General features: G+C 33.7%; 106 protein-coding genes, 2 tRNA genes and 1 pseudogene (2 of these 109 only partly in view). 53 read left to right on the top strand and 56 right to left on the bottom strand.

The genetic code is table 11. The features are described from left to right. Nucleotides 1–469: the 5' portion of a sensor histidine kinase gene (locus ACNC7R_RS01935; protein WP_417939312.1), read on the bottom strand. 293 nt of this gene lie to the left of the window's left edge; only the first 469 of its 762 coding nucleotides appear in the window; it begins with the start codon at nucleotides 467–469; its stop codon lies off the left edge, out of view. Between the two features lie 14 nt (nucleotides 470–483). After that, entirely contained in the window at nucleotides 484–813 is a 330-nt protein-coding gene (locus tag ACNC7R_RS01930) for a DMT family transporter (protein ID WP_417939311.1), read from the bottom strand. Between the two features lie 180 nt (nucleotides 814–993). Between ACNC7R_RS01930 and ACNC7R_RS01925 the strand changes: the two genes are divergently transcribed. The 3 genes from ACNC7R_RS01925 to rpoN all read left to right on the top strand — a co-directional run bounded on the left by ACNC7R_RS01925 (nucleotide 994) and on the right by rpoN (nucleotide 7238). Beyond that, complete coding sequence (locus tag ACNC7R_RS01925; protein WP_417939310.1) at nucleotides 994–3360, top strand: efflux RND transporter permease subunit; 2367 nt, start codon at nucleotides 994–996, stop codon at nucleotides 3358–3360. Nucleotides 3361–4189: 829 nt separating this feature from the next. Further along, nucleotides 4190–5635 (top strand): asparagine--tRNA ligase, encoded by a 1446-nt coding sequence (gene asnS / locus ACNC7R_RS01920; RefSeq protein ID WP_417939309.1) that lies wholly within the window; start codon nucleotides 4190–4192, stop codon nucleotides 5633–5635. A 142-nt stretch (nucleotides 5636–5777) separates the two neighbouring features. Beyond that, nucleotides 5778–7238 (top strand): RNA polymerase factor sigma-54, encoded by a 1461-nt coding sequence (gene rpoN / locus ACNC7R_RS01915; protein WP_417939308.1) that lies wholly within the window; start codon nucleotides 5778–5780, stop codon nucleotides 7236–7238. A 337-nt stretch (nucleotides 7239–7575) separates the two neighbouring features. On the opposite strand, the gene ACNC7R_RS01910 is transcribed toward rpoN, so the two are convergent. After that, nucleotides 7576–7893, bottom strand: a complete 318-nt coding sequence (locus ACNC7R_RS01910) for a hypothetical protein (RefSeq protein ID WP_417939307.1) — start codon at nucleotides 7891–7893, stop codon at nucleotides 7576–7578. A 291-nt stretch (nucleotides 7894–8184) separates the two neighbouring features. On the opposite strand from ACNC7R_RS01910, the gene ACNC7R_RS01905 reads away from it, so the two are divergent. Further along, the gene (locus tag ACNC7R_RS01905) at nucleotides 8185–8952 is read left to right on the top strand and encodes an amidohydrolase (protein WP_417939306.1); all 768 of its coding nucleotides are present in this window, start codon (nucleotides 8185–8187) and stop codon (nucleotides 8950–8952) included. On the opposite strand, the gene ACNC7R_RS01900 is transcribed toward ACNC7R_RS01905, so the two are convergent. Continuing rightward, a complete protein-coding gene (locus ACNC7R_RS01900; RefSeq protein WP_417939305.1) occupies nucleotides 8949–10643 on the bottom strand; it encodes an Ig-like domain-containing protein in 1695 nt (564 codons plus the stop codon). The two genes, ACNC7R_RS01905 and ACNC7R_RS01900, sit on opposite strands and share 4 nt — an antisense overlap. Nucleotides 10644–10830: 187 nt before the next feature. Here ACNC7R_RS01900 and ACNC7R_RS01895 point away from each other — a divergent pair, with 187 nt between their 5' ends. The 5 genes from ACNC7R_RS01895 to ACNC7R_RS01875 all read left to right on the top strand — a co-directional run bounded on the left by ACNC7R_RS01895 (nucleotide 10831) and on the right by ACNC7R_RS01875 (nucleotide 15157). Further along, nucleotides 10831–11835, top strand: a complete 1005-nt coding sequence (locus ACNC7R_RS01895; RefSeq protein ID WP_417939304.1) for a hypothetical protein — start codon at nucleotides 10831–10833, stop codon at nucleotides 11833–11835. Further along, a complete protein-coding gene (locus ACNC7R_RS01890) occupies nucleotides 11795–14152 on the top strand; it encodes a hypothetical protein (RefSeq protein WP_417939303.1) in 2358 nt (785 codons plus the stop codon). Before ACNC7R_RS01895 ends, ACNC7R_RS01890 begins: the two co-directional genes overlap by 41 nt. A 26-nt stretch (nucleotides 14153–14178) precedes the next feature. Continuing rightward, nucleotides 14179–14583 carry a methylmalonyl-CoA epimerase gene (gene mce, locus ACNC7R_RS01885; protein WP_417939302.1) on the top strand — a complete coding sequence of 135 codons (405 nt, stop codon included), beginning with the start codon at nucleotides 14179–14181 and terminating at the stop codon, nucleotides 14581–14583. 136 nt (nucleotides 14584–14719) lie between these two features. After that, a tRNA-Ile gene (locus tag ACNC7R_RS01880) sits at nucleotides 14720–14793 on the top strand. A gap of 157 nt (nucleotides 14794–14950) precedes the next feature. Beyond that, nucleotides 14951–15157, top strand: coding sequence for a hypothetical protein (locus ACNC7R_RS01875; protein WP_417939301.1), 207 nt, complete (start codon nucleotides 14951–14953; stop codon nucleotides 15155–15157). A gap of 34 nt (nucleotides 15158–15191) precedes the next feature. On the opposite strand, the gene ACNC7R_RS01870 is transcribed toward ACNC7R_RS01875, so the two are convergent. Further along, a complete protein-coding gene (locus ACNC7R_RS01870; protein ID WP_417939300.1) occupies nucleotides 15192–15782 on the bottom strand; it encodes a riboflavin synthase in 591 nt (196 codons plus the stop codon). A gap of 57 nt (nucleotides 15783–15839) precedes the next feature. Here ACNC7R_RS01870 and pdxA point away from each other — a divergent pair, with 57 nt between their 5' ends. From pdxA to accC, 6 genes are all read left to right on the top strand, one after another. Then, a complete protein-coding gene (gene pdxA / locus ACNC7R_RS01865) occupies nucleotides 15840–16889 on the top strand; it encodes a 4-hydroxythreonine-4-phosphate dehydrogenase PdxA (RefSeq protein WP_417939299.1) in 1050 nt (349 codons plus the stop codon). 106 nt (nucleotides 16890–16995) lie between these two features. Further along, nucleotides 16996–17538 carry a YceD family protein gene (locus ACNC7R_RS01860; RefSeq protein ID WP_417939298.1) on the top strand — a complete coding sequence of 181 codons (543 nt, stop codon included), beginning with the start codon at nucleotides 16996–16998 and terminating at the stop codon, nucleotides 17536–17538. A gap of 9 nt (nucleotides 17539–17547) precedes the next feature. Beyond that, on the top strand, nucleotides 17548–17742 hold the full coding sequence (gene rpmF, locus ACNC7R_RS01855; RefSeq protein ID WP_008465217.1) for a 50S ribosomal protein L32: 195 nt from the start codon (nucleotides 17548–17550) through the stop codon (nucleotides 17740–17742). A gap of 173 nt (nucleotides 17743–17915) precedes the next feature. Continuing rightward, nucleotides 17916–18914 carry a beta-ketoacyl-ACP synthase III gene (locus tag ACNC7R_RS01850; RefSeq protein ID WP_417939297.1) on the top strand — a complete coding sequence of 333 codons (999 nt, stop codon included), beginning with the start codon at nucleotides 17916–17918 and terminating at the stop codon, nucleotides 18912–18914. Nucleotides 18915–18937: 23 nt separating this feature from the next. Further along, nucleotides 18938–19426: an acetyl-CoA carboxylase biotin carboxyl carrier protein gene (gene accB, locus ACNC7R_RS01845; RefSeq protein WP_417939296.1), complete on the top strand. Its 489-nt coding sequence runs from the start codon at nucleotides 18938–18940 to the stop codon at nucleotides 19424–19426. A 99-nt stretch (nucleotides 19427–19525) separates the two neighbouring features. Continuing rightward, a complete protein-coding gene (gene accC / locus ACNC7R_RS01840; protein ID WP_417939295.1) occupies nucleotides 19526–20872 on the top strand; it encodes an acetyl-CoA carboxylase biotin carboxylase subunit in 1347 nt (448 codons plus the stop codon). A gap of 272 nt (nucleotides 20873–21144) precedes the next feature. Here accC and ACNC7R_RS01835 read toward each other — a convergent pair whose 3' ends face one another. After that, on the bottom strand, nucleotides 21145–22395 hold the full coding sequence (locus ACNC7R_RS01835) for an OmpA family protein (RefSeq protein ID WP_417939294.1): 1251 nt from the start codon (nucleotides 22393–22395) through the stop codon (nucleotides 21145–21147). Nucleotides 22396–22920: 525 nt separating this feature from the next. Between ACNC7R_RS01835 and ACNC7R_RS01830 the strand changes: the two genes are divergently transcribed. The 5 genes from ACNC7R_RS01830 to ACNC7R_RS01810 all read left to right on the top strand — a co-directional run bounded on the left by ACNC7R_RS01830 (nucleotide 22921) and on the right by ACNC7R_RS01810 (nucleotide 25622). Then, nucleotides 22921–23217 (top strand): hypothetical protein, encoded by a 297-nt coding sequence (locus ACNC7R_RS01830; protein ID WP_417939293.1) that lies wholly within the window; start codon nucleotides 22921–22923, stop codon nucleotides 23215–23217. Nucleotides 23218–23245: 28 nt separating this feature from the next. Next, on the top strand, nucleotides 23246–23533 hold the full coding sequence (locus ACNC7R_RS01825) for a hypothetical protein (RefSeq protein ID WP_417939292.1): 288 nt from the start codon (nucleotides 23246–23248) through the stop codon (nucleotides 23531–23533). Nucleotides 23534–23547: 14 nt separating this feature from the next. Further along, on the top strand, nucleotides 23548–23844 hold the full coding sequence (locus tag ACNC7R_RS01820) for a PepSY-like domain-containing protein (RefSeq protein WP_417939291.1): 297 nt from the start codon (nucleotides 23548–23550) through the stop codon (nucleotides 23842–23844). Nucleotides 23845–23861: 17 nt separating this feature from the next. Continuing rightward, entirely contained in the window at nucleotides 23862–24155 is a 294-nt protein-coding gene (locus ACNC7R_RS01815) for a hypothetical protein (protein WP_417939290.1), read from the top strand. Between the two features lie 126 nt (nucleotides 24156–24281). Beyond that, on the top strand, nucleotides 24282–25622 hold the full coding sequence (locus tag ACNC7R_RS01810) for a sigma-54-dependent transcriptional regulator (RefSeq protein ID WP_417939289.1): 1341 nt from the start codon (nucleotides 24282–24284) through the stop codon (nucleotides 25620–25622). Here the strand turns inward: ACNC7R_RS01810 and ACNC7R_RS01805 are convergent. Both ACNC7R_RS01805 and ACNC7R_RS01800 read right to left on the bottom strand, forming a co-directional pair. Continuing rightward, complete coding sequence (locus ACNC7R_RS01805; RefSeq protein ID WP_417939288.1) at nucleotides 25619–28063, bottom strand: hybrid sensor histidine kinase/response regulator; 2445 nt, start codon at nucleotides 28061–28063, stop codon at nucleotides 25619–25621. The two genes, ACNC7R_RS01810 and ACNC7R_RS01805, sit on opposite strands and share 4 nt — an antisense overlap. A 134-nt stretch (nucleotides 28064–28197) precedes the next feature. After that, nucleotides 28198–30099, bottom strand: a complete 1902-nt coding sequence (locus ACNC7R_RS01800; protein ID WP_417939287.1) for an alpha/beta fold hydrolase — start codon at nucleotides 30097–30099, stop codon at nucleotides 28198–28200. 249 nt (nucleotides 30100–30348) lie between these two features. Between ACNC7R_RS01800 and ACNC7R_RS01795 the strand changes: the two genes are divergently transcribed. The 5 genes from ACNC7R_RS01795 (at nucleotide 30349) to ACNC7R_RS01775 (ending at nucleotide 34050) form a co-directional block, all read left to right on the top strand. After that, nucleotides 30349–31461, top strand: coding sequence for an NAD(P)/FAD-dependent oxidoreductase (locus ACNC7R_RS01795; RefSeq protein ID WP_417939286.1), 1113 nt, complete (start codon nucleotides 30349–30351; stop codon nucleotides 31459–31461). Next, nucleotides 31461–32228 (top strand): monofunctional biosynthetic peptidoglycan transglycosylase, encoded by a 768-nt coding sequence (gene mtgA, locus ACNC7R_RS01790; RefSeq protein ID WP_417939285.1) that lies wholly within the window; start codon nucleotides 31461–31463, stop codon nucleotides 32226–32228. The genes ACNC7R_RS01795 and mtgA overlap by 1 nt, the downstream gene beginning before the upstream one ends. Beyond that, a complete protein-coding gene (locus ACNC7R_RS01785; protein WP_417939284.1) occupies nucleotides 32218–33174 on the top strand; it encodes a lipid A deacylase LpxR family protein in 957 nt (318 codons plus the stop codon). The genes mtgA and ACNC7R_RS01785 overlap by 11 nt, the downstream gene beginning before the upstream one ends. 115 nt (nucleotides 33175–33289) lie before the next feature. Further along, entirely contained in the window at nucleotides 33290–33619 is a 330-nt protein-coding gene (locus tag ACNC7R_RS01780) for a YegP family protein (protein WP_417939283.1), read from the top strand. Nucleotides 33620–33750: 131 nt separating this feature from the next. After that, nucleotides 33751–34050 (top strand): hypothetical protein, encoded by a 300-nt coding sequence (locus ACNC7R_RS01775; RefSeq protein ID WP_417939282.1) that lies wholly within the window; start codon nucleotides 33751–33753, stop codon nucleotides 34048–34050. Here the strand turns inward: ACNC7R_RS01775 and ACNC7R_RS01770 are convergent. Both ACNC7R_RS01770 and ACNC7R_RS01765 read right to left on the bottom strand, forming a co-directional pair. After that, complete coding sequence (locus ACNC7R_RS01770; protein WP_417939281.1) at nucleotides 34027–34314, bottom strand: hypothetical protein; 288 nt, start codon at nucleotides 34312–34314, stop codon at nucleotides 34027–34029. The two genes, ACNC7R_RS01775 and ACNC7R_RS01770, sit on opposite strands and share 24 nt — an antisense overlap. A 91-nt stretch (nucleotides 34315–34405) precedes the next feature. Then, complete coding sequence (locus ACNC7R_RS01765) at nucleotides 34406–34969, bottom strand: DUF6642 family protein (protein ID WP_417939280.1); 564 nt, start codon at nucleotides 34967–34969, stop codon at nucleotides 34406–34408. A gap of 180 nt (nucleotides 34970–35149) precedes the next feature. Here ACNC7R_RS01765 and ACNC7R_RS01760 point away from each other — a divergent pair, with 180 nt between their 5' ends. Next, nucleotides 35150–35326 (top strand): FeoB-associated Cys-rich membrane protein, encoded by a 177-nt coding sequence (locus ACNC7R_RS01760; protein ID WP_417939279.1) that lies wholly within the window; start codon nucleotides 35150–35152, stop codon nucleotides 35324–35326. Nucleotides 35327–35454: 128 nt separating this feature from the next. On the opposite strand, the gene ACNC7R_RS01755 is transcribed toward ACNC7R_RS01760, so the two are convergent. The 3 genes and pseudogenes from ACNC7R_RS01755 to ACNC7R_RS01745 form a co-directional block, all read right to left on the bottom strand. Then, on the bottom strand, nucleotides 35455–38016 hold the full coding sequence (locus ACNC7R_RS01755; RefSeq protein WP_417939278.1) for a DEAD/DEAH box helicase family protein: 2562 nt from the start codon (nucleotides 38014–38016) through the stop codon (nucleotides 35455–35457). 5 nt (nucleotides 38017–38021) lie between these two features. Further along, nucleotides 38022–39713: a DNA methyltransferase gene (locus tag ACNC7R_RS01750; protein WP_417943120.1), complete on the bottom strand. Its 1692-nt coding sequence runs from the start codon at nucleotides 39711–39713 to the stop codon at nucleotides 38022–38024. A 9-nt stretch (nucleotides 39714–39722) separates the two neighbouring features. After that, nucleotides 39723–39920 (bottom strand): annotated as a pseudogene (locus tag ACNC7R_RS01745) (site-specific DNA-methyltransferase); the annotation flags it as partial. Between the two features lie 257 nt (nucleotides 39921–40177). Here ACNC7R_RS01745 and ACNC7R_RS01740 point away from each other — a divergent pair. Continuing rightward, nucleotides 40178–40504 (top strand): hypothetical protein, encoded by a 327-nt coding sequence (locus ACNC7R_RS01740; protein WP_417939277.1) that lies wholly within the window; start codon nucleotides 40178–40180, stop codon nucleotides 40502–40504. 106 nt (nucleotides 40505–40610) lie between these two features. Here the strand turns inward: ACNC7R_RS01740 and ACNC7R_RS01735 are convergent, their stop codons facing one another. The 3 genes from ACNC7R_RS01735 to ACNC7R_RS01725 all read right to left on the bottom strand — a co-directional run bounded on the left by ACNC7R_RS01735 (nucleotide 40611) and on the right by ACNC7R_RS01725 (nucleotide 42167). Beyond that, nucleotides 40611–41462 (bottom strand): IS3 family transposase, encoded by an 852-nt coding sequence (locus ACNC7R_RS01735; protein WP_417939276.1) that lies wholly within the window; start codon nucleotides 41460–41462, stop codon nucleotides 40611–40613. 14 nt (nucleotides 41463–41476) lie between these two features. After that, nucleotides 41477–41905: a transposase gene (locus tag ACNC7R_RS01730; protein ID WP_417939275.1), complete on the bottom strand. Its 429-nt coding sequence runs from the start codon at nucleotides 41903–41905 to the stop codon at nucleotides 41477–41479. 188 nt (nucleotides 41906–42093) lie between these two features. After that, nucleotides 42094–42167 (bottom strand) — tRNA-Ala (locus ACNC7R_RS01725). A 104-nt stretch (nucleotides 42168–42271) separates the two neighbouring features. Between ACNC7R_RS01725 and ACNC7R_RS01720 the strand changes: the two genes are divergently transcribed. Continuing rightward, nucleotides 42272–43036, top strand: coding sequence for an enoyl-CoA hydratase/isomerase family protein (locus ACNC7R_RS01720; RefSeq protein WP_417939274.1), 765 nt, complete (start codon nucleotides 42272–42274; stop codon nucleotides 43034–43036). Here the strand turns inward: ACNC7R_RS01720 and ACNC7R_RS01715 are convergent. Further along, nucleotides 43026–43169: a hypothetical protein gene (locus tag ACNC7R_RS01715; RefSeq protein ID WP_417939273.1), complete on the bottom strand. Its 144-nt coding sequence runs from the start codon at nucleotides 43167–43169 to the stop codon at nucleotides 43026–43028. The genes ACNC7R_RS01720 and ACNC7R_RS01715 overlap by 11 nt on opposite strands. Nucleotides 43170–43200: 31 nt before the next feature. Between ACNC7R_RS01715 and ACNC7R_RS01710 the strand changes: the two genes are divergently transcribed. Both ACNC7R_RS01710 and ACNC7R_RS01705 read left to right on the top strand, forming a co-directional pair. Next, the gene (locus ACNC7R_RS01710; RefSeq protein ID WP_417939272.1) at nucleotides 43201–43653 is read left to right on the top strand and encodes a 6-pyruvoyl trahydropterin synthase family protein; all 453 of its coding nucleotides are present in this window, start codon (nucleotides 43201–43203) and stop codon (nucleotides 43651–43653) included. A gap of 74 nt (nucleotides 43654–43727) precedes the next feature. After that, entirely contained in the window at nucleotides 43728–44471 is a 744-nt protein-coding gene (locus ACNC7R_RS01705) for a UDP-2,3-diacylglucosamine diphosphatase (RefSeq protein WP_417939271.1), read from the top strand. 82 nt (nucleotides 44472–44553) lie between these two features. Here ACNC7R_RS01705 and ACNC7R_RS01700 read toward each other — a convergent pair whose 3' ends face one another. From ACNC7R_RS01700 to ACNC7R_RS01655, 10 genes are all read right to left on the bottom strand, one after another. After that, complete coding sequence (locus tag ACNC7R_RS01700) at nucleotides 44554–45366, bottom strand: hypothetical protein (RefSeq protein WP_417939270.1); 813 nt, start codon at nucleotides 45364–45366, stop codon at nucleotides 44554–44556. Further along, nucleotides 45363–46598, bottom strand: a complete 1236-nt coding sequence (locus ACNC7R_RS01695; protein WP_417939269.1) for a hypothetical protein — start codon at nucleotides 46596–46598, stop codon at nucleotides 45363–45365. Before ACNC7R_RS01695 ends, ACNC7R_RS01700 begins: the two co-directional genes overlap by 4 nt. Before the next feature lie 73 nt (nucleotides 46599–46671). Beyond that, on the bottom strand, nucleotides 46672–47028 hold the full coding sequence (locus tag ACNC7R_RS01690) for a hypothetical protein (RefSeq protein ID WP_417939268.1): 357 nt from the start codon (nucleotides 47026–47028) through the stop codon (nucleotides 46672–46674). A gap of 82 nt (nucleotides 47029–47110) precedes the next feature. Then, nucleotides 47111–47587, bottom strand: coding sequence for a hypothetical protein (locus ACNC7R_RS01685; protein WP_417939267.1), 477 nt, complete (start codon nucleotides 47585–47587; stop codon nucleotides 47111–47113). Then, a complete protein-coding gene (locus tag ACNC7R_RS01680; protein ID WP_417939266.1) occupies nucleotides 47536–47973 on the bottom strand; it encodes a carboxypeptidase-like regulatory domain-containing protein in 438 nt (145 codons plus the stop codon). The genes ACNC7R_RS01685 and ACNC7R_RS01680 overlap by 52 nt, the downstream gene beginning before the upstream one ends. A gap of 123 nt (nucleotides 47974–48096) precedes the next feature. Continuing rightward, entirely contained in the window at nucleotides 48097–49377 is a 1281-nt protein-coding gene (locus ACNC7R_RS01675; protein ID WP_417939265.1) for an MFS transporter, read from the bottom strand. Further along, complete coding sequence (recJ, locus tag ACNC7R_RS01670; RefSeq protein WP_417939264.1) at nucleotides 49367–51067, bottom strand: single-stranded-DNA-specific exonuclease RecJ; 1701 nt, start codon at nucleotides 51065–51067, stop codon at nucleotides 49367–49369. The genes ACNC7R_RS01675 and recJ overlap by 11 nt, the downstream gene beginning before the upstream one ends. Before the next feature lie 127 nt (nucleotides 51068–51194). Continuing rightward, entirely contained in the window at nucleotides 51195–51539 is a 345-nt protein-coding gene (locus ACNC7R_RS01665; protein ID WP_417939263.1) for a HopJ type III effector protein, read from the bottom strand. A gap of 116 nt (nucleotides 51540–51655) precedes the next feature. Next, on the bottom strand, nucleotides 51656–52381 hold the full coding sequence (gene rsmI, locus ACNC7R_RS01660) for a 16S rRNA (cytidine(1402)-2'-O)-methyltransferase (protein WP_417939262.1): 726 nt from the start codon (nucleotides 52379–52381) through the stop codon (nucleotides 51656–51658). Between the two features lie 104 nt (nucleotides 52382–52485). Continuing rightward, on the bottom strand, nucleotides 52486–53508 hold the full coding sequence (locus tag ACNC7R_RS01655; RefSeq protein WP_417939261.1) for a hypothetical protein: 1023 nt from the start codon (nucleotides 53506–53508) through the stop codon (nucleotides 52486–52488). Between the two features lie 228 nt (nucleotides 53509–53736). On the opposite strand from ACNC7R_RS01655, the gene ACNC7R_RS01650 reads away from it, so the two are divergent. Together ACNC7R_RS01650 and ACNC7R_RS01645 are read left to right on the top strand one after the other, a co-directional pair. Next, a complete protein-coding gene (locus tag ACNC7R_RS01650; RefSeq protein ID WP_417939260.1) occupies nucleotides 53737–54330 on the top strand; it encodes a thymidine kinase in 594 nt (197 codons plus the stop codon). 20 nt (nucleotides 54331–54350) lie between these two features. Continuing rightward, a complete protein-coding gene (locus ACNC7R_RS01645; protein WP_417939259.1) occupies nucleotides 54351–54770 on the top strand; it encodes a hypothetical protein in 420 nt (139 codons plus the stop codon). Nucleotides 54771–55013: 243 nt separating this feature from the next. Here the strand turns inward: ACNC7R_RS01645 and ACNC7R_RS01640 are convergent, their stop codons facing one another. From ACNC7R_RS01640 to ACNC7R_RS01625, 4 genes are all read right to left on the bottom strand, one after another. Next, complete coding sequence (locus ACNC7R_RS01640; RefSeq protein ID WP_417939258.1) at nucleotides 55014–55760, bottom strand: succinate dehydrogenase/fumarate reductase iron-sulfur subunit; 747 nt, start codon at nucleotides 55758–55760, stop codon at nucleotides 55014–55016. 155 nt (nucleotides 55761–55915) lie between these two features. Next, nucleotides 55916–56185: a four helix bundle protein gene (locus tag ACNC7R_RS01635; RefSeq protein WP_417939257.1), complete on the bottom strand. Its 270-nt coding sequence runs from the start codon at nucleotides 56183–56185 to the stop codon at nucleotides 55916–55918. A gap of 22 nt (nucleotides 56186–56207) precedes the next feature. Next, a complete protein-coding gene (locus tag ACNC7R_RS01630) occupies nucleotides 56208–58208 on the bottom strand; it encodes a fumarate reductase/succinate dehydrogenase flavoprotein subunit (protein ID WP_417939256.1) in 2001 nt (666 codons plus the stop codon). 15 nt (nucleotides 58209–58223) lie between these two features. Further along, a complete protein-coding gene (locus ACNC7R_RS01625; protein ID WP_417939255.1) occupies nucleotides 58224–58889 on the bottom strand; it encodes a succinate dehydrogenase cytochrome b subunit in 666 nt (221 codons plus the stop codon). Between the two features lie 362 nt (nucleotides 58890–59251). On the opposite strand from ACNC7R_RS01625, the gene ACNC7R_RS01620 reads away from it, so the two are divergent. After that, nucleotides 59252–60613 carry a hydroxymethylglutaryl-CoA synthase family protein gene (locus ACNC7R_RS01620; protein ID WP_417939254.1) on the top strand — a complete coding sequence of 454 codons (1362 nt, stop codon included), beginning with the start codon at nucleotides 59252–59254 and terminating at the stop codon, nucleotides 60611–60613. Nucleotides 60614–60713: 100 nt separating this feature from the next. On the opposite strand, the gene ACNC7R_RS01615 is transcribed toward ACNC7R_RS01620, so the two are convergent. Beyond that, the gene (locus ACNC7R_RS01615) at nucleotides 60714–61325 is read right to left on the bottom strand and encodes a hypothetical protein (protein ID WP_417939253.1); all 612 of its coding nucleotides are present in this window, start codon (nucleotides 61323–61325) and stop codon (nucleotides 60714–60716) included. A 92-nt stretch (nucleotides 61326–61417) separates the two neighbouring features. After that, the gene (locus tag ACNC7R_RS01610) at nucleotides 61418–62023 is read right to left on the bottom strand and encodes a hypothetical protein (protein WP_417939252.1); all 606 of its coding nucleotides are present in this window, start codon (nucleotides 62021–62023) and stop codon (nucleotides 61418–61420) included. A 488-nt stretch (nucleotides 62024–62511) separates the two neighbouring features. Between ACNC7R_RS01610 and ACNC7R_RS01605 the strand changes: the two genes are divergently transcribed. Then, on the top strand, nucleotides 62512–63804 hold the full coding sequence (locus ACNC7R_RS01605) for an aminopeptidase P family protein (protein ID WP_417939251.1): 1293 nt from the start codon (nucleotides 62512–62514) through the stop codon (nucleotides 63802–63804). A 58-nt stretch (nucleotides 63805–63862) separates the two neighbouring features. On the opposite strand, the gene ACNC7R_RS01600 is transcribed toward ACNC7R_RS01605, so the two are convergent. Continuing rightward, a complete protein-coding gene (locus ACNC7R_RS01600; protein ID WP_417939250.1) occupies nucleotides 63863–64381 on the bottom strand; it encodes a ferritin in 519 nt (172 codons plus the stop codon). Between the two features lie 89 nt (nucleotides 64382–64470). Beyond that, nucleotides 64471–64827, bottom strand: coding sequence for a hypothetical protein (locus ACNC7R_RS01595; RefSeq protein WP_417939249.1), 357 nt, complete (start codon nucleotides 64825–64827; stop codon nucleotides 64471–64473). Between the two features lie 210 nt (nucleotides 64828–65037). Here ACNC7R_RS01595 and ACNC7R_RS01590 point away from each other — a divergent pair, with 210 nt between their 5' ends. Together ACNC7R_RS01590 and ACNC7R_RS01585 are read left to right on the top strand one after the other, a co-directional pair. Then, nucleotides 65038–65841 carry a TIGR00266 family protein gene (locus ACNC7R_RS01590; protein ID WP_417939248.1) on the top strand — a complete coding sequence of 268 codons (804 nt, stop codon included), beginning with the start codon at nucleotides 65038–65040 and terminating at the stop codon, nucleotides 65839–65841. A 169-nt stretch (nucleotides 65842–66010) separates the two neighbouring features. Further along, the gene (locus ACNC7R_RS01585; protein WP_417939247.1) at nucleotides 66011–66790 is read left to right on the top strand and encodes an alpha/beta fold hydrolase; all 780 of its coding nucleotides are present in this window, start codon (nucleotides 66011–66013) and stop codon (nucleotides 66788–66790) included. A gap of 363 nt (nucleotides 66791–67153) precedes the next feature. Here ACNC7R_RS01585 and ACNC7R_RS01580 read toward each other — a convergent pair whose 3' ends face one another. From ACNC7R_RS01580 to gdhA, 14 genes are all read right to left on the bottom strand, one after another. After that, a complete protein-coding gene (locus tag ACNC7R_RS01580) occupies nucleotides 67154–67828 on the bottom strand; it encodes an ATP-binding cassette domain-containing protein (RefSeq protein WP_417939246.1) in 675 nt (224 codons plus the stop codon). A gap of 291 nt (nucleotides 67829–68119) precedes the next feature. Then, nucleotides 68120–70885, bottom strand: coding sequence for a PD-(D/E)XK nuclease family protein (locus tag ACNC7R_RS01575; protein WP_417939245.1), 2766 nt, complete (start codon nucleotides 70883–70885; stop codon nucleotides 68120–68122). A gap of 65 nt (nucleotides 70886–70950) precedes the next feature. Next, entirely contained in the window at nucleotides 70951–72414 is a 1464-nt protein-coding gene (locus tag ACNC7R_RS01570) for an OmpA family protein (protein WP_417939244.1), read from the bottom strand. A gap of 112 nt (nucleotides 72415–72526) precedes the next feature. Beyond that, nucleotides 72527–73720 (bottom strand): glycine C-acetyltransferase, encoded by a 1194-nt coding sequence (kbl, locus tag ACNC7R_RS01565; protein ID WP_417939243.1) that lies wholly within the window; start codon nucleotides 73718–73720, stop codon nucleotides 72527–72529. Nucleotides 73721–73802: 82 nt separating this feature from the next. Continuing rightward, nucleotides 73803–76961, bottom strand: coding sequence for a UvrD-helicase domain-containing protein (locus ACNC7R_RS01560; RefSeq protein ID WP_417939242.1), 3159 nt, complete (start codon nucleotides 76959–76961; stop codon nucleotides 73803–73805). Nucleotides 76962–77100: 139 nt separating this feature from the next. After that, the gene (locus tag ACNC7R_RS01555; RefSeq protein WP_417939241.1) at nucleotides 77101–77697 is read right to left on the bottom strand and encodes a lipoprotein signal peptidase; all 597 of its coding nucleotides are present in this window, start codon (nucleotides 77695–77697) and stop codon (nucleotides 77101–77103) included. 88 nt (nucleotides 77698–77785) lie between these two features. Continuing rightward, entirely contained in the window at nucleotides 77786–78166 is a 381-nt protein-coding gene (locus ACNC7R_RS01550; RefSeq protein WP_417939239.1) for a TraR/DksA family transcriptional regulator, read from the bottom strand. A 9-nt stretch (nucleotides 78167–78175) separates the two neighbouring features. Beyond that, nucleotides 78176–81577: an isoleucine--tRNA ligase gene (gene ileS / locus ACNC7R_RS01545; RefSeq protein ID WP_417939238.1), complete on the bottom strand. Its 3402-nt coding sequence runs from the start codon at nucleotides 81575–81577 to the stop codon at nucleotides 78176–78178. Nucleotides 81578–81778: 201 nt separating this feature from the next. Further along, a complete protein-coding gene (locus ACNC7R_RS01540; RefSeq protein ID WP_417939237.1) occupies nucleotides 81779–83698 on the bottom strand; it encodes a hypothetical protein in 1920 nt (639 codons plus the stop codon). A gap of 55 nt (nucleotides 83699–83753) precedes the next feature. Continuing rightward, nucleotides 83754–85646, bottom strand: a complete 1893-nt coding sequence (locus ACNC7R_RS01535; protein WP_417939236.1) for a PQQ-binding-like beta-propeller repeat protein — start codon at nucleotides 85644–85646, stop codon at nucleotides 83754–83756. A gap of 81 nt (nucleotides 85647–85727) precedes the next feature. Next, nucleotides 85728–86441, bottom strand: a complete 714-nt coding sequence (gene recO, locus ACNC7R_RS01530; RefSeq protein WP_417939235.1) for a DNA repair protein RecO — start codon at nucleotides 86439–86441, stop codon at nucleotides 85728–85730. A 52-nt stretch (nucleotides 86442–86493) separates the two neighbouring features. Next, the gene (locus ACNC7R_RS01525) at nucleotides 86494–87552 is read right to left on the bottom strand and encodes an acyltransferase family protein (RefSeq protein ID WP_417939234.1); all 1059 of its coding nucleotides are present in this window, start codon (nucleotides 87550–87552) and stop codon (nucleotides 86494–86496) included. Nucleotides 87553–87569: 17 nt separating this feature from the next. Then, nucleotides 87570–89849, bottom strand: coding sequence for a T9SS type A sorting domain-containing protein (locus ACNC7R_RS01520; RefSeq protein ID WP_417939233.1), 2280 nt, complete (start codon nucleotides 89847–89849; stop codon nucleotides 87570–87572). Nucleotides 89850–90018: 169 nt separating this feature from the next. After that, complete coding sequence (gdhA, locus tag ACNC7R_RS01515) at nucleotides 90019–91362, bottom strand: NADP-specific glutamate dehydrogenase (RefSeq protein WP_417939232.1); 1344 nt, start codon at nucleotides 91360–91362, stop codon at nucleotides 90019–90021. A gap of 327 nt (nucleotides 91363–91689) precedes the next feature. On the opposite strand from gdhA, the gene ACNC7R_RS01510 reads away from it, so the two are divergent. Further along, nucleotides 91690–92475: a THC0290_0291 family protein gene (locus tag ACNC7R_RS01510; RefSeq protein ID WP_417939231.1), complete on the top strand. Its 786-nt coding sequence runs from the start codon at nucleotides 91690–91692 to the stop codon at nucleotides 92473–92475. 52 nt (nucleotides 92476–92527) lie between these two features. Here the strand turns inward: ACNC7R_RS01510 and ACNC7R_RS01505 are convergent, their stop codons facing one another. Beyond that, nucleotides 92528–93670, bottom strand: a complete 1143-nt coding sequence (locus ACNC7R_RS01505) for a cystathionine gamma-synthase (protein ID WP_417939230.1) — start codon at nucleotides 93668–93670, stop codon at nucleotides 92528–92530. A 105-nt stretch (nucleotides 93671–93775) separates the two neighbouring features. Here ACNC7R_RS01505 and ACNC7R_RS01500 point away from each other — a divergent pair, with 105 nt between their 5' ends. Beyond that, the gene (locus tag ACNC7R_RS01500) at nucleotides 93776–94519 is read left to right on the top strand and encodes a PdaC/SigV domain-containing protein (RefSeq protein WP_417939229.1); all 744 of its coding nucleotides are present in this window, start codon (nucleotides 93776–93778) and stop codon (nucleotides 94517–94519) included. A 42-nt stretch (nucleotides 94520–94561) separates the two neighbouring features. Here ACNC7R_RS01500 and ACNC7R_RS01495 read toward each other — a convergent pair whose 3' ends face one another. From ACNC7R_RS01495 to ACNC7R_RS01485, 3 genes are all read right to left on the bottom strand, one after another. Then, nucleotides 94562–95701, bottom strand: a complete 1140-nt coding sequence (locus ACNC7R_RS01495; protein WP_417939228.1) for an ATP-binding protein — start codon at nucleotides 95699–95701, stop codon at nucleotides 94562–94564. Between the two features lie 195 nt (nucleotides 95702–95896). Next, on the bottom strand, nucleotides 95897–96652 hold the full coding sequence (locus tag ACNC7R_RS01490; RefSeq protein WP_417939227.1) for an SDR family NAD(P)-dependent oxidoreductase: 756 nt from the start codon (nucleotides 96650–96652) through the stop codon (nucleotides 95897–95899). A gap of 130 nt (nucleotides 96653–96782) precedes the next feature. Beyond that, complete coding sequence (locus ACNC7R_RS01485; protein ID WP_417939225.1) at nucleotides 96783–97655, bottom strand: aldo/keto reductase; 873 nt, start codon at nucleotides 97653–97655, stop codon at nucleotides 96783–96785. A gap of 223 nt (nucleotides 97656–97878) precedes the next feature. On the opposite strand from ACNC7R_RS01485, the gene ACNC7R_RS01480 reads away from it, so the two are divergent. The 9 genes from ACNC7R_RS01480 to ACNC7R_RS01440 all read left to right on the top strand — a co-directional run bounded on the left by ACNC7R_RS01480 (nucleotide 97879) and on the right by ACNC7R_RS01440 (nucleotide 107614). After that, a complete protein-coding gene (locus tag ACNC7R_RS01480; RefSeq protein ID WP_008465328.1) occupies nucleotides 97879–98883 on the top strand; it encodes an AAA family ATPase in 1005 nt (334 codons plus the stop codon). Between the two features lie 80 nt (nucleotides 98884–98963). Continuing rightward, on the top strand, nucleotides 98964–99827 hold the full coding sequence (locus tag ACNC7R_RS01475) for a DUF58 domain-containing protein (protein WP_417939223.1): 864 nt from the start codon (nucleotides 98964–98966) through the stop codon (nucleotides 99825–99827). 62 nt (nucleotides 99828–99889) lie between these two features. Continuing rightward, nucleotides 99890–100246 carry a four helix bundle protein gene (locus ACNC7R_RS01470; protein ID WP_417939222.1) on the top strand — a complete coding sequence of 119 codons (357 nt, stop codon included), beginning with the start codon at nucleotides 99890–99892 and terminating at the stop codon, nucleotides 100244–100246. A gap of 63 nt (nucleotides 100247–100309) precedes the next feature. Further along, the gene (locus ACNC7R_RS01465) at nucleotides 100310–101941 is read left to right on the top strand and encodes a hypothetical protein (protein WP_417939221.1); all 1632 of its coding nucleotides are present in this window, start codon (nucleotides 100310–100312) and stop codon (nucleotides 101939–101941) included. Then, complete coding sequence (locus ACNC7R_RS01460; RefSeq protein WP_417939220.1) at nucleotides 101941–102942, top strand: vWA domain-containing protein; 1002 nt, start codon at nucleotides 101941–101943, stop codon at nucleotides 102940–102942. The genes ACNC7R_RS01465 and ACNC7R_RS01460 overlap by 1 nt, the downstream gene beginning before the upstream one ends. A gap of 134 nt (nucleotides 102943–103076) precedes the next feature. Then, complete coding sequence (locus ACNC7R_RS01455; RefSeq protein ID WP_417939219.1) at nucleotides 103077–104111, top strand: vWA domain-containing protein; 1035 nt, start codon at nucleotides 103077–103079, stop codon at nucleotides 104109–104111. A 41-nt stretch (nucleotides 104112–104152) separates the two neighbouring features. Beyond that, nucleotides 104153–104929: a tetratricopeptide repeat protein gene (locus tag ACNC7R_RS01450; protein WP_417939218.1), complete on the top strand. Its 777-nt coding sequence runs from the start codon at nucleotides 104153–104155 to the stop codon at nucleotides 104927–104929. 149 nt (nucleotides 104930–105078) lie between these two features. Continuing rightward, the gene (locus ACNC7R_RS01445) at nucleotides 105079–106827 is read left to right on the top strand and encodes a BatD family protein (protein ID WP_417939217.1); all 1749 of its coding nucleotides are present in this window, start codon (nucleotides 105079–105081) and stop codon (nucleotides 106825–106827) included. Nucleotides 106828–106867: 40 nt separating this feature from the next. Beyond that, nucleotides 106868–107614, top strand: coding sequence for a tetratricopeptide repeat protein (locus ACNC7R_RS01440; protein WP_417939216.1), 747 nt, complete (start codon nucleotides 106868–106870; stop codon nucleotides 107612–107614). A gap of 70 nt (nucleotides 107615–107684) precedes the next feature. Here ACNC7R_RS01440 and ACNC7R_RS01435 read toward each other — a convergent pair whose 3' ends face one another. From ACNC7R_RS01435 to ACNC7R_RS01425, 3 genes are all read right to left on the bottom strand, one after another. Next, nucleotides 107685–108680, bottom strand: a complete 996-nt coding sequence (locus ACNC7R_RS01435) for an NAD(P)H-dependent glycerol-3-phosphate dehydrogenase (RefSeq protein WP_417939215.1) — start codon at nucleotides 108678–108680, stop codon at nucleotides 107685–107687. Between the two features lie 371 nt (nucleotides 108681–109051). Beyond that, entirely contained in the window at nucleotides 109052–110209 is a 1158-nt protein-coding gene (locus tag ACNC7R_RS01430) for an iron-containing alcohol dehydrogenase (protein WP_417939214.1), read from the bottom strand. Between the two features lie 4 nt (nucleotides 110210–110213). Beyond that, nucleotides 110214–110978, bottom strand: coding sequence for a type 1 glutamine amidotransferase domain-containing protein (locus ACNC7R_RS01425; RefSeq protein WP_417939213.1), 765 nt, complete (start codon nucleotides 110976–110978; stop codon nucleotides 110214–110216). Nucleotides 110979–111062: 84 nt separating this feature from the next. Between ACNC7R_RS01425 and ACNC7R_RS01420 the strand changes: the two genes are divergently transcribed. The 6 genes from ACNC7R_RS01420 to ACNC7R_RS01395 all read left to right on the top strand — a co-directional run. Further along, complete coding sequence (locus ACNC7R_RS01420) at nucleotides 111063–111962, top strand: LysR family transcriptional regulator (RefSeq protein WP_417939211.1); 900 nt, start codon at nucleotides 111063–111065, stop codon at nucleotides 111960–111962. Between the two features lie 176 nt (nucleotides 111963–112138). Then, a complete protein-coding gene (locus tag ACNC7R_RS01415) occupies nucleotides 112139–112831 on the top strand; it encodes an NUDIX hydrolase (RefSeq protein WP_417939210.1) in 693 nt (230 codons plus the stop codon). Nucleotides 112832–112905: 74 nt separating this feature from the next. Then, the gene (gene prs, locus ACNC7R_RS01410; protein WP_417939209.1) at nucleotides 112906–113739 is read left to right on the top strand and encodes a ribose-phosphate diphosphokinase; all 834 of its coding nucleotides are present in this window, start codon (nucleotides 112906–112908) and stop codon (nucleotides 113737–113739) included. Nucleotides 113740–113891: 152 nt separating this feature from the next. Further along, nucleotides 113892–114227 carry a hypothetical protein gene (locus ACNC7R_RS01405; protein ID WP_417939208.1) on the top strand — a complete coding sequence of 112 codons (336 nt, stop codon included), beginning with the start codon at nucleotides 113892–113894 and terminating at the stop codon, nucleotides 114225–114227. 2 nt (nucleotides 114228–114229) lie between these two features. Next, a complete protein-coding gene (locus ACNC7R_RS01400; protein ID WP_417939207.1) occupies nucleotides 114230–115093 on the top strand; it encodes a hypothetical protein in 864 nt (287 codons plus the stop codon). A gap of 197 nt (nucleotides 115094–115290) precedes the next feature. Then, on the top strand, nucleotides 115291–115343 hold the 5' portion of the coding sequence (locus ACNC7R_RS01395) for an adenylosuccinate synthetase (RefSeq protein WP_417939206.1). The gene runs 1030 nt beyond the window's last position; 53 of the gene's 1083 nt are visible here — the first part of the coding sequence; it begins with the start codon at nucleotides 115291–115293; its stop codon lies off the right edge, out of view.

The following is a 115343-nucleotide window of genomic DNA, read 5'->3' as shown; positions in this document are numbered from 1 at the left end:
TTAAATCAATCGAAATTAACGGTGCCAGTAAAGGCTGCTCGTATAATTTATCCTCTTTATTAATGTTGGTTTTGATCTTCAGTTCAAAAAGCGGACTGATTTTTATTTTATTGATTTCGATAAGATTTAATGCAAAATCAATTTCTTCTTTGGCAGTGACAAATTTTTTCTTGCTTTCGTATAAAATATAATCCAGCACATTGGCCAGTTTATCCAAAGCAAAATAGGTCTGATACGCATGCGACTGAATCGAATTCAGAATATTCTTAAACAAATGCGGATTCAGTTTAGACTCTAAAGTTTCTAATTGCAGGTCATTTACTTTTCTTTCAAGCGCGTAGAAACTTTCTTCGGCATCTTGCATTGCTTTTTTAGACTGTATCAATTGATAAACTATAAAACCAATGATAGCAACTAGCAATAAAATAATTGCTAAAAGAATGAAAGTGATGGTATTGTTTTCCTGCATTGCTAAATTGCTTTTTAATGACTCGAAACAAACTTTAGCCCAATGATAGAAGCAATCAAAGTAGAAAGAAAAAATATCCTCCAGAAAGTGGCAGGTTCTTTAAAAATCAAGATCCCCACCAAGACTGTTCCCACTGCTCCAATTCCAGTCCAAACGGCATACGCTGTACCAATTGGCAAAACCTGAGTAGCTTTATAGAGCAGCATCATACTAATCGAAAGACAGATAAAAAAACCAATCATCCAATAGGTAGATGTTATTCCGGTTGTTTCTTTGGCTTTGCCCAAACAAGATGCAAAACCTACTTCAAAAAGCCCTGCTATAATTAGCAAAATCCAATTCATTTTTTTTCTTCTTTAAAATTATACTACAAAGATGAGAAAAGCCTGCATACAATTCACACCAAAATAGTAATTATCTAAATATTAGGTTTGTTAATTAATGTTAACAAATCGCAAAAACAATGTTCTTACTAAATGATTTTTAACACTTTTAACTACATTTGCATCCATTTTACAAATTTTATGAAAAACTCAATAAAAGTTGGTTTTTGGGAAAAATTAGCCCGAATCATACTTAAAAACAGAATTACAATTCTAATTATCCTTGCTGCTTTAACTATTTTCTTTGGTTTTCAATGGAGAAATCTTGCGATGACTTATACAGAAGCCAACCTGCTTCCTAAGGATCATATTGCCAATAAAGAGTATCAAAAATTCTTAGACAAGTTTGGCGAAGAAGGAAACCTGGTCGTTATTGGTTTTCAGGATAAAAACTTCTTTACTCCAAAAAATTATGCTGCATGGAATGAATTGATGACAGGCTTAAAAAAATCGAAAGAAGTTGATTTGGTAGTTTCTTTAAATGATTTGAAAAAATTGGAAAAAGACACTGTTAACGAAAAATTTGTGCTTTCTCCCTTTATCGATCAGAGTAAAGTTCTGGATCCTGATTATTTAAAAAGTATTCAGTACGATTTGTTTCATAATTTACCTTTTTACGAAGGACTTTTATTCAACAAAGAAAGCGGAAGCGTCCGATCTGCAGTTTACATCAACAAAAACCTTGTAAATACTGCCGGAAGAAAGACTTTTATTCTTGAAAATTTAGTTCCTAAAATTGACAAATTTGAAAAAACTACCGGTATTGACTTGAAAGTTTCCGGAATGCCGTACATCAGAACGATCAATGCAAATGATATGAAAGGTGAAATCGGATTGTTTATCGGCGCATCTTTATTGACCGTTTCTTTGATTTTCTTTTTCTTTTTCCGTTCATTCAGAGCTACGTTTATTTCGATTGTTATTTTAATTGTGGGCGTAACCTGGTCATTTGGAACACTGGGATTGTTTGGATACAAAATCACGATTTTAACTGCCATTATTCCGCCGCTGATTATCGTAATCGGAATCACGAACTGTATTTTCCTGATTAATAAATACCAGCAGGAAATTAAATTGCATAACAATCAGGCAAAAGCATTACAGCGTGTTATTGCAAAAATTGGACATTCTACTTTCATGACCAATTTAACAGCTGCAATTGGTTTTGCGACTTTAATGATTACAGGAAACGAATTGCTGTTTGAATTTGGATTAGTAACTTCTATCAATGTGCTTTCTGTTTATACACTGACACTTTTTATCGTGCCCATTATTTACAGTTTTATGCCATTGCCAAAAGCAAAACATTTATATCATTTAGACAAAACGTATATTTCGACACTTTTAAACGCCGTTATAACTATCGTTAAAGGCAAAAAAACAATCGTTTATTGCATTTATGCTGTTCTGTTTTTTGTGAGTCTGAATGGAGTCAGACAAATGAAAGTTTCGGGCAGTTTGATTGGCGAAATGCCCAAAAGCGCTTCTTTCTTTAAAGATATTTTATTTTACGAAAAAGAATTCAACGGAGTTATGCCGTTGGAAATCATGGTTGACACTAAAAAGAAAAAAGGTGTCATGAAGGCTTCGACAATTCGTAAAATGGATGAACTGCAAAATACCATTGCTGAAATTCCAGAACTAGCAAAACCGGTTTCTGTAGTGAATCTGGTTAAATATTCGAAACAGGCTTTCTACAACGGAAACCCAGAATATTACCAATTACCCACTTCGCAGGAGCAGACTTTTATTTTGAGTTATGCTAAAAATGCGACCAAAAACAGCAAAGAAAACTTAATGAAAGCATACGTTGATTCAACCGGACAATATGCGCGAATCACGACTTTCATGAAAGATATTGGAACAGATGAAATGGCGAAAGTAGAAGGAAAACTTCGCAAAAAAATCGATGAAATTTTCCCGAAAGAACGTTTTGAAGTTACGATTACAGGAAAAGCTTTGGTTTTCCAGAAGGGAACAACTTATCTGGCACATAACTTAATCGAATCATTGCTATTTGCAATTGCAACTATTGCATTTTTGATGTTGTATTTATTCCGTTCGTTCAAAATGGTAGCAGCTTCTTTGATTACGAATATTTTACCGCTTTGTATTACTTCTGGATTAATGGGTTATTTTGGCATTCCGTTAAAACCTTCTACAATTTTGGTATTCAGTATCGCTTTCGGAATCTCGGTTGATAATGCGATTCAGTTTATGGCGAAATACAAAGATGAACTGACTCAAAACAAAGGAAAAGTAAAAAAATCCGTTTTCAGCGCTTTAAGAGAAACCGGAGTCAGTACTTTCTATACTTCTATTGTTTTGATTTTAGGTTTTGCAACTTTCACTTTATCAAGTTTCAGCGGCACAATTGCTTTAGGAGGATTAATTTCCTGTACTTTGGTTTTTGCAATGTTTGCTAACTTGGTTGTATTGCCTTCATTGGTTTTAACATTTGAGAAAAAGAAGACGAGGAAAGAGGAATTGGAGAGTTTGGAGAAATAAGGTTTTTTGCCCCGAATTTCACTAATTCAAAAACATCGATCTTAGTGTCAAAGTTTAAAACTTTGACACTAAGATTAACCCCACAGTTTGTCATTTCGACGAAGGAGAAATCTCCGCAAGTAGCTCCGCATAGTGATTCCTAACTTTGTCGAGTTTCTAATAAAGATTTCTACTTTCGACGAAATGACAAAAAAAGAGAAACGACAAAATAATGGAGAGAAACATTACAATTATAATTTTTCTATTTCTGTTAAGTACAAATTGTCTAGCCGAAGGACAATATGGATTAGCTCGATTTATAACGTTTATCCACTTTATGTTTCTTTGTTTATCTATTTTTATTTATACAATGATTGGAGGAATTATAATAAAATTCATTTTACAGAAATCTAATCTTTTAGTAAAAAATCAAACTCGTAGAGCATTTTCTATTTCATTATTAATAGCAATTTTGTTTGCAATATTTTTTGAAAACGATTTTATATATTACTTATGGAATCAAATATAGTCTCCGAAAAGTTTGTCATTTCGACGAAGGAGAAATCTCACTCGAAACTCGACAACGATTGGCGACTTTCTTTACGGAATTACTAGTGAGATTCCTCGTTCCTCGGAATGACAACTGCACCTAAAGTGGTTCTCATGAAACCGAGTGCCCTAGCCCTGATAGGAGCGATATCCTTTTTCTTGTTCCTTTAGCAAGAAAAAGATATAGCGGATAGCAGGAAACAGCTTCAAAAATTAATTATTATCGTTTATATTTGCAATTCGATATAAAACACTGATTTTATATGAATGTAAAATCAGCAATCTAAAATCTAAAATTAAAATGAAACACACAAAGGTTAAAGACTTATTAAACAGTACGACGACGCTACAGGAAGTGAATGCAAAAGGATGGGTGAGAACTTTTAGAAATAATCAGTTCATCGCTTTAAATGACGGTTCTACAATTAATAATATACAATGTGTTGTTGATTTTGAAAATACACCGGAAGAGACTTTAAAAAGAATCACGACCGGAGCTTCGGTTTCAGTTTTTGGAACTTTGGTTGAAAGTAAAGGTGCGGGTCAGAAATACGAAATTCAGGTTTCTAAATTAGAAATTCTTGGAGATTCTGATGCGGAGAAATTCCCAATGCAGCCTAAAAAACACTCTTTAGAATTTTTACGTGAAAACGCTCACTTGCGCGTACGTACAAATGCTTTTGGAGCGATTATGCGTGTGCGTTCGGTATTGTCTTATGCCGTTCATAAATATTTTCAGGACAGAGGTTTCGTTTATGTAAACACACCAATCATTACCGGAGCTGATGCGGAAGGTGCTGGAGAAATGTTTCAGGTAACTTCATTGCCTTTGGATAATCTTCCAAAAAATGAAGAAGGAAACATTGATTTCAAAAAAGATTTCTTCGGAAAACATACCAACTTAACGGTTTCGGGACAATTAGAAGGAGAAACTTTCGCAATGGCTTTGGGTCAGATTTATACTTTTGGACCAACGTTTAGAGCAGAAAACTCAAATACTTCCCGTCACCTGGCAGAATTCTGGATGATAGAACCAGAAGTTGCTTTCAACGATTTGGACGACAACATGGATTTGGCAGAAGATTTTATTCAGTATGTCATTAAATATGCTTTGGATAATTGTGGAGATGATTTGAAGTTTTTAGAAGGAAGACTTCTTGAAGAAGAAAAATCAAAACCGCAGGCTGAAAGAAGCGAAATGGCGTTGTTAGAGAAATTGAACTTCGTTTTGGAGAATAACTTCAAACGTGTTTCTTATACTGAGGCAATTGACATTTTAAGAGATTCAACGCCAAATAAAAAGAAGAAATTCCAATATTTAATCAACGAATGGGGAGCTGATTTACAGTCAGAACACGAGCGTTATTTAGTTGAAAAACACTTTAAATGTCCGGTAATTTTATACGATTATCCAGCAAACATCAAAGCGTTTTACATGCGTTTGAATGACAACACAGAACCAGGAAAAGAAACAGTTCGCGCTATGGATATTCTTTTCCCTGGAATTGGAGAAATCGTGGGTGGTTCTGAAAGAGAAGAGCGTTACGATGTTCTGGTTGAGAAAATGGAAAAACTAGGAATTGACAAAGAAGAATTATACTGGTATTTAGACACCAGAAGATTTGGATCAGCAACTCACGCAGGTTTCGGTTTAGGTTTTGAGCGTTTGGTATTGTTTGTGACAGGAATGACAAACATTAGAGACGTAATTCCTTTTCCAAGAACTCCTGGAAGTGCTGAGTTTTAATCGATTTAGTTTAAAAAAGTTTCAGGTTTCAAGTTATTGGAACGTGAATTAAAATAATAAAATTTGTTTCAGGTTTCAAGTTTCAAGTTGTGGCACGTTCTTCAACCTGAAACTTGAAACTTGAAACTTTTAACAAAAACAAATGCTAAAGCAATTTTTAAATTTAAAATTATCCCAAAAATTATCTCCACAGCAAATTCAGCTGATGAAGTTAATTCAGTTGCCTACGCAAGCTTTTGAACAACGTTTATTGGAAGAAATGAACGAAAATCCGGCTTTAGAGGCAGGACAGGAAGACGAATACGAAGCAGATGAATTTGCTAATGAAGACTACGACGATTATGATGATGCAGAATCAGACAGAATCGAAGCGGAAGACATTAACATTGACGAGTACTTAAGTGACGACGATACGCCTGATTACAAAACTCAGGTTAATAATTATGGAGACGAAGAAGAACGTGAAACACCTTTTGCTTCACCAATAAGTTTTCATCAGGATTTGATCAATCAGCTGAATACTTTTATTTTGAATGATGAAGAGCGCGAAATCGCTGAATTCCTCGTTGGAAGTATTGATGATATGGGGTACATCCGCAGAAGCATTCCGGATATTGTTGACGATATGGCCTTTACCCAAGGAATTTATACAGATGAAGCCATGGTCGAAAAAATGCTGCATGTCATTCACGAACTCGAACCTTCAGGAGTTGGCGCACGTGATTTACAGGAGTGTCTTTTATTACAATTGAAGCACAAAACGCCAACTGAATATGTTGATCTGGCAATTGATATTATTGAGAATCAGTTTGATGCTTTCACCAAAAAACATTACGATAAACTTTTACAGAAATACAGCGTTTCCAACGAACAGCTTAAAAAAGCGATTCACGAAATTGAAAGATTAAACCCAAAACCGGGAGGATCTTACACAGGAAATAATAAAGTTACAGAAAATGTAGTTCCGGATTTTGCCATCAGAATTGTGGATGGTGAACTGGAGTTAACCTTAAACGGCCGAAATGCCCCTTCCCTGCACGTCTCTAAAGATTATCAGGAAATGATGCAAACGTATAAAGATTCACGGGATAAATCGGCAGCACAAAAAGATGCGGTTCAGTTTATCAAACAAAAACTGGATTCGGCTAAATGGTTTATCGATGCCATCAGACAACGTCAGGAAACACTCTTTGTAACCATGAATGCGATTATGCATTACCAGGAAGAATTTTTCTTAGATGGTGACGAAACCAAACTAAAACCCATGATCTTAAAAGATATTGCCGATATGGTTGGTTTGGATATATCGACTATTTCGCGTGTTGCCAACAGTAAATATGTTGAAACACCATACGGGACAAAACTAATTAAAGAGTTTTTCTCTGAAGCCATGAAAAACGACCAGGGAGAAGATGTTTCCACTTTGGAAATCAAAAAAATTCTTCAAAATACAATTGAGGAAGAAGACAAGAGAAAACCGCTTCCGGACGATCAATTGGCAGAAATATTAAAAGAAAAAGGGTATCCAATTGCAAGAAGAACAATTGCTAAATACCGTGAACAGCTGGATATTCCGGTTGCCAGAATGAGAAAAAAGATTTAGTATTTGCTTTGACACACAAAGACTAATTCATCTACATAACTTAAGTTCGTTAAGTGAATTCCAACAACTAACCGTCATTTACTTTTAGCAAGTTACGTGACGGTTTTTTCAGAAAAAAAACAATATGCTGTAAGGCTTCCCAAAATATTCATCATAAAATTGTTTGTGCTTCGATGTCCGGAGTGTTTGGTCTGACAAAAGTTCTCCTATTTCATTGCTGACCAAACGCAGTTTAAAGCCATAAACCAACCCATTGATAATTTTCCGCATTTTGCTAATCCTTTAAATACTTTTATGATGATGGATTCTTTGATTTCGGCATACTTTCAAAGCAGTACTATATCATAAAACAAATCGTGGTACATTTTCCTAAACACCTTTCTCTCAGGAAATAAATCCCTCCAATATCCACTAACAATCCCGTTGTACTACTATTTAAAATTTTATGCACTTCTAAGTGAAAACCAATCATTATGAAAATGTTTTCATAATCAAATAGTAAAGATGATCTGTTTCTCCTTTTTTTACCTTCTTGAAGTGTTTCGGGTTTTAATTTATGGATCAGCTGGTCAAAGTCTTTATAAAAATCATCATCTTTTACAAAAATATCCGTAATTTGGTCTTTTAAAACACAAGCAAGAATGCATTTAAACATTTAAATATCAAAAGCTTAACATACAAATCATTACTTCTTTATACTAATTGTTTTAGCAATTCTTATCCCGAGCTCAGTTTAAGTAACAAAAAGGTCTTCATATCGCTCTTTAATCTTATTTGGTTAAACATCGGAAATAAAATGTCAGAAAAATTATAGATGAGTCTTTTAAATAGTTTGTGCTTATTTTTTTATACAAATGAAAAAGTATTCAGACGAACTAAAACATGAAGTTATACTTAATAAACATCAATACTAAATTTACTTCTTAAAGATTAACAACATTGTATTATGAAAATCGCCCTTATTCAATCGAATCTTGTTTGGGAAAGTCCAAAGGATAACCTCACTAATTTCGAAACTAAAATAAACGAAATAAATGCTCCTTTTGATTTGATTGTGCTTCCTGAAATGTTTCCAACAGGCTTTACTATGAATGCTTCTAAAATGGCCGAAACAATGCAGGGAGAAATTGTTCTTTGGATGCAGACTTTAGCTAAAAATAAAAATTGTGCCGTTGCTGGAAGTTTAATTATTTCCGAAAACAAACAATACTATAATCGGTTTATGTTTGCTTTTCCATCAGGTGAAATTCAATATTATGACAAAAGACATTTATTTACCTTGGCTGGAGAAGATAAAGTATATACGGCAGGAACTAAAAAACAAATCGTTGAATACTTAGGCTGGAAGATCTGTCTGCAGGTTTGTTATGATTTACGTTTTCCTGTGTTTGTAAGAAATGTCGAAAATTATGATTTGATTTTATATGTTGCCAACTGGCCAAAAGTGCGAATAAACGCCTGGGATATCCTGCTCAAAGCCCGTGCAGTTGAAAACCTTAGTTACGTCATTGGGGTAAACAGAATAGGTTTTGATGCGAACAGTCATCAATATGACGGGCATTCTCAGGCTATTGATTTTCTTGGAAAGCCAATTTTAGAACCTCAGGAAAATGAAGGTGTTTTTATAGTTGAATTAGATAAAAACAGCATGTTGGAAACCCGAAAAAAAATGAATTTCCTGAATGATAAAGATCTGTTTGAAATACAGGGTTAAAAAGCTGTTTTCTTTTTCTTTTTTTCTGCATTTAATTTTGCCTGTTCCTTCTTTTTCGCCAGTTCAGGACTATATGGAATATTTAAATCTATAGATTCAATTTTATCCCAGTTTGCATGCAGGTCAATTTCTTCCTGATAATAAAACACCTCTTCTGAGTATCTTTTTTCTAAATAGTTTCCGGGGTCATACATTTTATTTTTATTATCATCATAAATAACCCTCACAGAATACATAGCAGGTTCTAAAAGCAAAAACTCAAAATTAGTTTTGCTTTCAGAATAATCGCTGGCAAGTACAACGTCTCCTTTTTTGTTAGTTAATTCAACGATAATCGGGAAACGTTTTACATTTTTTAAATTCAGTGTAAGATTTCCGTATTCTTCTATTTCGCGTGTATTCAGTTTATATGATAAGGTGTCATTAGATTTTTCATAAAAATCGGTCAATGCACCGGGTAAAAACGTAACATTATATTTTTGTGCCGGTTCTTTTTTAAAATCGATATACAGTTTTTGCTCAAACTCATTATATTCTGTTTTGTAATCTACAGCTGCAGAATCTTTGTTGACTAATTTAATTTTTGACTTGTCGAAGCTAACAAGCGGTGTTGCTGTTTCTAGGGTAAACCTGTCTCTAAAATGTATGATTCCGTTTTGCACAGCAGTAATATTCAGGGTGTCTTTTTTCTGGTTTTTGATTCTGAGACTAAACTTTTTATTATAATCATCCTTACTTACTTCCAGTGATAAAGAATCGGCTTTTATAGGTTTATACCAAACTTGCAGTGAATCCTTTTTGGGAAATTGTGTTATAATGGTTTCTAAAACTTCAGTATTGTTTCTGAGTACAATTTTGGGTTTTGAATCTTTATTAAAGTTTTGTTTTCCTTCATACGGAAGCAATAGTCGGTTTCCTGATGCCTGTAACGGTTTAAAAGCTTTTAAAGGAACTTGCTCTTTAAATAACTCAAGTTCGTAAACAGTATCGTTTGGAATCGTTATAGGTTGTTTGATAAATCCAATTTTATCGTCTTTCGGATTAAATTTATTGTTGTTCCCTTTATCTTTTAAAGCTACCAAAAGGTATTTACCGGCTTTTAAATTTTCTAATCTAAAAACGGTTAGACTGTCTAAAGTGTTGGTAATATATCGGGGATTTTCTTTATAAATGACAGAATCTTTAAATTTGTCATTCACTTCATAAAGCATCACTGTGACAAAATTATCGGCAGTTTTATTATACGAATCCTTAATTCTTCCATTTAAAGCAAGAGAATCAATATAAGTTCCCGTAGAGAAAACATATTTGAATTGATTATACGGATTTCCTTCATTATTATCTGCAATACTTTGTCCGAAATTAAAACTATACGTGGTGTTAGGCTGCAAAGTGTCCAGAATTTTTATATTGATAAATTTGCTGGCATTGGTAGGCGTAATAATAGGCTGATTTTTCATTGGCGGAGAAATAATCAACTGTTTATTGGCATTTTTAAGCTTTACATATTCATCAAATGTCAGAGTGATTTCGTCTGCTTTAAAATTGGTGCTGAAATTTTCAGGAGAACTTGATCTTAAAACAGGACCAAGTGTGTCTTTTAAGCCGCCGGTTATGCTGCCGCGCTTAGCGCAACTCATCATTAAAAATACCAATAAAAAAGTAAAATATTTTAAGCTGTTTTTCAACATAACGATTCGTGATTTAATTGCACAAAATAACAATTATATTTGCTTTAATTGAAATTTTTTATCGTTTTATTGGGTTTTGGATTTTTAAATAAAATGGTTTTTATATTTAATAAAAGTTATCGTTTCAAATTCCCAAACGGGATATAATTTCTTACATTTGATTTCAATTTAATTTAATTTACAGGTTTTGAAGAAGACTTTCTTTTTAATATTACTTTTCTTTTTGTTTATTTCGTGTAATGATACTACCAAACCAATTATTTCTTTTTACTATTGGAAAACAATTTTTAAATTATCAGAAAAAGAAAAAGAAACTCTTCTTGAGAATAATGTCCGTAAAATTTATATCCGTTATTTCGATATCGATTTACATCCAAAAGATTCGAGTCCTATTCCTTTAACACCCATTCGCTTTAATGAAAAGACAAATAGTTTTGACATTGTGCCCGTGGTGTATATCAAAAATAAAGTGATGCTGAAACCCAATCTTGATGTTAAAGATTTGGCACAAAAAACGTTTAAGCTCATCAACGATATCAATTCTAAAAATAATATTAATAGTAAAGAGATTCAGGTTGACTGCGACTGGACACTTTCAAGCAAGGACAATTATTTGAAATTTATTGAGTTATTTAAAAAGCTTTCGCAAAAGAAAATTTCAGCAACAATACGATTGCACCAGATAAAATATTTCAGGAAAACCAAAATACCAAATGTAGATTCAGGTGTTTTGATGTATTATAATATGGGTACTATTGCTCCGGATTCACTGAATTCTGTTTATGATAAAAAAATTGCCGATCGTTATCTGAAAAGTTTAAAAAAATATCCGCTGCACCTTGATTTTGCCCTGCCGGTTTATTCCTGGGCCGTTCATATTAGAAATCAAAAAGTAGTGGGATTACGTTCAAAGCGCAATGTAAATGAACTTAAAAAAGATAAAAATTTGGAACAAATAAGTGCTGTTTTTTTTAAAGTAAAACAGGCTAATTATAAAAACGGCATATTTTATGAAGAAAATGATCTGTTAAAAATAGAAGCCATTTCCTCAGAAGACTTAATTGAAATGGCAGAAGATTTGAATAACAATAGCCCTCAAAAACCAAATGAAATTATTTTTTACGACTTAGACGAATTCAATTTAAAAAACTATGAAAAGAATATTTTTAAGCAAGTTGTTTCTTGTTTCTAGCGCTTCCTTATTATTTGTTTATGGAATTATTTATGCCTGTGCTGGTGGAGACGACTGGGATTTTTTTGGCTACAATTCGAATTTTACGCCAGAGACTTTTGCAGATAAATCTTATTCTCCGCTTTTTTTAGCGGGAGATGTTTTTTATGGTGTCGGATTTGATACTGAACATAATTCACGCTTCAATGAAAACATAAAATCGGATTGGGCTAGCTATCTTAAAGGAATTGTAGATGCCACGACTGTGAATTATTTTTTAATTGGAGATGATAAGCCGCGGTATTATTCAGACGAAAAAAGCACAATAAAAAATAAGGAAGAAGTTACACAGCTTCATGTGTATTATAAAAATAAAAAAGACAATGCTGCTTCTGTAAAATGGAGTAAAAAAATGAGTCTTAAAGATAATAAGGTAAAAAGCTTTATTGAGTTTTTGTATTTGGCGCAAAAAATTGAAACTGTATCGATTGGTGGAGATTACTGGAGTTATGATCCCGTTGTGGCCAAAACTTTTGATGACCTGAAAATGATTCAGTCCATAGAAAATGTTTACAATACTACTTCAGATCCGTTTTTGAAAAACAGGTACTGGTTTCTGACTATGAAAGCCAGGTTTTATAGCTCTGACAAGAAAACGGCGATTGATTTTTTTAATAAAACAGAAAATTCAGTTCCTAAAAACACGCTGTATTATCGTGCGTTGTCTTATGTAGCAGGAATCTATTATAAACAGAAAAAATATGCGCTTTCTAATTATTTGTATGCCCGGGTTTTTGATAAATGCCCTGAACTGCGAATTGTGACGGCTTATAGTTTTCATCCAAAAAATGATGGCGACTGGATTAAATCATTGGCAATGGCAAAAACCAATAAGGAGAAAGCCGCTCTCTGGGCAATACATGGTTATTACAAAGACGAAAAACAAGCCATTGAAAAAATCTACGAACTGGATTCTAAAAGTGAACACCTGAATTATCTGGCAACAAGGCTGGTCAATAATCAGGAACAGGCTATCAATAATTCTTTTCAGCAGAATGCAGGTGAAAATGCACCCATGAAAAGTCAGACTGTAGCAGAAAATAAAACAGAAAATCAGGCTAAAATAGATAAGACTGCTTTCGGTTTAGTCGAAAAAATTGCAGCGGCAGGAAATACAGACAGGCCTTATTTATGGGATTTGTCCCTGGGATATCTGCAGACCTTAAAAGGAGATTACGCAAATGCAGATAAAAGTTTTGATAAAGCTGCAAAGACGCTTCCAAAAACTGAATTGGCAGGAATGCAGTTGCGCCTGCTTCGTTTTGTGAATAATCTGAGTAAAATAGATAAGCTTACTGATAAAAATGAAAAAACAATTTTAGCTGATTTGAACTGGCTTTACAATGAACTTCCAAAGACTTATAAAGGACAGGAGTTTCGTTATCAAAATGCCTCTTCATGGAGCAGAAGTTATTTGTCAGCACTTTATAAAAGTAAAGCTGACCCTGTTATGGCGGAGATATTTGGTGAATCACGTTACAGCTATTGGAACGACGGAAATTCTTTTTATGATAACGAAAAAAATCTACTGGATGTAAAGGCATTTTTATCTAAACCGAATAAAACCGGAATTGAGAAAATTGGGGCAGAAATCTATAGTTTAAAACTAAAAGACATCAATAATTTCCAGGCTGTTCAGGCAACTTTCAAGAATAAAATTTCAGAAGCTATTGGATTTATGCAACAAACAGACTCTGTTCAGTATCAGACTTTTTTAGGAAATCCGTTTAACGGAAACATTAAAGACTGCCATGACTGTGATCACGTTGCTTATCAAAAAAAGAAATACAGCTACCTTGATTTTTTAAATACAATAAAAATAATGCAGGAAAAACTGGCTCAAAAAGAGGATGTTTACACCAATAGTTTATTGCTTGGAAATGCATTTTACAACATTACCCATTTTGGTAACGGAAGAACTTTTTATGAAATAACGATAATAGGTTACGGATCAAGTCCGTATTCTTTCAGAGATTCGATGAAAGAAATGATAACCAATTGTGATGTTTCAAAAATGTATTACCAAAAAGCATTTGAAGCAGCTATAACCAAAGAGCAGAAAGCAAAATGTATGTATTTAATATCAAAATGTGAGCGCAATCAATATTACAACAATAAGTATAACAAGGTTAACAGCTGGTGGGAAATCCAGGACGATAAAATTAATTTCATCGCCTGGAACGGATTTAAAATATTGAAAAAAGAGTATTCGGATACAAAATATTATCAGGATGTAATTGCTGAATGTGGCTATTTCAATACATATGTGAATCAATAAATTACATCTTTAAATCTACAAAGTTTATGGTAAATAAAATTGAACACATAGGAATTGCGGTAAAGAATATCAATGATGCTACTATTTTGTTTGAAAAACTATTAGGTGTTCCGTCGTATAAAACGGAAACGGTAGAAACAGAAAGTGTGGTAACTTCTTTTTTTCAGACAGGAACCAACAAAATTGAACTTTTAATGGCTACTGACCCCGAAAGTCCAATTGCAAAGTTTCTGGAGAAAAAAGGAGAAGGAATTCATCATATCGCTTTTGATGTAGATGATATAGAAACTGAAGTAATCCGATTAAAAAAGGAAGGTTTTGTTTTGATAAACGAGCATCCAAGGCTTGGAGCAGACAATAAAATCGTTGTTTTTTTACACCCTAAAAGTACAAACGGTGTTTTAATCGAGCTTTGTCAGGAAATCAGGTAGTTTTGGCGTTTTAATAATTACCTGATAATCAATTTCATTCAAAATAAGATTTGTTAATATTGAAATTAAGTACAAATGAGAGTGTAAAATATTTGGAACGAATAAAAAATAGTAGTAATATTGCAAACTCTTAACCGGTCCTATAGCTCAGCTGGTTAGAGCACCTGACTCATAATCAGGTGGTCCTTGGTTCGAGCCCAAGTGGGACCACAATTTAAAAAGCTTCATAATTTTTTATGAAGCTTTTTTATACCATAGTTTTTTTGAATAAAAAACAATATATTTGTGGCGGATTTTATAAAGAGCCACGCTTTAAAAGTCTCTAAATCAAATTTAAGCAAACTAAGATTAAACTATTTCGTTTTCTATGAAAGTATTAAATAAAAGCCTCACTGTTTTTTTTATATTATTTGGTGCATTGAATGCTTTTGCACAGCCTGGTCCACCTGACGGTCCTGAGACACCGCCTTCACCAATCGATGGTGTTGGTCTTTTGATATTGGGGTTTGCTGCAATTTCATTTGGAATATATGTAATATATAAACATAAATTAAAAACAAAAGCTTCAGTGTAAAACTGAAGCTTTTGTTTTGTAAAGAAATTTGTTTTTATTGGCTGATGGAGTAAAGTCTTGCAATATACTTTCCTACCACGTCAAATTCTAAATTTACTTTTGTGCCGGTTTTAAAATTTTTGAAATTTGTATTTTCAAAAGTGTACGGTATTATGGAAACGCTAAATTCGTTTGTTTTAGAATTTACTACTGTTAAGCTGACCCCGTTTACTGTTATAGAGCCTTTTTCAATAGTGATATTGTTTAGGTTTTTATCGTATTCAAAAGTGTAATTCCTGCTTCCGTTAGCCTCTTCAATTTTTACACACGTTCCAGTTTGATCCACATGACCCTGTACAATATGGCCATCAAGTCGATCACCAAGTTTCATCCCTCTCTCCAGATTAACAACATCACCAGCTTTCCAGTCTCCGATGTTGGTTTTTAAAATAGTTTCCTCAATTGCCGTAACGGTATAAAAAGTGTCTTTTATCGATACAACCGTAAGACAGATTCCATTATGGGATACACTTTGGTCGATTTTTAATTCGTTTGCAATGGATGAATCAACCGTTATATGAAGGTTGTTTTGATCTTTTTTTATTTCCTGAATCCTTCCTAAGGTTTCTATAATTCCTGTGAACATTATGGGTTTTATTTACTAAATTTGCACATCAAAATTAGTAATAAATAATTGGAGGTCATGAATAAAAAAGCAGAAAATATAATTGTTGGAATTTCGATTGGAGATTTAAACGGTATTGGAAGCGAAGTTATATTAAAAACATTCGAAGATTCCCGCATGCTGGAATTATGTACACCGGTTATTTTTGCAAATGCCAAAATACTTTCTTTCGTAAAAAAGAGTTTCACATCTACTGTTCAGTTCCATGGAGTTGACAAGCTTGATCAGATTATTCCCGGAAAACTTAATGTTTTTAATCTTTGGAGAGAAAGTATTGAAATAAATCTAGGTACAAACGATGAAAAAACAGGAAAGTATGCTATAAAATCTTTTATGGCTGCCACTAAAGCATTAAAAGATCAAGAGATTGATGTTTTGGTGACAGCACCTATAAACAAATACAATATACAGTCAGAAGATTTTAAATTTCCGGGACATACGGATTATCTTGATCAGGAACTAGAAGGCAATGCGTTAATGATGATGGTTCATGATAAACTAAGAGTTGGATTACTAACGGATCATATCCCCTTAAATGAAGTTTCTTCTCATTTGACTGAAGAATTAATTACAAGAAAAATTGAAACTATCCGAAAATCCTTAATTCAGGATTTTAGTATTGTAAAACCTAAAATTGCAGTATTGAGTCTGAATCCGCATGCTGGTGATGGAGGTGTAATAGGAAAAGAAGACGATTTAGTTTTAAAACCTGTATTGAAGAAAATATTTGATAACGGAACTATGGTTTTCGGCCCTTTTTCTGCGGATGGTTTTTTCGGTAGTGGGCAGCATGAAAAATATGACGCAGTTGTAGCAACATATCACGACCAGGGATTGATACCTTTTAAAACATTATCATTTGGAAAAGGAGTTAATTATTCCGCAGGACTTAACAGGGTAAGAACCTCGCCGGATCACGGTACTGCTTATGATATTGCAGGAAAAGATATTGCGGATTATAATTCTTTCAAAGAGGCTGTTTATCTTGCAATTGACATTTTTCGTTCACGTAATCAGTATGAGGAGATTACAGCAAAACCTTTAAAAATAAAAGAAAAACAGTTATAAACAAAAAAAGGTGAATAAGATTATTAGTTTTATAATAATTTTATATCTTTGCACCCCAATTCAGGTGTCTGGGTTTTAGATCCTAATTGTACAAATTGATGTTAAAATGAGCAAAACAAAAGAATTTTTAATTCCTTTCGTGGGATTAAAGCTAGGGAAACACCATTTTGAATATCAAATAAATAAGAAGTTCTTTGAGGACTTTGATTATAATGAGTTTCAAAATTCGGATATCAAAGTCACTTTAGTTTTAGATAAAAAGAGCAATATGCTGGAGTTGGATTTTAAGCATAAAGGAACAGTAAATGTGCCTTGTGATCTGACCAGTGAAGATTTTGATTTACCTGTAAAAGGAAAGATGAAACTGATTGTTCGTTTTGGAGAAGAATTTAACGATGATAATGAAGAGTTGTTAATTCTCCCTCATGGTGAATTTGAAATAGATGTGGCACAATACATTTATGAAATGATTGCATTGTCAATTCCTCAAAAGAGGATTCATCCGGGTGTAAAAGACGGAACTTTACAGACAGAAGCTTTAAGAAAACTAAATGAGTTAAAAGTTAAGGAACAAAAGAAAGAGAGTAAACAAGAAGAAGATATTGACCCGCGTTGGGAAAAATTAAAAAAACTATTAACGGATAAATAATATAGTAAAATGGCACATCCTAAGAGAAAAACCTCGAAAACAAGAAGAGATAAGAGAAGAACACATTATAAAGCTACTGTAGCTCAAATCGCTACATGTCCTATTACAGGTGAGGCACATTTATACCACAGAGCTTACTGGCATGAAGGTAAAATGTACTACAGAGGGCAAGTTGTTATCGATAAATCTGAAGCGGTTGCTTAATACGTTTTTGTAAATGATACTGGAACTCTCACTATGTGAGAGTTTTTTTTGTTGGATACAACTTTCTTTTTTAAAGAAATTTACGACAATACGTTTAGATTTTTTTTTGTAATTTTCAAGTCTTTTAAAAATTTTTCAAATACCCTGTATTTGAGAGGAAATAATAGAATATAATGAATACAATCACAGCCGCAATTACCGCTGTTGGAGGATACGTTCCTGACTTTGTACTTTCTAACAAAGTACTAGAAACAATGGTTGATACCAATGATGAATGGATCACTACCCGTACGGGGATAAAAGAAAGAAGAATACTTAAAGATGCTGATAAGGGAACTTCTTATCTTGCTATAAAAGCAGCACAAGATTTAATAGCAAAAGCCAATATTGATCCGTTGGAAATTGATATGGTGATAATGGCAACAGCTACACCGGATATGATGGTGGCTGCTACAGGCGTATATGTTGCCACAGAAATCGGTGCAACTAATGCATTTGCTTACGATTTACAAGCGGCTTGTTCAAGTTTTTTATACGGAATGTCTACTGCAGCTGCTTATGTACAATCAGGACGTTATAAAAAAGTACTTTTAATTGGTGCTGATAAAATGTCATCAATTGTAGATTACACAGACAGATCTACCTGTATTATTTTTGGAGATGGAGCCGGAGCGGTTTTATTCGAACCAAATTACGAAGGTCTGGGACTACAAGACGAATATTTACGAAGTGATGGTATTGGACGCGATTTTCTTAAAATTCCTGCAGGAGGATCTTTGATTCCTGCTTCTGAAGAGACCATAAAAAACAGACAACACAATATCATGCAGGATGGCAAAACAGTATTTAAATATGCTGTTACCAATATGGCTGATGCCAGTGAATTAATTTTACAAAGAAACAAGCTGACAAAAGAAGATGTGAACTGGTTAGTACCACATCAGGCAAACAGACGTATTATTGATGCTACTGCCAGCAGATTAGACCTTGAAGATTCTAAAGTACTTGTAAATATCGAAAGATACGGAAATACAACTTCCGGAACATTACCATTAGTACTTGCTGACTTTGAGAACAAGTTCAAAAAAGGAGATAATGTTATTTTTGCCGCTTTTGGTGGTGGATTCACCTGGGGATCTATTTACTTAAAATGGGCTTACGATACGAAATAAATTAAAACTAAAAACGAATCATTATGGATTTAAAAGAAATTCAAAACCTAATCAAATTTGTAGCAAATTCGGGAGTTGCAGAGGTGAAGTTAGAAATGGATGATGTGAAAATCACTATCAGAACAACTTTAGAAACAAATGTGACTGAAGCCACTTATGTACAACAATTGCCAGCTCAGGCAGCATTGCCACAAGCAGTGGCTCCTCAGCAAACTGCTCCTGTTGTCGTAAACGTAAATAGTGAGGCGGCCGCTCCTGCTGAAAATTCTAAATTCGTTACTATAAAATCTCCAATCATCGGAACATTCTACAGGAAACCATCTCCGGATAAACCAGTTTTCACTGAAGTAGGAAGTACAATCGCTAAAGGTGATGTTCTTTGCGTAATTGAAGCAATGAAATTGTTCAACGAAATTGAATCAGAAGTTTCAGGTAAAATTGTAAAAATTCTTGTTGACGATATGTCTCCTGTAGAATTTGACCAGCCTTTGTTCTTAGTTGATCCATCTTAATTTTAGATGGTTAGATCGTTAGATTTTAGACTTTTTTTAAAAGCGCTTGAAATCTAATAATCCAATTGTCTAATTATCTAATTATCTAATTTTAAAAAGATGTTTAAAAAAATATTAATTGCGAATAGAGGCGAAATTGCACTACGTGTAATTCGCACATGTAAGGAAATGGGAATCAAGACTGTAGCGGTTTATTCTACAGCCGATGCGGAAAGCTTACATGTTAAGTTTGCAGACGAAGCGGTTTGTATTGGCCCTCCTCCAAGTAACTTATCGTATTTAAAAATGTCAAACATTATTGCTGCTGCAGAAATTACAAATGCAGATGCAATACACCCAGGATATGGTTTCCTTTCGGAAAATGCTAAATTCTCTAAAATTTGTCAGGAACACGGAATCAAATTCATTGGAGCTTCTCCAGAAATGATCGAAAAAATGGGTGACAAAGCAACTGCTAAAGCCACAATGAAAGCTGCAGGAGTGCCTTGTGTTCCAGGATCAGATGGTATTTTAGAGTCTTTCGATCAGGCAAAAAAGGTAGCAAAAGAAATTGGTTATCCAGTTATGATGAAAGCTACAGCCGGTGGTGGTGGAAAAGGAATGCGTGCGATCTGGAAAGAAGAGGAACTTGAAAAAGCCTGGGAAAGTGCACGTATGGAGGCTGCCGCTGCCTTTGGAAACGACGGTATGTACATGGAAAAACTAATCGAAGAGCCACGTCATATCGAAATTCAGGTTGTTGGAGATTCTTATGGAAAAGCATGTCACCTTTCTGAAAGAGACTGTTCTGTTCAGCGTCGCCACCAAAAACTTACTGAAGAAACACCTTCTCCGTTCATGACAGATGACTTACGTACAAGAATGGGGGAAGCTGCTGTAAAAGCAGCTGAATTCATTAAATATGAAGGAGCCGGAACAGTAGAATTTTTAGTGGATAAACACAGAAATTTCTATTTCATGGAAATGAATACGCGTATTCAGGTAGAACATCCAATTACTGAACAGGTTATTGATTATGATTTGATTCGCGAACAGATCATGGTTGCTGCCGGAATTCCGATTTCAGGAAAAAATTATTTACCGGAATTACACGCTATAGAATGCCGTATTAATGCCGAAGATCCATTTAATGATTTTCGCCCTTCACCAGGAAAAATCACTACACTTCATATGCCGGGAGGACATGGAGTACGTTTAGATACACACGTTTACTCTGGTTACAGCATTCCGCCAAATTACGATTCTATGATCGCGAAGCTTATTACAACAGCGCAGTCCCGTGAAGAAGCTATCAGTAAAATGAGAAGAGCACTTGACGAATTTGTAATCGAAGGTGTTAAAACTACGATACCTTTCCACAGACAATTAATGGATGATCCAAAATACATCGCAGGAGATTATACGACTGCTTTCATGGATACTTTCAAAATGAATAGTCCGGAATAAACAATATTAAACCTCATTGAAAAATGAGGTTTTTTTATGCCCTGATTTTATGCATGTCGATTGTTTTAATATCCATATTATTTAATTATGACAACTAAAAGTAATTCTTTACAGTGCTCATTCTTATTTTAAATTTTGAAAAGAATCTTAATCCCAGTGTTGTTTAGATGTCTCAGTAGCCTTAGGAGCTTATAAATAAGCGACTGTATATATAAAAAAATGCCACATCTTGCGGATGTGGCATTTTTAATTATTAGCTTAAGTGATGTGTTTTAGTTTTTTATCTTGAAAGTAACTCTTCTGACTAACTTTCTCGCAATAGCTGAATCTTTATCTACAGAAGAATCTACACCCCCTCTCAGGACAGTAATTCTCTCAGGAGCAATCTTCGCTTTAAGAAGAATTTCTTTTACATTATTTGCTCTTTCGTCAGCTAATTTTTCGTTGTATGTAGCATTGCCAATTTCATCAGCATAACCCGTAATATCAACAGAAGCTGAAGGATTATTTCTTAAATAGTTTAGCACAAAGTTGATACCATCCATAGAGGACTCATTTGGGGTAGATTTGTTGAAATCGAAATAAGCTGCAACATAACCTCCGTTCACAAGATTTGTGATTGATTCCTTATCACTCAATGGAGCATCAGATCTGCTTGGGTAAGTTTTCGTTAAGTAGCTCTCTAATTCATCAGGGATACCGTTATTATTTAAGTCAACAGCTCTTCCTTTAGAATCCACCATAAGTCCTGCAATAGTATTAGGTTCTAAATCTAAATAATCAGCAACACCGTCTTTATCACTATCGGTTAACATTTTTTCAAGCTGATCAATTCTTTCTCTTTGAACAATCACTTCATTATCAACAATAGTAACCCAGTCAGCATGTTTTTCTTTTTTCCCAAGGTATAATGTCAAACCTATTGTACCATTAAACAAAGTTCCGTTAAAACCTTTTTCCGGATTTAATGCGGCTGCATCATATGTGTGATTTTGGAGCGCATTCAGAATAGTTGAAAAATCTCCGGTAAGAACCAATTTGTCAGAAAGTTTAACCTGGCCTGTTACACCAATAATGAAATTAATCATTTTGTCATCTATTGAAGAGTTTTTATCTTCAAAATATGCAGCACCAAAACCAGTATGTCCTAACAAACCAATTGTCTGTGTCCAGGTTTCAAAATTCATAATTCTCCCTAAGTTGGCTACACCCTGAATATCAAATCTATAATATTTAGTATCAAAAGGAGTTGATTTTTTTTGTTCCTGAAAACTATTGTATCCTAAATCAGCTTTCAAACCAAATTTGTTATTGAGCATGTATCTGACCCCTAAATCAACTACATAAGGACTTATAGTTGATGTATAATATTTCATTGGTTTTTGAGGTTTGTTAAATCCGCCTGATAATTCAATAGACCATTTGTTGAAATTACCATCAGCTAAACTTTCGACAGTGCTTGTCTGAGCATTAGTCGTTACAACTGTTACAAGCAAAACAAGTAATAGTATAATCTTTTTCATTTTATATTTCAATTTTAAAATTTGTGCAAAACTACAATTTAATTTTTAACATTTAAGCATGGAGCTAACACAATTATTATGAATTGTTTGCAATTCTGTTAAAAATTTTTCCAAGATGATATTTTTTGTATTATTATTCTGTTTATTATAGAATATTTTAGCTTAAATGAATTTAAAAATCCTCCATTGAATCAATTCTCTTACGGTGTTTTAACCATGTCCAAAAAATTGTGGATTTTATTATGCCAAAGTTGTATTCTATTGATAAGAATTATAAATCTAATCACCTATTAGATATAAAAAATTAGAATTATAAAATGTAGAAAACACTTTTGTGTATACTTTTTACACACTATTAATGTTAACTTACACACTTATTATTGCTTTTAAAAACACCTTTATTTAATTAGTTGATTAAAAACCAGTACATTAGCTATATAAAGGATTTGATTTTGATTATGGCATAATAATTTCTTTATCTAATGTGTAAAACAATAATTAAGTAAAATTTAAAATATACACATTATGAAAAATCTATTTTTATCAGCCGCAATTGTTTTGGGAAGTTTAACTTCATTTGCATCAACTTCTCCAATTTCAAATAATATTGTAAAAACGATCACAATTCAGGACGAATATACTGAAGTTAAATTAGAAGAAGTGCCAGCTGCAATTACAGAAGCTCTTAAAAAAGCGTATCCGGATTCTATACTTACCAAAGCATATAAAAATGAGAAATCAGAATACAAACTAGATGTTACAGTTGGTGACAAAGTAGGTAATCTTTTTGCTAACGCAGATGGGTCCTGGATTAAAAAATAATGTAAGTAATCTTTAAAAATGATTTATTATGAAAAAGATAATCTTAACAACAGCAATAGTTTTAGGAAGTTTATCAATTCAGGCATCAATCTTAAGTCCGGCAAATACAATTACTAAATCAATATTTCAGGACGATTATAAAGAAATCGATGCTGTACCGGCAGCTATTAAAACGGGTTTAGATAATGCTTATCCAGGTGTTAAACTTGAAAAAGCATTTGTAAATAGCAAAAAAGAATATAAAATTGAAATCACAGTAAGAGGTGAAAAATCTACTGTTTACACAGACGAAAAAGGAAATATTCTTAAAAAATAATTAAAAGAAGCATTATGAGAAAATTAATTTTATCTGCAGCAATTATTTTGGGAGGTTTATCAGTTCAGGCAGCTATTCTTCATGTAAAAAATTCAAATGTTAATTCTTTCCTTTTTCAGGATGAATATACAGAAGTTGCTTCAGATGCAGTTCCGGCAGCTGTAAAGTCTACAGCAGAGAAATCTTTTCCAAACACTAAACTTGAAAAGGTATATAAAAATGCTAAAAACGAGTACAAACTGGAAATTTCAAGTGGTGATAAAAAATATACTGTGTTCACAGACGCATCCGGAAATATCATTAAAAAATAATTTAAAAAATCAACATTATGAAAAAGCTAATATTATCAGCAACAATTATTCTTGGAAGTTTGTCAATTTACGCTACAACTATTAATGTTGAACCCGTAAAAGTTAGCGTAAATTTTCAATCAGAATATAAAGAAATCAAAGCCGGGGAAGTTCCGGATGCAGTAACAAAAGCTTTGCAAACTGCATATCCGGGAGCAAAGCTTGAAAAAGCATATGTAAACGATAAAAAAGAATACAAATTAGACATAGCAGTTGGAGACCAAAAGGCTACCGTTTACTCGGATGTCAATGGAAACTGGTTAAAAATATAATTAGGTGAATTAGATTTATGTTTTTGGTGAAAAAGAGATTGCTTAACAGCAGTCTCTTTTTTTTTACATAAATTTGTGATAATACTACATTAATAGTGGTATTTTAGCAAAAAGACCTGAAGAGCAATGCCAAAGATATTATTAATTGAAGACGATATTTCATTTTGCAAATTATTAGAAAGGTTTCTCAAAAAAAAAGCATTTGATGTCACAATTGCTTTCTCAGCAGAGGAAGCCCGTTTATATATCAAAAAAGAAACTTTCGATTTGATTTTGACAGACCTGCGTTTGCCTGATGCTGACGGTATTACTTTGATGTCTGAATTTAAAACATCGCATCCCGAAATCCCTGTTATACTCATGACAGGCTACTCTGATGTTAATACTGCGGTAAAAGCAATTAAAAACGGAGCAGCTGATTACATCTCGAAACCTTTTAATCCTGATGAAGTTTTATTGGTTATTACCAATGCTCTCCAAACTGCACCAAATGAAAAAGTTGTACCAAAAGAAAAAAAAGCTACAAATAAACAGGTTCCTGCAGAAAATGAGTTTGTGAAAGGAATTTCTGTTGCTTCCAAAAAATTATTAGAGCATATTAAACTGGTAAGCCCTACTGACATGTCTGTTTTAATTATTGGAGAAAGCGGCACAGGAAAAGAAATTATTGCAAAGAGCATCCACCAGCAAAGCCATAGGAAAAACAATAATTTTATAGCTGTTGATTGCGGTGCGATTCCGAAGGAATTGGCAGCGAGTGAGTTTTTCGGACATTTAAAAGGATCTTTTACAGGAGCAATTAGCGATAAAACAGGATATTTTGAAGCAGCAAACGGAGGAACCATTTTTCTGGATGAAATAGGAAATCTTTCCTATGAAAATCAGATTCAGTTGTTAAGGGCGCTGCAGGAACGAAAAATAAAACCGGTAGGAAGCAATAAGGAAATCAACGTTGACATCAGGATCATTACTGCAACAAACGAAGATTTGCGTGAAGCTGTTAAAAACGGAGATTTCCGTGAAGACTTATATCACCGAATCAATGAATTTTCTATTCAGTCACCTTCATTAACAGACAGAGGAGAAGATTTGATGGTTTTTGCCGATTACTTTTTAGAAAAGGCAAATCAGCAGTTAAATAAAGATATTATTGGATTTTCACCCGAAGTAGTCGCTATTTTTCAAAAATACAGCTGGCCAGGGAATTTACGTGAGCTTCAAAACTGTATTAAACGGGCTACACTTTTGTCTCAGGGAGACTTTATCGAAAGCGATGTTTTGCCGATTGAGTTTTTTCAAACAGAAAAAAAGGGCAGTTCAGAGAGTTTTTCCTTGTCTGAAAATGAAAGAGAAGCGATTATTCATGCCTTATCCAGAACTCAAAATAATAAATCTGAAGCTGCAAAACTGTTGAAAATAACCAGAAAAACACTTTACAACAAACTAAAACAATATAACATTGACTAAAAAAGAATTTCTTTCTTTAAAGCATCAAATAGCAAGTCTGTTTTGGTTTTTAAATTATCCAACAGAGGTTCTAAATTTGAGTTTTCTAAATTATTTTGTTCTAATGTTTTCAGTATTTCACCAATTTCGTTTGCCTGAATCTGTCTGAACATTGGTGCCATTCTATGACTGATCGCATTTACTTCGGCTATATTTTTTTTTAATACTGCATTTTCTAATTCCTGCAAATTTCGGATTGTACTTTCTATAAATGATCCAATAAACTCTTTTGATGATTCATTATCGTTTCCTAAAAACTCATTTAAAGTTTGTAAAGAATACGTTTGTGAAAAAACTTCTTCTTCTCTTTTTACAATTTTATTGTCAAGACTTATGGTATTGTCTAAGACTTTCTGAATCGTTTCAAGTAAGACTTTGGGAGAGTAAGGTTTGTTTATTACTGTTGAAAAACCAGCATTCGTATAAATAGAAAAATCTAAATCTGTTCGCCCTGTTATAGCAATGATGGGCTGATTTTTATAAAATGAACCTGTTTTACTTTTTAATTTTTTAACAAACAAGAATCCATCAATTTCAGGCATCTGAATATCTGTAATAATAAAATCAAAATCAGTATTCTCAATAGTTTCTAATGCTTCTGCAGCACTCGTAAATGACAAAACCTGATGTCCTTGCTGTTTTAAAACAGTACTCGTCAGATTCAGCAAATTAACATCATCATCCAAAACGATAAAAGTAAATTTTTCTAAGCTTGTAATAATTTCTTTTGATGCTGAGTCGGACTGGCTTGCACTTGTATCAAACAGCAGTGGTAATTTAATTTCAAAAGTGCTTCCTTCTCCAAATGTGCTTTCAAGCTTTAATTTTCCGCCTAAAATCGAAATGATTTTTTGGCAGATGGCCAGCCCTAAACCTGTTCCCCCGTATTTTTTTTCGATGTTTTCATTCGCCTGGGCAAATTCTTCAAAAACGAGTTTCTGATTTTTCTTTTCAATACCAATACCGGAATCTTCAATGGTAATGGTAAAAAAATCATTTTCTTCGGCAACATAAGCACTGATTCTTATAAAACCCTGCTCTGTAAATTTATAGGCATTTCCAATGATGTTGCTCAAAATTTGTTTCAGACGAAACGGATCGCCAACAATCTTTAAATTCAGTTTTTGATCAACATTAATAATCAGGTCAATGTCTTTTTGTTTGTAAACAGTCTGGATGCTTTTGGCCACTTCATCAATGATTTCAGGTAATAAAAAGGGAACTTTTTCAATCGTAATTTTACCTGCCTCGATTTGAGAAAAGTCTAGTAAATCCTTAACCAGCTGTGTAATATATTCAGATGAATTCTTTATGTTTTTAATGAAATACGACTGTTTGGTATTGACATCAGAATTGCTCAAAAGCTCTGAATATCCCACAATAGTACTCAGCGGGGTTTTTAAATCATGGCTCACCGTTGAGATAAGCTGTTCCCGGCTTTTAAGCAGGTTTTTGGTTTTAAAATTGGCAATTTCTAACTGCTTTTTATACAATTGCGATTTCGAATAATCACTTACGATGATGATAGAGAAAACCACAGTAAGCAGTAAACCCAAGATTGCCGAAACAGTAACGATTTCATTGACTTTTTTAAGTGATTTTTCTTTTAGTGAGTTATTTTTAATCGAATTGATAATGATTTCCCTCTCAATTATCCGAAGGACTTTTCTGAGCTGCTCTGATATGGCAATTTCATTTTTAAGCAATTTGTTCTCTTCAAAATTGAGTGACTCTTTTTTCTTTTCCGCTTTTTGTTTTACATCACTCAAAAGCTTTTTAGAATTGGCTAAAATCGAATCAGAAGCTTGTTTGCTTAAAGTATTGGTGCTGTCGTCAGGAATATTCTGATTTAAGTAATCGACATATCTTTGAAGTACATTTCGCTGATAACTTCCTAAATCATTCGGGTTTTGAGTAAAATCCCGAAGTTCCAGTTTTCGAAGCTTAAACTCCATTTTGGTAATTTCATCTATGGCATTATTTACAGAAACTTCATCATCGGCCTTATTTTTTATAGATTTTAATTGTCTGATGTTTTCTGTTTTTTCAGACAATAAATAAGTAACACTGTCCAGCAAAACCTTTTGATAATCTGTAGTTACAATTTGTTTCAGTATATCTAATCTCGATTTTAAGGAGTCTGTTTCGATAAGGTAGCTTTTGAAATCTTTTTCAGAGTTGGTCTGAATTGTTTTTCGGGCTAGACTTTCTGTTTTATATACATTCGAAAAAAGCTTGCTGACTCTTAATATTTTAGTTTTTTCAAACGCAATTTTATCTTCTAGCTTATTGTAAACTACATTTTCAGAATATAAAAACCATCCCACAACCACTACTAATCCGATTAGGGCAAGATAGCCGAAAAGTACTTTAATGGGCATATAGCTTCTTTTGCTTTCCATAAAATTGGTGTTGAGGAACTCGTTTTTTTAATGATTACTGCAATTTATTCAATATTATCTGTTTTAAAAAGCCAAACTTTCTATAAAAAAGCCACAGACTGGAAATCTGTGGCTGGAAATATTTTGCTTATATATTAAAGGGTTTCGTTTAGCCATTTAAAAAATTCATTTTGCCAAACCTGTGCATTCTGAGGTTTTAGAACCCAGTGATTTTCATCAGGGAAATAAAGAAAACGGCTTTTAATCCCTCTTAGCTGTGCTGCCTGAAACGCTTCCTGACTTTGCCCGATTGGCACACGGAAATCTTTTCCACCCTGAATAATTAAAATAGGTCTGTTCCAGTTTCCAACTAAAGTTGCCGGATTAAAAGCTGTGTAAGCTTTTTGTGCAACTGCATTGTCTTTTTCCCAGTACGCTCCACCAAAATCCCAGTTATTAAAGAAAACTTCTTCGGTGGTTCCAAACATACTTTGTGTATTGAAAACGCCATCGTGAGCGATAAAAGTTTTAAAACGGTTTTTATGAATTCCGGCCAAATAAAATACAGAATATCCTCCATAACTTGCCCCTACACATCCTAAGCGGCTTTTATCGACGTAGTTTTCTTTGGCAACATCATCAATCGCAGAGAGATAGTCATCCATAACCTGACCTCCCCAGTCTTTACTGATCTGTTCGTTCCACTCTACACCATGCCCTGGCATTCCACGACGGTTTGGCGCTACAACCACATAACCTTTCGCAGCCATTAAAGAGAAATTCCAACGGAAAGAATAGGATTGTGTCAACGGACTTTGAGGCCCTCCCTGACAGAACAACAAAGTTGGATATTTTTTTGAAGCGTCAAAATTTGGAGGCAAAATTACCCAAACCAGCATTTTTTTGCCGTCAGTTGTCGTCACATAACGTTTTTCGGTTTTGCTTAAGGTTAATTTTTTATATGTTTCAGTATTGATATTTGATAATTGTTTCCAGATGTTTTTCTTCAAATTGAAAGAGTAGATCTCGCCAGCATGATTCATATCTGTTCTTGTAACAATGATGTCATCTCCGGAAAAACCAACTAAGTCATTTACATCAAAATCACCATTTGTCAATTGACGAACTGTAATTGCAATTCGTGTCACTCCAGGAAAGTTTACTGTGAAAAGCTGTTTTGTGCCGTCGACCGGTGCAACAAAAAATACATTTTTGCCATCCTTGCTCCATATAAAACTATCTACAGTTCCGTCCCAGTTCGCGGTTAAGTTTTGTTTGATTCCCTTAAACTCAACAATAATATCATTTTTATCAGATTCATAACCGTCACGTTTCATTTGTAGCCAGGATAAATTTCCTGTTGGAGAGAATTGCGGAGCCGTATCGTAACCCAAATTGTCTTCGGTTCTGTTTACTGTTTTTTGAGTTTCTAAATTGTACTCGTAAATATTCGTATTGGTAGAAATAGCATATTCAGTTCCTGCTTTTTTCTTGCATACATACAAAATGCTTTTGCTGTCCGGAGACCAGATGTAATCTTCATCACCACCAAAAGGCTTTTGAGGACTGTCAAAATTTTCATCCTTCAAAATGTCAATTCCTTTTGCACCATCTTTGTTTTCTTTATAAAAAACATGATTAAATTTCCCTTCATTCCAAGTATCCCAGTGGCGATAATCCAGACCGTTATAAATTTGAACATCCGATTTATCAAGATTTGGATAGAAATCTTTTCCTAAAACTTTTTCGAGTTTTACTTCTTCATTATACACTACATATTTTCCGTCAGGCGAAATATTTTTGTCTGCCAGCACCTCTTTAGTGTCTTTAATCTCAGTTGCATTTCCTCCGTTTACTGGCAGAATGTAAAATTTAGAATGAGACTTGTTTTCCTCTACAGAAGGAGTTGAAACTTTGAAAACAACATTTTTACCGTCTTTCGAAAGTCCAAGAGGCGTTACTCTTCCTAATTTCCACAGCAGTTCCTGTGACATTACATTTTGTCCGATAGCGTTTAAACTCATCACTATTAAGGTTATAAATAATACTTTTTTCATAATAAAAATCTAATTTTTGCAGTGCTAAAAATACAACATTTACACTCCAATTAGTTAAATTTCAAATTCTAATAATTGTTAAAGTTTAGACGTTTAAATTTACAAATTTTACTATAGGATCAACCTGAACGAAATTGAAGGTTTGTAAACGAACAGGCTTCGACTTCGCTCAGTCAGACAAAGAATTTAAATGAACTTATATTACTTATATGGTTTAAAAAAATTATTATTTTTATAAAAAAGTCTGAGATGGAATTAAGTTACTGGGAACTAAAAAACTGGTTTACAAATGTAGACTATACCATAGTGGGGAGTGGGATTGTAGGACTTCATGCAGCATTGCGCTTACGCGAAAGATTTCCGGAAGCTAAAATACTTGTATTAGAAAAAGGAATGCTGCCTCAGGGGGCAAGTACTAAAAATGCCGGTTTTGCCTGTTTTGGAAGTCTTTCTGAAATTATGGAAGACTTAAAAATACATACGGAAGAAGATGTAGTCGAATTGATAGAAAAACGTTGGCAGGGTTTGCAACTGCTTAGAAAGCGACTTGGAGACAATACCATAGATTTTAGACCTCATGGGGGTTATGAATTATTCTTAAAAGAGGATGAATTTGGGTTTAACGAATGTATTTCTAAAATTCCTTTTATAAATGAAGTTTTAAAACCCCTTTTTAAAGCAGATGTTTTTACAAAAGAAATTGATCGTTTCGGATTTGAAAATATCCAAGAATATTTGCTTTTTAATCCTTTTGAAGCACAGATTGATACTGGAAATATGATGCAGGAATTGCTAAAACAGGCAGTCGCTGCCAATGTTTTGATCCTGAATCAGCAAACTGTAACTTCTTTTACTGATGCGGGGAACCATGTCGAAGTGTTGCTGAATGATTTTAGTTTTAAATCTAAAAAATTACTTTTCGCTACTAATGGTTTTGCAGAATCTTTGACAAATGGAGCTGTAAGGCCTGCAAGAGCACAAGTTTTAATTACAGAACCAATTCCAAATTTAGATATTAAAGGTACTTTTCATTTAGACAGGGGCTTTTATTATTTCAGAAATATCGGCGACAGGATTCTGATTGGAGGAGGAAGAAACTTAGATTTCGAAACTGAAACGACAACCAAATTTGGCCAGACCAAAATTGTGCAAAATAGATTGGAAGATTTACTGAAAAATGTAATTTTACCAAATCAGGATTTTCATATTGCCCATCGATGGAGCGGTATTATGGGAATCGGAAACAGTAAAAAACCTATTGTATCGCAACTGTCTGAAAACGTGTTTTTTGGATTGCGTTTGGGCGGAATGGGAGTAGCAATAGGGAGTGTAATAGGAACAGAATTAGCAGATTTAATTTAATGGCAGTCAAAAAACCAACACCGAAAAAAACAGCCGCAGGTAAGTCCAAATCATCTTCTAAAAAATCAAATCGCTCTTTTGGTGAAAAAGTCAAATGGTTTTTCATTAAACTGATGTTATGGTTCTTTGGACTCTCAATAGCATCGGTTGTGATTTTTAAATACGTGCCTGTGCCGTTTACACCATTAATGCTGATTCGTGCGATTGAAAATAAACTGGACGGTAAAGAAGTGTATTTCGACCATAACTGGGAACCTATAGAAAAGATTTCCAAAAATCTTCAAAAAGCAGTTATTGCAAGTGAAGACGGAACTTTTTTATATCATAACGGATTCGATTTTAAAGCGCTTCAAAAGGCATATAAAAGCAATGAACGCGGCCGCAGAATTCGTGGTGGAAGCACCATTTCTCAGCAAACAGCCAAGAATGTTTTTCTCTGGCAGGGAAAAAGTTATTTCCGTAAAGGCCTTGAAGCCTATTTTACCGTTCTGATTGAAATTATCTGGGGAAAAGAACGTATTATGGAAGTGTACCTGAACAGTATCGAAATGGGAGATGGGGTTTACGGCGCTTATGCTGCAACAGAACACTGGTATAGACGTGATGCTTCGAGCTTAACGCCAATGCAGGCAGCCGGAATTGCGGCAATTTTGCCTAATCCAAGGAAATTTAAGGCAACAGGATCATCAAGTTATATCAATAGAAGAAAAGAAAGAATTGTTCGTGAAATGCGCGCCGTTGGTAAAATAAATTATAATGGAAAGTAAAAAAAGCTTTTTACTGTTTTTCCTGTTGGTAACAGCCTTTGGTTTTGCCCAGGGAAAAAAGACCGAAATAGGTTTTATCACCGATAATGATTTGTATACTTCCTCTAAAAACGACATGTACTACACCAATGGACTGGAATTTTTTTACAGGTTTTTGTCGAAAAATAACAATGAAAAGATCAATAAAAAAATTACCGAATTCAGGATTGGGCAATATATTTATAATCCGAGGTTTATTAATGAGGAAGCAGTTACCATAAACGACCGTCCTTTTACCGGATATCTTTTTGCGGAGGCTGGACGCAGTTTTTTTTATCAGAGTGAATCAGTTTTTAAAATCGACTTCCAGTTAGGCTTCATGGGATCGAATGCTTTTGGTAAAGAAATGCAGGAAAGTTTTCATCATATCATTGGGTATAAGAAAGTATATGGCTGGGAAAATCAGCTGCATAATGCGCTGGGAGTTCAGGCTCACGTGATGTATTCAAAGAAATTATTCTCTGGAAAACATTATGATTTTACAGACCTTCATTTTCAGTCGGAAGTGAATCTGGGAACTATTTTCACAGGGGTTTCTACAGGGGTTTTAGCCCGGTTTGGTTTTAAAAAGCTGCTGCCGGTTTACGATTCTAATCTGCATGATGCTTCAGTGAGTTTTGAACCGCAATTTAACATCCGCGAGTTTTACTTTTATGCAATGCCCAGTGTGAATTATCAATTTTATGATGCCACGATTCAGGGCAGTATGTTTAATGATACAAGTCCGGTGACTTTTGATTTAGAACCTTTGCGTTTTAATGTTGAAGCAGGTTTAAAGTACCGCCACAATAATTTTAATATATCGTATTCATTTTTGTATCGTGGAAGAGAATTAAAAGATCCTGTTCACAATACTAATACGGGCTATTTTTACGGTTCGATTCGGTTAGGGTTTTTACTGAAATAAGTTGTAAAATTTACAATTTACGGATAACCATAAAATCGTATTTCTAAGTTTTGTACTTTTATATAATGCAGAATAAAATTATTTCTAACCAATAACTTAAAAGCAAAAAAACAGCATGGGAAAATTTGTAATCACCAAAAGAGCCAACGGAGAATTTCAATTTAATTTGAAAGCCGGCAACGGCCAGACGATTTTGACAAGCGAAGGATATTCGACAAAAGCAGCTTGTTTAAACGGAATAGAATCTGTAAAAACGAACTCACAGGACGATTCAAGATTTGATAAAAAAGAATCTGCAAGCGGTAAGCCGTATTTTAACTTGAAAGCGTCTAACGGTCAAAACATAGGTGCAAGCGAAATGTATGAAAGTGTTGCAGCCAGAGACAACGGCATTGCCTCTGTAAAAACCAATGCTCCGGATGCTGAAACTGATGATCAGGCTTAAGTTTGGATTTTATTATAATTAAAGCTCTCTTAATTGAGAGCTTTTTTTATGATATTAAAATTGTATCTAAAACGAAGTTTTAAATTTTAATACTATATTTGTCTAATATGTTAAACAAAAAATATCATATTATGATAGAAATAGTTGAAAATTACGAGAATTACATTGATAGCCTACCTGAACTAATTAGTAAATCATATTACAAAGCTGAATTTTTTATGCAGAAATTAGGTTTAAAACATGCAACTTATTATAGAAAATTGAGGCTAAAAACGTTTACTCCCCAAGAAGTAAAATTGATTACAACTTTACTTTACCCAGAAGAAATATTGGCTCAGCAATTACAAAAAAGCGAGGAAGATATTAAAGCTGGAAAAACAATTGATTATACAGAGTTCAAAGAAAAATTAAGAATGAAGTATAATGTCTAGATTCAAAGGGTTTCTTTTGTTATCCCAAAACAATACAATATAAATTATATCAGATTCAATTTTATAGAAAATATAAACTTCTTCACTTAATAAAAATTTTCTGTAACGAGTATTCTGGTATTTGTGCCCTATATGATTATTTTGTTTAATGATGTCCAGCACAGAAATGGTTTTTTTCGAAAATGAAGAAGCCTTACTTTCAGAATACATGCTTATTATTTCAAGATATGACTTCTCCGCATTTTCAGTGATTTGTATTTCCATTTTGCGTTGATTTTAACACAAATATAAATTACTCAATTGATAAAGTGATTTTTTTTCAATAAATAATCTTACAAATAATTCATAAAAGCCATTAATAATACATTCTAAAATCGAGAAGTTTACAAAGCTCATAATGCTTTTCGTAGAGTGTTTCTACAATTTCAATAAGGTCATCCTCTTTCTGGCATAATTTAAAAAAAGCTTTGTCAACAGACACGGTGCTCGTAAAATTGTTCGAAAACGTACCATAACCGGAAATCGCTCTTGCTCCGGTAATATCCAGGAAATACTGCGCTTCCTCTTCGTTGAGGTCTAATATTTTTGAATTGGCAAAATGCAGTATTTTGCCTTTCATTTTACCTTCAAAGATCTCAGCAATTTCTTCTAAGCTGTAATAGTAATTATTCAGGCAGATGTTGTTGGCTTCGCCTTTCATTACGAGATAGATAATTTCGTAATCTTTGAAATTATGATCGTCATAAAGCAGATTATTCAGGCTTTCTTCGAGTCCTTCAATAGTATCGCAGGTTTTGTGAATGCTAGAAATACCCTGATTAAAAGCCAGCTTTTCAAGACTTTTAACCACTTCGGTAGCAGTGTCGTTTTCTATATCTGGTACGCCTTCCAGACAGAAAATAAATTTATCAGAATCCATGGAATTTAATTTTTTGTAAACGATTCGGGTTAAAAGCGTTTGTTTAACTGTTATCAGCAATTTAATTATAAATATTTAGATAGAAAACCCTATTGACAGATTTGTATAATTACAGAGGTTTAACATTTTGATAATGTTCTGCAGGTTTTAAAATGATAACTTTAGTAAAAATTTAAGACTATGAAAATCAACTGGATAATAATAGGAACTATTGTAGTAGTGCTAATTGCACTGATTTTGTTTATGATTAGAAAAGATCAAAAAGAGAAAAAGAAATTTACGAAGTTCCTGAATGATGATTTTAAAAAAGCGGATGAAGACGAGCCGGATTTTGAAGATACGGCAAATGAGAAATAAACCCTGGTAAAATTCATATTTACAAGGGTTCTTTTTTTTCAGCGTTTTTAATAGTATTTTTTAGTTTTGCTGTCCAAGTATTAGCAGGTTATCTTTTCAACCGTATTGAACCCAGAAACTATATTTCATCACCAAACATTCAATGTTTCCTGTAGTATCTTTTTAAATTCGTTTTCGTTTTCATAATTATAAAACGGAACGCCTGTAATTACATAATTATCGGTATGTATTTTAATAGTCTGCTCTGTTTCTCTAATCTCTTTCAAAAAGTCTTCTTTCCATTTGTCGTGAGCAACTAAGTGAACTCCTTTAGGCTCAATAAAAACCTGATAAGTTAATTCTTTGTCCTTTTTTTGTTTACAGAATAAAATAAAATCAGGCTCAAATGCCCTTCCGAATTTGTCAATTATTTTGATTTCCCTCTCATTTCGGATTAAATAAATATCCTTATACTTTTGCCCTAAACTTTCAAAACGTTTGGCGAACATTTTTACAAACGATTTTTCTTCGCTTGTTCCATAGTTTGCGTTGTAAACATACCAAGGCTCATTTACAACAAATGGCTCTTGCCCATCTGCCCTTTCACTATCTTTATAAACTTTAATCTGCTTGTCTTTGAATACATTGTGAACATATTCTTTAATAAATGATGACCCTTCAAATTCTGTCAGATTTGATTTTATTTCTGATTCAATGGTTTGCAAAAGCCCCTGAATTGAAAGTAAATAATCGTTATTAGTTATATCTAAAATCCTGGATTTAGTACCCATAAAAGTAACTTCCAGACTTCCTAAATAGTCAGTGCTATCAATAAAATTAGACAAGGATTCGGCTTTTGGAAAATACCGTTCTAAATTATCGAAATAGTAGAAAGGATTTTGTGAAAGTGCATATCGGATCACATGCTTAGGGATCGCTGAAAGTGGAATATCTTTTGAATATTGTGTTTCTGCTTCATATTCTAATTCCATTTCAAAAAAAGCACTTGTCATTTTACCGAAACCCGATGAAAGCTGATGTTTATAATTCTTTCTTGAAACTCCTAAATCCGAAAATGATTTAATATTACCATAACTTTTTTCCTGTTTCTTATTGTAGACAACCATTCCGTTTTTATAAAAATGGGTTTTTTTGAAATCTTCTTTTAATATAAGCTGCTTTGTCACCAATTTGTCTTCATCTTCATAAACACCAGAGTCCACAAGTGCTTTTTTTAGTTCCGAAATATATCGGCTGTCTTCTTTAGTGTGGTAATACAATTCTTCTAATATTTTCAAATCATTGGTTAGATCATCATCGTATTTTCTCGTGAATTTGTCCTGCCCCGTTTCTAAAGCAAATGGAAAGTATCTCGCACCCCTGCCTATGAGCTGCGCTTCTGAAAGTGTTGTTGCACCAACTTTACCATCTTTTCCGTCCCTGGTTTCATATAGCCGGACAATATCAAACAAATTCAAAACATCCCATCCTTCATTTAATTTCTGAACAGCAAAAATAGCACGAATGGGATTGTTTTCATCTTCTAGTGTATTTAAAAGCAGCTGGTTTTTTTCAGCTTCAAGGTCATTGTTGGCACTAATACAATTTTCAAAACGAAAATTTGATTTGATTCTTCTTGAAATCTCGGCAGATGAAATATTTTTCGAGTTAAAAAAACTAAACGCTTTTTGTACTACGGAAACTGTTGCTGTATCTCTTATTTGGTCAACTAATAAAGCCGACATTTCGTCAATGAGTTCATGAAAGTTTACTTTATTCTGTTCAGATTCTTTAATTGTCTTTTTAGCTTTGAACAGAATTACAGGCTTTAAATTGATATGGTGAGCAGTTGCCAATTCCTGTCTGTATAAATTCAGGATCAATGCTTGCATTATGCGTTCTTTTTCATCATACAAAGACCTGACAAGGTTTATTTCTTTAGAATACTTATCAATTCTGAATTGAGAAAGATCATATTTGAAAATTACCTTGTCCTGATATTTTCTTAAAATTTCTGCATTATCATAATCAAGTGTGGCAGTAAATTCCAAGAGTATATTATCGAAATTCTGTTTTAGAATTTCAATTACGGTTCCCTCCCAACTGCCAAATAATTCTGCACTATTTTTTGTTGCAGAATTTAAATGATGTGATTCATCTGCAATTAATACTAATTTTTTATCGCTAAAATCTTCGTAAGTGATACTATTTTCTTTAGTATTGTTTAAATCAATATGAAGCTGCTGAATGGTTGTAAACTTGATGTTGATGTTTTTGTCATCTGCACTTTCAAAAGTTTCTGTTTCTTTTATGTAAACTTCTTTTCCGTCAATTACTATTTTGTCATTAAACAAATATTTTGAAGATTTGGGATTCAAAAAATTGTCTTTCGTTTTTTTGATAATGTTATTTGAGTTAACAAAAAACAAAAAATTGCGATAGCCCTTCTCATACAGATAAAGCATTAAACCAGCCATTACCAGAGTTTTTCCACTTCCTGTTGCCATATTATACAACAAATGAAAAGGTTTTTTAGGCTTGCCGTCAAAATCTTCTGTGTGACAAAGTATGTATCGTTGAAACGCTTCAATCTGATAAGGACGCTGACCAAAACCGGGTTTTAGATTATCAGTCATGTAATTAGGAACAGGAACACGGGCAATTTCTCTTTTACCAAACTCCTGAACCAATGTGTCATACAAAAAACTCATTGCGCTTATTTTTTAAGTTGGTAAAAATCCTGTGTAACTTTCTTTTCTTCTGCTGAAACCGCAAAATCTTTATCATTTAACGAGGAAAGATTTACATACAGTTGGTTTTTGTCTAACAACTCAAGCAAATGTTGTTTTTGTTCTTCTAAAGTCAATGCTTTAAACGCTTCAATGTGCTGCTCTTGTTTTTGAATATCAACATTATAGTTGAGGAAAGATTTTGATTTCATTTCTTCCCAAATTTTTAATACCGCTTTTGTATCTCCTGCAGACACGATTTGTTCAATAAAAATTTGATTGTATTTTTTTAGCTCAAGGTAGACAAATTCTCCGCCTCCTTGCCAATTGACATCTTCACATTTTGACACGCCTGTTTGATCGTCTTTTATGACATTATTTAAACGATTAATTGATAAATCGATTTGATTTTGAATTTGCTCCAAGCCAATATACCTCCTATTTATTTTATGACAAACAGCAGCAGTTGTTCCGCTTCCTAAATGATAATCAAGTACTAAATCTTCTTTTTCTGTAAATAATTCAATAAGGAATTTTAATAATTCCTCTGGCTTTTTGCCATTTCTAAATTCAATGCCGCCTTGTTTTGAAACATTATTATATTCTCTCTCGAAATTATAAAAATTTGAATATTGTTTTTTTGTTACTTCTGCACTGGTTGGCATACCCTGATAATATCCCCCATTTTTTTTTCCTAATGGAGCTGAATAAAAAAATCTATGACTTACAGCGTCATCACCCATATCAGGAACTTTAAATAAAGTTTCGGGCGGATAGCGTTTTAGTTTTTCAAGATGTTTTACAAAAAATCTTCCACTGCTATTTTTCTCTCTGATTGAACCTCGAATACTAATTTTTTTCAACCCCTCTTTATTTGCAGGAATTGTTTCAACAGTATATTGATCTGGTAAATAAATCTCTACCAACTTATTGTCACATTGTAACGTTTCTGGTTTTGAATCTTCTTTTATGATTATTCGTGTGGTATAATCATCTATTGTTTTTTGCTCTTCTTTAAAAGGCATCTTTTTGTTTGGATCATTTGAATAGATGAGAATATATTCAATAACATCATTATATTCTTTATCACCAGTTAATGCTCTATCTGGATGCCTAACTTGTATATTAAAATCACATAAATGCTTTTCAAAAATATCATTCATCAACACTTTCAAATAGGCAAATTGATGAAAAGAACACTGAACTAAAAAAGTTCCAGATGGACTAAGCAAAGATTTTGCAGATTCAATTCGATTCTTCATAAAAGACAACCAAGTGGATTGATTAAAAGAATCATTGTATCTAAAAGAGTCGCTTCCCGTATTATAAGGAGGATCAATATAAATCAATTTCACTTTTCCTGCGAATTCTTCTTTTAATGTATGCAGTGCCAAAAGATTATTTCCTTTTATAATGAGATTATCAGTAATTAATCCCTTTTCGTTTCTGTTGAACTTCTCAAGTGGTTTTTCTCCTTTTGAGGTGTAGCGTTTGGCATTGGTTAAAACCTTTGGTTCTAACAACTGGGTTATTTCGTCCTGCGCCAGAGTTTCGTTAAAAAATATTTCTTCTCTTTTGTCTTCTTCACGGCTTTGCCCGCCTTCTAAAACACAGTCTTTAAATGGCCAAACAAGAGCTACTTCGTTACGCTGTTTCAGATATTTTCCTCCAATAGTCAAGCCTACTTTGTTTTTGAATGCCGTATAACTGTCATTCAAATAGTTCTTTTGTTCCAAAAACTGCACAAACAAAGATTGGTTAAATACCAAAACACTTTTTATTTCAAGAAAAAATTTTTCTTTTAGCTCTTTGTTGTCAAGCAACAGACCAATAAGTTCTGCATCATAATTTTGTGCCTTATCTATTACAACCCATTTTTTCAACATTCCATCGTCTGTAATATAATTTGGCTCTTTTTTTAGTTGTTTTTCAAGTGTTTCGTATATTTCCATTCCTTTGAAATTATTTTTATTCAGATTATTAGGTTAATCTAAGTTTTTGTATGATTATGAACTTTTATGCACATTTCCTCGCAAAAAAGCTTAAAATCATTATAGTTCAAAACAAATATACACTCAAAATACACATATATGAGTACATTTGGTGAAATTTATTTCTCATTCAAGTGCACATATTTGTAGGTATGGAACACAGGGGAGAGATAATAAAACAAGCAGTCTATAAAAGCGGGTATCCTATCACTGAATTAGCTAAAAAGTTAGGAAAAAGCAGAAGATGGATGTATCTGATGTTCGACAACAATAATGTTTCTCTTGATATAGTACTACAGATAGGGAAAATTATACACTATGACTTCTCAGATGAGATCAAAGAATTTAATCCTTACCAGAATGTGATTAATGAACCTGCTACAGACTATAAAAAAGATGAATCACAAGTTGAATATTGGAAAAACAAATATTTGAAGTTACTTGAGGAATATAATGAGATTTTGAAGAGAATGAAGTAATTGATTCTGTAAAATGATTCTTTTAGATGTTAAGCTCCTGAATTATTTACAACATGTCTAGTCCTGAAAAAGTGATACAGGATTAATAAAAAATAAAAGTACAATTTTAGACAGTAGCAAGCTCAGGTTTGCTACTGTTTTTTGTTTTATAGGTTCTCATTTTAATTTTGTTTTGGTTATGCATCTGATTTGGAGTAAGCATGTAATTAGAATAATGAGGTCTGATTTCATTATAGATATCAATAGCTTCTTTTACAATTTTTTGCATGATTTCTGCTTTTTGGTTGTATTTGTCAACCCTAAATTCCTGTTTTAAAATACCATTAATCCTTTCTGCCACTGCATTTTCATAAGGGTCAGAGTTTTGTGTCATACTACATAGAATTTTATTTTTATTAAGCTGCTTTTGATAGTCATTAGCACAATATTGAATCCCTCTGTCTGAGTGATGTATCAATGGTAAGTTTTTGTTGTTTCTGTGTTTAAGAGCCATTTTAAAAGCCTTCAAACTGCTTTCTGTGTTCATGTTATCGGCGACATAATATCCCATAATCTTTTTAGAATAAGCATCTGTGACTAAGCTTAAATAGCAAGGATTATCTCTTTTTCCTATATAGGTTATATCAGAGACCCAAACTTGCTCTGGTCTGTTAATTTCTAAATCTAGAATTCGATTTTGATGTTTATTAAATCGATGATGTGAGTTAGTCGTTACATGATAACTTCGTTTAGAATGTATCAATAAATGATTGGCTCTGAGTATATCAAAGAACTTATCTCTTCCAATTTTCATTAATTGAAGTTTATCCAACAAAAGATAATATAGTTTTCGAGCACCTATTCTAGGCATTGTCTTCCTGATATTATTCACCATCAAAATCACTTCTTTGGCTTTGTTTTGTTTGGATGCTATTCTTCTAGTCTTTCGATAATAAACCTGTCTGTCTATCCCGAACAAATAACAGGTAAACGCTACTGTTTTTTGTTCTTTTGCTTTAAAGCGGGCGATTGTTCGGGTGCAGAGTTTTTTCGGATATCGATATGATATTCTTTCTCAGCTAAATCAATCATCATGTCAAACAAGATTGCTTTTTTATCTGCAACGTAAGCTTGTCGTTCTAAAAAAGCCTTTTGTTTTTCTAATAGCTTGACTTGGGCTTCAAGTTCCATAATTTTTTGTTCGGGTGACTTTGCCATATTCAAAGGGGATTGGTTTTCCCAATCAAAGTTACCAAATTTTCGTAACCAGCCCAGAACTGTAGCATGGCTTTGAATACCATATTGTTTTCTAATTTGGGTAATTGATGAACTACCTTGCTCAACTTCTCTAACGATTTGAAGTTTTAAGGACATGCTGTAATCTCGCTGGGTGCGCTTTACATAATTGCTGTATTCTTCCATAACGATTGTTTTTGTGTATCGCTATTTCAGGACGGGACAACATATACTTTTAAGCCAATAATGGTTATTCAATTGTGGCTTTTTTTATGCTCTTTTAAAAGTGGTGTGAATAAAGTGGTGTGAATTATGTGTAAAAACATAAAAAAAGCACTTACAGATTTTACCATAAATGCTTAATAATTAATTTGTGGAGAATACCGGATTCGAACCGGTCGCCTCTACGCTGCCAGCGTAGCGCTCTAGCCAAATGAGCTAATCCCCCAATTCTACAGCAAATAAAGTCAATTAATTTTCAAAAAACAAATTTAAGACAGTTTCAGGCAAAATATTTTTCAAAACCGTAACTTTACTTTTAAAACTAATTTTATGAGTTCTGAAAAATTAAACGGAAGTTTACAAACTTCTTTTCAAAATACCATCGCAACTGTTCAGTTTGGTCATCCGGCAAGTAATTCTTTTCCGCGCCAGTTGTTGGATCGCCTGACGGCCGAAATTAATTTGTTAAGCCGAAATGAAGCCGTTTCCGTTATTATTCTGCAAAGCGAAGGTTCGAAAGTATTCTGTTCTGGCGCTTCATTTGATGAACTTCTGGCGGTGCAAAACGAAGAACAGGGAACCGAATTTTTCTCGGGTTTTGCTCATTTACTAAACGCAATGCGTAATTGTACCAAACTTATCATTGGGCGCGTACAGGGAAAAGCCGTTGGTGGCGGGGTGGGTATTATTGCTGCCTGCGATTATGTTTTGGCTACGCCAGAGAGTGCCGTAAAACTTTCGGAACTCTCTATTGGTATAGGACCGTTTGTCATTGAGCCTGCTGTTTCACGAAAAATTGGTAAAATGGCGATGACCCAGATGACTTTGGCCGCTCACGAATGGAAATCGGCAAGCTGGTCCTTGCAAAACGGACTTTATTCAGCACTTCATAATGCTGATGTACTGGATGCCGAAGTGGAAAATTTTGCACAAAAACTCAGTTCATATAATCCTGAAGCTTTAGTTGAGATGAAAAAAATTATTTGGGAAGGTACAGAACAATGGGAATCTGTCCTGATAGAGCGTGCTAAAATCACCGGAAGACTCGTTTTGTCAGATTTTACTAAAAAAGCTTTATTGCAATTTAAGAAGTAGTTTTTTCAGGAGCTGATTCCTGCTCTCCGCTATATCTTTTGTGGCGAACCCCGCCACAAAAGGATGTCGCTACGATCAGGGCTAAAAACGGTAAAGCAAGACCTTTTTTTATTAAAAGGTCATTTCTCAACATCTATTTCCTAAATTTGCAGAAAAAACAACCGATGAGTAATATCAGAATTACAAAACAATTTAGTTTCGAAACCGGACACGCTTTATACGGCTACGACGGAAAATGCAAAAACGTTCACGGACATAGTTATAAATTATCGGTAACAGTTATTGGTTCGCCAATTACGGATCGATCCAATGTAAAATTCGGAATGGTAATCGATTTTTCGGATCTAAAGAAAATTGTAAAAGAAGAAATCGTCGACCAGTTTGACCATGCAACTGTATTTAACGAAACTACACCACATATTGAATTGGCAAACGAACTGAAAAATCGTGGTCATCATGTAATTTTAGTAGATTACCAGCCAACAAGCGAAAACATGGTAATCGATTTTGCTAAAAGAATTAGATCACGTTTGCCTGTCGGAATTTCACTTTTTTCCCTAAAACTTCAGGAAACAGAATCTTCATTCGCAGAATGGTTTGCATCTGATAATATGTAATAAAGTTTTAAGTTAAGAGTTAAACGTTAAAGTCAAAAACTCATAACTTCTAACATCTAACTTTTAACACACCAATGAAAAAAACATATTTTGCTTCTGACCAGCATTTTGGAGCTCCAACTCCCGAATTGAGCTTGCCTCGTGAAAAAAAATTCGTGGCCTGGCTTGATGAGGTGAAAGAAGATGCTGAAGCTATTTTTTTAGTAGGCGATTTATTCGATTTTTGGTTCGAATATAAAACGGTTGTTCCAAAAGGCTTTGTTCGTATTTTAGGCAAACTGGCTGAGCTTCGTGATAGCGGCATTCCTATTTTTTTCTTTGTCGGAAACCATGATTTGTGGATGCATGATTATTTTGAGACCGAATTGAATATCCCGGTTTATCATGACAATAAAGAATTTACATTTAGTGGAAAAACATTCCTGATTGGCCACGGGGACGGAAAAGGCCCCGGAGACAAAGGCTATAAAAGAATGAAAAAGGTCTTTACAAATCCGTTTTCAAAATGGCTTTTCCGCTGGCTTCATCCGGATGTTGGTGTAAGTCTGGCACAATACTTATCCGTAAAAAACAAACTTATTTCCGGTGATGAAGATGTGAAATTTCTGGGTGAAGAAAATGAATGGCTGGTTTTGTATGCCAAACGAAAACTTGAAACCAAACATTACAACTACTTTATTTTTGGTCACCGTCATTTACCTATGATTATTCCGGTGGGAGAAGATTCAGAATATGTAAATCTGGGCGACTGGATTGGTTACTTTACGTACGGTGTTTTTGATGGTGAAAATTTTGAACTTAAAAAGTTTGAGAAATAATGAGTTTTATCATTCTGGTTCGCAGAGACATTTAGAATTGAAAACTATGTCTATTGCCGGAAATTTGTAGTGTGCTAAGATGTTATTTCGCTTTGTAAAATTGTAGCTTTTTGTCTACTGTATTAATTTTTACGTAGCCTCCTCGAATGGTTACAAATACATTTTTTTCGTCAAGCACTACTACAGAAGCTGGATATAGACCATACCAGAATAAATCATTAAAAAGTGTGGTTTTTTGTAAGTTTTTATCAAGGATATAAAACCCTTTGTTCCCTGCTATATAAATGAAGTTTTTATGAACACACATCGCTGAAGGAGCGTCATCCAGTTTTAATGTTTCGGAAATAAAAAAAGATTCATTTTCATTACGAAGACTAAACAGATTTCCAAAATTAAGGCTCATGTGAGCCAAACCTCCCAGCAAATATATAGAATCGTTGAACCCAAAAATAAACTGAAAATTTCCACTTTGAAGAAGCTTACTATCTTTAATAAAATTATGAATTGGATTGTCATCAGGAATCATTAGACCACCGAAAAATCGGGGTTTGATTTCTTTTGCATTTTTTCCGTTAACATATACGGTTTGGGTAGTATCTTTTGGTTTAAAATATAATCCACCTCCAAATTCTCCCATATTCACCGCAATTAATTTTCCACTCGGAATATCATATTCAACATGAGGTGAGTATTGATATTTTTCTATTTTTATTTTACCCGATTCTAATGAGAAAACAAATGTTTTATCTGATGAATGGTTAAGATCATACCACTCTTTACTATCCATTTTTGGAATTTTACTTACTTCAAAATCTTTTAGAGAATAGCTTTGGCTAAAGCTAAATGAAATGTTCAGTAGAGATATTAATAAAAAAAAGGATGATGTGGTTTTCATTTGTGTTGCTTGTTTTTTATTTCGGTCGAATTTGGATAAACAGCTATTTTGTGTGTTCGTAACAAATAGCTATTTATAGCGGGATTATTTGATTGCTGAAAACGGATTACTTTAGAATTTTGTATTGGCATATGACATTCGACGCAATTATTCGGTAATTCCGATTTTGAAATTGTTTTTAAAGTTACAGCTTTATGCTGTGTACTTTGATGACAACTCATACAGATTTTAGAATACGAAATATTTTTTTGCGGTATATCCTGATGAGGATTATGACAGGTAATACAGTCCATAGTCTGGCTTTTCTGAAAACATTTGCTTTGAGAAAGCAGCCCTAACTGGTTTCCATGAACATCAAGATTCAGGCTGTCTTTTGGAAGGCGGTTTTCCTGAAAATAATCCGTCAGACTTTCTCCCGGTTTAAATTGAAATCGTGATTTTAGTTTGATTTTATCATTTCCTGAATGGCATAAAGCACAGCCATCTATTCTTTGCTGCCTGTTCAGGTTTCGAAAAGGCACCATATTTTGCGCTTTCTTTAAATCTGGAAATTTTAAATGCGTCCGGACATGTTCTTTTGCCGGTCCATGGCAGCGCTCACAATCTATTCCGTAAATCAAAGTGTTTTTGTTCATGAAATTATGGACTTCCATTCCCATATAATTATAAGCTTCTGAACTGCTTGTAGTCACACAGTTGCTTCCAATATTAGAACTGTGACATGAAAAGCATTCCTTTTGTATTTTTTTACTAAAATCAGCATTCGTAGCAGAATAATCCGGACTTGTGGCCCAGTTGTTTATCGATTTATAGTAAGAGATGGGTAATTCATAAAAATTATGATTTTTCCAGTAGCCACTGGTTTGTGCATGTTTAAAGCCGAAGAGAACATCAAAAGGATATGCTTTGACTTCTTTTCCGTTTTCATACAATACCTGATAAAGTGAATCGTAACGTTTCTCCATGACAAGTTTAGTGTTTTTGTCATAGACGAAAGTATTTTTGCCATTTGTAAAATGCCCTAAAATATTCTTTTGAGTCGCAGGTAATGAAGCTTTGTAATGTGCACTGAGAATAGAAGTTTCGTGCTGTTGCTGATGACATTGAATACAGCTTTCGGAACCAGCATAATCGGTTCCACGAGGATCAATATAATCATCGGCTTCATTTTTACAACTTATTAAAAGCAGCGTCTGGGCAAATAAAGTAAAAATAACAAGGGCTTTCTTCATTATTGTAAATATACTTTTTTAAAATAAATATATTTCAATTATGAAAAATAACTGTTAAATAATTTTGAATTTCTTAGTTTAAACCCGCTCCATATACATATTCATCCAGATCCAATCGAAATAAAGTTCCTTCAATCAAATCTTTTATTGATTTTATCTCTTTCATCGAAACCGCTAAATCTACTTGTGGCAGAGGTGTTTTGAGTAAAAATTTATGGCAGCTGTTTTTTAGCTGACAAGATTCACAACAAGTATTTTCAATAAGGCTGTCCTCAATCAAATTACAAAACTGATTCAATTCTGCAACAGAAAGATAAAATCCAGTTTCCCTGAAAACCAATTGTACTTTATCTAAAATGGTTTTGTTTTCCTTTTTCCAGTAAAAAGATACTCCAAAGTTGTTGTAGTATATCTGTTCAATATCTTTCATTATAAAATCCTTTATTTCAACAAATATAAATATTATTTATATTAATTCTAAATAAAAAAATCATAAAAAATATTTTTTCAGTTTACTGGCACATGGTGTTGAGGTAGAATGTTAGGCTTTGTCCGGTTTTGCTCCAATTGGCCATATTTCTTTCTCTGTAAAAACTACTTTCAGTGGCAGACTTAGCGGTAGAAATAGAGAAAAATTTGCTTTTTTCGTTGGCTTTTATACTTTGAAGCCATTGAATGGTGACCGCAATATCGCCCATTTCTTTATCGAGATAAATATCGTAAGGTTTTAAGTCAACTGAAAATAATCCTGTTTTTTTGTCCTTGACTTCAAAAATGATGTCTTTTTCAATTACTATTTTAGAAGGTAAGCCATTTTCAATTTTATAAAAATTTAGTCTGAATGTAACCGATTGAAATTCGTTAGAAGTAATATTGAAATTGAAATCATTGACTTTACAATCTTTTTTGATTCGGAATTTCATTCCTCTTTCACGACTCAGATAATCATCGACAGTTTTGTCATGAACGGTAAAGAAATTAAAATGCATAAGCCCCAAACCTTTTCCACTTCTGCCAAATTGTTTGAGTTTGGTTTTTTGAAGGCTACTACAACTTCTTCCAATATGTTTTCAGAAGGTGTCATCTCAATAGTATTATGATCCGATTTCAGTTGACTAACCAATAATTTTTTCGTTTCAAAACCAATATGAGAAAATACAACGGTATCATTTGGGGTTACTATTTCATTCAGTTTCAATTTGAAAATTCCTTTTTCGTCTGAAACAGTTCCAGCATTCTTATTGACGATTCCGATATTTACATAAGCGAGTTCTTCGTTGTTTTGAGCGTTTTTTAGTTTGCCTGAAATTATCGATTCCTGAGCAGAAATGCTAAATGCAAAAAGAATGGAAAATAGCGCAGTAGTATATTTCATTAGCTTTTTTAATAAAGAAATGAAATAAGATTAAAATTGAACTCTGTTTTATCCTTTTTTTAACATTTTAAAAAAAATTAACACATTGAATACAAATAGAATAGATGATTCAAATGAATTTGATTACTCTAATTTATGATGATCTTCCATATCTTTATTCAGATCCAAATTTCTAAAAGTTGGTGATTTAAGTGCGGTTACAATAACCGTTAAAAGCGTCACACTTCCACCAAAAACAACAGAAGTTACAGTTCCCATTAATTTGGCAGTCGCACCGCTTTCAAAAGCACCCAGTTCATTAGAAGATCCCACAAAAATTGAATTTACAGCACCAACACGACCCCGCATGTGATCCGGTGTTTTAAGCTGTAAAATAGTCTGACGGATTACTACCGAAATTCCATCGGCCAAACCGCTCAAAAATAAAGCGAAAACAGAAAGCCAGAAATAAGTAGAAAGACCAAATAAAATAATCGACAATCCAAAAACAAATATGGCTGCTAAAAGTTTCTTCCCTGCATTTTTATTTAAAGGGACATAAGCAGAAACGAGTACTGTGATAAAAGATCCTACTGCAGGAGCAGCCCTTAAGATCCCAAAACCTTCAGAACCCACTTTTAAAATATCCTGAGCAAAAACAGGCAATAATGCTACGGCTCCTCCAAAAAGTACCGCAATCATATCAAGTGATAACGCACCTAAAACAATCTGATTCTTGAATACAAAAGTCAAACCTTCAGTAAGACTGTCTTTTATAGATTCTCCAATTTTCGGATTTAAGATTGGTTTTTTGCTGATTTGCGATAAGGCAATTAAGGAAAGAATAGAAAACCCGAATACGAGACACATCGACCAGTGAACGCCAATCCAGTTAATTGAAAACCCTGCCAATGCAGGCCCCATAACGGCTCCAATCTGCCAAACGGTACTGCTCCAGGTTGCCGCATTTGGATATACTTTTTTAGGAATGATTAAGGATAAAAGAGAGAAAATAGTTGGCCCCATAAAAGAACGAACAATACCACCGACAAAAACAAGAGCATAAATGGCATACAAAATATAATCTTTAGACCAATCTCCAACGACTTTTGGCCAGGTCAACAAGAAAAGGCCAAAACTAATGGCTGAAAAACCTAAAATACATTTTACTAATAATCCTTTCTTTTCTCTCTGATCGACAATATGTCCTGCAAACAAAGCCATTGAAACGGCAGGAATTATTTCCATCAAACCAATAAAACCTAAAGAGAGCGGATCTTTAGTCAAACTGTAAACTTCCCATTCAATCACAATAAACTGCATGGACCAGGCAAAAACCATTGCAAAACGCAATAATAAAAACACATTGAATTCTCTGTAGCGTAATGCCTGATACGGATCGTTTTTGTTTTTGTTATTTTTCATTACTTCTAATATCTTTCAGCATCAGCTGAGTGGAAATAGTTCCGTTCCATTCATTTTCAGCGATGCTGTACGCGAGTTGAAACGGATTTTGATTTTGTACAATATTTATTTTTTTTCCGAGTCCAAAACCAATAGCGGCAATTCCGTCAGAGTTGTTTTGTTTGACAAAAAGCCTTAAATGTTCTTCTTCTGAACCAAGAGTTTTGGCATATCCCGTATCTTTTGCATTTCTTGTCATAAAAACGGGTGTCATATTTTGCGGTCCAAAAGGTTCAAATTGTTTTAGAATCCGAATCAGTTTTGGCGTTATATCTGCGAAATCAATTTCAGCATCAATTTCGATTTCCGGAGTCCGCATATCGGGATGAATCGTTTCTTGTACGCATTTTTCAAAAGCGGCTTTGAAAGCCAGATAATTTTCTGCTTTTAAAGTCATTCCTGCGGCGTACATATGCCCCCCAAATTGCTCCAGATGTTCTGAACAGTTGTCTAATGCATTATAGACATCAAAACCTTTTACAGATCTTGCTGAAGCAGCGTATTTATCTCCGCTTTTAGTGAAAACCAAAGTCGGACGGTAATACGTTTCAATTAATCTAGAAGCTACAATTCCGATTACGCCTTTGTGCCAGTCTTCCTGAAAAACAACGGTTGAAAAACGTTCTTCTTCATTGTTTTCTATAATTTGCTGAAAAGCTTCTTTGGTAATTTTTTTATCTAAATCTTTCCGGTCGGCATTATATTGTTCGATTTCTGAAGCAAATTGCTGTGCCTGTTCAAAATCAAATTCGGTTAACAATTCGACAGCATGATTTCCGTGTTTGATTCTTCCTGCCGCATTAATTCGGGGAGATATTATAAAAACAACATCGGTAATATCCAAAACTTTCTTTTTTACCTGATGTACCAAGGCTTTTATCCCAGGTCTCGGCTCACTGTTGATTACCTTTAAACCAAAATAGGCCAGAACACGGTTTTCTCCCGTAATCGGAACAATATCAGCAGCAATTGCAGTAGCGACCAAATCCAGATACGGAACCAGATCTTCTATGGTTTCATTTCGGTTCTGCCCAAGAGCCTGAATGAGTTTAAAACCAACTCCGCAGCCGCACAATTCATCGTAAGGATAAGAGCAGTCTTCTCTTTTTGGATCTAAAACCGCAATAGCATCCGGTAGAATTTCACCTGGGCGGTGGTGATCGCAAACTATAAAATCTATTTTTTTGGCTTTTGCGTAGCCGATATGATGGATCGATTTTATTCCGCAGTCTAAAGCGATAATCAAAGAAAATCCGTTATCGTCTGCAAAGTCAATTCCTTTATAAGAAATTCCGTAACCTTCGTCGTAACGGTCCGGAATATAAGTCGCAATATTTGGGTAATGGGATTTTAAATACGAAGAAACCAAAGAAACAGCAGTCGTTCCGTCCACATCATAATCGCCGAAAACCAGAATATTTTCCTGATTTTTAATTGCCAATTCGATTCGGGCAACGGCTTTATCCATATCTTTCATTAAATAAGGATCATGCAGATGTTCTAATGACGGACGAAAGAAATTCTTTGCCTCATCAAAAGTTTCAATTCCACGCTGAATCAAAAGTGTGGCTACAAAATCTTCTACATTTAAGGCTTGTGCCAGATGTTTGATTTTATCTTCAGAAGGTTTTTGTTTTATAGTCCAGCGCATTAGATTGATGATTTTTGAATGTTGATTAACGATTTTTGATTTACTGTAGATGACTTAATTGTTTGATTTTTAAATCTGAAATCAAAAATCGTTAATCAAAAATCGTTAATCGAAAATCTTAAATAATTTATTTTTGCTCCAAAGCATTTCCTTCAAACTGAATTCCTTCCCAGCCAAGGTTAATGAAATTTCTAATGTTTTGGTGGTTTGTTCCGTTTGGATCGCCTAAAACTTCTTCGAAATAAAAAGCTCCAAAACACGCTAAAGTTTCTTCTTTACTTAAGTTTTGCAGTTTTGCAAAAGAAAATAATTTACAAGAACCTGAATTTTCTCCGGCAGCGTTATGTTGTGTTCCGTTTTGAAAAGCAGTTGGCGTAAAGTTGTAGTTTTCTTCAATTACGGCAATAGTTTCAGGAAATGTGATTTGTGTTGGGGTTTGTTTTACTTTTTCTAAAAAGGCTTGTATGCTCATAATTTATTTTTTTATACTTAGTTTTTTAACCACGAATTACACAAATTTCCGCAAATTGAATTAGTGAAAATTTGTGTAATTTGTGATTTATTTTTTAGCAACCTGTGATAATTATTTCAATTTTCGTCTTCGTCGTCCTTCGAATATTTACTTCTTTTAGCTTCTTTCTCTATCGTTTTTCCAGCAACAACAACAACAATTTCGCCACGCGGTGCTGTTTTTTCAAAATGTGCCAGAACTTCTTTTGCAGTTCCTCGTACATTTTCTTCGTGTAATTTTGATAATTCTCTCGAAACACACACTTGTCGGTCCTCTCCAAAATAAGTAATAAATTCGGCTAATGTTTTGACCAATTTATGTGGTGAAACATACAAAATCATCGTTCGGGTTTCTTCGGCTAAAGCCAAAAAACGAGTCTGACGCCCTTTTTTATCAGGCAGGAAACCTTCAAAAACAAATTTATCGTTTGGGAGACCGCTGTTGACTAAAGCGGGAACAAAGGCCGTAGCGCCCGGAAGACATTCCACTTCAATTTTATTTTCAACACAGGCTCGGGTCAGTAAAAATCCGGGATCTGAAATAGCCGGAGTTCCGGCATCTGAAATCAAAGCGATCGTTTCGCCGGCTTTCAAACGTGCAATTAAGTTTTCAGTGGTTTTATGTTCGTTGTGCATATGATGGCTGTGCATGTGCGTGCCAATTTCAAAATGCTTTAAAAGTTTACCGCTCGTTCTGGTGTCTTCGGCCAAAATCAAATCGACTTCTTTCAAAACGCGAATGGCGCGAAAAGTCATATCTTCTAGATTGCCGATTGGCGTTGGAACGATATATAATTTAGACATAATAATTTTAAATATTAAACACAAATTGCACGAATTAACACGAATAATTCAATTTCCAAAAATTCCACGAATATAAATTAGTGTAAATCTGTGAAATTCGTGTTTTAAGAGAATTTCTTCTCAATAATTCCCAGAAAACGTTCTTCATAATCTTCTTTTCCCTGCCAGTCGTTATAATCCGGTTTTACCATGTTTTCGATAAATTCTTTGGCTTCACTGAAACTGTCAAATGTTAAAAGCTGATTTAAAACGCGGCTGTAATCTTCTGTGCTGTTTGCAAAAAGATTTTTGGTAAAAGCAATACGATCGTTCAGATCAATATGAAAGCCTCTGGCCAGTTTTTCGTTTAACGGAACTGACTTAGGCTTTACCGGTTCTGCAATTGTAGCCGAAATTGTAGCCTGCTTCTCCTGAAATTCATTTATTGAAGCGGCAGGAGTAGAAGAAACATCTTTAATATCATCTACTTTGACAAATTGCGCATCTACATAACTAACTCCCAGAATATCCTCCAGCGAAATTGTAACAGCATCTGATTTTGCAGGAGCTTGTGCTTTTGATTCTTCAGGCATTATCTCTTCTTTATCTAACTCAAATGCAGGTTTAAAATCCGGAATCGGTTTTAAATCGCTTACTGTTTTAAAAGAAAATTCTTCGGTAGTTTCTGTTGTTATTTTGGTTTCCGAAACAGGTTCTTCAATTTTCACAGAAATGCCCTCAACAACTTCTACAGGAATTTCGACTACAGTTTCTTTTTGTGTTAGAGTATCTTCCGGAATTTCAGCAACAATTTCTGTTGGTTTTTCTTCAATAATTTCAGGTTTGGCAACAACTTCTACCTCCTCATTTACAGCGTGTTCAACATCAGCCGGAACTTTTTCTTCAGCCTTAATTGCTGGAGGAAGATCCTCCACTCTTTCAAAAACAGTTGCAATCTGAGATTCAATTTGGCTATATCCGATGGTTGGTTTTATATCATCAAAATTTTCTTCTACAAATTTTAAAACAGTTAATTTCTCATATAATTTCTGTGTTTCCAGATACAATTGATTGATATCGGATTTGTTTTTAAGCTTTAAAATTCGATGTGCAATGCTGATTAAATCGGCTTCCAGTTTTTTTTTCATAACTATTGAAATTATAGTGAATAGGGTATTTTAGTCTATTTTGAATGTCTTTTATTTTGCGAAAGAAATTCGTCTGATATTTATTTTCTGTTAATAAACGCGAGCGAATCTTCAATTCCATAAAAATTCTCTACTTTTGAAAAAGTGTAAAAGGGCAATTTTTACATCCGTTTATTACCAGTACAAAGTAATAAAAACTATTCATTTTTAAAGGTAGAAAAATACAAAATGTTTCTCGAAAATACAGTAAATCACAAAGAACAATTTGGCTGGATTGAAGTTATTTGTGGATCAATGTTTTCGGGTAAAACCGAGGAATTAATCCGCAGGCTCAAGCGCGCCCAGTTTGCCAAACAAAGAGTCGAAATCTTTAAACCTGCCATAGATACCCGCTATCATGACGAAATGGTCGTTTCACACGATGCTAATGAAATTAGGTCAACTCCGGTTCCCGCCGCAGCCAATATTGCTATTTTAGCTCAGGGCTGTGATGTAATTGGAATCGATGAAGCTCAATTTTTTGATAATGAAATCATAACGATCTGCAATGATCTGGCGAATCAGGGGATTCGTGTAATTGTGGCTGGATTAGATATGGATTTTAAAGGAAACCCATTCGGACCAATGCCGGGTCTTATGGCCACTGCTGAATATGTAACAAAAGTTCATGCAGTTTGTACCAGAACCGGAAATCTCGCCAATTACAGTTTTAGAAAAACCGATAATGATAAATTGGTAATGCTTGGCGAAACCGAAGAATACGAGCCCCTTAGCCGTGCAGCGTACTTTAATGCGATGAAAAAAAGCCAGGATAATAAGTGATAAGCCTTAAGAATACAAACATGAGAAAGCAGAATATTTTATTTTTAGCAATTATTGTAGTCGCAATGGGCGTCGCGGGATATTTTTATTTTTTTATTACTGAAAATACTAAAGAAGCAAATAAAGAAGTAACAGAATTAGTAGTGAAATACAATAAAAATTGCCCGTTGATTATTCAGGAAGGAATTCGTCTGGATAGCGTAAGTTTACATGAAGAAAGAACGGTTCAGTACAATCTGACCTTGTTGAATGTTGTAAAAGAAACTGCTGAGGTAAATGTTATAAAAACGGAAATTGAAAAGAGCTTAATCAGTACAGCAAAAGCAAATCCAGGGCTTCAGGTTTTTAGAAAGAATGAGTATGCATTGGTTTATAGTTACAGTGATAAAAATAAAGTGTTTTTATTTAATGTAAAAATATTTCCGGATCTGTATAAATAAGCTTGTTTCAATGTCTAATACTACTCTGGGTTTAAAAATATAAATTACAAAAATTAGATTTTTAGTTACAAGGTTTTTGAAGGTGTTAGTGTAAAAACCTTGCACTTAATAATAATATTCAAACTCGGAATTACTGATTTTTATGAGGATTTGAGTTCTTCAGCAAACCCTAATTATGATCTAATAATAAAAAAACGCACTCAAATTAATGAATGCGTTTCGTACAAAACTAAATGTATTTATTTATCCTTTTAAACTTGCTGCTAAATACTCGCGGTTCATACGTGCGATATTTTCAAGAGAAATTCCTTTAGGACATTCTACTTCACAAGCTCCGGTATTAGTACAGTTACCAAACCCTTCTAAATCCATTTGATGAACCATATTTAACACACGCTCTGTTGCCTCAACTTTACCCTGTGGCAATAAAGCGTACTGAGAAACTTTTGCTCCAACAAACAACATTGCCGAAGAGTTTTTACAAGTTGCCACACAAGCACCGCAGCCAATACAAGCAGCAGCATCAAATGATTTATCTGCATCTGCTTTTGGTACCGGGATAGCATTCGCATCGATTGTATTTCCTGAAGTATTAACCGAAATAAATCCACCTGCGTGCTGAATTCTGTCAAAAGAACTTCTGTCAACAACTAAATCTTTAATCACTGGGAAAGCCTTTGCTCTAAATGGCTCGATAAAAATTGTGTCACCATCTTTGAACATACGCATGTGTAACTGACAAGTTGTAACGCCTCTGTCTGGTCCGTGCGCTTCTCCGTTGATGAATAAAGAACACATTCCACAGATTCCCTCACGACAATCGTGATCAAAGGCTACAGGCTCCTCTCCTTTATGTATTAATTGTTCGTTAAGAACGTCTAACATTTCAAGAAAAGACATGTCTGGTTCGATTCCATCGATAGGATATTCTACAATCCCTCCTTTATCTTGTGCGTTTTTTTGACGCCATATTTTTAATGTAAGTTTCATATTTATGTTAGGTGTTATAAGTTAAGAGTTAAACGTCATAGGGCTACTACTCCATTTTCGTCTTAGCTAAATAATTTATGTATCCATTTAATATTGCTTTGGTTCTTTCGAACCTTTCTCTAAATTGTTGCAACAAATCTTCTTCAATATAATCCTCATCTAAAGCAGTAATTACCTGATTTAAAGCTTTCTTCCGTTAAAGAACCTCTCGCAATTCTGCAGAATTGAATATTTTCTTGATAATGATATCTGCCAAACCCTTCGGCAATATTATCACTAACAGATCCTGAAGATCGTTTTAGCTGACTAGTTAAGGCATATTTTTCGTCAATTGGAAATTTCGAAAGAATATTTCGAGAAACAAAGATTCTTAATTCTCGTGCCGCTTTCCAGCACTCCAAATCTTCGAATGACTTTAAACTCATAACCCTTAACTCTTAACTAGTTTTATTTATAACTTCTTTGAACTAATTTAATGTTTTCGTAATTCAGAGGTTCTTTGTGTAATACGGCATCACTTGGTTTTCCTTTGTATTCCCAGGCTGCAACGTATGCAAAGTTTTCGTCGTCACGAAGTGCTTCTCCTTCTTCTGTCTGGTATTCCTCACGGAAATGACCTCCACAAGATTCATTTCGGTGTAAAGCATCTTTCGCAAACAATTCTCCTAATTCTAAGAAATCGGCAACACGGATTGCTTTTTCTAATTCCTGATTAAACTCGTTAGCGCTTCCAGGAACTTTTACATCTTTATAAAACTCTTCACGTAAAGCGGCAATTTCTTCCATAGCTTCAGTTAAACCTTTAGCGTTACGGGCCATACCAACTTTATTCCACATAATTTTACCTAATCTTTTGTGGAAATAATCTACAGAATGAGTTCCTTTATTGTTGATAAAATTATTGATTAAATCTTTTACTGATTTTTCAGCTTCAACGAATTCTGGTAAGTCTGTAGAAATTGGTCCCATTTTAATATCCGGAGCTAAGTAATCTCCAATAGTGTATGGCAATACAAAATATCCATCAGCTAAACCTTGCATTAAAGCAGAAGCTCCAAGTCTGTTTGCTCCGTGATCAGAGAAGTTAGACTCTCCAATTGAGAAACATCCAGGAATTGTAGTCATTAAGTTATAATCAACCCAAGTTCCTCCCATTGTGTAGTGAACCGCTGGGTAAATCATCATTGGCGTTACATAAGGATCTTCATCAACAATTTTCAAGTACATTTGGAATAAGTTTCCGTATTTACTTTTTACGATATCAGTTCCTAATTTAGTAACTAAAGCTTTGTCGTTTTCATTCAATCCTTTAACGTGAGCAGCTTCTTTTCCGTAACGTTCGATAGCAGCCGCAAAATCAAGATAAACTGCTTCGCCTGTTTTATTAACGCCAAAACCTGCATCACATCTTTCTTTAGCAGCACGAGACGCAACGTCACGAGGAACCAAGTTACCAAAAGCAGGGTATCTTCTTTCCAAGAAATAATCTCTGTCTGCTTCAGCAATATCAGTTGCTTTTTTCTTTCCTTCACGAATAGCCTGAGCATCTTCTAATTTTGCAGGAACCCAAATACGACCGTCATTACGCAACGATTCAGACATCAAAGTCAGTTTAGACTGATGATCTCCTGAAACCGGGATACATGTTGGGTGGATTTGTGTGTAGCAAGGATTTGCGAAAAACGCTCCTTTTTTATGAATTTTCCAGGCTGCTGTTGCATTACTTCCCATAGCATTTGTAGAAAGGAAAAATACGTTTCCGTATCCTCCGGAACCAATTACTACAGCATGAGCAGAATGTCTTTCAATTTCTCCTGTGATTAAGTTACGAGCAATAATTCCTCTCGCTTTTCCGTCAATAACTACTAATTCCAGCATTTCATGACGGTTGTACATTTTTATTTTTCCACGGCCAATCTGACGGTTCATTGCTGAATATGCTCCTAACAATAATTGCTGTCCTGTTTGTCCTTGTGCATAAAATGTACGGGAAACCAAAGTTCCTCCAAAAGAGCGGTTATCCAAAAGTCCGCCATATTCACGAGCCAATGGCACTCCCTGAGCCACACACTGGTCAATAATATTAGCAGAAACTTCAGCTAAACGATGAACGTTTGCCTCACGTGCACGGTAGTCACCTCCTTTTACAGTATCGTAAAACAATCTGTAAACTGAGTCACCATCACCTTTATAGTTTTTTGCCGCATTAATACCTCCTTGTGCAGCGATAGAGTGCGCACGACGTGGAGAATCCTGAAAACAAAATGCTTTTACGTTATATCCTAACTCGGCCAAAGTTGCCGCAGCCGAACCTCCAGCCAAACCTGTACCAACTACGATAATATCAAGATTACGTTTGTTAGCAGGATTTACTAAATTAATATGATCTTTATAATTTGTCCATTTGTCCGCTATAGGACCATTTGGAATTTTTGAATCTAATGCCATTATAATTGATATTAATTATTGTTTGAAATGATGAAATAAGGCGATAATTACGAAAAGTGCCGGAACTACAACTGCGAACCAGTAACCTACTTTTGCCAAAAACCTTGAATATTTGTTGTGCATCCCTACAGACTGAAGAGAAGATGCGAACCCGTGCCATAAATGAAATCCTAAAAGGATGAAAGACACACAGTATAATCCTGTACGGATTGGATCATGAAATTTATGAACCAACTCTCCATAATATCTTGTAGCATCTGGCTCACTCCCTGCTATGTATTTATACGTAACTTCAGGAAACCAGAAATCATAAAAATGCAATCCTAAGAATGCTAAAATAACCAATCCAGAAATAATCATATTCCTAGAACTCCATGATGCGTTTGCAGCTCCATTATAATTCGCATAAGCAATAGGTCTAGCAGCTCTGTTTTGAGCAGTAAGTATAAAGCCCATTACGAAATGGAAAATTACCCCAATTGCCAAAATTGGCTGCATTACAAATTGTATTAGCGGATTGTAACCCATAAAGTGTGAAGCTTCGTTAAAAACGTCTTCACTAATAACAGAAATGAAGTTTAAGGTAACATGCAGCGCTAAAAAAGTGATTAAGAATATTCCCGAAAGAGCCATAGCTACTTTCTTTAAGATGGAAGCATTCAATAGTGCAGATTGTGCCATAAGTGTTTAAGTAGTTTGTTTTTAAAAATTAAGCAAAAATAACTCAATTACATATCAACTACAACCATTTCGTTGTTATTTATAATGATTTTAAAATAGCCTTTATGTACGTATTTTTACTTACTAAAAAAACAGAATATGCATTAAATTATTATAAAAATTTTAATATATACAATTTACTCACTTTATTTCAGACAATATTTATCCCATAAAAAAATAACAAAACCGTACTAAATTATTATTTTAACGCAGCTTCTGACCTCTTTTGTACAAAACTCAGCTTAAGCCAGAATTTTATAGCCTTAAATAATTGTCATTCCATTCTAATAACTTTACCTTTACCACCTTCAAAAAAAACGAGAATGAAAACAGGAATTGATGCTATTTCTTTTGATGTAGCTAACATACATTTACCCATAAAAACTTTGGCTATTGCCAGAAATATTGAACCAGAAAAATTAGAAAAAGGTCTTGGATTGTTAAAAATGACTTTTCCGGATGTTCATCAGGATGCGGTTGTTTTTGGAGCTAATGCTTTAACAAAACTTATCATTGACAACAATATAAACCTAAACGAAATCAGCAGGATTTATGTTGGCACTGAAAGTAGTATTGACAGTTCAAAACCCATTGCTTCATATTTGATTAGTTTAATGGAGCAGAAATTTGGCGAAGATGCTTTAGCTGAATGTGATGTTGTTGACTTTACTTTTGCTTGTATTGGCGGTGTTGATGCGATGCAAAATTGTTTGGATTTTGTGAAATTGAATCCATCAAAAAAAGCAATCGTAGTAACCAGTGATTTTGCCAAATACGATTTAAATTCTGGTGGCGAATACACTCAAGGTGCCGGAGCGGTTGCAATGCTGATTACAGCAAACCCAAAAATTATCGCTTTTGATGATAATTGGGCAACGAGCACAAAAGGTGTTTTTGATTTCTTTAAACCCTACAGAAGCATTTCAAAAGAAGCCATTACACAAAATACAAATAACGACTCCTGGTTCGATAATTTAGAAGCTGAAATAGAAATCCATAAAGACCAGCCGGTTTTTGACGGACAGTATTCAAACCAGTGTTATATGGATCGTACACGTTCTGCTTATTTTTCGTTCAAAAAACTAAAAAACACTACTGAAACATTATACAATACCTGGAACAGCATTATCATGCACCTGCCTTATTCGTTTCAGGGCCGCCGAATGTTGTCTGAAATTTACGCTTTAGACAGTGCCGAAAAAATCATTGCTGATGATATTGCTCCAGCAGATTATCAAACGAAAATTAAGGAAATTGCAAAATCGGAAGATTACAGAAATTTTGTAACCGAGAAATTACAACCTGCTGAATTGGCTTCTTCTTTAATTGGAAATCTTTATACAGGTTCCATTTTCATGGGATTATTATCGACTCTTGCACATTTTTATGATAACAAAAAAGAAGTTACCGGAACAAAATTCGGTTTCTTAGCTTATGGAAGCGGATCGAAATCGAAGGTTTTTGAAGGAACGATTCAGCCAGAATGGAAATCAGCTTTAGAAAATGTGAAACTTTTCGAAAATTTAGCCGAAAGTATAGAAATTGATTTCAATACTTATGAAAATCTTCACAAAAAAGAACAAAAACAAAGCGTTAGAACTCCAAAAAACGAATGGGTTTTAGATAGAATTGAAAAAGAAATTCCAGTTTTAATTGGAGCTAGATATTATAAATGGGTGGATTAAATTTTGAAATTCCAATTTTTGAGAACCCAAATTCCAAATAAAACCGAAGTTTAAATAGCTTCGGTTTTTTTTCTTTATTTTCTGGTCTTTGGATTCATTCTTATAAATTACCGTAAACCACTATATAATCAGCATAAGCTAATTTATCGTTTAGCCAGTTTATTAATTCAAGCAGAAATATTTTTTCTTTTTCATTATGAGTTTCAATTCTGCTTATCTTTTCAACAATAAGTTTACAGATTGCATTATCAAAGAAATTATGACCCGTTTTATCAAATTCATCTTCGATAATTCCGTTCCATGGATTTTTAATTGGAAAAACAGACTCAAATGCTTTCAAAACAATCTCAAAATCTTTTGTTGAAATAAAAACATCGTTTCTTTTTTCAGTTTTATAAAATTCTCCCTCTGCATTTTCCAGCCATAAAATAAACCCGATTTTTGAATCTCCATTATTACCTGTTGAAATTACAACTGGTTTCTGATTGATTCTTTCAATTGCTTTAGCGACATCATAATTGCAAATTTGATATTCTTTTCTTGCAGTTTCTTCTTCGCATTCTGTTCTTTTGCAGACCTCTATAATGTTTTGATTATGAAAATCCTGTTCGGCAAGCGTTATATTGTCATTATTATTTTTAAGCAATTCAATGGCCTTGTTTAAAGGAATTGAAATTTTGGTTCTTAGTATTTTTATGTTTTTGGTATTCATTTTATTTTTGAAAATCAATTGTTTTTTGGCTAAAGCCGATTTGCTTTTTTGCTTTATCTAACCTATTCAAAAAAATTTCGTTTCAAACTCTGTTAAAAATTAAACTCTCGTTTATTTTTTTCTAAATCGATTAGCCATTCTATTTTTATATACTTAGTACAATCTTTTTTAAGAATATCTGTCCAGTCAAATAATATTGCCGATCCTCCTTTTTCCACTTCTCTTTTCACAATCTGACCAGTTTCTTCGATTCCTTGAGGATCTTGCGCAACTACATCAAGGATTATATTTTTTGTTTTTGATAATACTGAATATATTGTAATTAATCTTCTAGGATTTCCTGGTAATCTGTTTACTTTTGTTTTTTTATGAATCCATTCAATTTCATAAATTTTCTTAGCAAACTCACTTTTTTCATTGGCATTTCTTTCCAAATATTCTCCAACAGTAATAGGAAAAAATCTCCTTCTAAACTCAGATTCCCTAAAATGTTTTGAATATGTTAAAGGTTTGTAGATTATAACATCTTTATGCTTTACTTTTCCGCCGAATATATCTATTAAACTAGATTTTACCTCGTACGAAACAGGATGATTATCAAGATATATCAAAAGAAATTCCCCTTCTCTCAACTCAAAGGGCGGAATAAAATATTGATCTGTTTGTATTCCTTTGCTTTCCAGGATTAACTCTTTCATTTATTTGGATAAAAAAATCTTTTTAAAATAATTTTAATTTTGCCTTCACTTTATTTTGTAGTTATTTATATCAAGAGCATTTTAAGAATAGCAATATACAAATTCCCTTGATTGAAAAATGATTTTCATTATCAACTCCATGTTAATCCGAGTTTTGCGTGAGGGATTGAGGCGGTATCCTTTTATGAAGCGACAGCGAAATAAAAGATATAGCTGAAAGCCCGGCCCTTGGGACACGCCATTATTTTAAAGATTCTAAGATTTTTCAATCTTTGTGGAGTTACTTGCGGAGATTTCTCCTTACGTCGAAATGACAACATTACCTAAAAGCTTTGTGAACTTTGCGCAAATCCTTGCGCTCTTTGCGTTTAAATAAAATACTCAAAATATTAGAACCTAAACAAATAATAAAACTTTAAGAAATCAATTTTACGTTGATTACTTAAAATATGTAATTTTGAAATTCTAAGTTCCAAAATGAAACAATTATGAAATATCATCAAATAAACAGCAATCTTTTTGTAAAAAACCGCAGAAAATTCACAGAAGCAATGAAACCGAACAGCGTTGCTGTTTTCAATTCAAACGACATTTACCCAATTAGTGCCGACAGCACGATGCCTTTTGCCCAGCACAGGGATATTTTTTACCTGAGTGGTGTGGATCAGGAAGAAAGTATTTTGCTTTTGTTTCCGGATGCGCCTTATGAAAACCAGAAAGAAATGCTTTTCCTGAAAGAAACCAGCGAACATATCGCGATTTGGGAAGGTGAAAAACTGACCAAAGAACGTGCTTTTCAGGTTTCGGGAATCAGAACGGTTTACTGGCTTCAGGATTTTCATAAGATTTTGAACGAAATGATGACGTATGCTGATACGATGTACATCAACACCAACGAGCATTACCGAGCAGCTGTTGAAACTGAAACTCGCGAAGCCCGTTTTGTAAAATGGTGGAAAGAAAAATACCCAGCACATAATGTGGCGAAAAGCAATCCAATTTTGCAACGCATTCGTTCTGTAAAAGAAAGTGAAGAAATCGATTTGATTCAGCATGCCTGTGATATTACCGAGAAAGGTTTCCGCAGATTATTGTCATTCGTAAAACCAAATGTTACCGAATACGAAATCGAAGCCGAACTGGCACACGAATTCATTCGTAACCGTTCTAAAGGTTTTGCTTATACGCCGATTATCGCTTCAGGAAATAATGCGAACGTTTTACATTATATCGAAAACAACCAGCAATGTAAGGCCGGAGATTTGATTTTACTGGATGTTGCTGCTGAATATGCGAATTATTCCAGCGATATGACCAGAACGATTCCGGTTTCGGGAAAATTTTCAGAAAGACAAAAAGCAGTTTACAATGCGGTTTTGAGAGTAAAAAATGAAGCGACAAAAATGCTGACACCAGGAACGCTTTGGAAACAATACCATGTTGAAGTGGGTAAAATCATGACTTCTGAATTATTAGGTTTGGGTTTGATTGACAAAGCTGATGTTCAGAACGAAAATCCGGACTGGCCAGCCTATAAAAAATATTTCATGCACGGAACTTCTCATCACATGGGATTGGACACGCACGATTATGGATTGCTTCACGAACCTATGAAAGCCAATATGGTTTTTACGGTTGAACCAGGAATCTACATTCCGGCAGAGAAATTCGGAATTCGTCTGGAAGATAATGTTGTAGTTCAGGAAAAGGGAGAGCCTTTTAATTTGACGCGTAATATTCCTATTGAAGTTGATGAAATTGAGAGTTTGATGAATGCCTAAATAAACAAAGCCCTTAATACTTTACATATTAAGGGCTTTTAAATTTTATAAATCGGTATTATCCGATTTTTGCTATTTGCACATCTAATTCAAATTTGCCTGTAGCTTCGTTTTCGTTGATGAGTTCGAAAAGTTCCAGAGCTCTCCTTGCATTTTTCTCTTCTTCTCTTTGCTCAGCCACATACCACATCATAAAATCTTCTGTAGCATAGTCATTTTCAGCTCTGCATTTTGCAATTACTCTATTAATTGCCTGAGTAACGGCAATTTCATTTTGCAAAGCAACTTCAAACACTTCTCTGAAAGAAGCAAATTCCTGCTGCACTTCAGGAACAGATGGCGTTACTGCAATCCCTCCCATATCTGTAATGAATTTGAAAATTTTCAGAAAATGCTCTCTTTCTTCTTCCGCCTGCTTATACAAATACGATGCTGTATTAGCGTAGCCATTTCTATCCAGCCATGCAGCCATCGCTAAATATTTATTAGAAGCGTCGCTTTCGATTTTTGCCTGTAAATTCAATATATTTTCTACGCCTTCAGTTAATGAAGTGCTTGTTCTTAGTAAATCTTTCATCATCATTAATTTTTATCTGTGTAAATTTACAAAATATAAAAACAAAAGCCTTAAGGGCCTGAAAATTTGGATTTAATCTAAGTAAGAATCTAAATTAGCTCAACATTTGCAATGTTACAAAGCATAGAATGCAAACTCAGCGTAAATTTAGTTCCGTTTAATAATTCACGAAGCTGTACTATTTCGCAGATGGTAAGATTTCTGGAAAAATTTTTTTTAGTAGTTTCAATCAACTGTGCATCAGCATGATCGGAAAGATCATAAAGCATATCTAAAATATCGACACTATTGACTTTTCTTTGGAAAATCAAAAAATCATGAATTTTATAACTTGACAACGTATCAATAAAATTGATAATGATACTATTAGTCAAATCACACTGATAACTGTATCCTTTTTCGGTTTCAAATAATACTTTGGTGGTCAAATCGCTAACTAATGCCATTCTTATATAAATTTATAACGGTACAAAAATATATAATTTACACCAAATAAACACATAATTAAGACTAATTTAAAATAACAAATACTATTTTTATTTTTAAAAATGAATTTATTTGCTGAATTTATATCCTAAAAAACAACTCATTAATGATAACACTGTAACATTTCTGAGGATCATTAGACTTATTTTGAAACTAAATTTATTAAAATCATGCAGGCACACGAAATAGATTACCAAATTTTTGGAGAAGAAATGCAATATGTGGAAATAGAACTGGATCCACAGGAAATTGTCATTGCCGAAGCGGGCAGTTTTATGATGATGGAAAACAACATCCAGATGGAAACCATATTTGGCGATGGTTCCCAGCAACAGGGATCAGGTTTGTTTGGCAAACTGCTGAATGCTGGAAAAAGAGTCCTTACAGGCGAAAGCTTGTTTATGACGGCATTTTTAAATCAGGGCAACACTAAAAGCAAAGTTTCATTTGCATCACCCTATCCCGGCAAAATCCTTCCGATTGATTTAACCGAATTTCAGGGTAAATTTATCTGTCAAAAGAGTTCGTTTTTATGCGCTGCCAAGGGTGTTTCTGTTGGGATAGAATTTTCTCAGAAGTTAGGCCGCGGCTTATTTGGTGGTGAAGGTTTTATCATGCAGAAAATTGAAGGTGATGGTATGGCTTTCGTACATTCGGGAGGAACAATGGCTAAAAAAGTTTTGGCGCATGGAGAAGTCCTAAAAGTAGATACCGGATGTATTATTGGTTTCACCAAAGACGTAGATTATGATATTGAATTTATTGGCGGGATCAAAAATTCTATTTTTGGCGGTGAAGGCTTATTTTATGCTACTTTAAAAGGTCCGGGAATAGTTTATATTCAGTCATTACCTTTCTCCAGATTAGCCGACCGCATCATTGCATCAGCACCAAGATCTGGCGGAAACAACCGGGATGAAGGAAGCCTGCTTGGTGGGTTAGGAAATCTTCTGGATGGTGATAATAGGTTTTAAAAAAACGGAATAGGCTTTCAGTGAATGAAGGCCTTTTTTATTATACCAAAATCGGAATTGTTATAAAAATAAATTATAACAAAATTTATCAAAGTGCATCTATCAAACTTAAATTTCCTATATGATTTATCGTTTCTTATCTTTGTCTTACATATTATAAAACTTCATTTTGAAAACCATTTTACATAAAAACACCAACATATCCTATACTGTTTCAGGAGAAGGAACTTCAATTGTCTTACTTCACGGCTTTCTGGAAAACAAAAAAATGTGGAAAGACTATGTTTCTGTATTCTGTGAAAACTATCGTATAATAACCATTGATTTATTAGGTCACGGCGAGTCAGAATGTTTAGGCTATGTTCATGAAATGGAAGAAAATGCCAAAGCTGTCAATGCAGTTTTAGAACATCTGAAAATTGAAAAAGCGATCATTCTGGGGCATTCTATGGGTGGCTACATTGGTCTGGCTTTCGCCGAATTATACCCGGAAAAAGTACAAAAACTGGTTTTACTGAATTCGACTTCCAAAGAAGATAGTGCAGAAAAAAAACTAAACAGAACACGTGCCATTAAAGCGGTAAAACAAAACTATGTCAGCTTTGTTAGTATGGCAATTGCCAATTTATTTAGTGAAGATAATCGTGAGCGTCTTGCAAATGAAATCGAAAAAGTAAAAACAGAAGCCTTAAAAACACCATTACAGGGAATTGTAGCTTCGCTGGAAGGAATGAAAATCAGGAAAGACAGAGAAAGTCTTTTGAAACAAAACCTTTTCCCGGTTTTATTAATTTTAGGCAAAAAGGATCCTGTTTTAAATTATGATCAAAGCATATCACAAGTCGAAAATACAAATGTACAACTTGTATCTTTTGAAGGTGGACACATGAGCCAAATTGAGAATAAGGACGATTTAAAAAAAGTTCTCTTTGATTTTTTTAGGGATTAAGAATTGATTAGAAACAGAAAAAAGACCGATCATCAATGTGAAACGGCCTTTCTTCATTATCGGGGGCAAAATCTTAGTCGTTTTAATTCTGACATTTTGTGTCAGGTTTCTAAAAATAATCTTTTTTTAGATGTGGCAAAGGTATTTGAATAGATATAACTTTTCAATGAATAACTGTTAAAAAATAATCCAAAAATAAGTTTCTGCATCACTTTTATTGATAACACATCGATTCTTTATTTTTAAAATAAAGTGCACAAAAAATCTTAATAAATAATTCATATCTCGTTAAAAAAACAATCAGATAAACTAATGATATTAAATTATTAATTTGAGAATTATGGCATTTTAGAAGCAAATGAATTAAAAAAGTGCAATAGCTGACAAATATCCATGCTCAACTAGACCTTCCTTTTTATCGATATTATACACTTTACCATTTTTCACCAAAACTAACCTGGTAGAAATTTTGATTACATTTTGATAATTATGATCTGTAATAATTATTCCCTTTTTCTTTGAATTTGCTTTAATCAATTCATTCACAACATCAATCATAATTGGCGACAATCCGTTGTAAGGCTCATCTAACAAAACAAATTTTGAAGAATTGTAAAGCACTATTTTGATTTCTAAATAACGAAGTTCCCCACCTGACAAGTCTTTTACCTTTTTCTTTAAAACAGATGTAATGAATTCATCCTCACAAAAACTTTCAATTTCCTTAGCATCAATTGACAACGAGATAGCTTTTTTAACAGACAAATGATTTGGAATAAACTGATCCTGATGTAAATAACTAATTTCATTAAACAAATAGATTGCTTTATTTTTAGAAATTCCATCAATTCGAATACATTTATTGGGAGCTTGAACAAGTCCAACAATGATTTTTAGCAAAGTAGATTTACCAGAACCGTTTCTCCCTAACAACCCAACAATTTCTGATGTTTCGCATTTTAGATATACATCAGAAAGTATTACTCTCTCGGCAAATTTTTTCTGAATTCCGTCGACTTCTAAAATATATTTTTTCAAAATAATTTCTTGATTAAAAAAATTATCAAACCAATTAATATGGTCATGCAAATAGTAAAAAGATAACTGAATATCCAGAGCTGAATTTTAGAAATTCCATTATTAGAATAAAACAAGTAATCACTCTTTCGATAAAACTCTTTGAAACCAATACTCATTAAAAAACCAAAACTCAAAAACATTATAAAAAAATAATCAAAGCCACCTAACAAAACAGCAATAGAACATACCACCAAATTAATACCTAATGTGGTTTTAAAAAACTCGAATATGTTTAACAGCTTCCTGATATTAATTTATTTTTTCTTCGAAAGGAATGTTAACATCAAAAATCTGATTTAACAACATTACAATTTCATCCAGATAATTATTTAAAGTCTCTCTGGAAACAGTAATATTCAATTCTCTATCTTCCTTAAAACCAAACGGTAAAAAACCAGACTTCAGATTCTTAAATGAAATAATACCTGCTTCAACAGGAAATTCTCCTGCTTCTTTTTCAAACATAAAAGCATAAGCCAATACCTGAATGATTTTATCATTTTTAAGCTCCCGAGTCAATCCGTTCCATGATTTAAGAATAACATTAACTTTTTCAACTTTTCCTGTCTTATAATCAATGATTCTTATTTTCCCATTACGCAGTTCAATTCTGTCAACGTTTCCTTTAATTAAAACAGGAAAAGGGAGACTAGGATGAATTAAGTCACGTTCAAATGTTTTTTCCAAGGCAATAATTTTGACTTCGTCTCCATTTTTAATCGCCTCTAATTCCATTTTTAGAAAATTAGAAACATTACGTTTTGCAACTTCAAAAGCCAAAAGATTTCGCCCTTTCTTAATTTCTCCTTCTTTATAAACCAACTTAAATTGCTTTAAAACTTCATCATCCAGCAACTTAAAACAATTAGAAATATCCTCTTCAGAAATAAACTTATCGATAAAAGGAGTATACAAAGTCTCCAAGGTCCCATGAATAATAGTTCCCAAAGTATTCAAAGCGATATTTTCTTCTACTTCTTCAACTTCCCGGATGCGAAGTATTTTTTGAAAATAAAAATCAATCGGATTCCGAATATAACTTGTTAAAGCCGAAGGAGAAAATCCCGTCGTAGCTATTTCTTTCAAACGCAGCATTACGGCATCTGACTTTGGAATCGACATTGGTTTATAAGCCGTTGCAGGCAAAACCGGATTGTAAATATCAAAAGTTAAATTATGCCTAGGTTGCTTTTCTACTTCTAACTGTGTTATAAAGCGGCTACGCTCACCGGCATCTAATCCTTCATTTTCGGTATTATAAATCAGATAAATATTTTTGGCTCTTTGCAGCAGATGGTAAAAATGATATGTGTAAATAGCATCTTTTTCTTTAAAAGTTGGCAACCCAAGCTCCCTCTTCACATCATACGGAATAAATGAATTTTGAGATTTCCCGGCCGGAAACTTCCCTTCGTTCATAGAAGTTACAATTACCGTATCAAAATCAAGGACACGGCTTTCCAAAACCCCCATAATTTGTAAGCCATTTAAAGGCTCCCCTTCAAAAGAAACTTCTGCAAGATCAATTATCTGTTTATAAACTGCATACAAAGTCTGAATATCATCTATAAGAGTATGCTTAGAATAATAATTGATTAACTTATTGATAACTTTAAAAATAGAGAAAACAAAAGTTTTTGCAATTTTCTCGTCTTCATTGTCATTACTAAAATTTTCTTTAATCAAAAGTAAAAGCGCCGAAATACTTTCGAGTACAGCCAAGGATCCATTTTCCCATTTTTGAAACAGCAGACTAAATAAATCTGAAGGATTCAAATTGAGTTCGTTTAATCTGGTATGCGTAATAAAAGTGTAATTATTTTCTTTTATAATTTTAACTAACTGATTGGTTTTGGCGAAAGGTTCAATTAACGGATGTGTGAGAATATCAAGCACATCCTTGTAATAAAAAACATAACTTGCCCCATTTCTGGAAAGAGCGTTTGTATGCATTTTGAACAATTTGGCAATTAAAATTTGTGACGGATTATTTTTACCTGAATAGCCCATAGTTATATTCAATGACCCAACAGAATTTGGCAAAGAATATAAAACAGGTATTAGTAAATTTTCTTCACCCAGCACAATTGCCACTTTATCAAGAGAAGAATCTGGATTGTCTCTCAGAATATTTTCGATAATACTTCCCGAAAGTTTTGCCTGCCCAATAGTTTTTGGTGTTCCTATTACCTGAATATTTTTTGACTGGGAAAAATCATCCACAATCCACTCAAAAGGATTTAATTTATAGTGTTTCCAATTTTCTTTGAACCGTCGTACAAAAAGACCTGCATCATGATATGGGTCGTTCAGAAATACTTGATCTATATCCCAGTAAATTTTTGCCTGATCAAGAGCTAAAAGATGCTGTACTATCCTTTCTTCGGCTGCATTCAAAGCATTAAACCCCGCAAAAACATATGTTTTATTCGAAATAGTATTTGAAAAATGATTCAAATTATTTACTGCTTCTCGATAAATTAAACCCTGATAACCAAAACCCCTATTTAACAAATGACTATACAATGCTTCATAATAAACTGGCAGCAATTTCCAAAAATCGATATAATTCTCAAGGAGTTTCGTTTTATTTTCAACCTCAATTCCCCACTTTTTAATATCTTCAATATCTTTTAGATAAGACAAAATATGCGAAGGCTCAAGAAGATAACGGTCAATTTCATTAAAATCCTGCAGAAGTGTTTTTGCCCAATTTGCAAATAATTCAAATGACTGCTGATGTTGTTTTTCTGTGATAGAGAGATAAACCTCGTAAAATTCAAACAAGAGCTCAATGGAATCAATAGAACGAACAGAAGCAACTTGCTGGACAAAATCTTCAATCGAAATAATATTAGGAGAAAGAATGGTTTTGTTTGTTTGTTTCCTTAATGCTTCAATCAAAAAAACCTTAGCCCTTTTGTTAGGAAGAACAATAGTAATCTCAAATAACCTATCGGAATGATCCTGAGTAATAGTAGCTGCAATTTTTTCTAAAAAAGGAGTGTTTATCATATGATAAAAATAAAAAAAGCCATTCAATTAAGAATGGCTTTTTACAAATTATTTAGAAAAGTAAACTATAGTTTACCTTCATATTTAGAACCTATGTGTTTGATTTCAGTTCTTCTGTTTTGAGCTTTACCTGCAGGAGTTTTATTACTTGCAACTGGCTGAGACTCACCAAAACCTTTAGAAACTAAGTTATCAACGCTGATTCCTCTTTCTATCAATGCATTCATAACAGCAGCAGCTCTGTCTTCAGAAAGTTTTTGATTCACTTTGTCAGAACCATCACTATCTGTATGACCTTCAATACTGAATTTCGCATTAGGATAGTTTTTAAGGATTTCTTTAATAGCATCTAATCTAGCTAAAGTTTCTTTATCTCCTGTTTTGAATGTAGCTTTACCTGAGTTAAAGTAAACCGCTCTTGCCTGAACTTTAAGTTCTTCTAATGCTTCAGTAGTAATTTCAGGACAACCTCTGTTACTTGCCGGACCAGCCACAGTAGGACAGTCGTCATCTTTATCTAAAACGCCATCTTTATCAGCATCTAAGAAAGGACAACCACCATTTTCTCTTGGACCCACTTCTTTAGGACATTTATCGTCTTTATCAGCGATTCCGTCACCGTCTGTATCAGGACAACCTTTTAAAGCAGCTAAACCAGCAACATCTGGACAAGCATCATCTTTATCAGCAACTCCGTCACCGTCTGTATCAGGACATCCGTTTAATGCAGCTAAACCAAATACATCTGGACAAGCATCAGAAGCGTCAACAATTCCGTCTCCGTCAGTATCAGGACATCCGTTGAACTGTTTTAAACCAGCAACATCCGGACAAGCATCATCTTTATCGTAAATTCCATCACCGTCAGTATCTTTACCTCCGAATTTAAAAACTAAACCTGCTGTGTGCTGGAAGTGAGACGGAGCATCTGGAGTAACTCCATTAGCTTCTTCTCTATCACCAAATGACCATTTATATCTTGAAGCAAGTTCAAGACCAATAGCATCTGTAAACCAGAAAGTTAAACCAAGACCCGGATTAAAAGTCCCAAAACTACTATCACCAAAGAAAGTATAACCTCCACCAACAGATAACGAAGGATCAATTACTTTAGATTTAATCAATTCCTGAAAGCTATATTTGATAGTAGCATCAATGCCATAATACATTAAATCCCCTGGATTGTCAACATAATTCCCTCTTGAATCTGCAGTTGCATTTAATGGATCAAAAATAACATATTTTTCAATTTTGTTTACAGAACCTTGCAAACCAACAGAAAAACCGCTACCTACATATCTAGACACACCAATGTATGATAAAGAAGGTAGAATATTCCAATTGTCTTTTACTGCGAATGGCTGAGAAAAGTGTTGCTCAAAGAAACCACTTCCTGACCCAGAACTTGTTCTGGTATCAACGGCATTAACCCCAAAAGAGATAGCCCATGGATTGTTACTGTCTTGTGCGTGAGCATTTAAACCCATCGCCATTAATACAGCAACAAAAAGTTTGTTAAGATGTTTCATACTTATTTTTTTTAATTACAATTTAGTTAATTATAAACAAAAGTAACACGTAAATTTTTAAATACAAAATGTTATGTTAAAAAAAACCTACAAAAATTACGCAAAATGGTAATTATATAACTTTTAACATTTGTCCTACAAATACAAATGCTTCTATCGCTTTGTCTAAATGTTCTTTAGTATGAGCTGCTGATAATTGCACCCTAATTCGTGCTTTTTCCTTAGGAACAACAGGAAAGAAGAAGCCGATTACATATATCCCTCTTTTTAGAAGCTCATTAGCCATAGTTTGGGATAATTTTGCATCATATAACATCACAGGAACAATTGCTGAATCACCTTCTATAATATCGAAACCAGCTTTTTTCATTCCTTCTTTAAAATAATTGGTATTCCATGCTAATTTATCTCTCAAAGATGAATCTTTTTCCAAAAGTTCAAAAACTTTAATAGAAGCACCCACTATTGCTGGAGCTAAAGAATTTGAAAACAAATAAGGACGTGAACGCTGGCGCAGCAATTCAATTATTTCTTTTTTGGCAGTTGTATATCCTCCCATTGCACCCCCCAGGGCTTTACCAAGTGTTCCGGTTATAATATCAACCCTGCCCATTACTCCTTTTGCCTCAAGGGTTCCTTTTCCTGTCGCTCCAATGAATCCGGCAGCATGACATTCATCTACCATTACCATTGCATCGTATTTATCTGCAAGGTCACAAATTTTATCCAGTGGTGCCACAAGTCCGTCCATAGAAAAAACACCATCAGTAACAATTAATTTAAAACGTGCTCCAGATTCATTAGCCTTGATTAATTGCTGTTCTAAATCTGCCATATCACTATTTTCATAACGATAACGGGCGGCTTTACATAAACGAACTCCATCTATAATAGAGGCATGGTTCAGACTATCTGAGATTATAGCATCATTTTCTCCCAATAAAGGTTCAAAAACTCCTCCGTTAGCATCAAAAGCTGCTGCATAAAGAATCGTATCTTCTGTACCGTAAAAATCTGCAATCTTCTTCTCTAAAGTTTTATGAATATCCTGCGTACCGCAGATAAAACGAACAGATGACATCCCAAAACCGTGTGTATCCATTGCATTTTTTGCAGCCTCAATAACTTCAGGATGCGATGAAAGTCCTAAATAATTATTAGCACAAAAATTCAAAACTTTTTCCCCTGTAGAAATAGTAATTTCTGCACCCTGAGCAGAGGTTATAATACGTTCTTTTTTAAAAATCCCGTTTTCTTCAATCAACTGGAGTTCACTTTGTAAATACTCTTTAATTTTTCCGTACATTTCAATATTTTATAATATGTTAAAAATCAATACATTAAGCCAATTAAAGCTACGTAAATGATTTAACATCTGATTAATTTCATTACAAATTTACCACATCAATATCTGGACCTATATACACCAAAGCCCTTTTTAACACTTTGTATCCTAAATCCTCAACTGCATTTTGATATTCCTGAATTTGATGTATATATTTAGGATTTTTAGCTCCTGTTTTATAATCCAGCAAATAAGCCCCCCTATCACTTGTCAACACAATTCTGTCCGGTTTTAAGATTTTCCCCTCCCTTTGCACAATTGTATGCTCGTTTAAGACAGTATTTTGCCCATTAAAACAAATACTTATCTCTGGATGAGTTACAATTTCAAATAATGTTTTAGCAACAATCTCTTTTTGATCTTGTGTTATCAATCCATTTTCAGTTGCCTTTGTAAGCGCTAATTCAACATCAGACTTATCTTTCACGAAAGCCAAAATCTCATGCACAATATTCCCGTATGAAATCGCCTCTTGCTGGTGTGTCCCCCACATTAAGGCTTCACGCTGAGCAATTTTGATGTTTTTCGGATTTAAGACTTCAGAAACCACTGGAATTGTTTTCAAAACGGTCATTTTTTTATCAGAGGCGGAAAGCTTTTTTGAATCACCAAATTCATATTCCAGCTTTTCCGGATGATAAATTCCTTTATCGATTAAAAATTTAATAAAAAATGAAGCCATATTACTAGGAAAATCTCCTTCCTTTCTTTCTTTTAGTGTTTGAGAAATAACATATAACTGCTCTTCTGCTCTTGTTAATGCCACATACAAAACATTAATGTTATCCAATAACTCCTCTTGCTTTTTTATATTAAAAACAGCTGAAGCTTTTTCTCCAAAACCTTCTACCGCACTACTGTTATCAATTAGAGCTTTGGAAACGCCTAAACCAGCTTCTTCTGTATCCAGCCAGAGTTTATCTTTGGGTTTCCTGTTATAATCTTCCTCTGCAAAAGGCATAATTACAACAGGAAATTCTAAACCTTTAGATTTATGGATTGTCATAATACGAACTGCATTATTTCCTTCCGGAGACGGAATACTAAATTTTTCTCCATTCTTATCCCAATAAGATAAAAAATCAGCTATTCCTGCCTGATTTCGAATATCACGCTCCAGAACAATATCAAGAAAGTATTGCACATAAGCATTTCCCTCTGAAGGAAGAATAAATTTTGATATGATAATTTCTACCGCTTCATAAAGTGACTTTTTTCTTATATTTTCAAAAGAAAGCGAAACATCAAAGGTTAAAAGCCATTCTTCAAAATCATTTTCAGCTTTATGATTCATTCCCTCTGCAATAAAATCATGAATAGGCATCGCAATTTCTTTTCCATTCCCTAAGAAATGCAGAAAATTTGCTTTTGCCTCCAAATCAATATTATTATTAAGATACTTTAGCAAATGAATAATCAGCCTTACTTCAGTAGCATTTTGAATCATCAATGTTTCTGATGACAAAAGCGGAATATTCTGTTCAGTCAAATAATTTGCAATAGCGATTCCCTGATCTCTCTTACGGGTCAAAATCACTATATCTTTATATTCAAAACCTTCGCGAAGAACTTTCTGAATTGTATTTAATGTTGCCAGAACATATAAATCTGACTTTTCAATCGCTTCTTCTTCATCTGCAAAATCATTTTTTTCAATTATAGGGAGAAAAGAAATATTTACATAGCCTCCTTTTTTAGAGTTTGCCTTCTGAAAACTATGATTTTCATATAAATTTTTATAATCTTCATTTGAAAATTCAGTCGAAATCAACTTAAAAAAAGCGTTATTAAAATCAATTACTTCGCTGTAACTTCTATAATTGGTATCTAAATGTTTTATAGCTTTATCCGGATTATTAAACGGATTTAAATCTTTACTTAGCTCAATAAATTGTTCTGCCTTTCCTCCCCTCCAGCGATAAATAGATTGCTTTGGATCCCCAACAATCATCAGGGTTCCTTTGTTACCAAAATCATCCTGTCCGGAAAGCGCATTATCAATAAGCGGAATCAAGTTTTGCCATTGCATTTCAGAAGTATCCTGAAATTCATCTATAAAAAAGTGGCGGTATCGCTCTCCTAAACGCTCATAAATAAATGGCGCAGGCTGGTTCTGGATTTCCCGATGTATAATTGCGTTGAACTCTGAAATCGACAAAACATTTTGTTCAGATTGAATTTTAGCCAGCTCATTACTGACTGTATTTAACAAAGAAAGTGGCGTAATATTTTTTAGAAAAGCCTTGTAGAAATCTCTTTTTTCAAAGTTTTTATAGACTTTGTCTAATATCAAAAGCAGTTGCGGAATACTATTTTCAATCAAAGCCCTGTCACTGGCCGTCTTGTTGATGGCAATATCTTCAAATTGATGAAAGGTTTTATTTCGTGGATTAAATTTTCCGTCACGAATACTTTCTAAATGATTTGGAAAAGTACCTCTTGAAAAAGATTTTAAGTTAATTCCGTTTTTATTAATTAAAGAAAGTGCTTCAATCGCAAATTGTTCATTTTCTGATTCTAATTCCTGGCACAAAGCCACCATTTTCTTTTTAATTTCAACAAATTCTTCAATTGTTTTATCGTTAAAATGAATAATTTCATTACGATTATTTTCATTCAAAACCAAACGACCTGTTTCAAGGATTTCACGCGAAACATCCCAGCTTTTATCGTCATCGGTCTTTTCCATTGTAAAATCGATCAGTAATTTAGTCAGGGTTTCGTCCTGACCTGCCTGTGCAATAATGGCGTCAACAGCTTCAATTAACAAATTTTCGGTATCCAGAGTCACCTCAAAAGTCATGGGCAAATTTAAATCGTGAGCAAAAGCACGAATTACCTTATGCGTAAATTTATCAATGGTAGAAATATCAAAAGCAGCATAATTATGAATGAGATGCTTAATAATATTTTGAGATTTTGTTTTGATTTTAATTACTGAAAGTCCCGTTTCCCTTGATAGATCTTCCATCAGATCTATAGCTTTCGCCGAAGGTTCGTCTTTAGCAAATTCAGATAAGCTTCCAACAATCCGGCCTTTCATTTCATGAACTGCCTTATTCGTAAAAGTAATGGCAAGGATATTACGGTAAGCATCATTTTTAGGTGAGGAAAGAATTATTTTAAGATATTCCTTAACCAAAGTATAGGTTTTTCCGGAACCTGCAGAAGCATCATAAATCGAGAAAGACGGGCTTTGCATAAAGTTGGTTTTAGTCTTGTAAAAATAGTACATTAAATATTAAAACCAATAAATGCAAAATCCAAATTTCAATAGCTGATACATAATCACAAGCAGCTATTGAAATTTAGATTTTATTTTTTTACTTTTTAAAACAAGATCAATGTTTTGGAAAAGCTCTTTTATTAAAAACAAGCAAAATACCAACACCTGTAGAAATCGCTACATCTGCTACATTAAAAATAGCATTAAAAAATTCAAATCGCTTTCCTCCAAAAAAAGGAATACATGCAGGTAAATCCCCTTTCCATATAGGAAAATAAAACATGTCTACAACCAAACCATGAAACCAGGTACCATAAGGCTCAGGAGAAAAAGGAGTGGCTAAATTATTATAACTGCTGTCAAAAATAACACCGTAAAAAACAGAATCCAGAATATTTCCAGCAGCTCCGGCAAAAATAAGTGCAATAGCAATGACTAAATAAGAAGAAGCATTCTTTTTTACAGCATCGTACAACCAATATCCAATCCCAAAAACGGCAAAAATCCTAAAAACTGTCAAAATTAATTTACCATATTCACCTGGGATTTTAGTTCCCCATGCCATCCCTTCATTTTCTATAAAATGAATTTTAAACCAGCTAAAAACAGGGTATTCATCACCTAATATAAAATTAGTTTTTACATAGATTTTGGAAATCTGGTCAATTAATAATACTATAAATATGAGGAGATATGCTTTTCTTAATGACATCATGTGAATTTTAATGTTGGCAAAAATAACAATTAAATCAAAAAAAACGCTCCTTAAGGAGCGTTAATTCTTTGGCATTTTAAGGTGATTATCTTTGCATGTTTTTAGCTTCGATACTCATTGTTGCATGAGGAACGATTTTAAGTCTTTCTTTGCTAATTAATTTACCTGTTACTTTACAGATCCCGTAAGTTTTGTTTTCTACACGGAATAAGGCATTTTTTAAATCACGAATGAATTTCTCTTGTCTGATAGCTAACTGAGAGTTTGCTTCTTTTGACATGGTCTCACTTCCTTCTTCAAAAGCTTTAAATGTTGGAGAAGTATCATCAGTTCCGTTATTCAAATCGTTCATATAAGCACTTTTGATCAAGTCAAGATCTTCTTGTGCCTTTTTAATTTTTGCCTGGATTATTTCTTTGAACTCCGCTAAGTCAGCGTCTGAGTATCTTGTAATTTCATCTATCATTTTTAATACCTATTTTGAAATTAATATCATTGTTCTAATGTCATCAAACTCAATTTCTGTGCCGTTTTCTAAAGCGTCAGCAAAAACAAGTTCGTCTGTTAATGTTTCTGATTTAATGTAATCTTCATTTTTTGAAACTGCATTTTCTAAAATACCGTCTCTTTTTATTTGTACTTTGATCTTATCCGTAACCTCAAATCCTGAATCTTTACGAATATTTTGTATTCTATTAACTAATTCTCTTGCGATCCCTTCATTTTTCAACTCTTCAGATATTGTAACATCAAGCGCAACTGTTATTCCGTTTGAATTAGCAACCAGCCATCCTTCAATATCCTGCGATGTTATTTCGACGTCTTCTAATGATAAAGTTACACTATTTCCTGCAATAACAATATCTAACGTTCCCTGCTTGTCAAGCTGATTGATCTGGTCCGCAGAAAAACCCTGTATCTCCTTAGAAATCAAACCCATATCCTTTCCAAAACGTGGCCCAAGAGCCTTAAAATTAGGCTTAATTTGTTTTACCAAAATACCTGACGCATCGTCTAAAAGTTCGATTTCTTTCACGTTTACTTCGGCTTTTACAAGGTCAGAAATCGCTTCGATTTCAGCACGCTGATTCTCGTCAAGTACCGGAATCATTACCTTTTGCAGAGGTTGACGCACTTTGATCATCTCTTTTTTACGTAATGATAAAACCAGTGAAGAGATGGTTTGCGCCTTCTGCATTTTGCTTTCCAACGTTTTATTAACAAAGTTTTCGACAAATTTTGGGAATTCTGCCAAGTGAACACTAGCAAAATCCTCGGTTCCAGTAGAAGCTGTCAAATCTCTGTACAATTTATCCATGAAAAAAGGAGCTACTGGAGCGCTTAATTTACTAATTGTTAGCAAGCAGGTATAAAGCGTTTGGTAAGCTGCAATTTTATCTTTTGCATATTCGCCTTTCCAGAAACGACGACGACATAAACGAACGTACCAGTTACTTAAGTTTTCCTGAACGAAATCAGAAATTGCTCTTGTTGCTTTTGTTGGTTCGTAATCTTCGTAACATTCATCAACAAATTTTATCAATGTATGCAATTCAGACATAATCCACTGATCGATTTCAGGTCGTTCGCTTAACGGAATTTCAGCTTCAGCATATTTAAATCCGTCGATGTTAGCATACAACGAGAAGAAAGAATAGGTGTTGTAAAGCGTTCCAAAGAACTTACGACGAACCTCAGCAATTCCTTCGATATCAAATTTCAGGTTATCCCAAGGATTAGCATTTGAAATCATGTACCAACGGGTTGCATCCGGACCATATTCTGCAATGGTTTCAAAAGGATCTGTTGCGTTTCCTAAACGTTTCGACATTTTTTGTCCGTTTTTATCTAACACCAAACCATTTGAAACTACGTTTTTATAAGCAATTTTATCAAATACCAAAGTTCCGATCGCGTGCAAGGTATAAAACCATCCACGAGTCTGATCTACTCCTTCTGCAATAAAATTAGCCGGAAAATCTTTATTTTCATCAATTTTGTCTTTGTTTTCAAAAGGATAATGCCATTGTGCATAAGGCATTGCTCCAGAATCAAACCAAACGTCGATTAGATCACTTTCGCGCTTCATTGGTTTCCCGGAAGCAGACACTAAAGTAATTTCATCCACAACATTTTTGTGCAAATCAATTAAATCATAATTTGATTCAGACATATTTCCGATTTCAAAACCTTTAAACGGATTTTCTTTTTGAAAACCAGCTTCGATAGATTTTTCGATCGCATTGTATAATTCTTCAACAGAACCAATAAGAACTTCTTCTTTTTTATCTTCAGTTCTCCAAATTGGCAACGGAATTCCCCAATATCTAGAACGAGATAAGTTCCAGTCGTTGGCATTTTTCAGCCAGTTCCCAAAACGTCCTTCACCAGTAGATTTAGGTTTCCAATTGATAGTTTCGTTCAGGTCGAACATTCTATCTTTTACATCGGTTACTTTAATGAACCATGAATCTAGCGGATAATATAACAACGGCTCATCGGTTCTCCAGCTGTGTGGATAACTGTGCACGTATTTTTCAACCTTAAAGGCTTTATTTTCTTCTTTTAATCGAATAGCGATTTCAACATCTACAGATTTCTCCGGAGCTTTCCCCGCATCATAATATTCGTTTTTAACGTATTTCCCAGCTAAATCTCCTAAATGAGAAGTGAATTTTCCTTGCAAATCTACTAACGGAACTGCATTTCCTTCTTCATCCAAAACCAACATTGGCGGCACTTCTGGTTTTGCTTCTTTTGCTACTTTAGCATCATCTGCACCAAAAGTAGGCGCTGTATGCACTACTCCTGTTCCGTCTTCTGTTGTAACGAAATCTCCAGAAATTACTCTAAAGGCATTTTCAGCATTTTGATATGGCAATACGTAAGGCAATAATTGCTCGTAACGGATTTCTACTAAGTCGATTCCTTTTGCTTCGGCTAAGATTTTGTATGGCAGTTTTTTGTCGCCGTTCTTCACATTGTCAAAATCAGCGTCATCTTCGCTTAAGAAAAATCCTTTTCCGAATTGTTTTCCAACTAAGTTTTTAGCCAAAATCACATTGATTGGCTCAAAAGTATATTGATTGAATGTTTTCACTAAAACATAATCGATTTTTGGACCAACAGTCAAAGCAGTGTTTGACGGAAGCGTCCAGGGCGTTGTCGTCCAAGCTAAAATGTGAACATCTCCAAAACCTTGTAAAAAGCTCGGAAGCGTTTCCGGCAAAGTTTTAAACTGTGCTACAATTGTAGTATCTGTAACATCTCTGTATGCTCCCGGCTGATTTACTTCGTGAGAAGATAATCCTGTTCCTGCTTTTGGAGAGTAAGGCTGAATCGTGTATCCTTTGTACAATAAACCTTTATCGTAGATTTGTTTTAAAAGCCACCAAACCGACTCCATATATTTTGGTTTATAGGTCACATACGGATCTTCCATATCAACCCAATACCCCATTTTTTCGGTCAGATCATTCCACACATCGGTATAACGCATAACGGTTTTTTTACACGCTTCGTTATATTCTTCGATAGAAATTGTTTTGCCAATATCTTCTTTTGTAATTCCTAATTCTTTTTCAGTACCCAATTCTACAGGTAAACCGTGCGTATCCCAGCCGGCTTTTCTTTTAACCTGAAAACCTTTTTGAGTTTTATATCTGCAAAAAATATCTTTAATCGCACGTGCCATCACGTGGTGAATTCCCGGTAATCCGTTTGCTGAAGGCGGACCTTCAAAAAATACGAAAGGTTCAGCACCTTCGCGTGTAGTTACACTCTTTTCAAATATATTTTCTTTCTTCCAAAAATCAAGAACTTCAGACGCTACCGCTGGTAAGTCAAGTCCTTTGTATTCAGTAAATTTTGTACTCATTTTATCCTTTTCTTAAACGAGGTGCGAAAGTAAGGAATTTTGAATTATTGTCCATCAATTTCTTGAAATTTCACACTTTTACAGAGAGAGACCAGATCAAAACAAAAGAATTGGCTACTTTCTGGTACTAATCTCAAAAATAGGAGTCAATAAACCAAAAAGAGTCAATTCTATGTTATTATTTTTTAAATAAATTAACGGCTATTTAAATCCCCCGAAATATACTTCTTTCATAAAAATTCTATTTCCAAAAACAGGATTTATTTCTACTTTTTCCCTTTGCTCCTGATATATCGTTTCACCATTAAAATCTTCAATCTCGTAACGTATATTGTACGGAATTTTTCCTGAATTCAGAGTTGCAACCGGACGATAATCTCCAAAAAGTTTTCTTTCAAAAAAGCTCTTATTTCCGTTATCGAATTCTGTTTTTTCTGTAGAAACTATATTGAAATATTCTTTATCAATAAAAACATGATAATCTGTTTTTGGAATTGTTCTGTTTCCTGTACTCAGTGTTTTTTCAAAATAATTTAAATGATAACATAACCTTCCTTCATACATTTCATCTTCTAAAACTTCAAAATTATTCCATAAATCGAGTCTTAGATCGGTAAGAAAGTTTACTAAATCGGCATTTTTAGATAAATTATTATGATCATACGAGGTAAGTTTTGTCCATTTTGCATTTACGCCGCTTTCACGGTCATCATGACTCCAGGCTTCTGCCCCGTTCATTATTTCATAATAGCTTTCAGGCATTTTTTTTCTAAGAAGATAATTAGAATTAGTTGCCCATTTTTCTTCTGTCTGAGACACTTTATTTCCTTCAATAGTAAGTTTAGAAAAAAGGTGCACTTTTTCAATTTTTTTCAAAGCATCACTTCCTCCTAGACTGGCAATTACTTTTGCTAACAATTTAGCATTAAGCTGATACGGAATAGAATCAAGCATATTATTCCTTTGGATTTTGGTTTTTTCCAGTTTTGCTTCACGGTTGGCTTTTTCAGTTTCCCATTCTGCTTCCTGCTGCTCTATTTTTTCAAAAAAAGCTAATCGTTTTTCTTCTTTTTCTTCGGCTATTTTAAGGCCTAATTTTTTAAGATCTGCAAAACGAGTGGTATGGCTTCTTATTTTTTTATCGGCAAAATAGCCTTTATTTACTTTTTTAACTATCGAAGATCCTCTGGAATCCTGTTTGTCATTTTCAATAAGCAAATTAGCATACAGTAATGCTTTTTCTTTATTTTCAAGCAAAAAATAAGTTTCGGCTAAATTGTTGGTTACTATAAACCGGATGTTTTCGTTTGCAGGTGAAGGCGGGTATTTTAGCAATAAACTTTCCAGATATTGCAAATGCGGTAATAAAGGCCTTTCGTCTAAACCTTTTTCAAGGGTTACTTTTTCCATCTGAGCCGTAATTTCATTTTCAAATGCCAGCATTTGATTGTATTCAGAATGTCCTTTTGAAGTTACAAATTCAAACTTTATTTTAGACTCTCCTTTAGTATATCGTAATTTATAATTAAGATAATTTTGTATTGCATCAACAGACCTGTAAATCACAGTATCTAAACCTAACTCTTCAACAGTATAAAGACCACTTTTCTCTGCTTCGGCAATTTTTTTATTATTTGTAATTACTGCATCCCTCAATTTATCTTTTTGAGAACTAACACCAATTGTATAGGATTCTACAGTATTAAAATCCTCCGACAATAGAAGTTTATCAGCACATTTTGCTTCTACTTTTATCTTTACACTATAATTAGAAAATGCAAAAAACTCCCACGTATTCTTCTTTTTATCAAATGTACTATCGATTTTTGTTGCCTGATATTGTGGCAATTCAATAGTTAAATAAATTCGTAGCTTTCCATTTGCAGGATCTTTTATAAATCCTTCAATATTAAAATAATTTTTCTTTAAGATAGGCTCTTCTTGTATTAACCTCTTATCAACCTGATAAAAAGTGGTTTGAGTTAATGCATTATCGAGAACAGGAAACTCTGAATATTCAATTACAGGTATATAAAACTTCTTTTTTTTCGAGCTTATTTTTTCTTGTGCCTGAATTACAGCAATTACAAGCAAGGTGATTAAGAGTAGTATTTTTTTCATAGGCAAAAAAAAGCCATCAGAATTATCTTCTGATGGCCTTAAAGTTTTTATGTTACTATTTTTTGTTAAAAATCTGAATAGACTTATCAGAAACATAAAAGATATTCTGAGTTGCCGGGTCAATTTCATAAACCGGTTTATTGTTGTTAAAAATAATTTTATCTACTTCAACTCCGTCCGCTTTACTAACTTTTACCAAAACTTTTTCTCCTGTATCAGCTTTTGCAAAAATATAAGAGAAGTCTCTGTTTTGTTTCATCGCATTGAAACGGGAATTAAACTTAGCCGCTACTAAACCAAGAGCTGCTGCCCCTGCCGCATAAGCTTTTGCCTGATCCTGATTCGTCTTATCTTCGTTTTTTATAACGGTAGATCTCATATTACCTGAAGAATCACGGTATGTCATTGTTAATTCAGCTCCTTTTATATCACTTACTACTGAACCTATACCCATACCAATACTTCCTACAATCGCAGCACTTTTAATAAGACGTCTTGTTCCCTCTCCAGGCTGATTGTAAACATGATGGTATTTTATTGTTCCATCCATATTAACTCCCATTACCTCAACCGGCCCTGAAAGTACCACTCCCCAAGGAAACTGCTCAATGCTATTCAATTCTTTTTCTTTTTTAATATTTACTTCTGCGAATGGCTCTGGCTTATCGCTAATGCTTGGATCAAACTTGTATAATTTTTCATCATTATAAACTAAGTAGGAATTTGTAGCTTCGTCATAAGTTGGTAAAACCGGACGATCTTTTTCAAACTTAATATTACGTTTCCAAAGTTTAATTCCTGATTTGTAATCAACCATGTTTCCGTAAGTACCTGTAAGATACATTACTTTTTCACCCACTTTCCCTAAATAGTAGATTGGATCTTCTTTATCATCAGAGATTTCAATGAATTTTTTCCAAAGCTTTTCTCCATCTTTATTGATTAGCATCATTTCATTTTCTGCTACATATAAGAAATCCTGTTCGATAGGGATAACTCTTTTCAATCCGTCTCCACGAGCATCTTTTTTCCAGATTTTCTCACCTGAACTTAAGTCGTAAAAATTAAAACCGCTGTAGTGTGCTACTAAGATTTTTGTTCCCCAGTCTTCCAGATAAACAACTCTTTTTGTTTTAATAGATTCTTTCCAGATACTTTTTCCTGTATCAGTATTTAATACATTTAAATACTGTTTTGTAGAAAAAGTTCCGGCATTATTAACTACAACAATATTTTTATCATTTTGAGTTAAAAAGAATTTAGAATAATCTTCTTCACCTTTCCAGTTTAATTTTCCTGTAGCTCTGTCAAATGAATATAATTTGCCATATAGCAAATAATAAATAACAGATCCGTGTACGGTTGCAATATTTGTGTTTGCAGATTCTTTGAAAGAAAAACTAAATAATGACTTTGCTTTATCAACAGTGGTATTCCATTTCAATTCTCCTGTTTTCATGTCCAGCAAAGCGATTGCCATATCACCGTCTTTTTTCAAAGTAAGCAGATACTCATCAGTTTCAGGAATAAAATCTGATTGCGTTACCCAAAAAGATTCTTTTGATGAATTATAAACAACTTTACCCGAATCGGTATTAATGATGATATATTTGCTATTGATATAAGCTTCAACGTATGGACTTCCCGGAACGCTGGTTAAATCACTTTTTTCCTTAAAAATTTTCCCAAAATCTGGATCAGTCAAAATATCCCCTGCTGATGTTGTTCCAAAATCGTCTTTAGTAAGCGTCCAGACAATCTTTTTTGTTTCCGGATCTAAACCTTTTATAGTTCCCCCTTCTTTAAACACAACTACACCTGTAATTTGGTTCTGCACTAAATCCTGAACAGCGTTCTCTGTAGTAACAATTTCATCATATTTCCTTTGGGAAACAGCAGAAATCGAAACCGCCAGAAGTAAAATAATTGAAAAAGTAATTTTCTTCATAGTAGATTTTAATTAATGAATAGATATGCGGCAATTATGATTAAAATAATTATCTGCGAATATATACAAATTAAACTTTATTTAAGAAAATATTTCTTTCAAAACCTCGACCGATTTGGGTTTCTTGAAACCATCTAAATGAAGACTGTAGTAATCAATCAGAATCTTAAGCAATATTTGCCTTTCAATAACGTGAAAGATTTTCTGATGGTTCTCAAATTTTAAACTAAGTAGTTTTTTAAACAGACCTGTTTCATATTCTGTCAGGGAATTCAATCCTTTAAAAAGAGTAAAAACACCATTATTTAGTTCAAAATAGGGCAAATCGTACTCTGAAATATCAGGATAAAAACCCAAGTATTTGGTAGTTTCTAAAAGTAAAATTAAATGAAAATTAGAAATTTCATCGTGATGGTCGAGCCATGTGAGCGCCGTTTCTAAAAACACGAATAAGGGTTCATTTTTTTCTTCTTCCTGTATGGAATAATGCAAAATTTCAGAAATAAACATTACCATCGTACTTTTTACAAGATCTGTATGAATAGTTTGAAAAGGAACAGCTATTTTGATTTCTTTAAAATTTTCCAGACTGCCCTTGTTTTTATGAACGGCCTCAATTTCAAGAATAGACAGAGGTTGAAAATAAGCAATTTTCTGGCTTGCTTTCCGACTTGAAAAAGCGTCACGCACAAAATAAGATTTCAGTCCGTTTGAAAGTGTAAAGCATTTTACAATCAGGCTTTTTTCTTGAAATTTTAATGATGAGATTACGATTGCTTTGGTTTTAACCTGCATATATTAAATATTCAAATAGCCTTTAAATTCAGATTAGCCATGTCAAAAATTATTATTTTCTTAGTCTATTCTTCAAATTTAAAAAATAACTTTCGAAATATCTATATGACAAATTTGCTGTTAAAATTGTAAAAGTAAAAACTAAAAGATTAAAAATAATTATTGAACACAAGTTTGAAACTTTTAAGTAAAAATTAAACTTTAAAAAAGCTAATCCTACAATTTGCATCATTATAGCATGATACATATATATACCATATGATATTTTACCCAAATGATTCAATGCTTTACTTTCCAACATCAGGATTGGTTTTTCGATTAGTTGGCAAATCGTCAATCCGAATAATATCATACTGAAAAAATGATAAGCCCAATTACTCAAATTATCTTTAAAGATAGATGTTGCAAAATATACCACAAGAGTTATAAAAACAAAATATCTAATTTTTTGAATCCTTATCATTCCATTTAGTAATATGATTGAACACATTCCACTAAAAGAAAAATAAAAAAATAACATTTTATAGCTTTTTAAAAAATCAACAAAATCTGAAAAATAGAGCCAGAAATATAAAAATGTAAAAAACAACAAAAACCTTACTATATTTTTTAATGGCAATACAAAAATTAATGGCGCTATTAGCAGATAAAACTGTTCTTCTATTGCTATTGACCATAATATTTCTAAGATCCCTCCTGGCTTATATGAAGCAAAAATATTTGAAAACAAAGTGGCTGATAAAAAAATATCCTGTAACAAATTATAGTTATTTTGAAAATTAAATCCAAACCATGGTAAAATAAACCTATAATATAGTAATCCAAAGATTAATATTAAATAGTACAATGGAAAAATCCTTAAAATCCTTCTTAAAAAAAAATGCTGTAAATTAATTGAATTATAAATTGACTTCTCAATATATAATTGTCTTATAATTAAAAAACCACTTAATGAAAAAAACATACAAACAGCTTCTTCTCCTTTATCAAAAATGGAAAAATTATCATAAGAAGTAAAACCTCTATTTTTACTAAATTGAAACGTATGGAAAAACACAACCAACGATGCCAAAATAAATCTTAATGAAGTTAAATTTGGTAATCTTTTCATATTGAATCAAAATCAAATCATCTTATAATCATAACTTTCTTAACTTTTGTTTCAGTACCATCCTTTGAAGAAATAAAAACCATATAAACTCCTGAAGCTACTTTATAACGACCAAAAGCTGTTGTATCCCATTCTATAGTTCCTCCCTCCGAAATAGTTTCGTAAACGATATTCCCTTCAATATCTGTAATTTTAATATTAGCCTTATCAATTAACCCTGCAATCTTTACAGTTCCAGAATATGCTGGACGAACCGGATTTGGATAGATATAAACATTGTTCAGATTTTCATTGGCTTCTGTAGCTGATCCTTTAAAAGAGATCATTCCTTTTGTTGTTGCTATAAAAACCTCCCCGGTTTTATTATTAATTTTTATGTCGTTTATAGCATTAGCAGGTAAAGGTGAATTGTTTATTGTAAAATGATATTTTGTTTCCTGACCGTTCTCTGATACCATAAAAACACCTGAATCTGCTGTTCCAATCCATTTATTATTAGCTCCGTCTACCGCTATTGTGGTTATAGATTGTTCATACAATAATTCTTGTGCCAAACCATCTTCCATAATAATTATAGACTTTGTGGTCAATTGGTTTTCAGACTGAAAATTATTCACATTCGACAGAACTCTCAATCCCTTTGTTGTCCCAATCCATAATTGATTTTTGGAATCTACCGCCAGAGCCCTGGTATTATTAATTGGTAAATTCCCCGCATCAGTACCTTCACTGATTTTTTTAAATAGATTTCCTTTTTCATTAAAACCTACAACCCCTTCTGTATTCATTGAAACCCATTTAGTTCCGTTTTTATCAATGGTTAAATCGGTATAACTGGCATCTTCAGGTTTGACTAAAATAGTTTTCATAGAAATACTCTGCCATTGTCCATTTGTTTGCAATACTTTCAGTCCGTTATCAATCAAACTATTTGTGAGCCAGAGATTTCCTGATTTGTCAAAAGCCGCTCCATTAATACGTACATCAATGTAATTAGGCCCTACAAAAGTTAATGTTTCCAATCCACTATTTTTCTCATTATATAAAACAGAGGGTTCATTGTTTTCAATCTTTAGTAATCCGGAAAAACTAGAACTCGCATAAACCTTCTTTTCATCGTTTGGATCAACTATTATATTTACTATTGATTTTGCCCCAAATACTTTTTCATAGGGAATATTAAGCCATTCTTTTTCTCTTAAGGCACTAACACCGTAACTATCGAGGGGGTATGGATTCATTTTACCGTCATAATCTCCATATACAGCCCAAAGTACATTTGGATTAACATCGAGGGCAAAAATATTATTTCTTAGAGGACCGTCTGGAATATTATTTTCAAAAGCTGTAGAAACTGAAAGTGAAGAACTAAACAACCCATTTTCGCTTGTTCCAATATAAATAGTATCTTCAATTGCAGCTGCACAACTAAAATTTAAACTTGCGTCTAAAACCTGAGTATTCGAGATCTGGCGACTGAGAACCATTTGATTATTGTAAACATAAATTGCCCCTGGTGTAGTTATAAACAACTGGTGATTTATAGCCCTCATATCTGTCGATGTTTGAGGCAGCTGGAAAAAGCCAATAAAAGAATTGGAATTATACCTATGAATATATCCAGCATCATTAATTGCAATAAGTTCTGAATCTAAAGTTTCAACACTTGTCCAATCACCTGAATTCACAACGAACCATTGCTTATAATCTATTAAATTAGTATTAGCACTGCTTGCTCTTCTGATTCCGGCTGATGTAGCTGCATAAATAAAACCGTTAAAAAGAGTAGTTTGCTTTACGCTGATTTCAGCACCTGCATCACCAATAAAATAAGTATCTCCAAATTTTGAAGTTGTCAAATTAAACTGTACAATTCCGAAATCACAGGAAACATAAACCAATCCGCTATGCTCCATAAAATGATTGATTCTTTTTAGATTTGACGGTAGCTGTTTATTGATTATATCTACTACTTTTAGTATGCTTCCGTCTTCGTTAACAATCATTATTAGCCCATTTTCATACCCTATAATGGTCTTTTTTAAAGCCTCACTGTAATGTATTGAAGATATAGTCTGCCCTGAAAGACCGTCAATTGTTGTGGTTGTTGTGAAACCATTTTTCGCTAAATCCTTTGAAAAAAGGGCGTTTTCAGAAGCAGCTATAACTCCTATTGGGCTTATTGCAAGATCCTTAAGATTATTATACGAAAAATAGCCTTGCCAGGATAATGCTCCCTGAGAAAAACAATTTTGAACAATTATAAGAAACAGAATATAAAGAAACTTTTTTTTCATTTGCGGGAAAGATTCAGATTCACAAATATACTACAAACGAAAGTATTTGATTTTTGTTCTTTTCTAAAATTCTGTTTTAAACCTATCTGAAGGTTTAAAATTGAAAATGCCTTCAATTCTATCCTGATAAGGATGAATAAAGGCATTTTTCAAATGTAAATAAAAAAAACTATACTACTCCCTGAGCAAGCATCGCATCGGCAACTTTAACAAAGCCGGCAATATTAGCTCCTTTTACGTAGTTTACATATCCATCTTCTTCAGCGCCATATTTTTTGCACTGGTTATGAATTCCGACCATTATTTCTTTTAGTCTCAAATCTACTTCTTCACTTGTCCAGTTCAGGCGAATAGAATTTTGGGTCATTTCTAATCCAGATGCAGCAACTCCGCCTGCATTAGCCGCTTTTCCGGGAGCGAAAAGCACTTTATTGTCTAAGAACAATTTAATTGCATCTAATGTAGAAGGCATATTTGCAGCCTCAGTTACACACAAAACACCGTTATCAATAAGTTTCTGAGCATCTTCACCATTCAATTCGTTTTGAGTAGCACATGGAATCGCAATATCCACTTTCACTTCCCAAGGGCTTTTTCCTTTATGAAAAACAGCATTGGGATATTTCTCTAAATATCTTTCTGCCTTGTTATCTCCAGTTGCCCGCATTTCAAGCATATAATCAATTTTTTCTCCGGAAATCCCCTCTTCATCATAAATATAACCGTCAGGACCAGAAATCGTAACCACTTTTCCTCCAAGTTCATTTACTTTTAAAGCAACGCCCCAGGCGACATTTCCAAACCCTGAAATAGCCACTATTTTTCCTTTTATTTCGTGACCAATAGTACGAAGCATTTGATCCGTAAAATACACTACACCATAACCAGTAGCTTCGGGTCTGATTAATGATCCTCCATACGCCAGACCTTTTCCAGTTAAAACACCGGTAAATTCATTTCTGATTCTTTTATACTGACCAAATAAGTATCCTATTTCTCTTGCTCCAACACCAATATCACCGGCAGGTACATCGAGATCCGGACCAATATGCCTGCATAATTCTGTCATGAATGATTGACAAAAACGCATAATTTCACCATCAGATTTTCCTTCGGGATCAAAATCTGAACCTCCTTTTCCTCCTCCCATTGGCAATGTTGTCAGACTATTTTTAAAAACCTGCTCAAAAGCCAAAAATTTCAGAACTGAAAGATTTACTGTGTGATGAAATCTGATTCCGCCTTTATAAGGACCAATTGCTGAATTCATCTGAATTCGAAAACCTCGGTTTACAATAATTTCCCCCTTATCATCTACCCAGGGAACTCTAAAAATTATAGATCGCTCGGGTTCTGCTATTCTAAGAAGTAAGTTTTTTCCATCGTATTTTTTTTGTTCAGCTATAAACGGAATTACAGTTTCTGCGAACTCTCTGACGGCCTGAAGAAATTCAGGTTCATTTGGATTTTTTGACTCTACAAGAGCCATAAACTCATTTATTTTTTGTTTCATCATTTTGAAATAAATTTTGCTTTCAAGTCAATTATTTGCGCTTATTAAATAAGAAAACTCCATTAAGAAAACGTTTTCGTTACTCGTAACAAAGGTAAAGGAAAATCGATTTGAAAATTATTTTTTACAACAATTTTACAATAATTACGTATTTTTTAAACAAATTTAAAATTCTCATTTACAAAAATCATATTAAAGTCTAAACCGAATATTATGATTAACTTTTTAAGTGTTTTTATAGTAATTTTTTAATTGCCTAATTAATTATTTTAAAGTCGGTTATGTTTTTTTTATATATTTGCGGATGATTTGAAAGCCCAAAAACTCATGTTCAAACAAATAGCCTTAACTTTTTTTACAATATTTGGTATTACTACGGTATCAAATGCGCAATTAGCCTATGAAATTGGATTCATAGCTGGTCCAGTAGCTTTTCAGTCTGATTATGGACAGAGACACGATGAATCTACCAATATTGGAAATACTGGATTTGGAATTGGTGCGGTTCACTGGATAAACTTCTCATCTGCTGCTAATGGAAATGAATATTTTAACGAACATTTTAAAATTCGATCTGAAATTTCTTTTTCTCATACCAACTTTCAGCATTATGGAAAATGGATTGAAGGCAAGCCATCTGCGGGAAAAGAAAAACTAAAAGCGATGGATGGAAAAACCAGCATGCTTAACATTGGTACACAAATAAATTATTCGCCCTTTATGACAATTCATGAGTTCGAAAAGTATGTTGGCAGTTTTTACCCTTATTTAAGTGTTGGTGTTGTGGCTAGTTATTATGACACTAAAGCCACTTCTTCTCTTGGTCCATTAGGAACACCAGCTACAACCTTTGATAAATATTTAGTACCTTCTGACGGTCATAAATACGGCTTTTCAACTGAAAATGGCATTACACTTTCTGTACTTCTTGGAGTTGGCGTGCAATATAAACTAGATGAAATGAACGATTTGCTTTTTGAAGTACGCTATCAGGGCTTCAATTCTGACTGGATCGACGGATTAAACCCTAACAGGGATATCTACAAGGAAAATAAAGCAAATGATTCACAAGTGTGGTTTAATTTTGGATATTCCCATTACTTAGAATTCTAAAAACAACAATATAAAAACAAAACCCCAATTCTTTCGAGTTGGGGTTTTGTTTTTATGATAAAGCTTGTTCTAAATCTGCTATTAAATCTTCAGCATCTTCAATACCTACACTTAGGCGCACCAGATCGTCTGTAATTCCAACCTCTGCTCTTTTATCTGCGGGAATAGAAGCATGGGTCATTAAAGCCGGATGATTCGCTAATGACTCTACTCCTCCTAAAGACTCAGCTAAAGTAAATACTTTAAGTTTCTCTAAAAAAGCAATTGAATCCTCTTTTTTACCCGAAACGAATGAAAAAGATACCATTCCGCCAAAAGCTTTCATTTGTTTCTTAGCAATTTCATGAAACGGATGATTTGTTAATCCTGGATAATAAACCGTTTTAATTTTGGGATGGTTGCTTAGAAATTCTACCACTTTTTCTCCGTTTTCACAATGTCTCTGAACTCTTAACGAAAGCGTTTTTATTCCTCTTAAAACCAGAAAACTATCCATTGGCCCTAATGTTGCCCCAGTTGCAAATTGCTGAAAATGCAACTGTTCACCCAAAGCTTCATCTTTCACAATTAAGGCTCCGGCAATAACATCTGAATGTCCCCCTAAATACTTGGTTGCCGAATGCATTACAATATCAGCACCTAAATCAAGCGGCTTTTGTAAATAAGGCGTTGCAAAAGTATTGTCTACCGCCAGCCAGATTTTGTTTCCTTTTGTAATTTTAGCGATTTCCTCAATATCGGCCAGCTTCATTAAAGGGTTCGTGGGCGTTTCTACCCAAATTAATTTGGTGTTTTCATTTATCAAAGACTTCAGTTTTGCAATATCAGTCATATCAACAAAATGGAACTTAATTCCTGAATCTTTATAAATTCTTGAAAACATTCTATAAGTGCCTCCATACAAATCATCCATCGCAATGACTTCATCACCTGCTTTAAATGATCTCAGGATACAGTCCGTAGCTGCCAAACCTGATGAAAATGCCAGTCCGCGGGTACCGTTTTCAATACTTGCCAATGCATTTTCTAAAGCAGTTCTTGTTGGATTCGATGCACGACTATATTCGTAATCCGCCAATGGCTTACCCGGACTTGTCTGAATATATGTTGAGGTTTGATACACCGGAGGCATAACAGCTCCTGTAGCCGGATCATGATGCTGACCACCATGGATCACTTTTGTATTGAATTTCATATAGTTATAAATTTTAAACACTTAATACTTTCACAAATTTACTTTTAAATTTATTCAAATCCAGATACAAGTTCTTACCTTTAAGTATAATTAACACTTTTTAAGATGAAACTTTATTCTCTTCTTGCCGCGGTGCTCCTATTACTAACAGGCTGCACAAAAACATTAACTTTTGAAAGCGAGGTATTTGAAAAAGAATCCAAAATACCGTGTAAAAAAGATTGTCCTAAAATTACAATCGAAGTGCCAATTGCAAAAAATATTCCTGTTGTAGCTGACAGTATAAATAAAAAGATATTAGGCATTTTAAAAGACATTATTTATTTTGGAGAAAAACCTTCAGAAGTAAGAGATTATAAAAGCCTGGTCGATTCTTTTATCGCTTCTTATGAAGAAATGCATAAAAAATTCCCAACCGAAACATTCGGCTGGGAAGCTAAAGTAAAAGGAAATATAGAATATCAGTCTAATCAGATATTAAACCTAAAAATCGATCATTACACCTTTACTGGAGGTGCACACGGTTATCAGGGTTTTCGTTCGCTGTTATTTAATCCAAATACCGGAAAAACCATTTTTAGCAATGATTTATTTAAAAACGAAAAAGAGTTTAAGGCTTATGCCGAAAAAGAATTCCGGAAAAAATATAAAATCCCGGCTAAAGCCAATATAAATGCAACAGGATTAATGTTTGAAAAAGACGTTTTTCAATTGCCTCAAAATATCTTTTATACCGAAGAGGGCCTGCTGCTATATTACAATTCGTATGAAGCAGCTTCCTATGCTGATGGCCCAAAAGAGATTTTGTTTCCGTATGAACACATAAGTAAATATCTGAAATTTAAATAATAAAGTCATATCAGATTATAGCTGGAAATATCTGTAGAGAAATTACTGAACATCGTATTTCATTTTACGTAAAACCCGTAACGATTCCTTAAAATACAGATACACCTGTCCAAAGGGTTTTAAAAGTAATTTGGCATCTATGAGTTTTTGTTTGGCCTCGTCAAAACCGTTCAGATAACAAATCATAAAAGTAGAAGGGAGGTTTTCTAAATCTTTTAATTCACGCTCTGACAAAGCAAAACCATTTTGCAGTTTTTGAAGCAATGCAATATTCGAATTATAAATATGAAAAAGCATTCGTTTATTGAATTCCGGAGGCTGAAAAAGCATTTGACGGTCTATCTTATAATAACCGTTATCAAAAAAATGTATGGTTTGCTTTTCTAGTGGATAATAACTGGTTTTGTCGTTTAAACCCAGAGGAACATATTCGGTTATGGTAAAAGTATCATCATCAAAAACAATTGTAACAACATCCTGGGCTGAATAAAAAAGCTTGATCTGTTCATTTATCAATTCAATATCTACTCGCGAAAGAAAGGTTTTATCTCTGGATTTTTTGGGCACACCGGCCCAGCAGATCACAAACAATTCTTTAAAAACACGATATTTTGGTGACATATCTTTATGCCTGAAATTCATAAAATCGAATACTCCGTCAAGTGTATACTGGATACTGTTTCGTGAGCTATTTTCGATTCCGATAACTGTTTCGGTATTCTGATAATTTTTTTCGATTTCACCCTCTACCGGAACCGAATTGCTTCCCCGCCTAATAAAAATACTATTGACAGGAATAGTATGAATTCCTTTTTTGAAAGATGAAATCTGGCTTTTGGGCTTAATCGTAACCAGTCCAATCACCTTATCTTTTGGAAGATTGGGGAAAGGCACATTTTCATACTGGATTTTAGGCGGATTTTCCAGAAAAGCATTGACCAGATTCTGGATCCGGCTATCATCAAAGAAATCATCACCCACAATTTCGTTATCATGATCTTCAACACCAACAACGATATAAGAATTATTGGCAGGATTTGAATTTGACAAAGCGCAGATATGTTTAAGAAACTTTCCTTTTCCTTCACGTGAATGCAAATTCAGCTGCCTTTTTTTATCATAAAAACTGCTCTCATCATTATGAGCAAGCAGGTTTTTTATTAAAAGGCGTTTATTGATCATTTTCGCTGATTATTTTTTGCCACAAATTGCACTAATTTTCACAAATTTTTATTTTTAAACACATAGAATCATCGATTATTACAACTTATAAAAAGGCGTTTCACTTTTTCTAAATACCCATAGCTATGTGAATTGATGCAAATGAAATGCCTTTAAGATAAAGCAAAACTATGTTTCTATGTGTTAAAAAATCTTCTAAATATTTTTCTTAACAATTGTTGAAGTGGCCTGCGCTGCCGGCATCACAATCAAATCGGCAATATTTACATGGTAAGGTCTTGAAACCACAAAATGAATAATATCTGCTATATCCTCTGCTTTCAGAGGATCAAAACCTTTGTAAACATTTGAAGCTCTTTCTGAATCCCCTTTAAAACGCACTTCGCTAAATTCTGTTTCAACCAAACCCGGATGGATTCCGCTTACTTTAATTTTATGTGTGTTCAAATCTATCCGCATTCCCTGGGTAATGGCATCAACAGCGTGTTTTGATCCGCAGTATACATTCCCATTTGGATAAACCTCTTTCCCGGCTGTTGAACCTATGTTGATGATATGTCCTGATTCTCTTTCAATCATTTGTGGAATAATCGCTTTAGAAACATATAAAAGTCCCTTAACATTGATATCAATCATGGCATCCCAATCATCAATATCACCATGCTGAATTGGATCTAATCCGTGTGCATTTCCTGCGTTATTGATTAAAACGTCAATTTTTGAAAAATATTCCGGTAATGACTTTATACTATCAAAAACAGTTTTTTTTTCCCTTACGTCAAAAGACAATGAATGTACTTCCGTATATTCTGAAAGTTCTTTTTCGAGTTCGCTTAGTCGCTCTTTACGTCTTCCGCAAATGATAAGTTTATAATGATTTCTGGCAAAAATCTGAGCTGTTGCCTTCCCAATTCCGCTTGTAGCACCGGTAATTAAAACTGTTTTTTTCATCGTGATTATTATATGTTTTGCTATAAATTAAACAACTTTAATTTATTGAAAAATCAAATCAATTTTAATTTGTGCAAATATTTTTCGCTTAAGGCAATTTTACTTCTTTTGTTTTTACAATTTATTACTTTTAAAGCAGCTCTTCTCCCCTGCTTTCAGTCCATATTGCAAACCAGTCTTCTTTATCCATTTCAAGTTCTACTGCTTTCATCAATGACTGAATTCTGGCGACATTTACAGTTCCTGCCACAGGAATCACTTTTGCCGGATGTTTTAAAATCCATGCTAATAAAAGTGTATCAGATCCTAAATGATATTTTTCTACTAATGTCGAAAGCAATTTCTTCAGGCGTCGCGTTTGTTGACTATCTTCCCTAAAAACAGTCCCAAGCGGATTCCATGCCAAAGGACGGATTCTGTGCATTTGTGCATAATCAAAAGTACCATCTGTCATTGGCTCAAAATTTGTAGCTGAGAATTGTACGGAATGATAACTAACATCTGTTTTCTGACGAATTAACTCCACTTGTGAGTTGCTGAAATTCCCAACTCCAAAATCAATGATTTTCCCTTCTGATTTTAGTTTTTCAACCGCTTCCGCAATTTCATCTGCCTGCATTAACGGACTTGGTCTTTGCAGTAAAAAAACATCGATATAATCTGTTTTTAATTTTTTCAAAGATTCTTCTGCAGACCAGATTATATATTCTTTAGAGTGCTCATAATGCCTGATTTTATTATTTCGGTTTTCGGTAACCATCTGAATGCCGCATTTGGTAATTAGCTGAAACTTTTCACGAGAAATTTTACTGTCATAAAGTGCTTTTCCAAAATCTGCTTCGGTGGTGTAATCTCCATAAATATCGGAGTGGTCAAAAGTGGTAATTTTATTTTCGATACAGAGCTGTATCATGCTTTCCATTTCTTTTAAAGTAAGATTTTTATCCCAGGCTCCCCAATTCCTAATACCTGAAATTACAGGCGATAATAAAGTTTTGCTCATGTTTTGTTCTGTTATTTTTAGTAATAATGATGCCCGTTTATAGCATAATCATCAAAGTTCTTAAAAATATAAAAATAGATTCACAATTCGTCCTTAAAATTAGGGTTTTGGTCGAAGTTTTAACCATTCTTTAACATCTTACTTCTTAAAAAATATTCAATTTGCACTCTCAAAAATCAGGCATAAAAATCAAGAGTTTTAAAAGGTTTTTAAAAATATTTATATGGAAGAAAATACAACGACTTTAGACATTAGAGCGATAAATGAAAAAATTGAGAGAGAAAGTGCTTTTATAGACCTTCTTACAATGGAAATGAACAAAGTTATTGTGGGCCAGAAACACATGGTCGAGCGTTTATTAATCGGTCTCTTAGGACAAGGGCATATTTTGCTGGAAGGTGTTCCTGGTTTAGCAAAAACTTTAGCGATTAATACTTTGTCACAAGCAGTTCAGGGTTCTTTCAGCCGTATCCAGTTTACTCCGGATTTATTACCTGCCGATGTTATCGGAACCATGATTTACAACATCAAAGCAAACGAATTCTCTATTAAAAAAGGGCCGATTTTTGCTAATTTCGTACTTGCTGATGAGATTAACCGTGCTCCTGCAAAAGTACAGTCTGCACTTCTTGAAGCAATGCAGGAAAAACAAGTTACAATTGGTGATTCAACTTTCAAATTAGACCGTCCGTTTTTAGTTTTAGCAACTCAAAATCCTGTTGAACAGGAAGGAACTTATGCGCTTCCTGAAGCACAAGTTGACCGTTTCATGCTGAAAACTGTTATCGATTATCCAAAAATCGACGAAGAGCGTTTTGTAATCCGTCAGAACTTAAAAGGAAGTTTTGAAAAAGTAAATCCTGTAGTCTCTGTAGATCAAATTTTACGTGCCCAGGAAGCGGTTCGTGAAGTGTACATGGATGAAAAAATTGAGAAATATATTCTTGATATTATTTTCGCTACGCGTTACCCAGAAAAATACAAACTAGCCGACTTAAAACCGCTGATCAGTTTTGGAGCTTCACCACGTGGAAGTATCAATTTAGCCAATGCAGCAAAATGTTACGCTTTCATCAAACGACGTGGATATGTGATCCCTGAGGATGTTCGTGCTGTAGTACATGATGTTCTGCGTCATAGAGTTGGGATAACGTATGAAGCCGAAGCCGAAAATATTACTTCTGTAGACATTATCAACAAAATCGTAAACGAGATTGAAGTACCTTAAAAATTTGTTTAATGTTTCAAGTTTCAGGTTGTTGTAAAGCAAACTTGAAACTTGAAACTTTTAAACTTTAAACAAATCAAATGGATACAAAAGAGCTTTTAAAAAAAGTACGGAAAATAGAAATCAAAACCAAAAGACTGAGCAATCACATCTTTTCGGGAGAATACCATTCTTCATTTAAAGGGCGCGGGATGACTTTTAGCGAGGTACGCCAATACCAATATGGCGATGATATTCGTAACATCGATTGGAATGTAACCGCACGATATAACGAAGCCCACGTAAAAGTTTTTGAAGAAGAACGCGAGCTGACTATGGTTTTAATGGTAGACATTTCGGGTTCTGAAGGTTTTGGTTCAAAAAGTCAGTTTAAAAAAGATATTGTAACTGAAATAGCGGCAACTATGGCTTTTTCGGCTACACAAAATAACGATAAAATTGGTTTGATATTATTTTCTGATAATGTTGAATTATACATTCCACCAAAAAAGGGGCGTTCACATGTTTTGAGAATTATTCGTGAATTGATCGAATTTGAACCTAAAAGCCAAAAAACAGATATCGCCCAAGCTTTAAAGTTTCTTTCCGGAACACAAAAAAAGAAAGCAATTGTTTTTATGATCTCAGATTTTATGTCTGACAATTATGAGCACACTTTAAAAATTGCTTCTAAAAAACATGATATTACCGGTGTACGTGTTTACGATATCCGTGAAGAAAAAATTCCGAATTTAGGAATGGTAACGATGCTTGATGCCGAAACCGGAAAAATTCAGCTCGTAGATACAGGTTCTAAAAAGGTTCGGATGAATTATGAAAAACACTATCACGAACGTGTCAGCTACTTTAAGGAAATTTTCAGTAAATCCGGAGCCGGTGTCGTAAACACAAGAGTTGACGAAAATTACGTAACTAAATTACTGGGGTATTTCAAATCGAGATAATGATTTTAGATTGGTGATTAACGAATTTTGATTTCAGATCTTGTAAGATTTAAAAAAATTGAATGAATAAACAGGAATTAGAAAATAGATTGATTGATTTTGCAGCTACAATCATAATCGTGGCGAGTAAATTTGAAAAAAATTATGCGGGAAATCATTTATCAGGTCAAATAATTCGTTCGGGAACTTCGCCAGCATTAAATTATGGAGAAGCTCAAAGCGCAGAAAGCAAAAGAGATTTTATTCATAAAATGGGAATTTGTTTAAAAGAACTGAGAGAAACTTTTGTGTGTTTGAAAATAATTGAAAAAGCAAATTTATCATCAGAATTAGAAAATATATCAAAAGCAAAAACTGAAGTTAACGAACTGATTTCAATTTTTGTTTCCAGTATAAAAACATCAAAAAATAATTCATAAATAAGACAGTTGTTTTGGATTAAATCTAAAATCGTTAATCTAAAATCTACAATCGTTAATCAAATGAAATTAAAATTTTACATATTTCTATTTTTACTTTCCTCAACTGTTTTTGCTCAAAAACAAGTCGAAACCAGTATTGATACTACAAAAAATAAAATTGGCGCAGAGTTTAAGTTAACACTTAAAACGATCGTAAGTTCAAAAACTAAAGTTGTATTTCCTGCTCTAAAAAACATTGGCCCATTAGAAGTAATTCAATCGTACCCAATTGACACTGTTAAAAAAGACGGCACTTATGAGCTTATCAAAAAATATGGCTTGACACAATTTGATTCCGGAAGATATGTTATTCCGCCAGTTAAGATTCTGATTGATAAAAAGCCTCATTTAAGTGATCCGGTTTCAGTTGAAGTAGCCAGTGTGAAAGTAGATACTTTACAGCAAAAAATGTATGATATTAAAGATATCTCAACTGTTGAAAATGGCATTGGAGACTGGTGGATTTATCTTTTGATTATAGTTCTGATTATAGGAATTGGTGTTTTTGTTTATTGGTACATGAAAAAACACCAAAAGAAAAAAATTGAAGAGGAAGTTTATAAAACTCCTATTGAAAAAGCCACAAGCTTATTAAACAATCTTGAGAAAAAAGAACTCTGGCAAAAAGGCGAAGTAAAAGAATATTATAGTGAACTGACTGATATTGCCCGTAATTATATTGAAGAGGCAATTCAGATTCCAGCAATGGAAAGCACCACTTCTGAATTAATTCAGGCCCTCAAAACGGCTTCTGCCAAAAAGAAAATGAGCCTGACTCCCGAAACTGTTGAAAATCTGGAACGTGTTTTAAGACAGGCCGATTTGGTAAAATTTGCAAAATCAAAACCATTAGAGTTCGAAATTACGGAAGACAGAAATAAAATTCAGAAAGCAATTTTGACGTTGGATAATGCTATCCCTACAGAAGTTCCTGTTGAGGAAGAAGATCAATTATTAAACGAAGCCCAAAAACAAAAACAAATTCAGCTTCAGTTAAAGAAAAAAAGAAATAAACGTATTGCAATTGCTGCTGCAACTGTAGTTTTTTTACTTACTGCAACCACCACTTATTTCATTGTTACTAAAGGTTTTAATTATGTAAAAGATAATATAATTGGACACCCTACTAAAGAATTACTAGAAGGCGAATGGATAAAAAGCGAGTATGGTAATCCGGGTGTTTTAGTTGAAACACCAAGGGTTTTACACCGACTTGATACTCAAAAAGTATTGCCGAAAGAGACTATGGCTCTTATAAAGGAAATGCAGCTTTTTGGCTACGGAAGTTTAATGGATAATTTTTATATAACGGTTTCTACAGCTAAATTTAAGAATCCTACAGACATTGACTTGACAAAAGCACTTGAAGGCAATTTAAAAATAATCGAAGCTCAGGGTGCCAGAAATATGATCACAAAGCAAGAAGATTTTGAAACGAAAGAAGGCATTACTGGAATAAAAGGCTACGGAACTTTTACCCTTATTAATGAAAACCTGAAAACAAGCGCTAAACTTTACTACGAAGTCCTGATGTTTAAACAAGATGGCGGATTACAGCAAATTGCTATATTCCATGAAGAAGGAGATACGTATGCTAATGATATTTCGGATAGAATTTTAAATTCTGTTGAACTTAAAAGAGCAAGCAACTAATGGAAAAAATAACTTTTTTAAATCCGGAATTTTTTTGGCTGTTTTTATTAATCCCAATTGCAATAGGATGGTTTTTCTGGAAACGAAATCAGCAATCGGCTACTTTAAAAATGAGTTCAACTCAGGGTTTTAAAAACAGCGAATCACTATTAACAAAATTAAAACCTTGTTTGTATGTTTTCAGGATTATCGCTCTGTGTTCTCTGATTGTGGCTTTAGCAAGACCGAGAACTGTTGACATCAGCAACGAAACTAAAACAACGAAAGGAATTGATATTGTAATGGCAATTGACGTTTCGGGAAGTATGCTTGCAAAAGATTTAAAGCCGAACCGTATGGAAGCTTTAAAAAGAGTGGCGGCAGATTTTGTTAACGAAAGACCAAACGACAGAATCGGACTTGTTTTATATGCCTCTGAAGCGTACACTAAAACTCCTGTAACGAGTGATAAAGCCATTATTTTAGAAGCTATTAAGGAAATCAAATACGATAATGTATTACAAGACGGTACCGGAATTGGAATGGGTCTTGCAACAGCCGTAAACCGACTTAAAGACAGCAAAGCGAAAAGCAGGGTCATTATTTTGCTTACTGATGGTGTAAATAATGCAGGATTCATTGAGCCGGAAACAGCCTCTGACATTGCAAAACAATACGGTATAAAAGTATATACAATTGGAATAGGAACTAACGGAATGGCTGAATTTCCATATGCATATGCTCCAAATGGTGGTTTCTTGTTCAAAATGCAAAAAGTAGAAATTGATGAACAGCTACTGAAAGGTATCGCCAAAAAAACGGATGGTACCTATTTTAGAGCCACCAGTAATGATAAACTGGCTGAAATATACAACTCAATAAACAAATTAGAAACTACTGAAATTCAGGAGTTAAAATTCTACGATTACGATGAAAAATACAGATTTTTTGTGTTGTTATCAGGACTATTATTGTTACTGGAAGTAGGTTTAAGAAACACCGTTTACAGAAGCTTCATTTAATTTTGAAAAATTAAAAAATTTACAATAATAAAATTCTAAATAACAAATTGGAATCTGGAGTTTTTAGAAAACAATAAAATTGGAATTTGGAATTTATCTCAATAATTATTGAGATTGGAATTTTAAAAATATTTATGGAACTAGACGAAAAAAAATATTTATATCTATTATTTCTCATCCCGATTGTGGTATGTATTTTCCTTTTTAATCTATATTGGAAAAGAAAGAAACAGCGTGAATTTGGTGATTTGGAAATGGTAAAAAAATTAAGCCCGGAACATTCTGTTTTTAAACCGGTCTTAAAGCTAATATTGTTTCTTTTTGCATTAACCTTTCTGATTATTGGGCTTGTTAATCCAAAGATCGGAACCAAAATGGAAACTGTAAAACGTGAAGGAATTGATATTGTTTTTGCTGTTGACGTTTCAAAAAGTATGCTGGCTGAGGATGTCGCACCGAGCCGTTTAGAAAAAAGTAAACAATTGGTTTCTCAGATTATTAACAATTTGGGCAGCGACAGAATCGGAATTGTAGCTTATGCCGGAAGTGCTTTCCCTGTTTTACCAATTACAACAGATTACGGTGTTGCTAAAATGTTTCTTCAAGGTATGAATCCCGGAATGGTGTCATCACAAGGGACTTCGCTTGATGAAGCCATTAAATTATCAGCAACTTATTTTGATGAAAAAAGCAAAACCAGCAAACTTTTAATCCTTATTTCTGATGGTGAAGACCATTCAGAAGGAGCTGAAACGGCCGCAGAGGAGGCTAATAAAATTGGAATGAAAATCATCACCATTGGTATTGGAACAGAAAAAGGCGCAACAATTCCGTTGAAGGAAAATGGTGTAATCAGAAGTTACCAGAAAGACCAAAATGGTGAAACAGTTATTACAAAACTAAATCAGGAAGGCTTAAGAGCAATTGCAAAAGCAACCAAAGGCGGATATGTTTATGGAGGAAGTACAAAAGAAGTACTGGAATATGTAAAAAATGCCTTGAATAATATTCAGAAAACCGAGTTTGAAGCAACACAAATGGCAGAGTTTCAATCGCAATTTCAATGGTTTTTAGGTTTTGCCTTTTTACTATTATTTCTGGATATCTTTCTATTGGAAAGAAAAACAAACTGGATAAACGAGTTGAATTTATTTAACGAAAAGAAATAATTGTTCCTGATAAATTGGGAACAAAAAAATAAAAATACAGAATGAAAAATTTACTTCTTTATATTTTACTAACCTTTTCTTTGGCAGTTTCTGCTCAGGAAAAAGACAAAACATTGCCTGAAGCCAATGAAGAATATAAACAGAATAAATTTGTTGATGCAGAGGCAAATTACAGAATTTCACAATCAAAATTCCCTAAAAAAGCTACAGCTTCTTATAATTTAGGAAATACAATTTACAAACAAAATCAGGCATCAGAAGCAAAATTTGCGTATGCGAATGCTATTAAAAATGCCAAAACCAGATCTGAGAAACACAAAGCTTTCCATAATTTAGGAAATGTTTTTATGAAAGAGAAAGATTATACTCAGGCTGTTGAAGCTTATAAAAATGCATTGCGTAACGACCCTACTGATGATGAAACCCGTTACAATTATGCCTTAGCCAAACAAAAATTAAAAGAGAACCCTCCGAAAAACGACAAGAATAAGGACAATAAGGATAAAAAGGACGATAAAAAAGACGATCAGAAAAAGGACGGCGACAATAAGGATAAAGATAAAAAAGACGGCAAAGACGATCAGAAAAAAAACGACAAAGGCGATAAGGACAAAGATAAAAAAGACGGTAAAAACGATCCAAAAAAAGAGGATAAGTCAAACAATAACGGACAGCCAAAACCTATGCCGGGAGGAATTTCAAAAGATCGTGTCCAGAATTTATTAGATGCGGTGAATAATGAAGAAAAGAAAATTCAGGATAAAGTTAATGCCCAAAAAGTAAAAGGAAATCCTAAAAAAGCAGAAAAAGACTGGTAGAATATTATGTTTTTGGTTTATTGTTTTTCTGATTTAATATTATTCTTAAAAACAGTTTACCATTTCGTCTAAATTAAAAGAATAAACTTTTAAAAGATAACCAGAAACTATAAACTACTAACAACAAACAAAAATTGATTAAACAAGTAATGAAAAGATATTTAATTCTATTACTATTCACTTTTCAGGGACTTATGGCTCAGGTTCAGTTTGAAGCCAGAGTAAGCAAGAATACACTTGGAGTTAACGAAAGACTTCGTATTGACTTTATCATGAATGTTGATGGGGATAACTTTGACCAGCCTTCTTTTGAAGGTTTCAGGATTGTAGGGGGACCAAGCCAGCAGATAAGCCAGTCCTGGATAAATGGAAGAAGTTCATTTCAGAAAATTTATTCTTATTTTTTACTTCCAAATCAAAAAGGTACATTTACTATCAAACAGGCCTCAATTGAATATAATGGGCAGATTTATAAAACATCTCCCATAAAAATAACCGTTACCAATGCAGTTCCACAAGAAAGAGATCCTGGATATCAGCAGCCGCATCAGGCAGGAGGAAATGAAATTTTGAATCTTATAGCAGAAATTTCCAAAACAAATCCTTATATCAATGAACCAATTACAGTGGTTTATAAATTATATTTTAATGGTATTGGTGTAACAGGATTTAAAGAACTGGCCAAACCCAAATACAAAGACTTTTGGAATCAAAATATTGACATCAAACAGCTTCAAATTGAAGAGGGAATGTACAAAGGTGAACGCTCTTACTTTGTAGTCCTTAAAAAAACAATTTTATACCCTCAAAAATCAGGAAAACTTACTATTGAACCGCTTTCTTTAGACATAGGAATTCAGGTACCAAGAGGCCGGAACATGTTTGGTCAGATGATGCTGGATGACGCAAACAAAATCGTTTCAGCCGGAGCGAAAACAATTAATGTAAGAGCACTGCCTGAGGCAAATAAACCTATTGGTTTTACCGGAGCTGTAGGTAAATTTGATTTTAACGTTATCCCTTCAAAAACTACCTTAAAAAGTGGAGAAAGCCTTGATTTGGTAGTTAGTGCGAGCGGAAAAGGAAACATGAAATTATTTACTTTACCAAAACCTGTTGTACCGAATGCGTTAGAAATGTATGATCCGGTTCATGACGAAAAAGTAAATACATCACTTGCAGGAATGTCCGGTAAAATTTCGGACAAGTATACTATCATACCTCAATTTAAAGGAAAGTATGCTATAAAACCAATGGAATTCTCATATTTTGATTTGAATTCCGGAAGCTATAAAACGATAACTTCTCCTGAAATTATGATTGATGTTTTAGATGGTCCGGTTCAGGCTGAATCAGTTGCATCACATACATCTAAAAATGTGATTACAAAATCAGAGCAATTTAAATATATTAAACCAAAAACGGTTTTAGTTTCGACTGCAAAAGATGATTTTCACGGCTCTGATTTATATTACAGTTTATTATTACTGCCTTTTGTTATTTTACCAATTATTGTAATTGCCAAAAAGAAAAAAGAGGCAATCGATCGTGATGTTACCGGTAATAGAATTAAGATGAACAATAAGCTTGCGAAGAAATATCTATCTGAAGCAAAAAAACAGCTTAACAATAAAGAGCCATTTTATATCGCACTGGAAAAAGCAATGCATAATTTCCTGAAAGCTAAACTGCATATCGAAACTTCAGAAATGAGCAAAGACAATATACGTGAATTACTATTATCCAGAAATGCGAATACGGAAACTGTTCAGAGCTTTATTAATCTGACCGAAAATTGCGAATTTGCACGTTATGCCCCGGCATCAAGCGCATCAATTCAGCAGGATTATGATAAAGCTGTTTTGATTATTTCGGAATTAGAAAAACAAATTGTTTAAACCTAACGTCAAAGTTTACGAAGGTTAAAATTTACAGAAAATGAAAAATATAGTATATCTCTTTTTACTAATCACGCAGATTTTCTTTGCTCAGGGCAGTTTTGAAAAAGCAAATGCCTTATATCAAAAGGGAAAATATCAGGAGGCTGCACAGACGTATGAAAGCATTATTAAGGAAGACAAACAACATTCTGCCGAATTGTATTTTAACTTAGGGAATTGTTATTACAAACTCAACAAAGTAGCGCTTTCTATTTATAATTACGAAAAAGCTCTTGTCCTTAAACCACACGATGCTGAAACTTTAAACAACCTGAAATTTGCCAAAAAACTGACTATTGACGAAATTAAAGAAGTACCAAAGGTTGGTTTTGCCAAACTAATTCAGAATTTTACAGGTATTTTTAATTACAATACCTGGGCCTGGATTTCGGTAGGAATTGCATTTGCTTTTTTGCTTAGTTTTATTGGCTACTATTTTTCTCAGCTTACACTTTCCAAAAGAATCTATTTTATCGGAATGTTCATTTTATTGTTTGCCTTATTATTAAGTGTTTCAGCAGGAATAACTGAAAAAGATCATTATAATAATGATCGTCCTGCAATCGTTTTTGCCGAAATGACAGAAGTAAGAAGTGAACCTCAAAAAGCATCATCGAGCATTTTCTTATTACACGAAGGCGCAAAAGTTTATGTAACTGAGTCTCTTGAAAACTGGAAAAAAATTGAATTGACAGATGGCACCGAAGGGTGGATTGATGCTTCTGCTATAAAAGAAGTAAAATAGAAAATCATTATAAAAAAAGAGTCCGTTCCTAACAGAAGCGGACTCTTTTTTTATGTCTTAGAATTTATTCTTAATCTAAAGACTCAGTAAGTTTTTTGAAAACAGTCTTTGCATTTTTACCTTCGTATAAAACGGCGTAAACCGCATCAATAATAGGTGTTTTAGCTCCATAACCCTGATTTAATTTATACGCACTTTTAGTGGCATAATATCCTTCGGCAACCATACTCATCTCCATCATGGCACTTTTTACGGTGTATCCTTTCCCAATCATATTGCCAAACATTCTGTTTCTTGAAAATATGGAATATCCTGTTACCAATAAATCGCCCAAATAAGCAGAATCATTAATATTTCGTTTCATTCTGTGTACTTTCTTGATAAATTTTCGCATCTCACGAATTGCGTTGCTCATTAATACAGACTGAAAATTATCGCCATATCCCAGACCATGAGCAATTCCCGCAGCTATTGCGTAAATATTCTTCAGCATTGCCGCGTATTCAGTTCCGATGATATCATCTGATATTTTAGCTTTTATATAATTACTGGATAAGGATTTTGCAACCGTGCAGGCTTTCTCAGGATCACCACAGGCGATCGTTAAATACGAAAGTCTTTCCAAAGCTACTTCCTCGGCATGGCAAGGTCCTGTAATAACCCCTATATTGTAGTATGGAATATCATACTGAATATGAAAATGTTCACCCACAATCAAACTGGTTTCAGGAACAATTCCTTTAATCGCTGAAAAGATAATTTTATTTTCCAGAGAAACAGTCAAATGCTCTAATTCAGCATTTAAAAAAGCAGAAGGAATTGCAAAAATGAGGTAATCAGCATATTCTATGGCTTCGTTTATATCGTTGGTTAATTTAAGTTTATTGATATCAAACTCAACTGAACTCAAATAATTTGGATTATGCTTATATTTTAGGAGGTGCTCTATTGCAGCATCATTTCGCATATACCAAGAAATTTCATCCTGGTTCACACACAACATTTTTGCAATAGCCGTTGCCCAGCTCCCTCCACCAATTACTGCAAATTTTAAATTTTGACTCATTATTAAAATAATTTAGAGCAAAAGTACTTAATAATGCAGTAATATCACAAAATGTGATTTAAGAATTTTTAAAAACAGCTTTGAATACAACGGTTTTAAAGAATTTAGAAAAAACAAAAAAATATTTTGATTTTCATGCAATAAAAAAAAGACATCTGCGTTCTAAACTATTATCAATTAGACTTTTAAATGAATTTAGTAAGAATTGAGTTAATTAGTTTTGTTTTAGTATTTTAAAAAGGCGTTCCTAAAAAACTTAAGAACGCCTTTTTTTAATGCAAATTCCAAAATTTAAGCTCCAAATAACAATTTCTATTTCTTGATATTAAATAGATATTTCAACTTCAAACAAAAATTTGAAATTTTATTTTTTAGTAACTCATTTCTACAATAGATTTTACTTTATCTAAAGTTACCAGCTGCTTTTCACCTAAACCTTTCCAGCCTCTTTCGTCAAAACGATTTACAATAAAATCTGCTGTTTTACTATAATCATCTGTGTATTGAGAAAGTTTAGTATCCATTCCCATAGTGTGGAAAAACTCTACTGTTTTATTGATAGCTTCTTTTGCTACTTCATCATCTGAACCTGTTAAGTTGAAGATTCTTCTTCCGTATTGTGCTAATTTCCCTTTTTTGGTTTCAAACATTATATGGTATAAACTTGGCCCGATAATTGCCAAAGTTCTCGCATGATCAATTCCGTATAAAGCGGTTAATTCGTGACCAATCATGTGTGTCGCCCAATCTGAGGGAACTCCTTTTTGGATTAATCCGTTTAAAGCCATGGTACAGCTCCACATAAAATTCGAAGCCAAAGCATAATCAGTTGGATTTTCAACAACTCCCGGACCAATTTCAATTAAAGTTTGTAGAATTCCCTCAGCAATTCGGTCTTGTAAAAAACCTTCATGCGGATACGTCAGATATTGCTCCATTACATGCGTGTAAGCATCTACAACCCCATTCTGAATTTGTCTTTTTGGCAAAGATTCAATTACAGTTGGGTCACAAATAGAAAACTTCGGAAACATTGCACTTCCGCCAAAAGCCAGTTTTTCCTGCGTTGCTTTAATCGTAACCACAGAACCCGAATTCATTTCGCTTCCTGTTGCCGGTAATGTCAAAACAGTTCCAAACGGCACAGCATTTTCTTTAATCAAAATTCTCTTTTGAAGAATATCAATTGGGTTTCCTTCAAAATGAACAGCTGCCGAAATAAACTTAACACCGTCAATAACTGATCCTCCTCCTACTGCGAGAATAAAATCGATTTTTTCGGCTTTGATCACTTCTACCGCTTTCATCAAAGTTTCAAAATGTGGATTGGGCTCAATGCCTCCAAATTCGACAATATCAAAACCTTTTAAGTTATTAATTACCTGTTCGTGAATTCCGTTTTTAAAAATACTTCCACCACCATATGCTAATAGTATTTTAGCATCTTTTGGAACCAAAGTCGAAAGTTTCTCAATTTGTCCTTTTCCGAAAATTAAATTCGTCGGATTGTATAATTCAAAGTTTAACATCTGCTTATTTTTTTAATTGTGCCATTAATTTTTCAGCTACCAGTTTTGATGAAGCCGGATTTTGACCTGTAATCAACAAACCGTCTTCTACTGCATAAGGTGCCCAATCAGCTCCTTTTGAATATTCACCACCATTTGCTTTCAAGGCATCTTCTAATAAAAACGGAACCACTTTTGTTAATCCAACTGCTTCTTCTTCAGTATTTGAAAATCCGGTAACTTTTTTGTCTTTAACCAGATAAGAACCATCAATCTTTACATTTTTTAATGCTGCCGGTGCATGACAAACAAAACTTACTGGTTTTTTATGATTGTAAAAAGATGCAATCAAAGCAATTGAATTTTGATCAACGGCCAAATCCCACATTGGTCCGTGACCACCGGGATAAAAAACCGCATCATAATCTTTCTGATCCACTTCTGTAATTTTATGCGTATGTTTTAACTTTTCCTGTAAAGCTAAATCCGCATCAAAACGTTTAGTGTCTTCTGTAGCAGCACTCGGATCATTACTTTTTGGATCAATTGGCGGCTGACCACCTAAAGGACTTGCAATCTCTACAATATATCCCTGATCTATAAGGGTATAATACGGAGCAGCAAATTCTTCTGTCCAAAATCCTGTTTTTTCACCTGTATCTCCTAATTTGTCATGGCTCGTAAGCACAAATAATACTTTTTTCATCTGTTTTTTATTTAATTTTTGAGCAGTAGTCGAAATGCTACCTGCTGTAAAAGCGATTATTGCAAATAATGCTATTTTGTTCATTTCATTAATTTTAAACAAATTTACGGCTTATGTGATATTTGTAAAAATAAAATAAACTATGTTTGTTATAAATAAAACTATATCATGGTAAATCTGGAATGGTACAGAACGTTTAAAGCAGTTTATAAAAATGGAAACTTTTCTATCGCTGCTAAGGAGTTATTTATGAGTCAGCCTGCAGTAAGTCAGCAGATCTCTATGCTCGAAGCTCATGTTGGAAACAAATTATTTATTCGAAAGTCTAAAGGTGTAGAACCAACCGAGTATGCTAAGTTACTGAATAACTTAATAATAGATGCACTCGACCGACTAGAAAATGTAGAAACTACTTTTCGATCAAAAGCGGAAGATGCCACACGATTAATTTCTGTTGGTATTTCGAAACATCTTTTCAGCAGTGTGGGAAATAGTTTAATTGCCAAGTTTGATTTAATCGATTTTACTTTTGCCGACGATGATACTCTTTTTTCGTTAGTCGATTCTAAAAAACTTGATTTTGCAATTGTTTCTAAAAAATACGATACGTTTGATACGGTTCAGGAAACGGTTGCTAAAATTAAACTGGTGATGGTTGGACCAACGAATTTAGATATTACTGAATTTCGCCAGAAACTCAAGTCAGATGATTTTACCGCAGCAGAACAATGGCTAAACGAACAAAAATGGTATTCTCATGATGCCAGGATTCCACACATAAAATTGTTCTGGCTGCATGCTTTCCATAAAAAAAGACCTTCGATGGTTCCTAATTATATCATTCCGTCAGAATATGAAATGCTGGAAATGCTTTCGAAAAATTCCGGTGTTGCCGTAACCTGGAATTGCAATGCCAGAAAATTTATTCAGCAAAATAAATTACAACTGGTATGGAATAGCTTTCATGTTCCTGAAGAATATGTTTATTTGTTGGCGGCTAAAAACAACAATTTGAAGACGTTTTTTGATATCATTGCCAACGAAGTCAGAATTGCATTATCTACTTAAAAATCATTGCTTCAAAAAAATCATCAAAAATGATGAGCATGGATATTTTATTGCATATTAAATTTGTTCTAAAGCAAAATCAGGTTTATCCCAATTTTTTTGTGGGTTAAAATTTAAATTGCTCAGCGTAAGAAATATAAAACTTTATATTTGTGTAAATCTTACGCATTTAGAATATGACTAACATTCAAAATATCAGAGTAGCTGTTGATGCAATTGTATTTGGCTACCAGCACAACCAATTGTATGTCCTTTTAATACAACAGAAATTCGGCACAAAGGAATCGTATTGGGCCTTACCGGGAGGTTTGGTCAAAAATGACGAATCGTTGCAGGATGCAGTAAAAAGAGAATTAAAAGAAGAAACCAATGTTACCGTAACTTATTTTGAACAGCTCTTTACTTTTGGTGATGATGTAAATCGAGATCCCAGAAACCGTGTTATTTCTGTGGCTTATTTTGCTCTGGTTGATCCTTCCAAATTAACCATCAAAGCAGATTCTGATGCCGAACATGCACAGTGGTTCAAAATTAATGAGGTTCCAACCTTAGCTTTTGATCATAATAGCATTCTAAAAAAAGCTATCGAACGCCTAAAAGCAAAACTTACTTATGAACCGGTTGGCTTTGATTTACTGCCAAAAGAATTCCTTTTTTCTGAACTTGAAAACTTATACTGTACCATTTTAGAGAAAGAAATTGACAGGAGAAATTTCAGAAAAAAAATATTAAGCTTTGAAATCATTGAAGAAACGGAACAATTTGGATCCTCAAAAAGCGGACGTCCGGCAAAACTTTTTAAGTTTAACAAACTAAAATACAATGAATTAATCAAGAAAGGTTTTCACTTCGAAATAAAGTTTGCGTAATTTTTACACAAAATAAATTGTCGATCAAAAATATAATCCTATATTTGCGTATAATTAACGCAAACAACAACACTATGATACTAAATTTAGACCCAAAATTCGCTCCTATCCTTAACCAGGAAGAAATCCAGTTTCAAAGTTTTACCTTTTCTGGCGGAGAACCACATATTAAAATCAATCCTGATTTTGATACCACACAAAAAGTAACCATCACACACCGGTTAAATTCATTCAACGATTTAGGTTTGTTGTGTATTACAGTAGATGCTTTACACAGAATGGATGTTAAAATAATCGATTTGTTTATTCCGTATTTCCCGGCAGCAAGACAAGATCGTGTGATGATTAAAGGAGAATCTTTATCTGTAAAAGTGTATGCAGATATTATCAATACACTTCAATTAAATAAAGTTTATGTTTTTGATGCACACTCTGAAGTTACTCCGGCATTGGTAAACAACTGTGAAGTCATTCCGAATCATACTTTTATCAAGGAAGTTTTAAAAGTAATCGGAGAAAACGTAAAACTGATTTCTCCCGACGGTGGCGCTTTGAAGAAAATCTATAAAGTTTCTGAATTCTTAGGCGGAATTGATGTGGTAGAATGCAGTAAAAGCCGTGATGTAAAAACCGGAAAATTGTCTGGTTTTAAAGTTTACAATGATGATTTGCAAGGAATGGATTGTTTAATTGTAGATGATATCTGCGACGGAGGAGGAACTTTCGTAGGATTAGCCGAAGAACTTAAAAAGAAAAACGCCGGAAAGCTATACCTAGCAGTAAGCCACGGAATTTTCAATAAAGGATTTGAAGTTTTAGATTGTTTTGACAAAATATTTACAACGAATTCTTTTAAAGATTTTGAAGGTGAAAGTGTTCAGGTAATTGGGCTTGAAACGTTAATTTAAAAAGGTTTCAAGTTTCAGGTTTCAAGTTATCTGCTTAAGGTGAAACCTAAAATAAAATTCTATTAACCGTTTCATGTTTAGCATTTCAGTTTCAAGTTTATTGGAACCTGAATCCTGAAACAAAGAAAACCTGAAACAAAACCACAAAAATTATGAGCGACGATTTAAAACCAAGATTTATTGAATCTTTAAAAAGAAACAATGATCAGATAAGAGAAGACAGAGCCAATACAATTGGTGCAGATTCTGAATTAATTTACAGAAGAAGAGTCGAAGATATTGAATTAAAAATCAAAAGACTCGAAAGAGAACAAGAAGGATTAATTGATATTAGTCCACTGGATAAAAACAGTCTCACATTTGCCGATTTTCAGCCGGAAGCTTTTGTTCAGAAAGACATGGAATTATCATTAACAATCAGAAATCTAAATATTCAGTTTGAAGTAACAAAAAAACGATTCGAATATTTATTTGGTAAAACATTTTAGTCATGGGAGGTACAAGATATGATTTAGGAGCTCGTTTGAGCAGAGCAGAAGCAGCAGGTTATGGAAAAAAATCTGCAAGTGAAATTTTTACACAGAATTCTTTACGAATGGCGCATGAATCTATGAATCCGAATGGTATTACTTTTCGGGAAGCCAGAGATTCTGAAGTGCATCCCAATTCTGTTCCGATCATTTTAGGACTGGATGTTACGGGAAGTATGGGTCACATTCCGCATGAACTGATCAAAGAAGGGTTGCCAAAATTGATGGGCGGAATTATTCAGGGCGGTGTTCCAGATCCAGCACTTTTATTCTTAGGAATTGGCGATCACGAATGCGACAGATATCCGCTTCAGGTTGGACAGTTTGAATCTGGAGACGAAGAGCTGGATATGTGGTTAACCCGAACGTATATTGAATCAGGCGGTGGTGGAAACGCTGGCGAAAGTTATCTTCTGGCCTGGTATTTTGCAGCTTTCCATACTAAAACCGATGCTTTCGAAAAAAGAGGTCAAAAAGGATTGTTGTTTACTGTTGGTGATGAACCAGGTTTAAAAACACTTCCAGCATCAGCAATAAAAGAAATTATGGGTCAGGGACAACAGACTTATACACATCTTGAATTATTAGCAGAAGCGCAAAAAAGATACGATGTTTATCATATTAGTGTCTTGCATTCAGGACAAGCCATTAACGCCGATGTAGAATGGAAAAAATTACTGGGGCAAAATTGTCTTTCAATTGAAGATCACAGAGAAATTCCAAATGTAATTAAGAAAATAATCTGCGATAAACACAAAACTTCTGGTTCTGATTTAGGAACAAATCCAGTTTCAGGAGGTTTAGATAATATCGAAATGCTTTAAAAGTTTTATGGCTTTTGAGGGATTAAAATGGAAGTTTTTTCTTTTAGCAACGAGAAATTTGCTCGCAAAGACGCGAAGACGCAAAGTCTTTTAATTTAAAGGTTAAGCTTAAAAAACTTGCTTACTTGAGATTATTTAAAGAATATGCTTAAAAAAACTTTGCGCCTTCGCGCCTTTGCGAGATTAAAAAAAACAAAATGAAAACAGCTCAAATAGTTATAGGTTTAGGATTTGGTGATGAAGGGAAAGG

Origin of the sequence: Flavobacterium adiutor, assembly GCF_048282555.1 — a bacterium.
Classification (GTDB): domain Bacteria; phylum Bacteroidota; class Bacteroidia; order Flavobacteriales; family Flavobacteriaceae; genus Flavobacterium.
Note: the sequence above shows the minus strand (reverse complement) of the source record. Positions and strands in the feature narration are given on the sequence as shown.

Excerpts from the sequence above, each read along its gene's own strand:
- ACNC7R_RS01930 (WP_417939311.1), bottom strand. The coding sequence starts at position 813 with ATGAATTGGATTTTGCTAATTATAGCAGGGCTTTTTGAAGTAGGTTTT.
- ACNC7R_RS01925 (WP_417939310.1), top strand. The coding sequence starts at position 994 with ATGAAAAACTCAATAAAAGTTGGTTTTTGGGAAAAATTAGCCCGAATC.
- asnS (WP_417939309.1), top strand. The coding sequence starts at position 4,190 with ATGAAACACACAAAGGTTAAAGACTTATTAAACAGTACGACGACGCTA.
- rpoN (WP_417939308.1), top strand. The coding sequence starts at position 5,778 with ATGCTAAAGCAATTTTTAAATTTAAAATTATCCCAAAAATTATCTCCA.
- ACNC7R_RS01910 (WP_417939307.1), bottom strand. The coding sequence starts at position 7,893 with ATGTTTAAATGCATTCTTGCTTGTGTTTTAAAAGACCAAATTACGGAT.
- ACNC7R_RS01905 (WP_417939306.1), top strand. The coding sequence starts at position 8,185 with ATGAAAATCGCCCTTATTCAATCGAATCTTGTTTGGGAAAGTCCAAAG.
- ACNC7R_RS01900 (WP_417939305.1), bottom strand. The coding sequence starts at position 10,643 with ATGTTGAAAAACAGCTTAAAATATTTTACTTTTTTATTGGTATTTTTA.
- ACNC7R_RS01890 (WP_417939303.1), top strand. The coding sequence starts at position 11,795 with ATGAAAAGAATATTTTTAAGCAAGTTGTTTCTTGTTTCTAGCGCTTCC.
- mce (WP_417939302.1), top strand. The coding sequence starts at position 14,179 with ATGGTAAATAAAATTGAACACATAGGAATTGCGGTAAAGAATATCAAT.
- ACNC7R_RS01875 (WP_417939301.1), top strand. The coding sequence starts at position 14,951 with ATGAAAGTATTAAATAAAAGCCTCACTGTTTTTTTTATATTATTTGGT.
- ACNC7R_RS01870 (WP_417939300.1), bottom strand. The coding sequence starts at position 15,782 with ATGTTCACAGGAATTATAGAAACCTTAGGAAGGATTCAGGAAATAAAA.
- pdxA (WP_417939299.1), top strand. The coding sequence starts at position 15,840 with ATGAATAAAAAAGCAGAAAATATAATTGTTGGAATTTCGATTGGAGAT.
- ACNC7R_RS01860 (WP_417939298.1), top strand. The coding sequence starts at position 16,996 with ATGAGCAAAACAAAAGAATTTTTAATTCCTTTCGTGGGATTAAAGCTA.
- rpmF (WP_008465217.1), top strand. The coding sequence starts at position 17,548 with ATGGCACATCCTAAGAGAAAAACCTCGAAAACAAGAAGAGATAAGAGA.
- ACNC7R_RS01850 (WP_417939297.1), top strand. The coding sequence starts at position 17,916 with ATGAATACAATCACAGCCGCAATTACCGCTGTTGGAGGATACGTTCCT.
- accB (WP_417939296.1), top strand. The coding sequence starts at position 18,938 with ATGGATTTAAAAGAAATTCAAAACCTAATCAAATTTGTAGCAAATTCG.
- accC (WP_417939295.1), top strand. The coding sequence starts at position 19,526 with ATGTTTAAAAAAATATTAATTGCGAATAGAGGCGAAATTGCACTACGT.
- ACNC7R_RS01835 (WP_417939294.1), bottom strand. The coding sequence starts at position 22,395 with ATGAAAAAGATTATACTATTACTTGTTTTGCTTGTAACAGTTGTAACG.
- ACNC7R_RS01830 (WP_417939293.1), top strand. The coding sequence starts at position 22,921 with ATGAAAAATCTATTTTTATCAGCCGCAATTGTTTTGGGAAGTTTAACT.
- ACNC7R_RS01825 (WP_417939292.1), top strand. The coding sequence starts at position 23,246 with ATGAAAAAGATAATCTTAACAACAGCAATAGTTTTAGGAAGTTTATCA.
- ACNC7R_RS01820 (WP_417939291.1), top strand. The coding sequence starts at position 23,548 with ATGAGAAAATTAATTTTATCTGCAGCAATTATTTTGGGAGGTTTATCA.
- ACNC7R_RS01815 (WP_417939290.1), top strand. The coding sequence starts at position 23,862 with ATGAAAAAGCTAATATTATCAGCAACAATTATTCTTGGAAGTTTGTCA.
- ACNC7R_RS01810 (WP_417939289.1), top strand. The coding sequence starts at position 24,282 with ATGCCAAAGATATTATTAATTGAAGACGATATTTCATTTTGCAAATTA.
- ACNC7R_RS01805 (WP_417939288.1), bottom strand. The coding sequence starts at position 28,063 with ATGGAAAGCAAAAGAAGCTATATGCCCATTAAAGTACTTTTCGGCTAT.
- ACNC7R_RS01800 (WP_417939287.1), bottom strand. The coding sequence starts at position 30,099 with ATGAAAAAAGTATTATTTATAACCTTAATAGTGATGAGTTTAAACGCT.
- ACNC7R_RS01795 (WP_417939286.1), top strand. The coding sequence starts at position 30,349 with ATGGAATTAAGTTACTGGGAACTAAAAAACTGGTTTACAAATGTAGAC.
- mtgA (WP_417939285.1), top strand. The coding sequence starts at position 31,461 with ATGGCAGTCAAAAAACCAACACCGAAAAAAACAGCCGCAGGTAAGTCC.
- ACNC7R_RS01785 (WP_417939284.1), top strand. The coding sequence starts at position 32,218 with ATGGAAAGTAAAAAAAGCTTTTTACTGTTTTTCCTGTTGGTAACAGCC.
- ACNC7R_RS01780 (WP_417939283.1), top strand. The coding sequence starts at position 33,290 with ATGGGAAAATTTGTAATCACCAAAAGAGCCAACGGAGAATTTCAATTT.
- ACNC7R_RS01775 (WP_417939282.1), top strand. The coding sequence starts at position 33,751 with ATGATAGAAATAGTTGAAAATTACGAGAATTACATTGATAGCCTACCT.
- ACNC7R_RS01770 (WP_417939281.1), bottom strand. The coding sequence starts at position 34,314 with ATGGAAATACAAATCACTGAAAATGCGGAGAAGTCATATCTTGAAATA.
- ACNC7R_RS01765 (WP_417939280.1), bottom strand. The coding sequence starts at position 34,969 with ATGGATTCTGATAAATTTATTTTCTGTCTGGAAGGCGTACCAGATATA.
- ACNC7R_RS01760 (WP_417939279.1), top strand. The coding sequence starts at position 35,150 with ATGAAAATCAACTGGATAATAATAGGAACTATTGTAGTAGTGCTAATT.
- ACNC7R_RS01755 (WP_417939278.1), bottom strand. The coding sequence starts at position 38,016 with ATGAGTTTTTTGTATGACACATTGGTTCAGGAGTTTGGTAAAAGAGAA.
- ACNC7R_RS01740 (WP_417939277.1), top strand. The coding sequence starts at position 40,178 with ATGGAACACAGGGGAGAGATAATAAAACAAGCAGTCTATAAAAGCGGG.
- ACNC7R_RS01730 (WP_417939275.1), bottom strand. The coding sequence starts at position 41,905 with ATGGAAGAATACAGCAATTATGTAAAGCGCACCCAGCGAGATTACAGC.
- ACNC7R_RS01720 (WP_417939274.1), top strand. The coding sequence starts at position 42,272 with ATGAGTTCTGAAAAATTAAACGGAAGTTTACAAACTTCTTTTCAAAAT.
- ACNC7R_RS01715 (WP_417939273.1), bottom strand. The coding sequence starts at position 43,169 with ATGTTGAGAAATGACCTTTTAATAAAAAAAGGTCTTGCTTTACCGTTT.
- ACNC7R_RS01710 (WP_417939272.1), top strand. The coding sequence starts at position 43,201 with ATGAGTAATATCAGAATTACAAAACAATTTAGTTTCGAAACCGGACAC.
- ACNC7R_RS01705 (WP_417939271.1), top strand. The coding sequence starts at position 43,728 with ATGAAAAAAACATATTTTGCTTCTGACCAGCATTTTGGAGCTCCAACT.
- ACNC7R_RS01700 (WP_417939270.1), bottom strand. The coding sequence starts at position 45,366 with ATGAAAACCACATCATCCTTTTTTTTATTAATATCTCTACTGAACATT.
- ACNC7R_RS01695 (WP_417939269.1), bottom strand. The coding sequence starts at position 46,598 with ATGAAGAAAGCCCTTGTTATTTTTACTTTATTTGCCCAGACGCTGCTT.
- ACNC7R_RS01690 (WP_417939268.1), bottom strand. The coding sequence starts at position 47,028 with ATGAAAGATATTGAACAGATATACTACAACAACTTTGGAGTATCTTTT.
- ACNC7R_RS01685 (WP_417939267.1), bottom strand. The coding sequence starts at position 47,587 with ATGCATTTTAATTTCTTTACCGTTCATGACAAAACTGTCGATGATTAT.
- ACNC7R_RS01680 (WP_417939266.1), bottom strand. The coding sequence starts at position 47,973 with ATGAAATATACTACTGCGCTATTTTCCATTCTTTTTGCATTTAGCATT.
- ACNC7R_RS01675 (WP_417939265.1), bottom strand. The coding sequence starts at position 49,377 with ATGAAAAATAACAAAAACAAAAACGATCCGTATCAGGCATTACGCTAC.
- recJ (WP_417939264.1), bottom strand. The coding sequence starts at position 51,067 with ATGCGCTGGACTATAAAACAAAAACCTTCTGAAGATAAAATCAAACAT.
- ACNC7R_RS01665 (WP_417939263.1), bottom strand. The coding sequence starts at position 51,539 with ATGAGCATACAAGCCTTTTTAGAAAAAGTAAAACAAACCCCAACACAA.
- rsmI (WP_417939262.1), bottom strand. The coding sequence starts at position 52,381 with ATGTCTAAATTATATATCGTTCCAACGCCAATCGGCAATCTAGAAGAT.
- ACNC7R_RS01655 (WP_417939261.1), bottom strand. The coding sequence starts at position 53,508 with ATGAAAAAAAAACTGGAAGCCGATTTAATCAGCATTGCACATCGAATT.
- ACNC7R_RS01650 (WP_417939260.1), top strand. The coding sequence starts at position 53,737 with ATGTTTCTCGAAAATACAGTAAATCACAAAGAACAATTTGGCTGGATT.
- ACNC7R_RS01645 (WP_417939259.1), top strand. The coding sequence starts at position 54,351 with ATGAGAAAGCAGAATATTTTATTTTTAGCAATTATTGTAGTCGCAATG.
- ACNC7R_RS01640 (WP_417939258.1), bottom strand. The coding sequence starts at position 55,760 with ATGAAACTTACATTAAAAATATGGCGTCAAAAAAACGCACAAGATAAA.
- ACNC7R_RS01635 (WP_417939257.1), bottom strand. The coding sequence starts at position 56,185 with ATGAGTTTAAAGTCATTCGAAGATTTGGAGTGCTGGAAAGCGGCACGA.
- ACNC7R_RS01630 (WP_417939256.1), bottom strand. The coding sequence starts at position 58,208 with ATGGCATTAGATTCAAAAATTCCAAATGGTCCTATAGCGGACAAATGG.
- ACNC7R_RS01625 (WP_417939255.1), bottom strand. The coding sequence starts at position 58,889 with ATGGCACAATCTGCACTATTGAATGCTTCCATCTTAAAGAAAGTAGCT.
- ACNC7R_RS01620 (WP_417939254.1), top strand. The coding sequence starts at position 59,252 with ATGAAAACAGGAATTGATGCTATTTCTTTTGATGTAGCTAACATACAT.
- ACNC7R_RS01615 (WP_417939253.1), bottom strand. The coding sequence starts at position 61,325 with ATGAATACCAAAAACATAAAAATACTAAGAACCAAAATTTCAATTCCT.
- ACNC7R_RS01610 (WP_417939252.1), bottom strand. The coding sequence starts at position 62,023 with ATGAAAGAGTTAATCCTGGAAAGCAAAGGAATACAAACAGATCAATAT.
- ACNC7R_RS01605 (WP_417939251.1), top strand. The coding sequence starts at position 62,512 with ATGAAATATCATCAAATAAACAGCAATCTTTTTGTAAAAAACCGCAGA.
- ACNC7R_RS01600 (WP_417939250.1), bottom strand. The coding sequence starts at position 64,381 with ATGAAAGATTTACTAAGAACAAGCACTTCATTAACTGAAGGCGTAGAA.
- ACNC7R_RS01595 (WP_417939249.1), bottom strand. The coding sequence starts at position 64,827 with ATGGCATTAGTTAGCGATTTGACCACCAAAGTATTATTTGAAACCGAA.
- ACNC7R_RS01590 (WP_417939248.1), top strand. The coding sequence starts at position 65,038 with ATGCAGGCACACGAAATAGATTACCAAATTTTTGGAGAAGAAATGCAA.
- ACNC7R_RS01575 (WP_417939245.1), bottom strand. The coding sequence starts at position 70,885 with ATGATAAACACTCCTTTTTTAGAAAAAATTGCAGCTACTATTACTCAG.
- ACNC7R_RS01570 (WP_417939244.1), bottom strand. The coding sequence starts at position 72,414 with ATGAAACATCTTAACAAACTTTTTGTTGCTGTATTAATGGCGATGGGT.
- kbl (WP_417939243.1), bottom strand. The coding sequence starts at position 73,720 with ATGTACGGAAAAATTAAAGAGTATTTACAAAGTGAACTCCAGTTGATT.
- ACNC7R_RS01560 (WP_417939242.1), bottom strand. The coding sequence starts at position 76,961 with ATGCAAAGCCCGTCTTTCTCGATTTATGATGCTTCTGCAGGTTCCGGA.
- ACNC7R_RS01555 (WP_417939241.1), bottom strand. The coding sequence starts at position 77,697 with ATGTCATTAAGAAAAGCATATCTCCTCATATTTATAGTATTATTAATT.
- ACNC7R_RS01550 (WP_417939239.1), bottom strand. The coding sequence starts at position 78,166 with ATGATAGATGAAATTACAAGATACTCAGACGCTGACTTAGCGGAGTTC.
- ileS (WP_417939238.1), bottom strand. The coding sequence starts at position 81,577 with ATGAGTACAAAATTTACTGAATACAAAGGACTTGACTTACCAGCGGTA.
- ACNC7R_RS01540 (WP_417939237.1), bottom strand. The coding sequence starts at position 83,698 with ATGAAAAAAATACTACTCTTAATCACCTTGCTTGTAATTGCTGTAATT.
- ACNC7R_RS01535 (WP_417939236.1), bottom strand. The coding sequence starts at position 85,646 with ATGAAGAAAATTACTTTTTCAATTATTTTACTTCTGGCGGTTTCGATT.
- recO (WP_417939235.1), bottom strand. The coding sequence starts at position 86,441 with ATGCAGGTTAAAACCAAAGCAATCGTAATCTCATCATTAAAATTTCAA.
- ACNC7R_RS01525 (WP_417939234.1), bottom strand. The coding sequence starts at position 87,552 with ATGAAAAGATTACCAAATTTAACTTCATTAAGATTTATTTTGGCATCG.
- ACNC7R_RS01520 (WP_417939233.1), bottom strand. The coding sequence starts at position 89,849 with ATGAAAAAAAAGTTTCTTTATATTCTGTTTCTTATAATTGTTCAAAAT.
- gdhA (WP_417939232.1), bottom strand. The coding sequence starts at position 91,362 with ATGAAACAAAAAATAAATGAGTTTATGGCTCTTGTAGAGTCAAAAAAT.
- ACNC7R_RS01510 (WP_417939231.1), top strand. The coding sequence starts at position 91,690 with ATGTTCAAACAAATAGCCTTAACTTTTTTTACAATATTTGGTATTACT.
- ACNC7R_RS01505 (WP_417939230.1), bottom strand. The coding sequence starts at position 93,670 with ATGAAATTCAATACAAAAGTGATCCATGGTGGTCAGCATCATGATCCG.
- ACNC7R_RS01500 (WP_417939229.1), top strand. The coding sequence starts at position 93,776 with ATGAAACTTTATTCTCTTCTTGCCGCGGTGCTCCTATTACTAACAGGC.
- ACNC7R_RS01495 (WP_417939228.1), bottom strand. The coding sequence starts at position 95,701 with ATGATCAATAAACGCCTTTTAATAAAAAACCTGCTTGCTCATAATGAT.
- ACNC7R_RS01490 (WP_417939227.1), bottom strand. The coding sequence starts at position 96,652 with ATGAAAAAAACAGTTTTAATTACCGGTGCTACAAGCGGAATTGGGAAG.
- ACNC7R_RS01485 (WP_417939225.1), bottom strand. The coding sequence starts at position 97,655 with ATGAGCAAAACTTTATTATCGCCTGTAATTTCAGGTATTAGGAATTGG.
- ACNC7R_RS01480 (WP_008465328.1), top strand. The coding sequence starts at position 97,879 with ATGGAAGAAAATACAACGACTTTAGACATTAGAGCGATAAATGAAAAA.
- ACNC7R_RS01475 (WP_417939223.1), top strand. The coding sequence starts at position 98,964 with ATGGATACAAAAGAGCTTTTAAAAAAAGTACGGAAAATAGAAATCAAA.
- ACNC7R_RS01470 (WP_417939222.1), top strand. The coding sequence starts at position 99,890 with ATGAATAAACAGGAATTAGAAAATAGATTGATTGATTTTGCAGCTACA.
- ACNC7R_RS01465 (WP_417939221.1), top strand. The coding sequence starts at position 100,310 with ATGAAATTAAAATTTTACATATTTCTATTTTTACTTTCCTCAACTGTT.
- ACNC7R_RS01460 (WP_417939220.1), top strand. The coding sequence starts at position 101,941 with ATGGAAAAAATAACTTTTTTAAATCCGGAATTTTTTTGGCTGTTTTTA.
- ACNC7R_RS01455 (WP_417939219.1), top strand. The coding sequence starts at position 103,077 with ATGGAACTAGACGAAAAAAAATATTTATATCTATTATTTCTCATCCCG.
- ACNC7R_RS01450 (WP_417939218.1), top strand. The coding sequence starts at position 104,153 with ATGAAAAATTTACTTCTTTATATTTTACTAACCTTTTCTTTGGCAGTT.
- ACNC7R_RS01445 (WP_417939217.1), top strand. The coding sequence starts at position 105,079 with ATGAAAAGATATTTAATTCTATTACTATTCACTTTTCAGGGACTTATG.
- ACNC7R_RS01440 (WP_417939216.1), top strand. The coding sequence starts at position 106,868 with ATGAAAAATATAGTATATCTCTTTTTACTAATCACGCAGATTTTCTTT.
- ACNC7R_RS01435 (WP_417939215.1), bottom strand. The coding sequence starts at position 108,680 with ATGAGTCAAAATTTAAAATTTGCAGTAATTGGTGGAGGGAGCTGGGCA.
- ACNC7R_RS01430 (WP_417939214.1), bottom strand. The coding sequence starts at position 110,209 with ATGTTAAACTTTGAATTATACAATCCGACGAATTTAATTTTCGGAAAA.
- ACNC7R_RS01425 (WP_417939213.1), bottom strand. The coding sequence starts at position 110,978 with ATGAACAAAATAGCATTATTTGCAATAATCGCTTTTACAGCAGGTAGC.
- ACNC7R_RS01420 (WP_417939211.1), top strand. The coding sequence starts at position 111,063 with ATGGTAAATCTGGAATGGTACAGAACGTTTAAAGCAGTTTATAAAAAT.
- ACNC7R_RS01415 (WP_417939210.1), top strand. The coding sequence starts at position 112,139 with ATGACTAACATTCAAAATATCAGAGTAGCTGTTGATGCAATTGTATTT.
- prs (WP_417939209.1), top strand. The coding sequence starts at position 112,906 with ATGATACTAAATTTAGACCCAAAATTCGCTCCTATCCTTAACCAGGAA.
- ACNC7R_RS01405 (WP_417939208.1), top strand. The coding sequence starts at position 113,892 with ATGAGCGACGATTTAAAACCAAGATTTATTGAATCTTTAAAAAGAAAC.
- ACNC7R_RS01400 (WP_417939207.1), top strand. The coding sequence starts at position 114,230 with ATGGGAGGTACAAGATATGATTTAGGAGCTCGTTTGAGCAGAGCAGAA.